This is a genomic window from Microbispora sp. NPDC046973 (genome assembly GCF_040644495.1).
Classification (GTDB): Bacteria; Actinomycetota; Actinomycetes; order Streptosporangiales; family Streptosporangiaceae; genus Microbispora.
The window spans coordinates 226820-339500 of record NZ_JBEYWQ010000004.1 but is presented as its reverse complement, the minus strand read 5'-3'; the positions used below and the strand labels follow the sequence as shown (position 1 = coordinate 339500).

At 72.0% G+C, this 112681-nt stretch carries 101 protein-coding genes, 2 tRNA genes and 2 pseudogenes (2 of these 105 cut by a window edge); 57 read left to right on the top strand and 48 right to left on the bottom strand.

All coding sequences use genetic code 11. The annotated features are described in order from the left end of the window. Nucleotides 1-577, bottom strand: partial view of a hypothetical protein gene (locus ABZ860_RS11525; protein ID WP_357218402.1) — the beginning only. 596 nt of this gene lie to the left of the window's left edge; 577 of the gene's 1173 nt are visible here — the first part of the coding sequence; the start codon lies at nt 575-577; its stop codon lies off the left edge, out of view. A gap of 147 nt (nt 578-724) precedes the next feature. On the opposite strand from ABZ860_RS11525, the gene ABZ860_RS11520 reads away from it, so the two are divergent. The 8 genes from ABZ860_RS11520 to ABZ860_RS11485 all read left to right on the top strand — a co-directional run bounded on the left by ABZ860_RS11520 (nt 725) and on the right by ABZ860_RS11485 (nt 8979). Continuing rightward, on the top strand, nt 725-1150 hold the full coding sequence (locus tag ABZ860_RS11520) for a nuclear transport factor 2 family protein (RefSeq protein ID WP_357218400.1): 426 nt from the start codon (nt 725-727) through the stop codon (nt 1148-1150). Between the two features lie 135 nt (nt 1151-1285). Beyond that, a tRNA-OTHER gene (locus ABZ860_RS11515) sits at nt 1286-1352 on the top strand. 206 nt (nt 1353-1558) lie between these two features. Continuing rightward, nucleotides 1559-1630: transfer RNA gene (locus ABZ860_RS11510), tRNA-OTHER, on the top strand. A gap of 108 nt (nt 1631-1738) precedes the next feature. After that, entirely contained in the window at nt 1739-3322 is a 1584-nt protein-coding gene (locus ABZ860_RS11505; protein WP_357218397.1) for a TROVE domain-containing protein, read from the top strand. A 105-nt stretch (nt 3323-3427) separates the two neighbouring features. Next, a complete protein-coding gene (locus ABZ860_RS11500) occupies nt 3428-6352 on the top strand; it encodes a beta-galactosidase (RefSeq protein WP_357218395.1) in 2925 nt (974 codons plus the stop codon). Nucleotides 6353-6471: 119 nt separating this feature from the next. Beyond that, complete coding sequence (locus ABZ860_RS11495; RefSeq protein WP_357218392.1) at nt 6472-6936, top strand: MarR family winged helix-turn-helix transcriptional regulator; 465 nt, start codon at nt 6472-6474, stop codon at nt 6934-6936. Nucleotides 6937-6975: 39 nt separating this feature from the next. Next, nucleotides 6976-8253, top strand: coding sequence for an MFS transporter (locus ABZ860_RS11490; protein ID WP_357218389.1), 1278 nt, complete (start codon nt 6976-6978; stop codon nt 8251-8253). A gap of 75 nt (nt 8254-8328) precedes the next feature. After that, complete coding sequence (locus ABZ860_RS11485) at nt 8329-8979, top strand: hypothetical protein (protein WP_357218387.1); 651 nt, start codon at nt 8329-8331, stop codon at nt 8977-8979. Here the strand turns inward: ABZ860_RS11485 and ABZ860_RS11480 are convergent. The 4 genes from ABZ860_RS11480 to ABZ860_RS11465 form a co-directional block, all read right to left on the bottom strand. Next, nucleotides 8966-10123, bottom strand: coding sequence for a lactate 2-monooxygenase (locus ABZ860_RS11480; RefSeq protein WP_357218384.1), 1158 nt, complete (start codon nt 10121-10123; stop codon nt 8966-8968). The genes ABZ860_RS11485 and ABZ860_RS11480 overlap by 14 nt on opposite strands. A gap of 74 nt (nt 10124-10197) precedes the next feature. Then, entirely contained in the window at nt 10198-11247 is a 1050-nt protein-coding gene (locus tag ABZ860_RS11475) for an amidohydrolase family protein (protein WP_357218382.1), read from the bottom strand. Between the two features lie 149 nt (nt 11248-11396). Further along, nucleotides 11397-12140 (bottom strand): SDR family NAD(P)-dependent oxidoreductase, encoded by a 744-nt coding sequence (locus ABZ860_RS11470; protein ID WP_357218379.1) that lies wholly within the window; start codon nt 12138-12140, stop codon nt 11397-11399. Then, the gene (locus ABZ860_RS11465; protein ID WP_357218377.1) at nt 12137-13375 is read right to left on the bottom strand and encodes an acyl-CoA dehydrogenase family protein; all 1239 of its coding nucleotides are present in this window, start codon (nt 13373-13375) and stop codon (nt 12137-12139) included. Before ABZ860_RS11465 ends, ABZ860_RS11470 begins: the two co-directional genes overlap by 4 nt. A gap of 98 nt (nt 13376-13473) precedes the next feature. Here ABZ860_RS11465 and ABZ860_RS11460 point away from each other — a divergent pair, with 98 nt between their 5' ends. Beyond that, nucleotides 13474-14130: a helix-turn-helix domain-containing protein gene (locus ABZ860_RS11460; RefSeq protein WP_357218376.1), complete on the top strand. Its 657-nt coding sequence runs from the start codon at nt 13474-13476 to the stop codon at nt 14128-14130. Between the two features lie 31 nt (nt 14131-14161). Here the strand turns inward: ABZ860_RS11460 and ABZ860_RS11455 are convergent, their stop codons facing one another. Next, nucleotides 14162-14320, bottom strand: a complete 159-nt coding sequence (locus ABZ860_RS11455) for a hypothetical protein (RefSeq protein ID WP_357218374.1) — start codon at nt 14318-14320, stop codon at nt 14162-14164. 357 nt (nt 14321-14677) lie between these two features. Here ABZ860_RS11455 and ABZ860_RS11450 point away from each other — a divergent pair, with 357 nt between their 5' ends. Both ABZ860_RS11450 and ABZ860_RS11445 read left to right on the top strand, forming a co-directional pair. Next, nucleotides 14678-15100, top strand: a complete 423-nt coding sequence (locus ABZ860_RS11450; RefSeq protein WP_357218371.1) for a DUF6098 family protein — start codon at nt 14678-14680, stop codon at nt 15098-15100. A gap of 395 nt (nt 15101-15495) precedes the next feature. After that, nucleotides 15496-20346 carry a HAMP domain-containing protein gene (locus ABZ860_RS11445; protein ID WP_357218368.1) on the top strand — a complete coding sequence of 1617 codons (4851 nt, stop codon included), beginning with the start codon at nt 15496-15498 and terminating at the stop codon, nt 20344-20346. Nucleotides 20347-20356: 10 nt separating this feature from the next. Here the strand turns inward: ABZ860_RS11445 and ABZ860_RS11440 are convergent, their stop codons facing one another. After that, nucleotides 20357-21670: an FAD-dependent oxidoreductase gene (locus tag ABZ860_RS11440; RefSeq protein ID WP_357218366.1), complete on the bottom strand. Its 1314-nt coding sequence runs from the start codon at nt 21668-21670 to the stop codon at nt 20357-20359. Nucleotides 21671-22163: 493 nt separating this feature from the next. Here ABZ860_RS11440 and ABZ860_RS11435 point away from each other — a divergent pair, with 493 nt between their 5' ends. Then, nucleotides 22164-24482, top strand: a complete 2319-nt coding sequence (locus ABZ860_RS11435; protein WP_357218363.1) for a cellulose binding domain-containing protein — start codon at nt 22164-22166, stop codon at nt 24480-24482. Nucleotides 24483-24588: 106 nt separating this feature from the next. Further along, nucleotides 24589-24897, top strand: a complete 309-nt coding sequence (locus ABZ860_RS11430) for a GNAT family N-acetyltransferase (RefSeq protein ID WP_357218360.1) — start codon at nt 24589-24591, stop codon at nt 24895-24897. Between the two features lie 204 nt (nt 24898-25101). On the opposite strand, the gene ABZ860_RS11425 is transcribed toward ABZ860_RS11430, so the two are convergent. From ABZ860_RS11425 to ABZ860_RS11410, 4 genes are all read right to left on the bottom strand, one after another. Next, nucleotides 25102-26058, bottom strand: a complete 957-nt coding sequence (locus ABZ860_RS11425; protein ID WP_357218358.1) for an alpha/beta hydrolase — start codon at nt 26056-26058, stop codon at nt 25102-25104. Beyond that, nucleotides 26055-27221, bottom strand: a complete 1167-nt coding sequence (locus ABZ860_RS11420) for an FAD-dependent monooxygenase (RefSeq protein ID WP_357218356.1) — start codon at nt 27219-27221, stop codon at nt 26055-26057. Before ABZ860_RS11420 ends, ABZ860_RS11425 begins: the two co-directional genes overlap by 4 nt. Then, complete coding sequence (locus tag ABZ860_RS11415; RefSeq protein WP_357218353.1) at nt 27211-27684, bottom strand: transcriptional regulator; 474 nt, start codon at nt 27682-27684, stop codon at nt 27211-27213. The genes ABZ860_RS11420 and ABZ860_RS11415 overlap by 11 nt, the downstream gene beginning before the upstream one ends. Before the next feature lie 257 nt (nt 27685-27941). Next, nucleotides 27942-28193, bottom strand: coding sequence for a hypothetical protein (locus ABZ860_RS11410; RefSeq protein WP_357218800.1), 252 nt, complete (start codon nt 28191-28193; stop codon nt 27942-27944). Between ABZ860_RS11410 and ABZ860_RS11405 the strand changes: the two are divergent. After that, a pseudogene (locus ABZ860_RS11405) lies at nt 28171-28316 on the top strand (IS5/IS1182 family transposase); the annotation flags it as partial. The gene ABZ860_RS11410 and the pseudogene ABZ860_RS11405 overlap by 23 nt on opposite strands. Before the next feature lie 8 nt (nt 28317-28324). On the opposite strand, the gene ABZ860_RS11400 reads toward ABZ860_RS11405, so the two are convergent. Then, nucleotides 28325-28768, bottom strand: a complete 444-nt coding sequence (locus ABZ860_RS11400) for an ester cyclase (RefSeq protein ID WP_357218350.1) — start codon at nt 28766-28768, stop codon at nt 28325-28327. Between the two features lie 267 nt (nt 28769-29035). Here ABZ860_RS11400 and ABZ860_RS11395 point away from each other — a divergent pair, with 267 nt between their 5' ends. Further along, on the top strand, nt 29036-30325 hold the full coding sequence (locus ABZ860_RS11395) for a site-2 protease family protein (RefSeq protein WP_357218349.1): 1290 nt from the start codon (nt 29036-29038) through the stop codon (nt 30323-30325). Nucleotides 30326-30399: 74 nt separating this feature from the next. Here the strand turns inward: ABZ860_RS11395 and ABZ860_RS11390 are convergent, their stop codons facing one another. After that, complete coding sequence (locus ABZ860_RS11390; RefSeq protein ID WP_357218347.1) at nt 30400-30564, bottom strand: hypothetical protein; 165 nt, start codon at nt 30562-30564, stop codon at nt 30400-30402. Between the two features lie 205 nt (nt 30565-30769). On the opposite strand from ABZ860_RS11390, the gene ABZ860_RS11385 reads away from it, so the two are divergent. Further along, nucleotides 30770-31387 carry a sigma-70 family RNA polymerase sigma factor gene (locus tag ABZ860_RS11385; RefSeq protein WP_357218344.1) on the top strand — a complete coding sequence of 206 codons (618 nt, stop codon included), beginning with the start codon at nt 30770-30772 and terminating at the stop codon, nt 31385-31387. Between the two features lie 11 nt (nt 31388-31398). Here the strand turns inward: ABZ860_RS11385 and ABZ860_RS11380 are convergent, their stop codons facing one another. Both ABZ860_RS11380 and ABZ860_RS11375 read right to left on the bottom strand, forming a co-directional pair. Next, nucleotides 31399-31767, bottom strand: a complete 369-nt coding sequence (locus tag ABZ860_RS11380; protein WP_357218342.1) for a hypothetical protein — start codon at nt 31765-31767, stop codon at nt 31399-31401. 44 nt (nt 31768-31811) lie between these two features. Then, the gene (locus tag ABZ860_RS11375; RefSeq protein WP_357218340.1) at nt 31812-32828 is read right to left on the bottom strand and encodes a DNA polymerase ligase N-terminal domain-containing protein; all 1017 of its coding nucleotides are present in this window, start codon (nt 32826-32828) and stop codon (nt 31812-31814) included. Between the two features lie 103 nt (nt 32829-32931). Here ABZ860_RS11375 and ABZ860_RS11370 point away from each other — a divergent pair, with 103 nt between their 5' ends. The 7 genes from ABZ860_RS11370 (at nt 32932) to ABZ860_RS11340 (ending at nt 42774) form a co-directional block, all read left to right on the top strand. Next, nucleotides 32932-34701, top strand: coding sequence for a 5'-nucleotidase C-terminal domain-containing protein (locus tag ABZ860_RS11370; protein ID WP_357218338.1), 1770 nt, complete (start codon nt 32932-32934; stop codon nt 34699-34701). Nucleotides 34702-34842: 141 nt separating this feature from the next. Continuing rightward, nucleotides 34843-35586: a hypothetical protein gene (locus ABZ860_RS11365; protein ID WP_357218335.1), complete on the top strand. Its 744-nt coding sequence runs from the start codon at nt 34843-34845 to the stop codon at nt 35584-35586. Nucleotides 35587-35644: 58 nt separating this feature from the next. Next, the gene (locus tag ABZ860_RS11360; RefSeq protein ID WP_357218332.1) at nt 35645-36139 is read left to right on the top strand and encodes a sigma-70 family RNA polymerase sigma factor; all 495 of its coding nucleotides are present in this window, start codon (nt 35645-35647) and stop codon (nt 36137-36139) included. Further along, the gene (locus tag ABZ860_RS11355) at nt 36136-37140 is read left to right on the top strand and encodes a hypothetical protein (RefSeq protein ID WP_357218330.1); all 1005 of its coding nucleotides are present in this window, start codon (nt 36136-36138) and stop codon (nt 37138-37140) included. The genes ABZ860_RS11360 and ABZ860_RS11355 overlap by 4 nt, the downstream gene beginning before the upstream one ends. Nucleotides 37141-37242: 102 nt before the next feature. Further along, nucleotides 37243-38385, top strand: a complete 1143-nt coding sequence (locus tag ABZ860_RS11350; protein ID WP_357218328.1) for a DUF559 domain-containing protein — start codon at nt 37243-37245, stop codon at nt 38383-38385. Beyond that, complete coding sequence (locus ABZ860_RS11345) at nt 38378-39109, top strand: hypothetical protein (protein WP_357218325.1); 732 nt, start codon at nt 38378-38380, stop codon at nt 39107-39109. The genes ABZ860_RS11350 and ABZ860_RS11345 overlap by 8 nt, the downstream gene beginning before the upstream one ends. Then, nucleotides 39106-42774, top strand: a complete 3669-nt coding sequence (locus ABZ860_RS11340; protein WP_357218322.1) for a DUF87 domain-containing protein — start codon at nt 39106-39108, stop codon at nt 42772-42774. The genes ABZ860_RS11345 and ABZ860_RS11340 overlap by 4 nt, the downstream gene beginning before the upstream one ends. Nucleotides 42775-42844: 70 nt before the next feature. Here ABZ860_RS11340 and ABZ860_RS11335 read toward each other — a convergent pair whose 3' ends face one another. Then, the gene (locus ABZ860_RS11335; protein ID WP_357218320.1) at nt 42845-43531 is read right to left on the bottom strand and encodes a TetR/AcrR family transcriptional regulator; all 687 of its coding nucleotides are present in this window, start codon (nt 43529-43531) and stop codon (nt 42845-42847) included. Nucleotides 43532-43672: 141 nt separating this feature from the next. Here ABZ860_RS11335 and ABZ860_RS11330 point away from each other — a divergent pair, with 141 nt between their 5' ends. Continuing rightward, the gene (locus ABZ860_RS11330; protein ID WP_357218318.1) at nt 43673-44719 is read left to right on the top strand and encodes an aldo/keto reductase; all 1047 of its coding nucleotides are present in this window, start codon (nt 43673-43675) and stop codon (nt 44717-44719) included. Between the two features lie 106 nt (nt 44720-44825). Here the strand turns inward: ABZ860_RS11330 and ABZ860_RS11325 are convergent, their stop codons facing one another. Both ABZ860_RS11325 and ABZ860_RS11320 read right to left on the bottom strand, forming a co-directional pair. Next, nucleotides 44826-45290: a hypothetical protein gene (locus ABZ860_RS11325; RefSeq protein ID WP_357218315.1), complete on the bottom strand. Its 465-nt coding sequence runs from the start codon at nt 45288-45290 to the stop codon at nt 44826-44828. 226 nt (nt 45291-45516) lie between these two features. After that, complete coding sequence (locus tag ABZ860_RS11320; protein WP_357218312.1) at nt 45517-46284, bottom strand: hypothetical protein; 768 nt, start codon at nt 46282-46284, stop codon at nt 45517-45519. Between the two features lie 149 nt (nt 46285-46433). On the opposite strand from ABZ860_RS11320, the gene ABZ860_RS11315 reads away from it, so the two are divergent. The 6 genes from ABZ860_RS11315 to ABZ860_RS11290 all read left to right on the top strand — a co-directional run bounded on the left by ABZ860_RS11315 (nt 46434) and on the right by ABZ860_RS11290 (nt 53004). Continuing rightward, a complete protein-coding gene (locus ABZ860_RS11315; RefSeq protein ID WP_357218310.1) occupies nt 46434-47096 on the top strand; it encodes an SDR family oxidoreductase in 663 nt (220 codons plus the stop codon). A 223-nt stretch (nt 47097-47319) separates the two neighbouring features. After that, nucleotides 47320-49767 (top strand): M14 family zinc carboxypeptidase, encoded by a 2448-nt coding sequence (locus tag ABZ860_RS11310; RefSeq protein ID WP_357218307.1) that lies wholly within the window; start codon nt 47320-47322, stop codon nt 49765-49767. Between the two features lie 129 nt (nt 49768-49896). Next, nucleotides 49897-50718 carry an amidohydrolase family protein gene (locus ABZ860_RS11305; RefSeq protein WP_357218305.1) on the top strand — a complete coding sequence of 274 codons (822 nt, stop codon included), beginning with the start codon at nt 49897-49899 and terminating at the stop codon, nt 50716-50718. Between the two features lie 135 nt (nt 50719-50853). Then, on the top strand, nt 50854-51198 hold the full coding sequence (locus ABZ860_RS11300; protein WP_079315940.1) for an SPW repeat protein: 345 nt from the start codon (nt 50854-50856) through the stop codon (nt 51196-51198). 273 nt (nt 51199-51471) lie between these two features. Further along, complete coding sequence (locus ABZ860_RS11295) at nt 51472-51819, top strand: bifunctional 3-phenylpropionate/cinnamic acid dioxygenase ferredoxin subunit (protein ID WP_142621266.1); 348 nt, start codon at nt 51472-51474, stop codon at nt 51817-51819. 18 nt (nt 51820-51837) lie between these two features. Then, nucleotides 51838-53004, top strand: a complete 1167-nt coding sequence (locus ABZ860_RS11290) for an FAD-dependent oxidoreductase (protein ID WP_357218302.1) — start codon at nt 51838-51840, stop codon at nt 53002-53004. Between the two features lie 57 nt (nt 53005-53061). Here ABZ860_RS11290 and ABZ860_RS11285 read toward each other — a convergent pair whose 3' ends face one another. Further along, the gene (locus ABZ860_RS11285; protein WP_357218783.1) at nt 53062-53853 is read right to left on the bottom strand and encodes an IclR family transcriptional regulator; all 792 of its coding nucleotides are present in this window, start codon (nt 53851-53853) and stop codon (nt 53062-53064) included. Nucleotides 53854-53933: 80 nt separating this feature from the next. On the opposite strand from ABZ860_RS11285, the gene betA reads away from it, so the two are divergent. Both betA and ABZ860_RS11275 read left to right on the top strand, forming a co-directional pair. Next, nucleotides 53934-55568, top strand: coding sequence for a choline dehydrogenase (betA, locus tag ABZ860_RS11280; RefSeq protein WP_357218300.1), 1635 nt, complete (start codon nt 53934-53936; stop codon nt 55566-55568). Nucleotide 55569: 1 nt separating this feature from the next. Then, nucleotides 55570-57027 carry an aldehyde dehydrogenase family protein gene (locus ABZ860_RS11275; RefSeq protein WP_357218297.1) on the top strand — a complete coding sequence of 486 codons (1458 nt, stop codon included), beginning with the start codon at nt 55570-55572 and terminating at the stop codon, nt 57025-57027. A gap of 1 nt (nt 57028) precedes the next feature. On the opposite strand, the gene ABZ860_RS11270 is transcribed toward ABZ860_RS11275, so the two are convergent. Next, nucleotides 57029-57904, bottom strand: coding sequence for an alpha/beta fold hydrolase (locus ABZ860_RS11270; protein ID WP_357218294.1), 876 nt, complete (start codon nt 57902-57904; stop codon nt 57029-57031). A gap of 60 nt (nt 57905-57964) precedes the next feature. On the opposite strand from ABZ860_RS11270, the gene ABZ860_RS11265 reads away from it, so the two are divergent. The 4 genes from ABZ860_RS11265 (at nt 57965) to ABZ860_RS11250 (ending at nt 60778) form a co-directional block, all read left to right on the top strand. After that, nucleotides 57965-58417, top strand: a complete 453-nt coding sequence (locus ABZ860_RS11265) for a MarR family transcriptional regulator (RefSeq protein ID WP_357218291.1) — start codon at nt 57965-57967, stop codon at nt 58415-58417. Nucleotides 58418-58456: 39 nt separating this feature from the next. After that, on the top strand, nt 58457-59167 hold the full coding sequence (locus ABZ860_RS11260) for a Mut7-C RNAse domain-containing protein (RefSeq protein ID WP_357218288.1): 711 nt from the start codon (nt 58457-58459) through the stop codon (nt 59165-59167). Between the two features lie 42 nt (nt 59168-59209). Continuing rightward, nucleotides 59210-60136, top strand: a complete 927-nt coding sequence (locus tag ABZ860_RS11255; RefSeq protein WP_357218285.1) for a MerR family transcriptional regulator — start codon at nt 59210-59212, stop codon at nt 60134-60136. A gap of 219 nt (nt 60137-60355) precedes the next feature. Beyond that, nucleotides 60356-60778, top strand: a complete 423-nt coding sequence (locus ABZ860_RS11250) for a hypothetical protein (RefSeq protein WP_357218282.1) — start codon at nt 60356-60358, stop codon at nt 60776-60778. Nucleotides 60779-60794: 16 nt separating this feature from the next. On the opposite strand, the gene ABZ860_RS11245 is transcribed toward ABZ860_RS11250, so the two are convergent. Then, entirely contained in the window at nt 60795-61400 is a 606-nt protein-coding gene (locus ABZ860_RS11245) for a hypothetical protein (protein WP_357218280.1), read from the bottom strand. A gap of 142 nt (nt 61401-61542) precedes the next feature. Here ABZ860_RS11245 and ABZ860_RS11240 point away from each other — a divergent pair, with 142 nt between their 5' ends. After that, the gene (locus tag ABZ860_RS11240; RefSeq protein WP_357218277.1) at nt 61543-64101 is read left to right on the top strand and encodes a LuxR C-terminal-related transcriptional regulator; all 2559 of its coding nucleotides are present in this window, start codon (nt 61543-61545) and stop codon (nt 64099-64101) included. On the opposite strand, the gene ABZ860_RS11235 is transcribed toward ABZ860_RS11240, so the two are convergent. Both ABZ860_RS11235 and ABZ860_RS11230 read right to left on the bottom strand, forming a co-directional pair. Beyond that, the gene (locus ABZ860_RS11235; RefSeq protein ID WP_357218274.1) at nt 64088-65260 is read right to left on the bottom strand and encodes an alpha-hydroxy-acid oxidizing protein; all 1173 of its coding nucleotides are present in this window, start codon (nt 65258-65260) and stop codon (nt 64088-64090) included. The genes ABZ860_RS11240 and ABZ860_RS11235 overlap by 14 nt on opposite strands. A gap of 110 nt (nt 65261-65370) precedes the next feature. Further along, complete coding sequence (locus tag ABZ860_RS11230) at nt 65371-66318, bottom strand: zinc-binding dehydrogenase (protein WP_357218272.1); 948 nt, start codon at nt 66316-66318, stop codon at nt 65371-65373. An 89-nt stretch (nt 66319-66407) separates the two neighbouring features. On the opposite strand from ABZ860_RS11230, the gene ABZ860_RS11225 reads away from it, so the two are divergent. Further along, a complete protein-coding gene (locus ABZ860_RS11225; RefSeq protein ID WP_204051367.1) occupies nt 66408-66860 on the top strand; it encodes a MarR family transcriptional regulator in 453 nt (150 codons plus the stop codon). Between the two features lie 65 nt (nt 66861-66925). Here the strand turns inward: ABZ860_RS11225 and ABZ860_RS11220 are convergent, their stop codons facing one another. From ABZ860_RS11220 to ABZ860_RS11180, 9 genes are read right to left on the bottom strand one after another with little or no spacing between them, the layout of a single operon-like run. Continuing rightward, a complete protein-coding gene (locus tag ABZ860_RS11220; RefSeq protein ID WP_357218270.1) occupies nt 66926-67867 on the bottom strand; it encodes a UDP-glucuronic acid decarboxylase family protein in 942 nt (313 codons plus the stop codon). 14 nt (nt 67868-67881) lie between these two features. Then, nucleotides 67882-68829, bottom strand: coding sequence for a glycosyltransferase family 9 protein (locus tag ABZ860_RS11215; RefSeq protein ID WP_357218267.1), 948 nt, complete (start codon nt 68827-68829; stop codon nt 67882-67884). Next, nucleotides 68820-69500: an SDR family oxidoreductase gene (locus ABZ860_RS11210; protein ID WP_357218265.1), complete on the bottom strand. Its 681-nt coding sequence runs from the start codon at nt 69498-69500 to the stop codon at nt 68820-68822. The genes ABZ860_RS11215 and ABZ860_RS11210 overlap by 10 nt, the downstream gene beginning before the upstream one ends. Nucleotides 69501-69532: 32 nt before the next feature. Beyond that, the gene (rfaE2, locus tag ABZ860_RS11205) at nt 69533-70930 is read right to left on the bottom strand and encodes a D-glycero-beta-D-manno-heptose 1-phosphate adenylyltransferase (RefSeq protein WP_357218263.1); all 1398 of its coding nucleotides are present in this window, start codon (nt 70928-70930) and stop codon (nt 69533-69535) included. Continuing rightward, nucleotides 70927-71478: an SIS domain-containing protein gene (locus tag ABZ860_RS11200; protein ID WP_357218260.1), complete on the bottom strand. Its 552-nt coding sequence runs from the start codon at nt 71476-71478 to the stop codon at nt 70927-70929. The genes rfaE2 and ABZ860_RS11200 overlap by 4 nt, the downstream gene beginning before the upstream one ends. Before the next feature lie 3 nt (nt 71479-71481). After that, on the bottom strand, nt 71482-72675 hold the full coding sequence (locus ABZ860_RS11195) for a glycosyltransferase (RefSeq protein WP_357218258.1): 1194 nt from the start codon (nt 72673-72675) through the stop codon (nt 71482-71484). After that, complete coding sequence (locus ABZ860_RS11190) at nt 72672-73712, bottom strand: glycosyltransferase family 9 protein (RefSeq protein ID WP_357218255.1); 1041 nt, start codon at nt 73710-73712, stop codon at nt 72672-72674. Before ABZ860_RS11190 ends, ABZ860_RS11195 begins: the two co-directional genes overlap by 4 nt. Then, nucleotides 73709-74737, bottom strand: coding sequence for a glycosyltransferase (locus ABZ860_RS11185; protein ID WP_357218253.1), 1029 nt, complete (start codon nt 74735-74737; stop codon nt 73709-73711). The genes ABZ860_RS11190 and ABZ860_RS11185 overlap by 4 nt, the downstream gene beginning before the upstream one ends. Then, nucleotides 74734-76374, bottom strand: a complete 1641-nt coding sequence (locus ABZ860_RS11180; RefSeq protein WP_357218251.1) for a carbamoyltransferase C-terminal domain-containing protein — start codon at nt 76372-76374, stop codon at nt 74734-74736. Before ABZ860_RS11180 ends, ABZ860_RS11185 begins: the two co-directional genes overlap by 4 nt. A 196-nt stretch (nt 76375-76570) precedes the next feature. On the opposite strand from ABZ860_RS11180, the gene ABZ860_RS11175 reads away from it, so the two are divergent. From ABZ860_RS11175 to ABZ860_RS11165, 3 genes are all read left to right on the top strand, one after another. Continuing rightward, nucleotides 76571-77149 carry an HAD family hydrolase gene (locus ABZ860_RS11175; RefSeq protein ID WP_357218248.1) on the top strand — a complete coding sequence of 193 codons (579 nt, stop codon included), beginning with the start codon at nt 76571-76573 and terminating at the stop codon, nt 77147-77149. Between the two features lie 64 nt (nt 77150-77213). Beyond that, nucleotides 77214-78167: a glycosyltransferase gene (locus ABZ860_RS11170; protein WP_357218246.1), complete on the top strand. Its 954-nt coding sequence runs from the start codon at nt 77214-77216 to the stop codon at nt 78165-78167. 555 nt (nt 78168-78722) lie between these two features. Beyond that, a complete protein-coding gene (locus tag ABZ860_RS11165) occupies nt 78723-79298 on the top strand; it encodes a nuclear transport factor 2 family protein (RefSeq protein ID WP_357218243.1) in 576 nt (191 codons plus the stop codon). A gap of 257 nt (nt 79299-79555) precedes the next feature. Here ABZ860_RS11165 and ABZ860_RS11160 read toward each other — a convergent pair whose 3' ends face one another. Continuing rightward, the gene (locus ABZ860_RS11160; RefSeq protein WP_357218240.1) at nt 79556-79729 is read right to left on the bottom strand and encodes a hypothetical protein; all 174 of its coding nucleotides are present in this window, start codon (nt 79727-79729) and stop codon (nt 79556-79558) included. Between the two features lie 46 nt (nt 79730-79775). Between ABZ860_RS11160 and ABZ860_RS11155 the strand changes: the two genes are divergently transcribed. Both ABZ860_RS11155 and ABZ860_RS11150 read left to right on the top strand, forming a co-directional pair. Then, nucleotides 79776-79910 carry a hypothetical protein gene (locus tag ABZ860_RS11155; protein WP_357218238.1) on the top strand — a complete coding sequence of 45 codons (135 nt, stop codon included), beginning with the start codon at nt 79776-79778 and terminating at the stop codon, nt 79908-79910. A 164-nt stretch (nt 79911-80074) separates the two neighbouring features. Beyond that, nucleotides 80075-80608 (top strand): DUF6789 family protein, encoded by a 534-nt coding sequence (locus ABZ860_RS11150; RefSeq protein WP_357218235.1) that lies wholly within the window; start codon nt 80075-80077, stop codon nt 80606-80608. Here ABZ860_RS11150 and ABZ860_RS11145 read toward each other — a convergent pair. After that, nucleotides 80595-81695: an alpha/beta hydrolase gene (locus tag ABZ860_RS11145; RefSeq protein WP_357218232.1), complete on the bottom strand. Its 1101-nt coding sequence runs from the start codon at nt 81693-81695 to the stop codon at nt 80595-80597. The two genes, ABZ860_RS11150 and ABZ860_RS11145, sit on opposite strands and share 14 nt — an antisense overlap. 110 nt (nt 81696-81805) lie before the next feature. On the opposite strand from ABZ860_RS11145, the gene ABZ860_RS11140 reads away from it, so the two are divergent. The 3 genes from ABZ860_RS11140 to ABZ860_RS11130 all read left to right on the top strand — a co-directional run bounded on the left by ABZ860_RS11140 (nt 81806) and on the right by ABZ860_RS11130 (nt 84097). After that, entirely contained in the window at nt 81806-82942 is a 1137-nt protein-coding gene (locus ABZ860_RS11140) for a histidine kinase (protein ID WP_357218229.1), read from the top strand. After that, nucleotides 82939-83586: a response regulator transcription factor gene (locus tag ABZ860_RS11135; RefSeq protein ID WP_357218226.1), complete on the top strand. Its 648-nt coding sequence runs from the start codon at nt 82939-82941 to the stop codon at nt 83584-83586. The genes ABZ860_RS11140 and ABZ860_RS11135 overlap by 4 nt, the downstream gene beginning before the upstream one ends. Nucleotides 83587-83698: 112 nt before the next feature. After that, entirely contained in the window at nt 83699-84097 is a 399-nt protein-coding gene (locus ABZ860_RS11130; protein WP_357218224.1) for a PPOX class F420-dependent oxidoreductase, read from the top strand. Between the two features lie 34 nt (nt 84098-84131). Here the strand turns inward: ABZ860_RS11130 and ABZ860_RS11125 are convergent, their stop codons facing one another. Both ABZ860_RS11125 and ABZ860_RS11120 read right to left on the bottom strand, forming a co-directional pair. Continuing rightward, nucleotides 84132-84788, bottom strand: a complete 657-nt coding sequence (locus tag ABZ860_RS11125) for a response regulator transcription factor (protein ID WP_357218221.1) — start codon at nt 84786-84788, stop codon at nt 84132-84134. Then, the gene (locus tag ABZ860_RS11120) at nt 84776-86002 is read right to left on the bottom strand and encodes a histidine kinase (RefSeq protein WP_357218218.1); all 1227 of its coding nucleotides are present in this window, start codon (nt 86000-86002) and stop codon (nt 84776-84778) included. The genes ABZ860_RS11125 and ABZ860_RS11120 overlap by 13 nt, the downstream gene beginning before the upstream one ends. Nucleotides 86003-86126: 124 nt before the next feature. On the opposite strand from ABZ860_RS11120, the gene ABZ860_RS11115 reads away from it, so the two are divergent. The 3 genes from ABZ860_RS11115 to ABZ860_RS11105 all read left to right on the top strand — a co-directional run bounded on the left by ABZ860_RS11115 (nt 86127) and on the right by ABZ860_RS11105 (nt 90824). Continuing rightward, nucleotides 86127-86897: an ABC transporter ATP-binding protein gene (locus ABZ860_RS11115; RefSeq protein ID WP_357218215.1), complete on the top strand. Its 771-nt coding sequence runs from the start codon at nt 86127-86129 to the stop codon at nt 86895-86897. Further along, complete coding sequence (locus ABZ860_RS11110; RefSeq protein ID WP_357218213.1) at nt 86891-89248, top strand: ABC transporter permease; 2358 nt, start codon at nt 86891-86893, stop codon at nt 89246-89248. The genes ABZ860_RS11115 and ABZ860_RS11110 overlap by 7 nt, the downstream gene beginning before the upstream one ends. A gap of 166 nt (nt 89249-89414) precedes the next feature. Then, nucleotides 89415-90824, top strand: coding sequence for a HAMP domain-containing sensor histidine kinase (locus ABZ860_RS11105; RefSeq protein ID WP_357218211.1), 1410 nt, complete (start codon nt 89415-89417; stop codon nt 90822-90824). On the opposite strand, the gene ABZ860_RS11100 is transcribed toward ABZ860_RS11105, so the two are convergent. The 6 genes from ABZ860_RS11100 to ABZ860_RS11075 all read right to left on the bottom strand — a co-directional run bounded on the left by ABZ860_RS11100 (nt 90814) and on the right by ABZ860_RS11075 (nt 97888). Beyond that, nucleotides 90814-92880 carry a phosphocholine-specific phospholipase C gene (locus ABZ860_RS11100; protein WP_357218208.1) on the bottom strand — a complete coding sequence of 689 codons (2067 nt, stop codon included), beginning with the start codon at nt 92878-92880 and terminating at the stop codon, nt 90814-90816. The genes ABZ860_RS11105 and ABZ860_RS11100 overlap by 11 nt on opposite strands. Nucleotides 92881-92979: 99 nt before the next feature. Further along, complete coding sequence (gene egtD / locus ABZ860_RS11095) at nt 92980-93969, bottom strand: L-histidine N(alpha)-methyltransferase (RefSeq protein WP_357218205.1); 990 nt, start codon at nt 93967-93969, stop codon at nt 92980-92982. A 13-nt stretch (nt 93970-93982) separates the two neighbouring features. Next, nucleotides 93983-94687: an ergothioneine biosynthesis protein EgtC gene (gene egtC / locus ABZ860_RS11090; RefSeq protein WP_357218202.1), complete on the bottom strand. Its 705-nt coding sequence runs from the start codon at nt 94685-94687 to the stop codon at nt 93983-93985. A gap of 4 nt (nt 94688-94691) precedes the next feature. After that, the gene (gene egtB / locus ABZ860_RS11085; protein WP_357218199.1) at nt 94692-96002 is read right to left on the bottom strand and encodes an ergothioneine biosynthesis protein EgtB; all 1311 of its coding nucleotides are present in this window, start codon (nt 96000-96002) and stop codon (nt 94692-94694) included. Beyond that, nucleotides 95999-97123: an ergothioneine biosynthesis glutamate--cysteine ligase EgtA gene (gene egtA, locus ABZ860_RS11080; RefSeq protein ID WP_357218197.1), complete on the bottom strand. Its 1125-nt coding sequence runs from the start codon at nt 97121-97123 to the stop codon at nt 95999-96001. The genes egtB and egtA overlap by 4 nt, the downstream gene beginning before the upstream one ends. A gap of 108 nt (nt 97124-97231) precedes the next feature. Then, nucleotides 97232-97888, bottom strand: a complete 657-nt coding sequence (locus ABZ860_RS11075) for a hypothetical protein (RefSeq protein WP_357218195.1) — start codon at nt 97886-97888, stop codon at nt 97232-97234. 148 nt (nt 97889-98036) lie between these two features. Between ABZ860_RS11075 and ABZ860_RS11070 the strand changes: the two genes are divergently transcribed. The 4 genes from ABZ860_RS11070 (at nt 98037) to ABZ860_RS11055 (ending at nt 101137) form a co-directional block, all read left to right on the top strand. Then, entirely contained in the window at nt 98037-99179 is a 1143-nt protein-coding gene (locus ABZ860_RS11070) for a sensor histidine kinase (RefSeq protein ID WP_357218192.1), read from the top strand. 32 nt (nt 99180-99211) lie between these two features. Further along, nucleotides 99212-99868 carry a response regulator transcription factor gene (locus tag ABZ860_RS11065; protein ID WP_357218190.1) on the top strand — a complete coding sequence of 219 codons (657 nt, stop codon included), beginning with the start codon at nt 99212-99214 and terminating at the stop codon, nt 99866-99868. A gap of 19 nt (nt 99869-99887) precedes the next feature. Then, nucleotides 99888-100856 (top strand): 2,3,4,5-tetrahydropyridine-2,6-dicarboxylate N-succinyltransferase, encoded by a 969-nt coding sequence (gene dapD, locus ABZ860_RS11060; protein WP_357218187.1) that lies wholly within the window; start codon nt 99888-99890, stop codon nt 100854-100856. 104 nt (nt 100857-100960) lie between these two features. Then, nucleotides 100961-101137, top strand: a complete 177-nt coding sequence (locus ABZ860_RS11055; protein ID WP_156081201.1) for a hypothetical protein — start codon at nt 100961-100963, stop codon at nt 101135-101137. A gap of 94 nt (nt 101138-101231) precedes the next feature. Here ABZ860_RS11055 and ABZ860_RS11050 read toward each other — a convergent pair whose 3' ends face one another. Then, nucleotides 101232-103082, bottom strand: a complete 1851-nt coding sequence (locus ABZ860_RS11050; protein WP_357218185.1) for a glycoside hydrolase family 6 protein — start codon at nt 103080-103082, stop codon at nt 101232-101234. Nucleotides 103083-103497: 415 nt separating this feature from the next. On the opposite strand from ABZ860_RS11050, the gene ABZ860_RS11045 reads away from it, so the two are divergent. From ABZ860_RS11045 to ABZ860_RS11035, 3 genes are all read left to right on the top strand, one after another. After that, nucleotides 103498-104475, top strand: a complete 978-nt coding sequence (locus ABZ860_RS11045; RefSeq protein ID WP_357218183.1) for a malate dehydrogenase — start codon at nt 103498-103500, stop codon at nt 104473-104475. A gap of 100 nt (nt 104476-104575) precedes the next feature. Further along, nucleotides 104576-105958, top strand: coding sequence for an NAD(P)/FAD-dependent oxidoreductase (locus ABZ860_RS11040; protein WP_357218180.1), 1383 nt, complete (start codon nt 104576-104578; stop codon nt 105956-105958). Between the two features lie 57 nt (nt 105959-106015). After that, nucleotides 106016-107047 carry a hypothetical protein gene (locus ABZ860_RS11035; protein ID WP_357218177.1) on the top strand — a complete coding sequence of 344 codons (1032 nt, stop codon included), beginning with the start codon at nt 106016-106018 and terminating at the stop codon, nt 107045-107047. Between the two features lie 72 nt (nt 107048-107119). Here ABZ860_RS11035 and ABZ860_RS11030 read toward each other — a convergent pair. The 5 genes and pseudogenes from ABZ860_RS11030 to ABZ860_RS11010 all read right to left on the bottom strand — a co-directional run. Further along, a pseudogene (locus ABZ860_RS11030) lies at nt 107120-107512 on the bottom strand (DUF998 domain-containing protein); the annotation flags it as partial. Nucleotides 107513-107677: 165 nt separating this feature from the next. After that, nucleotides 107678-109348, bottom strand: a complete 1671-nt coding sequence (locus ABZ860_RS11025; RefSeq protein WP_357218175.1) for an alpha-amylase family protein — start codon at nt 109346-109348, stop codon at nt 107678-107680. A 137-nt stretch (nt 109349-109485) separates the two neighbouring features. Next, nucleotides 109486-109689 (bottom strand): cold-shock protein, encoded by a 204-nt coding sequence (locus tag ABZ860_RS11020; protein WP_357218780.1) that lies wholly within the window; start codon nt 109687-109689, stop codon nt 109486-109488. Nucleotides 109690-109901: 212 nt separating this feature from the next. Next, nucleotides 109902-110816, bottom strand: a complete 915-nt coding sequence (locus tag ABZ860_RS11015) for an aminoglycoside phosphotransferase family protein (protein ID WP_357218173.1) — start codon at nt 110814-110816, stop codon at nt 109902-109904. Nucleotides 110817-110832: 16 nt separating this feature from the next. Continuing rightward, complete coding sequence (locus ABZ860_RS11010) at nt 110833-112320, bottom strand: XRE family transcriptional regulator (RefSeq protein ID WP_357218170.1); 1488 nt, start codon at nt 112318-112320, stop codon at nt 110833-110835. 239 nt (nt 112321-112559) lie between these two features. On the opposite strand from ABZ860_RS11010, the gene ABZ860_RS11005 reads away from it, so the two are divergent. Continuing rightward, nucleotides 112560-112681, top strand: partial view of a hypothetical protein gene (locus tag ABZ860_RS11005; RefSeq protein ID WP_079315904.1) — the 5' portion only. 166 nt of this gene lie beyond the right edge of the window; the window shows 122 of its 288 coding nt (coding positions 1-122); its start codon is at nt 112560-112562; the stop codon falls past the right edge of the window.

Here is a 112681-nt window from a genome sequence, read left to right as displayed (position 1 = left end):
TGCCGGCCATCGTGGCAAGGATCGCGATCAGCACGGGCGTCGTGACCGTGGTCGCGACCTCGATCTGGTTGAGCGCGGCGATGACGCCGAGGCCGATGATGAACACCGACGCGATCGTGGCCAGCGCCCGGCCGTAGGACAGGGAGCCCAGAGCGGCGGTGACGATGTCCTTGACGGCCCTGGCGACGGCGGTGGCGACCACGATGATGACGATCGCCACGGCGGCCTTGGGCAGCCAAGCCACCACTCCGGCGAGCAGGTCGCCGACGGGGTTGGGTCCGAAGACGGAGAAGGCGATCTGCAGCGTGACCAGCAGGATCGCGTAGTAGACGAGCTTCGCGAGCAGGCCGGACGCGTCGTACTTGCTACGCGCCAGCGCCCGTCCCACGGCCCCGCGTTCGACCCACCGGTCGAACCCGACGCGTTCGAGTACGGCGTCCACGGCCTTCTGCAGTGCCTTGGCGACAAGCCAGCCCACCACGAGGACGACGACGAATGCGAGGAACTTGGGGACGAACGTGACGACCGACGACCAGGCGTCGGCCACTCCTCTTCCCCAGTCGACCGGAGCGGCCATGGGTCCTCCTGTTGAGAGCCTTCCGCGACGTACCGAGCCCCACGGCTACCCGATGATCCGCGTCTCATGCCCGTGCGCGTCCGGCCGGCGCGCGAAATGCTCCCGTATAGTGTACGGTACGATGTACGACAGGAAGGGGCGGATTTCTTGTACAAGCCGAGCGACGAGGAACTGAAGAGCGTCGAGGACTGGTTCGCGGAGTACGACGCGCTCGCCGAGCAGGGGGCGATCGAGCGGCTGGCCGACCTCGCGGTCTTCCCGATGAACCTCGCCACCGACACGCCGGGCGGCTACGCGGCCGTACGGCAGTGGACGCGGGAGGAGTACGTCGAGGCGATGCGGGAGGCCATGGGCGGCGGAACGGCGGGGCTCGACCTGGAGTCGGTGCGGACGCCGCACTTCCTCAGCCCCAACCTCGTGTTCGTGGAGACCACGGCGACGATGACGATCGAGGGCCGGCGGGAGAGCATGCACTACGGCGACCTGCTGGTGCGCACCGAGGACGGGTGGGCGTTCCAGACGATGGCGCAGGGCGGCTGGGGCCACGGCTGGCCGCCCGCCCGGCGCGGCTGACCGGGCAGACGGCCCGGGAAAAAACGAACTGCGAACGCGACCACCGCGCGGTTAGCCTTTCCCGTGTCGCGAAGGTCCCGGCGATTCCACGAGAAAAGCCGGTTCCCGGAGCGTCACGAAAGCACTACGCACCTCCCGGTGCGAAGGCGACGGTTACTTCCTCTTCCAAGGAAAAACGCGGGTTCGAATCCCGCCGCCGGCCTGGTCCGGCGTCGTCCAGCGGCCCAGGACACACGTACACCGTCACCGTCTCGACCTCGGGAGGACACGAATCGACATGCACCTCCCGGTGCGCCGACAGCGGTTACTTCGAGGTTCGAATCCTTACAGCCCCATTGGGGCTGGTGCCCATCAGGCGGGCGAACCGCTGTCATTCCGATCTCGGGAGGGGAACGACTTCGGGTGCCGCGCCCGGTGCGAAGGCGACGGTTACTTCGGTTCGGGATCGAGTGGTCGCGGGTTCGAGTCCCGCCCGGGCGGTGAATCCGGCCGGTAGCTCAGCGGCAGAGCACTGTACCGTCACCGATTCCGGTCTCGGGCGCGGCCCGAAGACGTGCTCCTCCCCTGACGCGAGAGGAGCCCGTTCCCATGGCGAAGTTCAACACCGGCGCGGCCGGGGTCGCGCCGGTCAGCCCGGTCACCACCGAGGCCGTTCCGGGCGGGCGCACGCACGAGGGCGCGCCCGGCTACCTCCGCGACGCCAGGTCGGAGCTGTTCGTCCTCGCGGTGTCGAACATGGTCGGCGAGGACACCTTCTACGAGAGGGCCGGCGGCCGCGACGACAGGTTCCGGGCCCTCGTCCACCGGGTCGCCGTGGAGGACGGCGACTGGACGGCCCGCTTCCTGCCGTGGCTGCGCGGTGAGGCGAACATGCGCTCCGCCTCCCTGGTCGCCGCCCTGGAGGCCGTACGCGCCCGCCTGTCCGCCGGGCTCCACGGGGGCAACCGCGAGCTCGTGGCCTCCGTGCTCCAGCGGGCGGACGAGCCGGGGGAGGCACTCGGCTACTGGACGTCGCGCTACGGCCGCGCCGTCCCCAAGCCGGTGAAACGCGGCATCGCCGACGCCGTGCGGCGGCTCTACACCGAGCGCGCCCTGGTCAAGTACGACAGCGGCGCACGCGGCTTCCGCTTCGGCGACGTCATCGAGCTCGTCCACCCCACCCCGGCGGACGACAGGCGTGCCTGGCAGGGCGACCTGTTCGCCCACGCGCTCGACCGGCGCCACAACCGCGACAAGCCGATCCCGGCGTCGCTGCGGACGCTGCGCGACCGGGCCGAGCTGCTCGCCCTCCCGGAGGGCGAGCGCCGGACGGTGCTGGCCACACCGCAGCGCCTCACCGCCGCCGGCATGACGTGGGAGGCCCTGGCGGGCTGGCTGCAGGGCCCCATGGACGCGCAGGCCTGGTCGGCGGTCATCCCCTCGATGGGATACATGGCGCTTCTGCGGAACTTACGGAACTTCGACGAGGCCGGCGTCGGCGACGACGTGGCCGAGTGGATCATCGCAAAGCTGACCGACCCCGAGGAGGTCGCACGGTCCCGGCAGCTGCCGTTCCGCTTCTACTCGGCGTACCGGAACGCTCCGTCCCTCCGGTGGGGGCACGCCCTGGAGACGGCGCTGACGCTCGCCACCCGCAACGTGCCGTCGTTCGCAGGGCGCACGCTCGTGCTCGTGGACACGTCGGCGTCCATGACGTTCGGGACGATCTCCGCGCGGTCGTCGGTCGCCCCCGTCCAGGCGGCGGCGCTGTTCGGTGTGACCCTCGCCGCGCGCGGCGATCGGGTCGACCTCGCCGGCTTCGCCGACGGCGTCTTCGGCCACGAGGTCCGCCCGGGAGCGTCCGTGCTGCGCGAGGTCGAGCGGTTCTGCGCGCGGATCGGCGAGGTCGGCCACGGCACCCGGATCGCCGACGCGCTGGCCCGTTCCTGGCGCGGCCACGACCGGGTGGTGATCCTCTCGGACATGCAGACCATGACCGGCCACCACGCGACGGAGGTCACGACCGCGGTCCCGGCGAGCGTGCCCGTGTACGGCTTCAACCTCATGGGCTACCGTGCCGCGGCGATGCCGACCGGCTCGGCGAACCGGCACGAGTTCGGCGGCTTCTCCGACGCCTGCTTCCGGCTGATCCCCTTGCTGGAGGCGGGCGCCTCGGCCGGCTGGCCGTTCTGACCTCGGCGGGAAGGGCTCCGCCCCGGCAAGACGGTTGACGTTTGTTGGGGCGGTAGTCAAACTAACCGGGAGAAGATCGCGGAGCTCGACCCTCGGAGGGCGGCCATGGTGCGCAAGGTTCTGACCGTGCTCGCGGCGCTGCTCGTCCTCCTGCCCGTACCGCTCCGCGACCCCGCCGTGGCCGCCGCGGCGCCCCGGGTCACCTACGACCACCACTCGCTGACGGTCGACGGCCGGAGGATCGTCGTGCAGGCCGCCGAGGTCCACTACTTCCGGCTGCCGAGCCCCGGCCTGTGGCGGGACGTGCTGGAGAAGATCAGGGCCGGCGGGTTCAACGCGATCTCCGTGTACTTCGACTGGGCCTACCACTCCCCCAAGCCGGGCGTGTACGACTTCACCGGCGTGCGTGACGTCGACCGATTCCTGCGTACGGCCGAGCGGGCCGGCCTTTACGTCATCGCGCGGCCGGGGCCGTACATCAACGCCGAGACCACCGGCGGCGGGTTTCCCGCGTGGCTGAAGAACGTCCCGGGGCGGGCCCGCAGCAGTGACGCCGGATTCACCGCGGCCTACCGGGACTGGCTCCACCACGTCAATCCGATCATCGCCAGGCACCAGGTGGGCCACGGCGGCTCGGTGATCCTCTACAACGCCGAGAACGAGTACGCCGTCGGCACCGACGCGGCGTACATGCAGGACATCCAGGACCAGGCGCGGGCGGACGGCATCGACGTGCCGATCACCACCAACGACTGCTGCGACGCCGGCAGTTGGTCGTCCACCTGGGCCGAGGGGCCGGGAGCCGTGCAGATCCCCGGCGTGGACGACTACCCGCAGTCCTTCGACTGCGCGAACGCCGAGACGGTGTGGGGCCCGTGGGGAGAGGGCACCACCGAGAGGCTGCGCGACGACGCCCCGGTGTTCGCCGCCGAATATCAGGCCGGGGCGATCGACGGCGACGACGCGGGCTACGACCGGTGCCGCGAGCTGACCGGCCCGGCGTACATGAAGTACTTCTACAAGTCCAACCTGCTGGTCAGCGGTGCCACGCTCTTCAACTACTACATGGGCTTCGGCGGCACCAACTGGGGCTTCCTCGCCCAGCCCAACGACGTCTACACGTCCTACGACTACGGCGCGGCGGTGACCGAGGCCCGGGGGCTCACGGCCAAGTACGACGAGTTCAAGCGGCAGGGCTACTTCCTCCAGGCCGTGGCCCCGCTGGCGAAGACCGACCCCACGGCGGCGCCCACAACGGACGACCCCGCCATCGGGGTCGTCGCCCGGGCCAACCCGGACACGGGCACCCGGTTCGCGCTCGTCAGGCACGCCGACCGCGCCGCCACGACCACCGACACGGCCACGCTGTCGTGGACGGTCCCTGACGGCACGTACGCCCTGCCCGTCCAGGTGAAGGGCAGGGACGCGCACGTCCTGGTCGGCGGGTACGACATGGGCGGCCAGCGCCTCGCGGCATCCAGCTCGGAGATCATGACCCACGCCCTCATCGGCGGGCGGGACGTCGCCGTGCTGTACGGCACGGCGGGTTCCCCCGGCGCGACGATCCTGCGATATTCCACGAAGCCACAGGTGAAGGTGCTGGAGGGCGACGTCCGCTCCGGGTACTCCGACGGGAACCTGCGCCTGGACTACACGCACGAGGGGCTCGCCCGCGTGCTGATCAGCGGCGGCGGACGGCGGCCGCTGCTGCTCCTGCTGGGCACCGACGCGACCGCCGCGACGTTCTGGCGGACGGGCACGGACGCCGAGCCGGTCCTGGTGCGCGGCACGTCCCTCGTCCGGTCCGCCACCGTGGAAGGAAGCACCGCCGAAGGCGGCACCGTACGGCTCGCGGCCGACACCGCCGAGGCCGGGGACGTGGAGGTGTTCGCCGCCGCCTCCCGGCTGCGGGTGAACGACGCCGGGGCGGGCGAGGTCGCGGTGCGCGTCACCCGGACGCCGAGCGGGTCGCTGCTCGGCCGCCTGCCCGGTCCCCGCGAGGTGCGCCTGCCCGCGCTCGACGGCTGGCGGGTTCACGACGAGTCACCCGAGGCGGCGCCCGGCTTCGACGACTCGTCCTGGCAATCGGCCGACAGGACGACGACGGAGAGCCCGATGAAGCCGAAGTCGGGTCCGGTGCTGTACGCCGACGACTACGGCTTCCACTACGGCGACGTCTGGTATCGGGGCCGCTTCACCGCGACCGGTGCGGAGACGGCCGTCGCGCTCAGCGCGATCACCGGCAGGCGCGGGCGCTACCTCGTCTGGCTCGACGGGCGCTACCTCGGCTCCGCCGCGGGCGGCACCGAGGCCGACGCGGACGCCGGCACCCCCGACCCGGGGCCGGGCCGCTTCTCGATCCCGGCGGGCCTGCTGACGCCGGGACGGCAGGCCACGCTGGCCGTGCTCGTGCAGAACATGGGACACAACGACGACTGGACGGCCGACGACAACCGGTTCAAGCAGCCGCGCGGCCTGGTGGCGGCGGCCGTCGAGGGGTCCGCGGCGGCGATCGCCTGGAAGATCCAGGGCGCCCGCGGCGGCGAGGACCTCCCCGATCCCGTGCGGGGGCCGCTGAACACCGGCGGTCTGTACGGCGAGCGCTCCGGGTGGCACCTGCCCGGATACCCCGACCGTGCCTGGGACGGGGTCGGCTCCCCCGCCGACCGGCCGCTCGCGCCCGGGGTGACCTGGTATCGCACCGGCTTCCGGCTCGACCTGCCCGAGGGCCAGGACGTGTCCGTCGGCCTGCGCTTCGGCGGCGACATCCCGGCGGCCGCCCGGGTGGTGGTCTACCTCAACGGCTGGAACCTCGGCCAGTACGGCGGCGGCATCGGGCCGCAGAAGGAGTTCGTGCTGCCCGCCGGGCTGCTGCGCGGGCACGGCCACAACACCCTGGCCCTGGCCGTGACCTCCACCGAGCGCGCCTCCGGCGGCCTCGGCCCGATCGGCCTGTTCGCGTACGGGAACGTCCGCGGCGGAGTGCCCGTCCCCGAGGTTGCGGCGCCGTCGTATCCGCTCGCCCGCTGAAGCCTGCCCGCTGAAGCCTGCTGCTTGCTCACCCCCTGGGACGAGGGGGCGATTCGGTGCACTCCGGATAGTTGTATAGGCTTCCTATGTAAATTCGGTTCCCGTCCGGAGGAACACCTGTGTCCGTCACCCCGAGCGCCGATCCCCCCGAGGAGTCCCAGGCGGTCGCGGCCGTCCTGGACGATCTCGCGGTGCTCGCCGTACGGCGGCTGTCCGCGCAGAGCGACCTCAGCCTCACGGCCGCGACGACCCTGTCCTACCTGGACCGCAAGGGCCCGGAGCGGCTGAGCGTCCTGGCCGCGCGGCAGGCCGTCACCCAGCCGTCGATGACCCAGCTCGTGCAGCGCCTGGAGCGCGAAGGCCTGGTATGCCGGGCGGTCGACGACCTCGACGGCCGTGCGGTGCGGGTCAGCGTCACCGACGCCGGCCGGGCGCTGCTGGCCGAGCGTCGCCGGCGGCGCAGAGAGCGGCTCGCCGAGATGCTCGGCACGCTGTCCCCCGGCGAGCTGCGCGAGCTGACGCGGGTCGCCGGCGAGTTCCTCCCCCTGCTCCGGCGCCTGCTCGAGGGCACGGCGGACGAGTAGGGATCAGGGCGCTCCCCCTCGCTACTCCCAGGAGGTCCGGTGAGCTCTGCTCATACCCCCATGTCCAATCCGTTCAGGCAGCCGAAGGCGGTCTGGGCCGTCGCCTTCGCCTGCGTGATCTCGTTCATGGGGATCGGGCTGGTGGACCCGATCCTGCCCGCCCTCAGCTCGAAGCTGCACGCGACGCCCAGCCAGGTGTCGCTGCTGTTCACGAGCTACCTGGTCGTCACCGCCGTGGCGATGCTGGTCACCGGGTGGGTCTCCAGCCGGATCGGCGCCAAGCGCACCCTCATCGTGGGCCTCGCCCTGATCGTGGTGTTCGCCGCCCTCGCCGGGATGTCCGGCAGCATCGGCGGCATCGTCGGCTTCCGCGCCGGCTGGGGTCTCGGCAACGCCCTGTTCATCGCCACCTCGCTCGCCGTCATCGTCGCGTCGAGCAGCGGCGGCTTCGCCGGAGCGATCATCCTGTACGAGACCGCGCTCGGCGTCGGCATCGCCGTCGGGCCCCTGCTGGGCGGCGTTCTCGGCGGCATCAGCTGGCGCGGCCCGTTCTACGGCGTCGCGGTCCTGATGGCGATCGCCCTGGTCGCCACCGTCACCCTGGTGCGGCCCACGCCCACGCCGGCGCAGAAGACCGGAGTCACGGCCCCGATCAAGGCCCTGCGCCACCGCGGCCTGCTCATCCTGGGCCTGACCGCGCTCTGCTACAACTGGGGCTTCTTCACGGTGCTGGGCTACGCGCCGTACCCGATGGAGCTCGACGAGCATCAGCTCGGCCTCGTCTTCACCGGCTGGGGGATCCTCGTCGCGATCTTCTCGGTCTTCGGCGCCCCGCGGCTGCAGGCCCGCTTCGGCATCGCCCGCACGCTGTACGCCAACCTCGTGCTGTTCAGCCTCGACATCCTGGTGATCGCGCTGTTCACCGACAACCGGATCGCCGTGATCTGCGGCGTGATCGTGGCCGGCGTCTTCATCGGCGTGAACAACACGGTCACCACCCAGGCGGTCATGACCATCTCGCCCGTGGAGCGGCCCATCGCCTCCGCGTCGTACGGGTTCATCCGCTTCATCGGCGGCGGTCTCGCGCCCTTCGTCGCGGGCAAGCTCGCCGAGCACTTCGACAGCCGGCACGCGCCGTTCTACATGGGGGCCGCGGCCGTGCTCCTCGGCGTGGTCGTCCTCACCACCGCGCACCGGCAGCTCGGCGAGGCCGAGCGTGCCCAGGCGGCCGAGATGGCGGCCGCGGGCCCGGCCGCCGCGCGACGGGAGGAGCTGGAGGAGGAGGCCCTGGCCGAGGACCTCGGCTCGGCCACCTGACGGGCTCGGCCCTCCGCCGGTAGCCGTCTATGTGTAGGCTGTCTATATGTAGATAGTCTACATATAGGGGAGGGAATGGCGAAGAGGCGTCCGCGAGGCCTTCGCGACCTGCTGGTGTGGCTGCACGTCGTGACGTCCCTCGGCTGGATGAGCCAGGCACTGGCGCTGGCGGTGCTCGTCCTGTCCGGAGCGGCGGCGGGCACCGCGGCACTGCGGTCGAGCGCCTACTCCCTCGCGGAGGCGCTGGACGGCCAGGTCCTCCTCTACATGGCCAACTCCTCCGCGTTCACCGGCCTCATGCTCTGCGGCCTCACCGCCTGGGGCTACTTCCGTCACTGGTGGGTGCTGGCGAAGTTCGTCATCACGCTCTCCCAGCTGTACCTGGGAATCTTCCTGCTCAGCCCCCGTCTCGCCGCTCTCGCCGAGGGGCACGGGGGCTCGCCGGGCGCGCAGGTGGCGGGATCCATGCTCATGGCGGGCGCGATCGCCTTCCAGGCCTGGCTGTCGATCGCCAAGCCCTGGAAGCGCACGCCCTGGACGGGTGCCGGGCAGCCGCCGGCGCCCTCCGGAAGTGCTTCGATGTTCGCGTTCGCCCTGGCCGTCCCCGTCGCCGACTACCTGCTCGGGGCCCACGTCCTCGGTCACCCGCTGCCGCTCCTGCCGCTGCTGACGGTCGTCGCCTACCCCGTGTGGCGGGCGCGGGCGGGCCGGGTCAGATCCGCGTGAGCAGGTCCGGGGTGAGCGCGGCGACCCCGGCGCAGCCGGACAGGGCCAGGGTGAGATCGGTCTCCGCCAGCACGCAGCGGATCACGTGCTCCACCCCCGCCTGGCCGTCCAGGCCGAGCCCGTACGCGTACGGGCGGCCGAGCAGCACGGTCCGTGCGCCGAGCGCGAGCGCCTTGACGACGTCGTCCCCGGAGCGGATACCGCCGTCGAACAGCACGGTGAGCCGGTCGGCCACGGCGTCGGCGACGGCCGGCAGGGCGTCGGCCGCCCCGATCGAGCCGTTGACCTGGCGTCCGCCGTGGTTGGAGACGACGACGCCGTCCATCCCGGCGTCGGCGGCCAGGCGGGCGTCGTCGGGGTGCAGGACGCCCTTCAGCACGATCGGGCCGTCCCAGTGCTCGCGCAGCAGCGCGAGGTCCGGCCACGTCTTGCCCGGATCGCCGAACATCCCCACGAAGTGCAGAACGGCGGCGTTCGGGTCCTCGTGCACGGGCCGGGCGAGCCCGGCCTGGAACGCCGGGTCGGTGAAGTAGTTGGCGGTGCCGACACCGCGCAGGAACGGCAGGTAGGCCTGGTCGAGGTCGCGAGGCCGCCAGGCCAGCAGCGGCGTGTCGAGGGTGACGACCAGCACGGTGAACCCCGCCGCCTTGGCCCGGGCGAGGAAGCTGAGGGTGACCTCGCCATCCTTGCCCCAGTAGAGCTGGAACCACCGCTCGCCGTCCCCCATGGCCGCCGCGACGTCCTCCATCGGCGTGCTGGAGGCCGACGACAGGATGAAGGGCACGCCCGTCGCGGCGGCGGCGCGGGCCGCGGCCCGCTCGGCCTCCGGATGCATGATCGACAGCACGCCGATCGGCGCCAGCGCCAGCGGCGCGGGCAGCCGCCTGTCCAGCACGGTCACCGACAGGTCGCGCTCACGCACGTCACGGAGCATCCTCGGCACGATCCGCCAGCGGTCGAGCGCCTCACGGTTGGCGCGCTCGGTGCGCCCGCTGCCCGCGCTGCCGGCGACGTAGCCCACCGGGCCCGGCCCGAGCCGCCCCTCGGCCATCTCCTCCAGCCGGGTCAGGTCGGTCGGCAGCCGGGGAACGGCCCCGGTCATGCCGTTGAGGTAGATCTCGTACTGGAAGTCCGCCCAGCTCATCGCGCTCGCCCTCGCTCCGCTTCCACCCGGCCGTCGCCCCGGCGGCTCCTGGCGAACACATTATCGGGAACCGATCACCGCGCCCCGCCCGCCGGGTGGGGGTGCGCGGCGCGCGACGTGAGGCGTTCCCAGTTGCGGTGGGCGATGTCGGCCTTCTGCTCATCGGTGAAGGGGGCGTTCTCCAGGAAGGAACGGGCGACGCCGGCGCTGGTGTCCACGAAGGGAAAGCCACCGGGGCGGAACCCGTAGGTGAAGGGGTAGTCGGTGGAGTACAGCATCCGTTCCGTCCCCACGACTTCGGCTGTCCAGCGGAGGTAGCGGGGGCTGACGGTGCCGCTGCCGGCGACCCAGAAGTTGTGCGTGAAATATTCGGCGAGAGGGCGAGCCAGGCCACCGGCGTCGGCGAAGAATCCGGTGTGGTCGAGATAGAAGAGCACGACCTCTCCCCAGTGACCGGCGATCACCTGGAGATCCGGGTACCGGTCGAAGACACCAGAGAAGATCATCCGTAGGTACTGCACGCCCAGGTCGTAGTACCAGCCGATCGCAGGTCCCGCCAGCGCGGTCCCGATGGGACCGATGTTCGAGTAATAGGCGTCCACCACCGCCTGCACAGGCATCTGCGGGTGGAAGTGGAGGGGAACGCGCAACCGCTCCGCGGCGGCGTACAGCTCGTCGTACTCCGGGTCGTCGGCGAGCTTGGAGCCGGTGCGCCCGTAGAGCATGGCGCCCGGGAAGCCGAGTTCGGTGACCGCCCGCTCCAACTCCGCGGCCGCGGCCGACGGTGACTGGGTCGGGATCGCCGCGAACGCCTGGAACCGGCCGGGGTTGCCGGCCACGATCTCCGCGAGATGGTCGTTGGTGTCGCGGGCCACGGCGACCGCATCCGCGTCAGGCAGGTTCTGCGCGCCCGGTGACGAGATCGACAGCACGGCCACGTCGATTCCCTGGTCGTCCATGTGCGCCAGCCTCGTCTCCGTGGTGTCGCGCAGTCGCCGGGCGACGGGACCGTCGCCGAACCCCAGGTTCGGCAGTTCCGGCACCCCGGACCGCGACCACGCCTCCATGATCGCGGGCAGGGCGACGTGCTCTTCCACTGCGACGATCCGCAGTCGGTCGGACATGCGATGCTCCTCGGCACTCTGTTTCCATTGGAACCATCGATAGAGTATCAGTGTTAATAACTACGGAACTACACATGCGTTATCACCGATACACGCCGGCATGTCCATCGAGGGGGAGCAGCACCGCTTACGACGCGGCCGCCGGCCGGTCAGCGCGGGCCAGGGGCGCGGCGGAAGAGGAAGGGCTGGCTCTCCCGGCCCGGCACCACGAACCAGCACTCGCCGGTGCCCTCGCTCGCCAGCAGCGAGAAGAACGCGTCGACGACCGTCTCGACGTCGAGGATCGGGAACTTCAGCTCGTCCAGCAGCGCCTTGGCATCGGCGTCCAGGATCGCCGTGTCCGCGAACGACGGGCACAGCCCCTGCACCCGGATGCCGAGGGGCTCCAGTTGCGGGCCGAGCGAGCGGACGAGCCCGACGACCGCGTGCTTGTTGGCCGCGTAGACGGGATCGGAGGGGATGCCCACGATCCCCGCCATGCTCGCGGTGGCCACGATCACGCCCCCGGACCGCATCGCCGGCAGCACGGCGTGCACGCCGAAGACGACGCCGTCGAGGTTGACCCCCATCGCGCGCCGGTAGCGGGCGAGGTCGAAGTCCTCGCCGAGCCCGAACCCCGAGGCGACGCCCGCGTTGAGGAAGGCGAGGTCGAGCCCGCCGTGCCGCTCGACCGCGAGCGCGACCGCGGCCTGGTTGTCCTCCAGCCGCGACACGTCGGTCCGCACGAACGCGGCGCCGATCTCCTCGGCGGTGCGCGCGCCGGCCTCGGCGTCGACGTCGGCCAGCACGACATGCGCGCCGTACGCGGCCAGGCGGCGGACGACCCCCGCGCCGATGCCGCCCGCGCCCCCGGTGACGAGCGCAACCTTGCCGGAGATGTCGTCGGTGTTCACAGCGGCAGTCCTCCCGTCGCGGCCCTGGTCGAGCCGGTGGCGCGATACGCCTCGATGGTGCGCTCGGCGATGCGCATCTGGTGGATCTCGTCGGCGCCGTCCGCGAACCGCGCCCATCGCGCGTGCTGGAACATGTGCGCCAGCGGAGTGTCGGTCGAGTAGCCGAGCGCCCCGTGCACCTGGATGGCCCGGTCGACGATCCGGTTCAGGCTGCCCGCCACGAAGTGCTTGGCCATCGAGACCTCGGTGCGGAAGTCCTCACCCTTGTCGATCTTCGATGCGGCGTGCAGGACCATGAGCTTGCACTGGTACAGCTCCATGGCCGAGTCGGCGATCATCCACTGCACGCCCTGCTTGTCGGCGAGCAGCGACCCGTGGCTGTACCTGTCCAGCGCCCTGCCCACCATCATGTCCAGGGCCGTCTCCGCCTGCGATATCCACCGCATGCAGTGCGCCAGCCGGGCCGGGCCGAGGCGGTACTGGCCCAGCCGGTGGCCGTTGCCCCGCCCGCCGAGCACGGCGGAGTCCGGCAGGCGCAGGTCGGTGATGACGATCTCACTGTGGCCGGTCGAGCCGTGCATGGTCTCGATCTCGCGTACGTCGTTCCAGCCGTCGGCGGGCAGGTCGACGAGGAAGGCCGTGTTGGCGCCCCGTGCGCCCTCCGGCAGGTCGAACTCGGTCTTCGCGATCAGGATGGCGAAGCTCGCCCTGCGGGCGTTGGAGATGAACCACTTGTGCCCGTTGATCACCCACTCGTCGCCGTCCTTCACGGCGCTCGTACGGATGAGGGTCGGGTCGGAACCCGCCACCTCGGGCTCGGTCATCGCGAAGCACGACATCTTCACTCCGTCGAGCAGCGGCCGCAGGTAGCGCTCCTTCTGCTCGTCGGTGCCCCAGTGCAGCAGCGTGTGCATGTTGCCCTCGTCGGGGGCCGCGCAGTTGAGCACCCACGGGCCGAGCCTGGTCTTGGCCGCCTCGGCCTGCACCATGGCCAGCTCGACGTGGCCGAGGCCCATGCCGCCCCACTCCTCGGGCATGTGCGGCAGCCAGAGCCCCTCCTGCCTGGCCCTGCGGCGCAGGTCGAAGATCGTCCGGAGGTACTCCTCGCGGGTGAGGACCTTCTCCTCGGAGTCCTCGAACGGTGTGACCGCCGGGATCACCGTCTCCTGGACGAACGTCCGGACCCGCGCGCGTATCTCCTCGTGCTCCGGGGCGAGCGTGAAGTCGATGGCCATGACCCTCCCACGGGCACGATAATGCGGTTGACATGGCAAATAATGCGATCGCCTGAAATACCGTATCCTTCGGCCGTACGAGCGACAAGGGAGGCGCGATGCCGGCGGAGACCACGGTCCGGAGGCTCGTGGACGCCGCGGAGCGCCTGTTCGCCGAGCGCGGCATCGACGCGGTGTCGCTGCGCGAGATCAACGCCGCCGCCGGGCAGCGCAACTCCACCGCGCTGCAGTACCACTTCGGCGACCGCACCGGGCTGCTGAAGGCGGTGCTCGCCAAGCACCGGCCGGAGATCGAGGCACGACGCCACCAGCTCCTGGACGAGTACGAGGCACGCGGCCCGCGGCTCTCTGAATCCCACTCCCCCGCCCAGGCCCGGCGTACGCTCGCCGCCGCGCTCGTCCGCCCGGCGGCCGCCAAGCTGGCCGACCCCGACGGCGGGCGCGACTATCTGCGCGTCATGGAGCAACTGGTCCACCGCATGCCGCCCAGCCTCCCCGAGGACGGCGGCGGCAGCATCGACCGCTGGCGCGAGCTGGTCGCCCCGCTGCTCCCCGAGGGCGCCGTACGCCTGCATCAGCGCTTCATGGCGATCCGCATGACGTACGTCGAGCTGGCCCGCCGGGCGAGCGGCCCCCCGGCCCGGGACGACCGCCTGTTCACCAGCCACCTGATCGACGTGGTCTCCGCGGTCCTTGCCAGCGAGGTCTCCGACGAGACCGCCCGCCTCCTCGCCGAACGCGAGCAGCGCCCCTGACCCCGCGCCCGGCACCGGGTGGGCGGCGCGATCAGCGCAGGACGGCGTAAGCGTGCTGGACCAGCTCGGCGAGCAGCCACAGCGCGAGCCCGGCGGCCGTCCACCGAAGACGGTCACCATGGCCGAAAACGGCCAGGACCAGGCAGATGAGCCCTCCCAGCATCAGGAGAAGCTCGATCAAAGCCAGCACGCAAGCATCATCCGCGTACGAACCGCCGGAGGCAAGGCCGGTCCACACCGGAATCGGCTGCTGTGCGTGACGTCCTCTCCCGCGCTCACAGGACGGGGGTTTGCCCTGTTGGCGGATGGGGAGGGGAGGACAGCATCGCCGACGGGCCTTTTCCGGATCGCCCGTTTCCCGGTGCGGCGTTGTCCGCTACGGCGCGTTTCCGGAAAGGAGAAACGATGACCGAGCCTCAGCAGCCCGAGCTCCGCCGGTCAGGCGGGGGCGGCGGCGAGGGCGGCGGCGTTCCGCCGGACCAGCGCCCTCCCTACCCTGCGTGACCAGCCGGAAGAGACGCGACGGGCGTGACCGTGGAGGGGTGAGGTGAGCGGGATACCGACGATCAAGAGCCTCGACGAGCTGACCGAGCTCGTCGAGCACCGGCCCGGGCTGTACCTGCGCTATTCCAAGGGTCCCGACGCCGACGCCGGCAAGCCGAGCGTCGACTACGAGAGCCGTCTGGAGCTGCCCGGCCTGTCGGTGACCGTGCTCGACGCCGAGCGCTGGTGGACCCTCCCGCTGCGTGACTGGCTGGCCCGTCAGATCTGCAAGTACACGCACCTGGCCGAGAAGGACGAGGAGCGGCACGCATGGGTGCTCACCGGTCGTGTGACGGCCCGCGGCCCCGACCACGAGCCGCTCATCGACCGGGTGGAGCCGGTCGCGTGGCTCGACGACTCGGTGGTCGAGCAGGCGCGCGAGCACTACGAGAAGGTGTTCGACGCGGGCCGCGACTCCACCGGATGAGGCTCAGGCCCGGCCGCAGGTGGACCCGGGCGGCGGTGCCCAGCCGCTCCGCGAGGTCGCGCGGCCGCCGGGTGCGTGGCCCGTCCCCCACCACCAGGAGATCGACCGGCGGGTCGCCGGCCCGCAGCAGGACGTCCACGCCCTTCTGATCGTGCAGGCGGCCCCCGTACAGCACGCGCGGCACGGGCCACGGCGAAGACGGAGCACAGGCGCAGTACATGCACGCTGCGGATGCACCCCGAAGTCGTGATCGACACTGACACGTCGCCTGTACGGGCGCTCCGCGGAGATCGTCCGCCCGGTAGCCTTGCAGGCCGGTGTGCCCGCTGCGTCCGCGCCGCGGTCACAGGGCCGATGCGTTCGGCAGTGCTCTATATGCTTTCTTTCTCCTGTTCATGACGGTGATCGCGAGGGTGGACATGGTCGAGAGGGCAGGCACCGCGAAGCGTGCGCGATCAACGCGCGCCGCCGGCGGTGACCCCGAACTGGATCTGCGGCAGCTCCTGGCCGGCCTCACCGCCGTACGGGACGGCGACTTCGGCACCCGGCTCCCCGAGGACGGGGACGGCCTGCTGACGGAGATCGCGACGGTCTTCAACGGGATGGTCGACCAGCTCTCCCTGTTCACCTCCGAGGTGACGCGCGTGGCGCGGGAGGTGGGCACCGAGGGCCAGCTCGGCGGCCAGGCCGAGGTGCCGGGGGTGTCCGGCACCTGGAAGGACCTCACCGACTCGGTGAACGCGATGGCGGGCAACCTCACCAGCCAGGTCCGCTCCATCGCCGAGGTCACCACCGCCGTCGCCAAGGGCGACCTCTCCCAGAAGATCACCGTCGACGCCCGCGGCGAGATCCTCGAACTCAAGAACACCGTCAACACCATGGTCGACCAGCTCTCGTCGTTCGCCGACGAGGTCACCCGCGTCGCCCGCGAGGTCGGCACCGAGGGCCAGCTCGGCGGCCAGGCGCAGGTGCCCGGCGTCGCCGGAACCTGGCGCGACCTCACCGACTCCGTCAACTTCATGGCCGGCAACCTCACCAGCCAGGTCCGCTCCATCGCCGAGGTCACCACGGCCGTCGCCAAGGGCGACCTCTCCCAGAAGATCACCGTCGACGCCCGCGGCGAGATCCTCGAACTCAAGAACACCGTCAACACCATGGTCGACCAGCTCTCGTCGTTCGCCGACGAGGTCACCCGCGTCGCCCGCGAAGTTGGCACGGAGGGACGGCTGGGCGGCCAGGCGCAGGTGCCCGGCGTCGCCGGAACCTGGCGCGACCTCACCGACTCCGTCAACTTCATGGCCGGCAACCTCACCAGCCAGGTCCGCTCCATCGCCCAGGTGACCACGGCCGTCGCCAAGGGCGACCTCTCCCAGAAGATCACCGTCGACGCCCGCGGCGAGATCCTCGAACTCAAGAACACCGTCAACACCATGGTCGACCAGCTCTCGTCGTTCGCCGACGAGGTCACCCGCGTCGCCCGCGAGGTCGGCACCGAGGGCCAGCTGGGCGGCCAGGCCGACGTCAAGGGCGTGTCCGGCACCTGGCGTGACCTCACCGACTCCGTCAACTTCATGGCCGGCAACCTCACCAGCCAGGTCCGCAACATCTCCCAGGTCGCCACGGCCGTGGCCAAGGGCGACCTGTCGCAGAAGATCACCGTCGAGGCCAAGGGCGAGGTCGCCGCGCTCGCCCAGACCATCAACACCATGGTCGACACGCTGAGCGCGTTCGCCGACGAGGTCACCCGCGTCGCCCGCGAGGTCGGCACCGAGGGACGCCTGGGCGGCCAGGCCGACGTCAAGGGCGTCTCCGGCACCTGGAAGGCGCTGACCGAGTCGGTGAACGTCATGGCCGACAACCTCACCGACCAGGTGCGCAGCATCGCCGAGGTGACCACCGCGGTCGCCAAGGGCGACCTGTCGCAGAAGATCCGCGTCGACGCCCGCGGCGAGATCCTGGAGCTGAAGGAGACCATCAACACGATGGTCGACCAGCTGTCCTCGTTCGCCGACGAGGTCACCCGCGTCGCCCGCGAGGTCGGCACCGAGGGACGCCTGGGCGGCCAGGCCACCGTACGCGGTGTGTCGGGCACCTGGAAGGACCTGACCGACTCCGTCAACGTGATGGCGTCCAACCTCACCAGCCAGGTGCGCTCGATCGCCCAGGTCGCCACGGCGGTCGCCAAGGGCGACCTGTCGCAGAAGATCACTGTCGAGGCCAAGGGCGAGGTCGCCGCGCTCGCCCAGACCATCAACACCATGGTCGACACGCTGAGCGCGTTCGCCGACGAGGTCACCCGCGTCGCCCGCGAGGTGGGCACGGAGGGCCAGCTCGGCGGCCAGGCCCGGGTGCCCAACGTGGCGGGCACCTGGAAGGACCTCACCGACAACGTCAACTCGATGGCCGACAACCTGACCAACCAGGTGCGCTCCATCGCCCAGGTCACCACGGCCGTCGCGCGGGGCGACCTGACCAGGAAGATCGACGTCGTCGCCCGCGGCGAGATCCTGGAGCTGAAGACGACCATCAACACGATGGTCGAACAGCTGTCCTCCTTCGCCGCCGAGGTCACCCGCGTCGCGCGCGAGGTCAGCACCGAGGGACGGCTGGGCGGCCAGGCCGAGGTCGAGGGCGTGTCCGGCACCTGGAAGCGGCTGACCGAGAGCGTCAACGAGCTGGCCAGCAATCTCACCCGGCAGGTCCGCGCGATCGCCGAGGTGACCAGCGCGGTCACCTCCGGCGACCTCACCCGCTCCATCACCGTGGACGCGGAGGGCGAGCTGGCCGACCTCAAGGACAACGTCAACTCCATGGTGGAGTCCCTGCGCGAGTCGACCAGGGCCAACCAGGAGCAGGACTGGCTCAAGACCAACCTCGCCCGCATCTCCGGGCTCATGCAGGGCCACCGCGACCTGTCTGCGGTCGCCGAGCTGGTCATGAACGAGCTGGCCCCGCTGGTCAACGCGCAGCACGGCACGTTCCTGCTGGCCGAGGAGACCCCGGCGGGCGCGGAGCTGCGGGTGGTCGGCTGCTACGGCCACCGCGACACCTCGCGCCGCTACGCGTTCGGCGAATCGCTGGTCGGCCAGGCCGCGCAGGCCAGGCGGACGATCCTGGTGGAGGACATCCCGCCGGGCTACCTGACCGTGTCGTCCAGTCTCGGCGAGGCCGGGCCCGTCAACCTCATCGTGCTGCCGATCGTGGTCGAGGACCAGGTGCTCGGCGTGATCGAGCTGGCGAGCCTCGGGCGCTTCGCCGGCATCCACCGGAACTTCCTGGAGCAGCTCGTCGAGACGATCGGCGTCAACGTCAACACGATCGTGGCCAACGCCCGCACCGACGCGCTGCTGGCCGAATCGCAGCGGCTCGCCACCGAGCTCCAGGTGCGGCAGGAGGAGCTGCAGCGGTCGAACGCCGAGCTGGAGGAGAAGGCGGAGCTGCTGGCCCAGCAGAACCGTGACATCGAGACCAAGAACAGCGAGATCGAGCAGGCCCGCCAGGAGCTGGAGGACCGCGCCCAGCAGCTCGCGCTGGCGTCGAAGTACAAGAGCGAGTTCCTCGCCAACATGAGCCACGAGCTGCGCACCCCGCTCAACTCGCTGCTCATCCTGGCACAGCTCCTGTCCCAGAATCCCACCCGCAACCTCACGCCGAAGCAGGTGGAGTACGCCAACGTCATCCACTCGGCCGGCACCGACCTGCTCCAGCTCATCAACGACATCCTCGACCTGTCCAAGATCGAGGCCGGCAAGATGGACATCACGCCGGAGCCGGTCAGCCTGCGCCAGCTGCTCGACTACGTGGACGCCAACTTCCGCCCGCTGACCACCCAGAAGGGGCTGCGGTTCGGGGTGACGGTGGCCTCCGACGTGCCGGCCCAGCTGCTCACCGACGAGCAGCGGCTGCGGCAGGTGCTGCGCAACCTGCTGTCGAACGCGGTCAAGTTCACCGAGACGGGCTCGGTCGAGCTGCGCATCGAACGGGCGGCCGACGTGCACCTGCCGGACGCCGCCGGCCAGGAGGTCCTGGCCTTCCACGTGGTGGACACCGGCATCGGCATCGCCGCGGAGAACCTCTCGCAGATCTTCGACGCCTTCCAGCAGGCCGACGGCACGACCAGCCGCAAGTACGGCGGCACCGGGCTCGGCCTGTCGATCAGCCGGGAGATCGCGACCCTGCTCGGCGGCGAGATCCGCGCGACCAGCACGCTGGGCGAGGGCAGCACGTTCACGCTCTACCTCCCGCAGGCCCACTTCGACGGCGTGCAGAGGGACGAACCCGAGACGCGGGAGGAGGAGCCGCCGCTGATCGCCATGCACTCCGTCGCCGCGTACCCCGCGCCCGCGGCGGAGCAGACCACGGGCGGCCGGAGAGACGGCAGGGCGGGGCGTCGCCTGCTGGTCGTCGAGGCCAGGCCCGGCGGCCTGCTGTCCATGCTGGCCCAGAGCGTCGCGGCCGACCTGCACGACACCCACGGGCCGGTCCTGGTGTCGACCGCGAACGACGCCCAGTCCGCGCTGTCGATGCTGCGGCAGGAGAGCGTCCACTGCGTCGTGCTCGACCTCGGCATGCCGCACGACGCCGCGGCCGACTTCCTCAAGGGACTCGACTCCGATCCCGCGCTGCGCGCGTTGCCGGTGCTCGCGCACCACTCCCGCAAGCTGTCGCGCCCGCAGGAGGACCTGCTGCAGGTGCGCTCCCGCAACCAGCCGCTGGAGCGCCTGCCCAGCCTCGACGAGCTGCGCGAGCGGATCACCCTGCACCTGTCCGCCGAGGAGCCCGGCAGCGTCCTGCCGCTCGTGCAGCCGGCCTCGGAGGAGGGGGGGCAGGAGCTCGGAAAGGTCGACAGCGCGCTCGTGGGCCGCAAGGTGCTGGTCGTGGACGACGACGTGCGCAACGTCTTCGCGCTCACCACGATCCTTGAGCTGCACGGCATGCAGGTGCTGTACGCGGAGAACGGCCGCAAGGGCATCGAGGTGCTGATGCGCAACGACGACGTGGACCTGGTGCTGATGGACATCATGATGCCGGAGATGGACGGCTACGCCGCCACCTCCGCCATCCGGTCCATGCCGCGCTTCGCCCAGCTGCCGATCATCGCGGTCACCGCCAAGGCCATGCACGGCGACCGCGAGAAGACGCTGACGTCGGGCGCGAGCGACTACGTCACCAAGCCGGTGGACGCCGAGGAGCTCATCGTCTGCATGCAGCGCTGGCTGGACCTGCCCGGCAACGGCGACAGGTAGGCGCGGCGGCTCAGGGCTGACGGGTCGGGGCCGGGCCCGAGGCGGGGGCGGTGCGACGGCCCCGGGCCCGCGCCGCCCTGCGCAGGTCCTCGAGCACCGCCCGGGCGGCCCGCCGTCCGGAGACCAGCGCGCCCTGGTGGGAGCCGGTGTCCCGGTGGTCGCCGCACACGTAGCGCCGGGCGCCCAGCCCCACCGCCTCCAGGCGCACCGGACGACGGAGCGGCATCGGGGGCGGCATGGCGGGCAGGGCCGCCTCGATCGCATAGGTGGCGACGTGCTCCCACGACGAGGTGTCGCCGTAGACCTCGGTGAGCCTGGCCCGCACCCAGGGCTCATCCCGGTCGCCGTGGACGCCGAGGACCGAGGTGGAGATCAGGGCCCGGCCGTCGGCGGAGTACTCGGGCGCGGCGTCGGTGATCACGATCGTGTCGGTGATCACTCCCGTCGCGTCCACGACCAGCGTGGGCTCGCCGAGAGGCGAGGCAGGGGCGGCGTGGTAGAAGGTCGTGACCGGCCGCATCGCGGGCACCGGCAGGCCGGGCACCAGCCGCGCGGCCGTGGGCGGATCCACCGCCACCACCACGGCCGCGCCCGCGATCTCGCCCCCGCCCGCGAGGGCCACGCCGTCGGGAGTCAGCGCGCCGACCGGCGTCTCCAGCGCGATCGCGTCCTCCGGCAGGCGGGCGGCGAGCTGCGCGGGGATCCGTTCCATGCCGAGGGCCGGCACGCCGATCCTGCCGCGGGAGAACGACCGCCACAGCAGGTGGAAGATCCGGCCGGAGGTCTCCAGCTCCCGCTCCAGCACGACTCCCGCGAGCAGGGGGCGGAACAGGTTCTCCACGATCTCGGGAGACGCGCCCCAGCGCCGCAGCTCGGCCAGCGTGGTGCGCTCGGCTCCGCCGCGCCGCCGTACGAGGGAGTCGGGGAGCAGCAGGTCGCGGGCGGTCACCGCGGCGAGCACCGCCTTGTCGAACGGCGTGCCCACCGAGGCGAGCAGGCCGCTGAGTGCGTGCCGCGGGTGCCGCCAGGGCAGCGCCACCCGCTCGCGCCGGCCGCCCCGGAAGATCATCGCTCCGTTGGTGAACCGCCGCAGGTCCAGCGCGCGGATGTCGAGGACCCGGCTGGCCTCGGGGTAGCTGGTGTTGAAGACCTGGAATCCCCGGTCGAGCCGGAAGCCGTTCACCCGATCGGTGCGGATCCGGCCGCCCACGCCGTCGGACGCCTCCAGGACGCGGACCGGCACCCCCTCCTGACGCAGGTGCCAGGCGCAGGCCAGACCGGCGAGCCCCGCGCCGACGACGATCACGGTGGCGGGCTGTGGCATGAGCGATCCCCTCCCTGACCGGCCGCACGCGCGACGGCTCCCTTCAGGGACTTCGAACCCGGACGGCGGGGCGGATGCAGCGGCTCCACGCCACCGTGGGAGCCCAGGAGGAGACTGGGGGGAGACCGGGATGAGAGATCAGATCTGTGATCGTTCACAGATCCGCACGGCAGGCGGGACTGAAAGTTTCACTGATCGCCGCGCGTCCTCGACACGCAGGTGACACGCCCGCAGCGGCTCCTACCAGCCGCAGGTCGGCGGGCCGGACGCGTCGGATGATTGCGTTCACATCGATGAACCGAAGCTGATTGACCACACCACCGGTTTCGCGTTGTGATGACGCACCCCGGCGCATCCGTCGCACCGTACCCGCCGGGGCAGGTCCGACCCCCGGAGGTCCCGTCTCGGAGAACCCCGATCGCGCCCGTGCTTCCGGCGCCCTGACGCCGGCCGAATGCTGCGCCCCCATCGGCACCCCCTCATGGAGCTCCAGATGACCACACGACGAAGATCCGCTCTGGTCGCCGCCGTGGCCGCGGCCGCCGCGCTCGCGGGGGCCGGGGTCCTGCCGGCCCTGCCCGCCTCCGCGGCGGCGGGCTGCCGGGTGGACTACCAGGTGACCAACCAGTGGCAGGGCGGATTCGGAGCCGCCGTCACGATCACCAATCTCGGCGACGCGGTCAACGGCTGGACGCTCACCTGGTCGTACACCGCCGGCCAGACCGTCACGCAGGCGTGGAACGCCACGGTCACCCAGAGCGGCGCGCAGGTCAGCGCCAAGGACGCCGGTTACAACGCCTCGATCCCCACCGGCGGCACGGCGTCGTTCGGCTTCAACGGCTCGTGGAACGACTCGTCCAACCCCGTGCCCGCGAGCTTCGCGCTCAACGGCACCACCTGCACCGGCGGGGTCACGAGCAGCCCCAGCACGGGTCCCAGTGCGAGCCCCAGTGCGAGTCCCAGTGCGAGTCCGACCAGTTCGCCCTCGGCGAGCCCCACGCCCAGCCCCTCCGCGAGCCCCACGCCCAGCCCCTCCGCGAGCCCCACGAGCATCCCGGCGGGCGCGCGGCAGATGGAGGACCTGGGCCGCGGCCTGATCAGCGTGCGGTCGGGCAGCGGCAACCTGGTGTCCTGGCGCCTGCTCGGCACCGAGAGCATCGGCACGGGGTTCAACGTCTACCGGGGCTCGACGAAGCTGAACTCCTCGCCGATCACCAACTCCACGAACTACTTCGACTCCGGGGCCGCCGCCGACGCCACGTACACCGTGCGGGCCGTGGTGAACGGCGCCGAGCAGGCGGCGTCGGAGACGTCACTGCGCTTCACCGGCGGCGACCACCTCGACGTGCCCGTCCAGCCGCCGTCCGGCGGCACGACGCCCGACGGCGTGGCCTACACCTACAGCGCCAACGACGCGAGCGTGGGCGACCTCGACGGCGACGGGCAGTACGAGTTCGTGCTGAAGTGGGACCCGTCCAACGCCAAGGACAACTCCCAGTCCGGCTACACCGGCAACGTGTTCGTCGACGCGTACAGGCTCAACGGCACCCGCATGTGGCGGATCGACCTCGGCCGCAACATCCGCGCCGGCGCCCACTACACCCAGTTCCAGGTGTACGACTACGACGGCGACGGCAGGGCCGAGGTGGCGATGAAGACCGCCGACGGCACCAGGGACGGCACCGGGAGGGTCATCGGCAACTCCTCGGCCGACTACCGCAACTCCTCCGGCTACGTCCTGTCCGGTCCCGAGTATCTGACCATGTTCAACGGTCAGACCGGCGCGGCCCTGTCCACCGTGGACTACGACCCGCCGCGCGGGACGGTCTCCTCGTGGGGCGACTCGTACGGCAACCGCGTGGACCGCTTCCTCGCCGCCACCGCCTACCTCGACGGCACCCGCCCGTCGCTGATCATGTCGCGCGGCTACTACACCCGTACGGTCATCGCGGCCTGGGACTTCCGCAACGGCGCACTGGTCGAGCGGTGGAAGTTCGACTCCAACTCCGCCGGCAGCCAGTACACCGGCCAGGGCAACCACAACCTGGCCGTCGCCGACGTGGACGCCGACGGCAAGGACGAGATCGTCTTCGGCGCGATGGCGATCAACGACAACGGCTCGGCGCTGTGGAACACCCGCAACGGCCACGGCGACGCGCTGCACGTCGGCGACCTCGACCCGTCGCGCGCCGGGCTGGAGGTGTTCAAGGTGGACGAGGACACCAGCAAGCCCGCCGCGTGGATGGCCGACGCCCGCACCGGCTCGATCATCTGGAGCAACGCCTCCTGCGGCTGCGACAACGGCCGCGGCGTCTCCGACGACGTCTGGTCCGGCAGTCCGGGCGCCGAGTCGTGGTCGTCGGCCGTCAGCGGCATCTTCAACACGAAGGGGCAGAACGTCGGGCGCAAGCCGGGCTCGGCGAACTTCCTCGCCTGGTGGGACGCCGACCCCGTCCGCGAACTCCTCGACGGCACCCACATCGACAAGTACGGCACCGGCTCCGACACCCGGCTGCTGACGGCCGACGGGGTGCACTCCAACAACGGCACCAAGTCCACCCCGTCCCTGTCGGCCGACCTGTTCGGCGACTGGCGCGAGGAGGTCGTCTGGCCGACGAGCGACAACACCGCCCTGCGGATCTACAGCACGACCACGGCGACGAGCCGGCAGATCTACACGCTGATGCACGATCCGACATACCGGGTGGCGGTCGCCTGGCAGAACACCGCCTACAACCAGCCGCCCCACACGGGCTTCTTCCTCGGGGACGGCATGTCCACCCCGGCCAGGCCGAACATCTATCTGAGATGAGACCCCGGCGGCGGCCGCGGACCCACCTGGCGAGGTCCGCGGCCGCCGCCGCGCGGCCCGGCCCGCCGCCGCCCCCGCCGCCCCGAGCGCGTCCTTTATCGGCACCTTGATGCTCGCCCGCCGGCCGGTCGGTCGTCCCGGACACGTCATTGAGGACGGCGGCGAACTGGAACTGGGCTATGTACTGCGGCGCAGTGCGTGGGGCGCCGGATTCGCGTACGAGGCCGCAACGGCAGCATTGCGCGCCGCGGCTGACGAACTCCCCGATCAGCCGGTCCTGGTCGTGACCCAGACCGCGAACCAGCGATCCCTGAAACTCGCCGCCCGCCTCGGCTTCCGCACCGTCAGCACGTTCGAGGAATTCGACGCCGAGCAGACTCTCTGCGCGGCCCCCTTGTCCGGTTTCCGAATCTGATCTCAGTCATGAACGCATCTGTCGGAACGCGGAGACCCTCAGACAGGCGGACCAGCAGGACATCAGCCGATCACGACCGTCACGGTGACCGTTGTTCAGGGCGGGCGCCGGGGTGGGGGCGAAGCGGACGGTCACAGGCGTCAGGGCCGGCGCTCAGGATCGTGTGGCTGCTCAACGCTTCCGTACAGGTGGAGCAGGGGGCTGTCAGGCCTGCTGAGGGGAGAATTCGGGCCGCAGACCCTTGGCACGCACCTCGCGGGCCGGCGGAGAGGGAACGAACGGCTCCGCCTCGACCAAGTGCCGGCGAAACCACTCGGCCGCGATGCCCATGGCCTGGCCGAGTCCGGGTTCCACCGACAGGCCACGCTCGTCGTAGGGCAGGATCTCAAGGAGTTTCGGTTCGCGTGCCCGCTCGTAGGCGTCCAGAACCTCGTCGATGTCGTGAGTGAGATCCTCACGCCCGGTAACGATGAGGAGCGGCCGGGGGGCGAGGCGTTCGAGGAACGCCTCCGGCGCCCACAACAGTATCTGGGCCAGTGACTCAGCCTCTACCTCGTCGTCGAAGGTCGGGAAGACCTCCTTGGCCAGTGCCAGGTAGTCCACGATGTGCGGGTCGCCGGTGCCGAGCAGGGGCATGCGCATCCCGCTGCCGGTCTCGTACCGCTGGCGCAGATCCTGGTCGACCACGTCGAGCAGGCCCTGGACGCCGGCCCGGCCACGGGCCTTCTCCATGGCTCGCCAGCCGTTGAACATGCTGGGGTTCTGGCAGGCGACACATCGGACTCGGCGGTCGATCGCGGCCGCCTGGATCGCCACGGTTGCGCCCAGGCTGTGCCCCCACAGCCCGATCCTGGCCGCGTCGACCTCGGGGCGGCCTTGCAGATAGGTGACGGCATTGCGGACGTCGTCGACGTAGCGGTGCGGGAAGACCTGGCCGCGCGGGTGGCCCTCACTGGCGCCGATGGTGCGATAGTCGATCGCGAGCACGGCGAAGCCGGCCCGTGTCAGGTAGGCGGCGCCGGGCGCCAGAGCCTCCTTCACCATGTGGACGCTGTGCCCCATCACCACGCCGGGCACCGGCCCGTCGGCTTCCCGCGGCAGGTGGAGGTCGGCCGCGCAGCGTACGTCGCCGCTGCGGAACGTGATGTGCTCGATCGTCATCGTGTCACTTCCGTGGAGAGTGGAGGGGTCCAGTCCCAGAGCCGGGAGCTCTTGCGGCGGGCCACGCCGGAGGAGGCCAGACGGGTCATCGTGGTCATGAGCCGGTAGGTGGCGCCGCTGGTGGACAGGCTGAGCCTGGGGTCGGTCCTCGCCATGCGCTGCACCTGCTGGGTGCGCGGGCGGCGGGCCTGGTCGTAGCGGTCGAGAGCCTGCGGGACGGAGGTCACCCGGGCCGTCTCGGCCGCGAGCACGACCGCGTCCTCCAGTGCCTGGCAGGCGCCTTGCGCCAGGAAGGGAGTCATCGCGTGGGCGGCATCGCCCAGCAGCGCGATGCGGCCCTTCACGTAGCTGGGCAGGGGGTCCAGGTCGTAGATGTCGTGACACAGCACCGCTTCGGGCCGCGTGGCGGCCAGCAGCGCCGGGATCGGGTCGTGCCAGCCGCGGGTCCTGGACGACACCTCCCCCAGATCGTCATCGAAACGCAGCCCCGGCTCCTCCTGGCGCACGGTGAGGAACCAGAACACCCGCTCACCTACCAGAGGATGCGCGCCGAACCGGGCGCCGCGCCCCCAGGTCTGAAACCCGCTCACCGGCCAGACCGCGCCCGGCTCTGTCACCCCGCGCCAGCACAGAATGCGCTGGAAGACAGGCTCGGGCGCGTCGGGCCAGACGCCGCGGCGTACCGTGCTGTGAATGCCGTCGGCCCCGACCAGCAGATCGGCCCGCAGCTCGGAGCCGTCCCGGCAGGTGACCGTGACGCCGCCGCCGTCCTGGCGGACGCCGGTCACCTCGGTGCCGGTACGGATCCGCTCGGCCGGTACGTGCCGGGCCAGCACGCGCTGCAGATCGGCGCGGTGGTTGGCGAGCAGCGCCTGATCAGCGTCCGGCTGGAACCTCACCAGGTAGGTCCCGTCCGGCAGCCGCATCGTGGCGCCCGCCTCGGTGGGCACCGAACAAGCCCGGAACTCCTCGCCGACGCCAAGGGCGTCGGCCGCGCGCAACGCGTTCGGCGCGAACGACCAGCCGGCGCCCACCTCGCCCAGTTCCCGCGCCCGCTCCAGCACGGTCACGTCCCACCCTCCGCGCAGCAGGCCGACGGCCGCGGCCAGCCCTCCGATCCCGGCCCCGGCCACGATCGCGGTGCGACCCCGCTCAGCGTTCATCAACCTCTCCCTCGTGCTGCGGCCCGGGCATGCTCGCGAAGGCCTTGTCCATCCAGTCGAAGACGTTGTGCGCCGCGCGCAGCCGCCCGGTGCGCGCAGGATCGGAGCCGGCCAGCTCCATGCCCGCCGCGGTGATCTCGCGGAAGGCGGCCAGGCCCGCCACCCTGCGCCGGATGACCCGTTCCCAGGCGTCATCGTCCACCTGGTAGTAGTGGGTTTTCTGCCCGGGACGGGTGCGACGGCGCACGAACCCGGCGTCGATGAGCAGACGCATGCTGGTGGCCAGCGATGCCCTGCTCGCCCCGATCGCCTCGGCGATCTGACCCGCCGACTGCTCCGGCGGGTCACAGATCATCAACCAGGCCAGCACACGGCCGGCTATGGGCGGGACGGCATATTCGTCGATGCAGAAGGCTGCCGCCCGCTCGACCCACTCAAGGAGCCGCTTCCTGTCTTCTGCCATCCGCTCACCTCCACAATCTTCTATAAACTTCAGTATGTACTGAATATTGTGTCGAAACAAGAGATCGTGAGGGGGTGTTCTGTCTCGTCGGACTTGAGAAGTTCCCTGCTGCCGGTCCGGCCGGCCCAACCGCCCCTCCGAGCCGACCGGCTCACCGACCGTCTGGCCTGAGCGGCAAGAGCAGGCAAGAAGAGCGTTTACCGGACCGGCGTCAGAGTCGCTCCACCGTAGAAGCAGGGGCCGCCGCCCCCCACGTGTCACTGATCGTGTTTGGCGATGGTGAGCAGGTGGCCGCTGACCCCGAGCAGCGACGGCACCGATTCCATCGAGCGCTGCGCGTCGAGCAGGAGGACTCGACGCTCCGGGTCGTCCAGCCAGTCTCCGACGTCGCCGTACAGCCAGAAGGCGCCTTCCAGGCCGTACCGTTCGATCGGGAAAGCCGGCGTCGGCCCGGCGCTTCGTCGGGGTCGTGGAAGTAGGCGGAGCCACCGCTGGGTCGTCGAGCGCACGGTCTCCTGGCTTGGTCGGCGGCCGCCGCTTACACCGACGCTACGAACGCCGGGCAGACCACTTCCCAGCCTTCGTCGCCATCGCCGCAGCCCTCATTTTGCTACCGCCGACTATCCAAATGAGTCATCGTCTAAGCGCTCAGCCCCGGGGCCTCCGTGAGGCACAGACCGAGCTGGGTGTACAGCTCCAACTGGTCGAAGTACTCCCGATGGGTCTTGATCTTGCCGTCCTCGATGAAGGACGCGCAGGTGCCGCGGAAAGTGACCGGACGACCGGTGCCCTCCAGTTCGCGCCCGTTCGGCAGCAGAACAGGCCCGAGGTGCGTGCCCGTGGCCGTCCACTCCACCATCAAGGGCGCCTCGCAGGTGACGGCTTCGTACCACACGATCAGCCGGAAGTCGGGAAAACTTTTGAAGATCTGCTCGTACATCCACCCGATCTGCTCATGTCCCTCGGCCACACCGAAGGGCGAGACGAGGACGGCGTCCGGACTGAAAGTATCGAGCACGGCCTCGAGATCGTGTTCGTTGAGCGCGTCGGCCAGCCGGCGTTTCACAGCCCATGGATCGGACATGACGACAGTCCTTCGACGGTCGGTTTGTAACGCAGTCCAACAACTTTAGCCAGAGGCCGGTCAGGCGCTGCCCACGATTACGCCGCCGGAGCACCACGAGCGGGTTCCGGTTCTCACACGGTTACGCCATTTGCGCACGCCATTCCGCACGGCGGTTCCGGCGGCGTCCGGCTGACCGCGCGTCGGCGTCTCCAGGTCCCCGTCCGCCGCGTGACCTGCGTCTTTGTGGGTAGGCCAATCACAGCGGAGGGCCGAGGGGGTGGCAGGATGCGATCGTCGATCAGTCTCGGCCGCGTGGGCGGGGTCCCGGTCGGGCTCAACATCAGCGTCCTCGTGATCGTCGTGATCCTGGTGATCGGGCTGGCCTTCGGGCGCTTCCCCATCGCCTTCCCCGGTCTGCCCACGGCGGCGTACGTTCTGGCCGCGGTGGTGTCGGCCCTGCTCTTCCTCGCCTCACTGCTCGCGCACGAGCTGGCTCACGCGATCGTCGCCAGGCGGCACGGGCTGGAGGTCAACGGCATCACCCTCTGGCTGCTCGGTGGGGTCGCCGAACTGCGCGGGGAGCCCCGCTCCCCCGGCGCCGACCTCAAGATCGCCGGGGTGGGGCCGCTGACCAGCGCCGTGCTCGGCGGCCTCTTCGCCCTCGTGTCCTGGGGGCTTTCGGCCATCGGGGCGCTGCCGCTGATCAGCGGGATGTTCGCCTACCTGGCCGCGGTGAACGTGCTGCTGGCCGTGTTCAACCTGGTGCCCGCCGCGCCGCTGGACGGCGGCCGGGTGCTGCGCGCCTTCCTGTGGGCCCGCTGGCACGACCGCATGCGCGCCGCCGTGGCCGCCGCCCGGGCCGGCCGGGTCTTCGGCTACGCCCTGATCGCGCTCGGCTTCCTCAACCTCGTCTCCGGTCTCGGCCTCCAGGGGTTCTGGCTGGCTCTGATCGGCCTGTTCCTGGTGAACGCGGCCACCGCGGAGGAGCAGCAGACGCAGATCGACGCCGCCCTGCACGGGATCACGGTGGGCGAGGTCATGTCGCGCGACCCGGTCGTCGCCCATCCCGACGAGACCGTGGCCGGTCTGATCGACCGGCTCGTGCTACGCCACCACCTGTCCACCTATCCGCTGCTGGACGACGGCGGCCGGTTCGCGGGCCTGGTGACGCTGGGCCGCGTCCGGCGGGTGCCGCCCGACGACCGGGCGATCACCAGGTTGCGGGACATCGCGTGCCCGCCGTCGGACGTGCCCGCCGCGCGCCCCGGCGACCAGCTCACGGAGTTGCTCCAGCGGATGAGCGGCGGCGCGGACGGCCGGGCGGTGGTGCTGGACGACGACGGCCGTCTCGTCGGCCTGGTCACCCCCACCGACATCAGCAGGACCATCCAGACGGTGGACCTGCGGGCGCACGAGCCGTACCGGACGCCGCGCGGGGCCGACCTCGCCCCGCCCCCTCCCGGGGGCCGCACCCCCGGAGGCCCTCACCCCGGCGGACCCACTTCCGGCGGCCCGGCCTCCGGGGGCCCTGCTCCGGGTACGCTCCCGCCGGCCGGTCGCCGCGACGCCGCCTGAACGCCGCCGGGCCCTGCGTCACCCGGCACAGGTCGCCCGGCCCAGGTCGTCCGGCACAGGTCGTCCGGCACAGGTCACTCGTCGGCGGGCTCCTCGACGTCGTCGGGTGAGTCGGCGCCGGGAGCGTGCCAGTCGCCGGACGCGCCTCCGTCCAGATCCTCCCCGGGCTCCACGTCGGGTGACTGCGCCAGCGGCGGCAGCCGGTCCGGAATCTCCGGTCCCGGGTTGTCCTTCGGCATGGCCTCCTCCTCGGGCTGCTGCCTCTCCGTCTTCGCGTACCCCCGGGCGGCGCGGACATTCGGTCGGATCGCAGGACGGGCCGCGGTAGCCGAAAACAGAGACGCGAGCCGTGTTGAAAGGGAGACCAGGGGTAGGCGGACCGTGCGACCGTACCGGACAAAGCGGTCGTAACTGATAGAGGCAGGCTCTCAAGGAGGTGGGGATATGACGATCGTCGACGACACGGCGGTCGAACGACGGCGGCTGCGGTTCGAGCGGGACGCATTGCCGTACATCGACCAGATCTATGCCGGCGCCCTACGGCTCGCCCGCAACCCCGCCGACGCCGAAGACCTGGTGCAGGACGTCTACATGCGGGCCTTCAGCAACTTCCACCAGTTCCGCGAGGGCACGAACCTGCGGGCATGGCTGTACCGCATCCTGACCAACACCTACATCAACACCTACCGCAGGCAGCAGCGGCAGCCGCAGCGATCCGCGACCGAGGACGTGGAGGACTGGCAGCTCGCGGAGGCGGCCTCGCACACCTCGTCGGGCCTCAAGTCGGCTGAGGTGGAGGCCCTGGAGGGGCTGCCCGACTCCCGCGTGAAGCAGGCGCTGCAGGAGCTGCCCGAGGACTTCCGGCTGGCGGTCTACCTCGCCGACGTGGAGGGCTTCGCCTACAAGGAGATCGCGCAGATCATGGACGTCCCCATCGGCACGGTCATGTCGCGCCTGCACCGGGGACGCCGCCAGTTGCGGACGAAGCTGGAGGACTACGCGGCCGAACTCGGCCTGCTCCGGTCGGCGAGCGCCGCCGCACAGGACGGCGAGAAGACCTAGGCGAAAGGGGCTCAGGCGTCCTCGCGCTCGGGGTTCTCCAGCCGGAAGAAGTTGCTCGGGCTGCCGTCCTTGCGGTGCTCCTGGTAGATGAAGTTGAGCTTGCGCTCCTCGAACGTCGTGAACCACTCGTCCCAGGAGATCTCCTCCAGGTCTTCGCCGCCGTAGCCCGGGAAGTCGAACCGGAGGACTCCGGGGCGGCCCTCGTGCTCGGTGCCGGGGACGGTGGCGGGTCTCGCGTCCCGCTCCTCGGCCCACCGCCTGATCACCTCGTGGTCGGTCGTGACCAGGCTGCGGCCCGGGCGCTCCTCGTGCTCGTCCGCAGAGGAGATCTCCTGCTCGTACTTGTGCTCGCCGGTGACCGGGTGGTGCTGCTCGGACATCTCGACACCTCCCCCTCGTCCTCCCTACCCCGCGCCACCGGCCTTCATCCTGAGGCCCTGCCCGGCAGCCGCACCCAGGCGGCGGACTCCTCCCCCGGCGCGTACGCGGAGTCGAGGCGCTTGCCCACCACTCCGGGCAGGCCCTGCTCGGCCGCCGCCCGCCGCACCGCGTCGGCGTCCCCGGGCCAGGACGGCGCGGTCTGCCAGCGCGGCCCGTTCACCGCGAGGTCCTCCAGGCCCGCGCGGCGGCGCTCGAACGGCTCGTCCAGCAACGACCGGCCGTCGTCGTAGAGCAGGTCGTAGGCGACGTAGACGGGGGTGCCCGCGAACGTGACGACCTCACCGTCGAGCACGGCCGCCCTGCTGCCGAACGACTCGGCCAGCGGGCGCAGCCAGCGGTGCTCCCCCGTGACGTCCGCGCCGGCCGCGTCGCGCAGCGTGAGCCTGCCGCCCTCCACGTACGCGAGCGCCCGCGCGCCACCCCACCAGAACTCCCAGGCGTACGCCTCCGGGTCGCGCGGCGCGCGGGCGCGGGTCACCGGCGTCATCGGCGCGAGCGAGGCGGGCGGAGGCTCCCACTGCCCGCTGGGCGGGTCCATCCGGTGGATCATCCAGTTGCGGCCCCGGGTCTGGAACAGCACGTAGCGGCCCGCGACCCGGGAGCCGCTCAGCACGATCTTGACCTCGCGGTCGCTCCACTTCTCGGTCGCGTAGTGGCCGCGGTCCCAGATCGTCATCGTGCCGCCGCCGTACTCGCCCTTGGGGATCTCGCCCTCGAACCGGGCGTACTCCATGGGGTGGTCCTCGGTGTGGACGGCGAGGTGGTTGGTCGCGGGGTCGGGCGGCAGGCCCTTGGGGATCGCCCAGGAGACCAGCACCCCGCCCCGCTCCAGGCGCAGGTCCCAGTGGAGAGATCTGGCGTGGTGCTCCTGGATGACGAACGTGTCGTCCTCGCCCCGCGGCAGCGGCCCTTCGGCGGGAATCGGCTCCCTGGTGCGCGTCGCGTCGCGCTTGGCCCGGTAGGTCTCGAGTTTGTCCGCCATCCCACTGGTCCTACCCATGGTGTGACTCCCCGTGGGTGACAAGCGTGTCACCTTGTAGCGACATGTCCGGTTAAGGACTTCGTGACCACTTGGTAATTGGGCATCACTATCGTCACGCAGCATGAGTTCAGCGATCAGGCTGACCGCGGGCGCCGGCGTCGTGGCCCTCGGTCTCCTCCTGCCCGGCACCCCCGCCACCGCGGCCCCGAGCCACACGGTCAAGATCACCGTCATGGCCAGCTCCGACATCCACGGAAACGCGCTCAACTGGGACTACTACAAGAACGCGGAGTACGACGACAGCGCGCACAACGACGTGGGCCTGGCGAAGATCTCGACGATGGTGTCGCAGATCAGGGCCGACCGCGGCGCCGACCACACCCTGCTTTTCGACTCCGGTGACACCCTTCAGGGCACGCCGCTGGACTACTACTACGCCAAGGTCGAGCCGATCACCTCGACCGGCGAGGTCCACCCCATGGCCAAGGCCATGAACGCCATCGGGTACGACGCCGTGACGCTGGGCAACCACGAGTTCAACTACGGCCTGCCGCTGCTCGGCGCATGGGTCAAGCAGATGAAGGCGCCGGTCCTCGGCGCGAACGCCGTCTCGGCCACGACCGGCCTTCCGGCCTACCGGCCGTTCGTCATGAAGACCATGAAGGTCGAGGGCGAAAAGCCGATCAAGGTGGGCGTGCTCGGCCTCACCAACCCCGGCGTCGCGATCTGGGACAAGGCGAACGTCGACGGCAAGCTGAAGTTCCTCGACCTCGTCGAGACCGCCAAGAAGTGGGTGCCGGTCATCCGCGGCCTCGGCGCCGACGTGGTCCTGGTGACCGCCCACGCGGGCGACAACGGCCTGTCGTCCTACGGCTCCGACCTGCCGGTGGAGAACGCCGCCGCCATGGTCGCCGAGCAGGTGCCCGGCGTCGACGCCGTCCTGTTCGGCCACGCGCACAACGACGTGCCGCAGCGCTTCGTCACCAACAAGGTGACCGGGCAGCAGGTGCTGCTGACCGAGCCCAGCAAGTGGGGCCAGCGCCTCAGCGTCGTCGACTTCACCCTCGCCAAGCAGCGCGGGAAGTGGACGGTGACCGGCAAGTCGTCCACCACGCTCAACACCAACGCCGTGGCCGAGGACCCGAAGATCGTCGCGCTCATGAAGGAGCAGCACGACAAGACCGTCGGCTACGTCAACAAGGTCATCGCGCAGTCCACCCGGGAGCTGTCGGCGGCCGAGTCGCCGTACAAGGACACGCCGATCCTCGACTACATCCAGAAGGTCCAGACCGACCTCGTCAGCAAGGCCATCGCCGGCACCGCCGACGCGTCGCTGCCCGTGCTGTCGATCGCCGCGCCGTTCAGCCGCACCGCCGTGTTCCCGGCCGGGCCGGTCAGCGTCCGCGACATGGCCGGACTGTACGTCTACGACAACACGCTGCTCGGCATCAAGCTGAACGGCGCCCAGATCAAGGACTTCCTGGAGTACTCGGCGAAGTACTTCGCCCAGGTCGCCCCGGGCGCGCCGATCGACCTCGGCACGCTCACCAACGCCGGCGGCACGCCCGACTACAACTACGACCAGCTCTCCGGCGTGACGTACGACATCGACATCTCCAAGCCGGTCGGCCAGCGCATCACCGGCCTGTCCTACCAGGGCAAGCCCGTCACCGCCGGCCAGCAGTTCGTCGTGGCCATCAACAACTACCGCCAGTCGGGCGGCGGCGGCTTCCCGCACGTCTCGACCGCCCCGGTGGTCTACAACGCCCAGGTGGAGATCCGCCAGGCGCTGATCGAGTACGCCGCCGCGACCGGCACCATCGACCCGGCGACGTTCGCCGAGGCGAACTGGAAGCTCGTCCGCGACGGGGTTCCCGTCTTCGAGAAGTGACGGACGGGGGTGGTCCGCGTCCCGGGCCGCCCCCTTCCTTCTGAGCGGTCGTACTCAGACGATCCGGGTGATCCCGCTCATGCCCGCGCGCCGGTCCTGCGGCGACACTGACGTGTCAGAACGCCGAGGGAAAGGGTGGCCGTGAGCAGAAGCGGGATCGTCCTTCTCGCGATCGTCTCCACGATCGCGGGAATCGTCCTGGTCTACGTGGTGGACGTGCCGCTGCGGGTGGTCGTCTCGCTCGGCTTCGGAGCCCTGTGCCTGCTCTGGCTGATCGTGCTCCTGACGGTGCCGTGGAACCTGTATTTCCAGGCTCACGCCCTGATCCACGAGATACGGGTCAGCCGCGAGCGCGGGGTGGAGGTCTCGCCGGAGCGCGAGGCGGAGGCCCGCCGCATCGCGGTGCGCATGCGCCGGGCGGCCGTCGTCGCCCACCTGCTGTCGGCCGCCCTGCTCGCGGTCGTCACCTACTTCTCCGGCGAAACGGTCGGCTACTACTTCGTCGTCTTCTATCTGCTCGCCACGTTCTTCAGGCCCGCCGGAGCGTGGTTCTCCCACCTGCGCAACCGGATGACCACCCTGCTGGAGGAGGTCCGGTATCCCCGTGAGGACGTCGTCACGCTCGTCGAGCGTGTCAAAGCGCTGGAGGAGCGAACCGAGGAGTCCGAGGCACGGGCCGCCGAACTGGCCGAGCGCCTCGACGCTCTCGGCTCGGAGACGCGTGCCGGGTTCCACGCGGCCACGGCGCGCGCGGACGACCTCGACCGCCGGCTCGACGCCGTCGGCAGGAGATTCGAGGACTCCCTCAGCCGTCTCACCGACAACCAGGAGGTCCTGTCGGGCATCAAGGCGTTCCTCCGCCTGATCAGATCCGAGACGGCGTAGTCCGCGAGATTTCCCGCCGCGCCCTGTAATCGGGGGCTCCGAAGTGGAACTACTGGGTATGGAAGACCCCGAAGAACGCTTCACCGAGCTGTACGACCGGCATTACCGGAACGTGCTCGGGTACGCGCTGCTCCGCGCCGAACGGCAGTCGGCCGAGGACATCGCGAGCGAGACGTTCCTGATCGCCTGGCGACGGCTCGCCCACGTGCCGGAGCACCCCCTGCCGTGGCTCCTCGCCGTCACCCGCAACCTGCTGCGCAAGCAACGCCACCTCGACATGCGGCAGCTGCGGCCGGTCACGTCGCCCCCGGAAGGGGACGTGGCCGACCAGATCAGCGAGCGGCAGGCGGCGCTCGACGCCCTCACCCGCCTTTCCGGTGCCGACGCGGAGGCCCTGATCCTCACGAGCTGGTACGGCCTCGGCCCCGCCGAGGCGGCGAAGGTCGTCGGATGCTCGGCGCGCACGTTCGCCGTCCGTCTCCACCGTGCCCGCCGGCGTCTGGCGGGCATGCTCAATCCCCCTCAGACGGTCCTTCAGGAGCAGATGCGATGAACACCGACGAACTGATCCGCGCCCTGCGGCCCGACGACCTTCTCGACGAGACCTACCACCGCCGCCGCGAGGCCGACCTCGCACGGGTCTTCGCCGACCTTCCCGCCCGCCGGCCCTCGTCCGTACGGGCCCGGCTGGTGCTCGTGGGTGCGGCGGCGGCCGGGTTCGCCGCGGTGGCGGTCCCGGCCGTCGTGGCCGGTGTCGCGGCGCCGCACACGGCGGACGAGCCGGCGGGGAGCCGCGTCGCCTCCGCGCCGCCGAGCCGCGCGACGCCCGTCGTGACGCTCGACGCGCGGTCGTTCCTCCTGGCGGGCGCGGACAACGCCGCCCGCGCGGACGGGAAGGCGGGCCGCTTCTGGTACAGCCGGCAGCGGACCTACCAGCCGCGGCCGTCGGGCCGGATCCTCGTCTCCACCACCGAGACCTGGTACGACGGCGTCACCGGCCGGGGCCGCATGACGACCGGCCCGGACACCGAGGTCGTCGCGGGCGAGAGCGCCCGGACGGCGAAGCCCACGCCCAGGACGCGGGACTTCAGGATGAAGCTGCTGTTCGGCATCGGCGGCGAGGACCTGTCCCAGGACGACCTCTGGCGGCTCCCCCGGGAGGTCGAGGGCCTGCGCCGCTGGCTCGACGCCCATCGGCGCGACGAGCCGTACGCGGACTTCGCGTTCCGGATGACACGGTTGGTGCTCTCCTCCCCGACCACTCCGGCCACCCGGGCCGCGATGCTGCGGATTCTCGCCGACCAGCCGGGCCTCTGGCTGGAGCGCGGCGTCGTCGACCCGATCGGCCGTCCCGGCACCGCGGTCGTCTCCGCCGACGGCGTGAACCGCCTGATCGTCGACGAGTCGGGGGCGCGCCTGCTCGCGGAGGAGTACAACGGCCCGGACAGGGAGGAAAGGCGCGCCGGGCGCGCCGTGTACCCAGGCGCGCGCAAGGGCGAGAAGACCGTGTACGAGACCTCGGGCTGGACCGACGAGATCGGCGACCGACCGTAGGCCACGAACCGGAAATTCCGGATTTCGTGCATGGTCCTGCCACTGCCCGATACCCTCTGCCGGGTCGAGATTGTTGGATCTTCAACGACAGGCGGGGACGGCGTGGCGCGCTCGTGGAGGGAGCTTCCCACGGGCCGGGTCGTGCACCTGCACGCAGGCGGAGACGTGCACCTGCACGCAGGCGGAGACGTGCACCTGCACGCAGGCGGAGACGTGCATCTGCACGCGGGCGGGGACGTGCGCCTGCACGGCGACCCGGACGCCGTCGCGCTGGCGGTCGACCCCCTGCCGGCCGACGCCCCCGCGCTGGTCACCTACGTCCCCCGCCCGGCCGGGACCCCCGCGGACGTGGTCGCCGACGTGCTGGGGGAGCTGGAGTCCGCCGCGCTGGCGATGTTCCCCGCCTGGCTGCCCGGGGCGGACGGCATCACCGGATCCGGCGGTGCGGCCGTCCCGGCCGTCCGCGCCCTCGCCCTGCGTGCGGGCTCCGCCGGCGGGCACTTCGCGCCCTTCCTCGCCCACCTGGCGGAACGCGCCCTGGGCGGCGAGGCCCGGGGAGGCTTCCCGCCCGAGATCCGTGCCGCCGGGCTGGCCCGGGTGCTCCGCTCGGCCTACGGGCGGCAGGAGGCCGCGATCCTCGTACGGGTTCCCTCCGGGCTCTCGCCCGCCGCCGAGGAGGCGCTGGTCGCGGCCTGCGAATGGCTGGCCCACCACGGCGGGTTCGGCGTCTGGCTCACCGGGCCGCCGCCGCGCTTCGTCGACCGGATCGAGACCGTCGACGCCCCGATCCCCGAGGAGGTGGCGGCACTCGCCCGCGAGATCGCGTCCGGCGACGCCGACGAGCCTGCGCTGCCGGCGCTCGCCTTCCCGCCTCTCGCCGGCGCGCCGCACCCCGCCAGCACCGCCGAGCGGCGGTTGGAGGCGGCGCTGTCGCCGTGCGCCTGGGCGGCGGGCCGCGAGTGGAACCAGCTCCACGCCTCAGGACCGCTCACCAACCCGATCCGCGTCGACCTGCTCTGGCGTGCCGAGCGATGCGTGGTCGAGATCGACGGCCCCGAGCATCTCGGGCCGCTCCGCCTCGCCGCGGACAGACAGCGCGACCTGCGCCTGCGCCGGGACGGCTACGCCGTCCGCCGCTTCACCAACGAGCAGGTGCTGGAACGCCTCGGCACCGTGCTCGCCGAGTTGGAGCGCTTCCTCCACCAGTGCCGCTATGGAACGCTCGAAGGGTCACTCCATGCCTGACAAACCCTTGTCCTTCTCCGCGACCTGCGCCCTCCTGATCCTGATGGCGGAGGACCGGGAGATGTCCAATCCCGAGCTCAAGGAAAAGTACGGCGTCACCATCACGGGCAAGGAGCGAACCACCCTCAACGAGGGCAAGTTCGTCGCCAGCCGCAGAACGGGACGCTCTTTCAGTCACGTGCTGACCGACAAGGGCTGGCACCACGCTTCGGAGCTCGCCCGGGACGGCATCAGCGCGCCGGGCACCGGTTTCGCCGCGGCGGCGGTCAAGGCCCTCGTCGGCAACCTCCAGCGCCACATCGCCCGGAGCGAGAACAGCCTCGCCGAGATCTTCGGGCGGGAGGAGGACCTTTCCCCGGCGACCACCGAGGCACCGGTCGACCGGCCGTCCGTCTCCGAGGCGGCGGCAGCACCGATCGCGATCGTGGAGACGCCGGCCGCGAAAGAGCCCGAGCCCGCGTCCGACGACATCGAGACGATGATCCGCAAGGCGTACGCGCAGCTCGCCGACAAGCCGAACGCCTGGGTCAGCCTGACCCGGCTGCGTCCGCTGCTCGGCGGCGCCCCCAGGGACGAGGTCGACGCCGTCCTCCGTCACATGATCGGCCTTCCCGACGTGCGCCTCGTGCCCTGGGAGAACCAGAAAACCCTCACGCACGCGGACCGTGACGCGGCGGTGGTGATCGGGGACCAGCCCAAGCATCGCATTCGGATCGGAGCATGATGACGGCCAAGGAACTGGATGCTCTGGCGGCACTGAGGTTCAACTACGCCAAGGTCCCGGACGACGTGTGGCGCCCGCTGCCGTTCCACGTCGGAAGTCTGCACCGGCATGCCGCACAGGCCGTCCTTCATGGCTTCATCGAGGCCGAGGAGAGCACCGACGCGAGTCCCATCGGCATCGTGATCGAGGGGCAGCGAGGCGCGGGTAAAACACACCTGCTCGGTTGGGTCCGTCAGAAGGTGCACGAGGAGGACGGCTACTTCTTCCTGGTCAGTCTGCTCGATGCCCGGAGCTTCTGGGAGAGCGTGCTGCTCTCCATGCTGGACAGTCTTTCCCGTCCCATACCTGGATCGGGGACCCAGCTCAAGGAGCTCTTATGGCGGCTCTGCCTGCTGGCCGAGGTACCGGAAGATGCCAGGCAGTCCGTGATCGGCGAGGCTCCGCTCTCGCGTCAGGACATGGACGTCTTCGTGCGCGCCCTTCGAATGTACGACCGGAACGTCGGCAGGGACGCCCAGGACGTTGTGAGAGCGCTCGTCCTGCGCGCGTCCCGCGACCTGTCCGCGCAGGACGTGGGCGATGCCTACCTCGCGTCCGCACTGGAAGGAGAGCCGGGCGAGCGGGCCGACTGGGGCTTCACCACGATCGCGAAATCGCCGCAGGAGATCGTCAGGGACATGTCCCGCCTCATGGCGCTGACAGGGCCTTCCGTCATCGCGGTGGACCAGATCGACGTTCTGATCGCGCAGTCGTCCATTTCCATGACGGACAACACCAAGGACAGCTGGCAGCAGGCGGCGGTCGTCGAACAGATCGCGGGTGGCCTGCTGACCCTTCGTGAGGTGACCCGCCGGACGCTGACCGTGCTTTCGTGCCTTCCGGTGACATGGGAGCTCATCCGCACGAAAGCCACCGACACGGTGCAGGATCGCTTCCGGGAGACCCTGTCACTCGACAACATCCCGGACGCGGAGACGGGCCGGGCGTTGATCGAGAAGCGGTTCGGCGCGCAGTACGGCGCGGCCGGGTTCACGCCGCCGTATCCGACCTGGCCGGTGAAGCCGGAGGCGTTCGAGGAGGCGAACCAGTACACGCCTCGCCAGTTGCTCATCCGGATCGACACGCATGTGCGGTCGTGCCTGGCGAGCGGACAGGTCACGGAGCTGGAACGGTTGACCGGCTCCCAGCCCGTCAAGGTCGTCTCCCCCTCTCCGCCACCGGAGCCGGAACCCGACTTCGGCGAGCTCGACAGGCGGTTCGCGGAGCTGCGGCAGCGGGCGGACGTGGCGGAGGCGCTGGACCCCATCACGGAGGACGTCGTGATGCCGGGGCTGCTGTCGGCCGGGCTGTCCGCCTGGATCGCCGAGCAGGGCGAGGACGGGCGCCTGTTCACCCAGGACCCTCCCCCGAGCACGAAGCCGCCCCTGCACGCCCGCCTGCGCCGGACCCTGGACGAGGCGACGGAGAACGAGGCCCACTGGTGCTTCCGGGCCATCTCCGCGTCCCATCACGTCGCCGCGCTCAACCGGCTGAAGGCCGCGTCCACGGCGGCCGGTCTCGACGAGCGGATCCCCGCCCGCAGGCTCTTCGTGCTCAGGAATCAGAGCTGGGCCAAGGGACCGGTGACGCAGGAGACCCTGGCCGCCTTCGAGCAGGCGGGCGGCCGTGTCCTCCAGATCGAGGAGGACGACCTGAGGATCTTCTCGGCGCTTCGCACCCTGCTGGTCGAAAACCCGGCGGACCTCCAGGCATGGCTCGTCTCCCGCAAGCCGACGAGCGAGGTGAAGCTGTTCGCCGAGGCACTGAGCGACGCGCCCGTTCCGCGCGTGTCCGGCGCCGGGAACGGGAGGTCGTCGCGGCCGGTCCGGTCGCCGGACCGCCCCCGGCACACCGCCAATCCGGACCGGCGTCTGCTCCAGCGGGAGGCCGTGCCACGGCTCGCGCCGCTGCCGGTGTACGGTGCGCCGTCCCCCGTCTCCGGCGACATGCCTTCCCCGGGCCCTGACACCCCGCCGTCCCCGGGCCCCGATGCCTCGCCGTCCCCCGCCGCCGAGACCGCGCCGTCCCCGGGAACCGACACCGCGCCGTCACCGGCCGTCGACGGTGAGCCGGAACGCGCCGGTATGAGCATCGCGCTTCCCCGCGGCCTGGGCGTCGGCTCGGCCGTTCCCGATCTGCAGGTCTGGCCGCCGCTGCCCGCCCCCGAGGCGTCGCCGGTCGAAGCACCGTCCACGGAGATACCGGCCGTGGAGGTGGCCGCCGTGGAGATACCGGTTCTGGAGATACCGGTCGCAGAGACGCCGGTCGCGGAGACGCCGTTCGCGGGGACGCCGGCAGTGGAGACACCGTTCGAGGTGTCCTTCGCGGAAATGCCGGCAGCCGAGGCGGCCGTTCCTCGCCCCCGCAACCCGCTGCCGGCGGACGAGGCCCCGGCGGCGCCGTACCTGACGATCGGGGCGGCGACCTCGGACGACCGGCCGGTGCGCATCCCGCTGGAGACCCTGCGCAAGCACATGGCGATCTTCGCCGGCTCGGGCTCCGGCAAGACGGTGCTGATCCGCCGCCTGGTGGAGGAGTGCGCCCTTCAGGGGGTCTCGGCGATCGTCCTCGACGCGAACAACGATCTCGCGCGGCTCGGCGACCGGTGGCCGGAGCCACCGGCCGAGTGGGGCGAGGGTGATGCGGCAAGGGCCGACGACTACCTGGCGCACACCGACGTGGTCGTCTGGACGCCGCGCAAGGAGTCGGGACGCCCGCTGAGCTTCCAGCCGCTGCCCGACTTCGGCAGCGTCGCCGACGACCCTGACGAGTTCGCCGAGGCGGTGGACGCCGCTCTCGCCGCGCTCGTGCCCAGGGCGAAGCTGGAGGCCAAGACGTCCAAGGCCCATCTGGGTCAGGCGGTGCTGCGCGAGGCCGTCGCCCACTACGGACGGCGCGGCGGCACGGGACTGGGCGGCCTGATCGCCCTGCTCGACGACCTTCCCGACGGCGTGAGCAGTCTCGAAGGCGCGGCCAGGCTCGCGACCGAGATGGCCCAGCACCTGAGGGCGGAGACGATCAGCGATCCCCTGTTCGCGGGGACCGGGACGCCTGTCGATCCGGGCGTCCTGCTGACGCCGCCGGAGGGGAAGCGGGCCCGCGTCTCGGTGATCAGCCTCACCGGCATGGCCTCCGACGCCCAGCGGCAGGGCTTCGTCAACCAACTGCAGATGGCGCTGTTCTCCTGGATCAAGCGGCATCCCGCCGGAGACCGGCCGCTCGGCGGGCTGTTCGTGATGGACGAGGCCCAGACGTTCGCACCGTCGGGAACGGCGACCGTGTGCACTCAGAGCACGCTCGCCCTCGCCGCACAGGCCCGCAAGTATGGCCTCGGCCTGGTGTTCGCCACCCAGGCGCCCAAGGGCCTGCACAACCGGATCACGGGCAACGCCGCCACCCAGTTCTTCGGCCTGCTCAACGCGCCGGCCCAGATCACGGCCGCGCGAGAGCTGGCCAGGGCGAAGGGCGGCGACGTCCCCGACGTGGCACGGCTGCGGTCCGGCCAGTTCTACGCGGCGTTCGAGGGCGGGTCGTTCACGAAGGTCCGTACGCCGCTGTGCCTGAGCCACCACCCCAGCAGCCCCCTGACGAGCGAGGAGGTCGTGGCCCGGGCGAACCGGTCCTGAAAGCGCGGAGCCGGCGCTCGCCCTCGGGCGCCGCGCCGGCTCCGCTTCCCGAGACGCCGAGGGCCGGTGATCAGTCCGCGGGGCCTCCCCGCTGCTCCGCTCCCGGAATCCGGCTGGGCGGGGTGACCGGCCGGCCGTAGAGGATCGATGTCCAGGCGTTGGTGAGGACGTCGACGAGGACCTCCTCGTCGTCGAACGGAGGGACACCGGCCGCGGCCAGGTAGTAGAGCCGTTCGCCCATCCAGGTCAGCGACGCGGCGACCGCGCGCACGTCCATCTCCCCAAGCCGCTCGCGGGCCTGCGGGTCGGACTCGATACGGGCAGCGGCGGCGTCGGTGAACAGGTTCATCTGCTCCAGCCAGAGGGCTCGCAGACCCTCGTCGGAGCCCTGGCTCTCCACGATCGCCATGAGGACGCCCGCGTTGTCGCGCCACAGCCGGGCGCCGTCGCGCACCCCCGCACGCAGCGCGGCGACGGGGTCCTGCAGCCCACCGATCCAGGGGTCCGCGGCCCGCTGTCCCCGCATCACGGCGTCGCGCACCAGCTCGCCGAGCACGGCCTGCCTGCTCGGAAAGTAGAAGTAGAAGCTGGCCCGGGAGACCTCGGCGGCGGTGATGATGTCGGCGACGCTGAGGGTGTCGAAGCGGCGCTCCCGCAGCAGCTCCCGGGTCGCGGACAGGATCCGCTCCCGCAGTCCGGTGGACGCCGGCTCCGCGGTCGATCTACGGGCCGGCTGTGCCTCGCGCTTCGAAGACATGACCCGCAGGATACCGACATGCTGTACGGACATTTCATACAGACACGATGTCCAGACAGTATGTATGGTGACTCCTATGACGCGATCAGCCATTCATTCCGCCCCCCTGGCCGCGGCCCCGCTCTGCGGATCGGCCACGGCATGAGGTACCGCACCTTAGGCACGAGCGGTCTACGGGTGTCCGAACTGATCCTGGGCGCGATGACCTTCGGCGAGCAGGGCGGGGTCGGCGCGCCGCCGGCGGAGTGCCGGCGAATGCTCGACCTGTACGCCGAGGCCGGCGGCAACATGATCGACACGGCCGTCAACTACCGCGACGGGGCCAGCGAGGAGATCCTCGGCGAGCTGCTCGAGGGCCGGCGCGAGTCCTTCGTCCTCGGCACGAAGTACACCGTCTCCCGCGACCGCTCCGACCCGAACGCCGGAGGAAATCACAGGAAGAACCTCCGGGCGTCTTTGGAGACCAGCCTGCGCCGGCTGCGCACGGACTACCTCGATCTCTACTGGGTGCACATGTGGGACCGTGACACGCCGATCGAGGAGACGATGCACGCGCTGGACGACGCCGTCCGGGCCGGCAAGGTGCTCTATGTGGGAATCTCCGACGCCCCCGCCTGGGTCGTGGCCCGCGCCAACACCCTCGCCGAGTGGCGGGGCTGGAGTCCCTTCGTCGGCCTGCAGGTGCCGTACAGCCTGCTGCAACGAGACATCGAGAGGGAGTTGCTCCCCATGGCCGAGTCCCTCGGGCTCGGCGTCACGGCGTGGAGCCCGCTCGGCGGCGGGGTGCTGTCCGGCAAGTACACGCTGCCCGGCGGGGACACCCGCCCGGACGGGGCCGTGCCCACGGCACGGCTGAAGGCCGAGTCGCTCTCGGCCCGCGACCACGCCGTCGCCCGGGCCGTGCAGGAGGCCGCCGACGAGCTCGGCGCGACCCCGGCACAGGTCGCTATCGCGTGGACGATGAGCCGCTCTCCCGCCGTCCATCCGATCGTCGGGGCGCGCTCCACCGATCAGCTCGGGGACAATCTCGCCGCCGCCGGCCTCGCCCTCCCCCCTGAGATGCGCACGCGCCTGGAGGACGCCACCGGGTTCACCCTCGGATTTCCCGCCGACTTCATCGCCCAGACCTCGCCGTGGGTGTTCGGCGCCGCACTCGTCGATCCCCCTTCCGGCACGATCCGGGGATGAGGGACGCACCACGCTCGCGGCCCGCTCCCGCACAGCCCGAGCGGGCCGTCTCCTCGTCGCCGGACGGCCAGGTGTGATCCGGCCCGGCGCCGCCGCCCGTCTTCTCCTACCGGCGGAAGGCGGCGGCACCGGCGGCGGCGATCGCCACCGACAGGACCACGACGACCGTGAGCGTCCCCAGCGGGTTGCGGTGCCGTACGGGCGCGATCGCGCGCATGGCCGGCACACGGGCGACCGGTGACCGCGACGGGGTGGGCCGCGGCGTCGTGCGAGGGCGGGGCGACGGCACCGCCGCGGGCGGCCGGGGCGCGGCCGCCGCCCGATGCGGAAAGTGCCGGGGCGCAGGTGCGGGTTTCTCGGGAGCCGGCGCCGGAGAGTGCGGGGGCGGCGGCTCCGGGGAGGGCGCGGGCGGCGGCACGGGCGTCGGCGGCATGCAGCCGGGGCGTCCGATGCCGACCTCGGCGTGCAGGTCGACGATCACGTCGACGTCGACGCAGACGCCGACCCGCAGGCCCGGTCCGTCCGGATCGTCGGCCGCGACAGACGCGCCGGCGGCCGCGGAGGCCGGCACGGGAAGCCCGGCGGCCGGCGTGGCCCAAACCAGTGCGGCCCAAACCAGTGCGGCACAGATCAGTGCGGCACAGCTCAGCGAGACCCAGCTCAGTGCAGCACGGCTCAATGCGGCACGGCTCGATGCGGCACGGCTCGATGCGGCACGGCTCGATGCGGCACGGCTCAGCGCCGCACCGGCGCGGACGAGCGCGACGGCCACGCGCGGGCCCGCCGTCCTGCCCATGTCAGCGGCCCTCGGGGATCCGCTGGAACTCGTGCAGGGCGCTCACGAACGCGTCGGGCTTCACCGCCAGGCCGCCGCTGAAGGGATGGGAGATGTTCCAGGCGAGGTAGACGCCGACACCGAGCAGGATCGCCATCGCCGTCAGCGGCACGAGCGTGAGCCCCCGGGGCCGGGCCCCGGCCAGGAACGGGAAGACGACGACGAGGGCGCCCGTGAGGACCGTCAGCAGCATGACGCCCGGAGGCAGCGCGGTGTCCGTGTCGGCGGCGCGCTGCCGGCGGGCCGCGAACAGGTCCGCCATCCGCTCCAGCACGGCGTCCTTGGCGTCGCGCGCCTCGTCGGTCGTGACCGGCAGTTCGGTCACGCGGGCACGCAGCGCCTCCAGCCGCGCCGTCCCCTCGGTGCCGAGGCGTCCGCCCGCCATCTGCGGCCACTCGTCCTCGATGACGTATCTCGCGTACTCGCGCAGTCCCTCGCGCACCTGGGCGGCGTCGGGGACGGGGAGCGGCGCGGCGGCCCAGTAGGCCTCCACGAGCGCCTGGGTCTCCGAGTAGGTGTTCTGCCGCGCCGAGTCGGCCGAGGTCCACGGCACGACGATCGCGATGGCGAACACGAGCAGGAACAGCGAGGAGAGCATCGACCCGGCATGACCGGCGGACGCGCCGCCGGGGTCGCGATCGTCGGCGCCGCGGCCCAGCGCGCGGAACAGAAGGGCCGCCACGGCCACCAGCCCGACGGCCGCCGCGACCGCGAGTACGCCCATGAGCATGACATCTCCACAGACACTTTGCTGATTACTTGTAGTGACATGACTATCACAAGAAGTAATCGAGTGACCAGCGAAGACCGGCAAGTGACGGCGCGGCCTGCCCCGGTCGCCGGGACGGGTCGTGGCAGGATCGGCGCGGAGGTGAGCGCATGCGCGTGGTGATCGCGGGCGGACACGGGAAGATCGCCCTTCGGCTGGCACGCCTGCTGAGCGGGCGGGGCGACGCGCCGGTCGGGCTGATCCGCAACCCCGATCAGGTCGCGGACGTGGAGGCGGCCGGCGCCGAGGCGGTGCTGTGCGACCTGGAGCGGACCAGGCCGGAGAAGGTGGCCGAGATCCTGCTGGGCGCCGGAGCCGTCGTCTTCGCCGCCGGGGCGGGGCCAGGCAGCGGCGCCGCGCGCAAGTTCACGGTGGACCAGGGCGCCTCGGTGCTGCTCGCCGGCGCGGCCGAACGGGCCGGTGTGTCCCGCTTCATCCAGATCTCCTCGATGGGCGCGGGATCGCCGCCCGCGCCGGGGAGCGACGAGGTCTGGGCCGCCTACATCACCGCGAAGACGGCGGCCGAGGAGGACCTGCGCGCCCGCCCGCTCGACTGGACGATCCTGCGGCCGGGGCGGCTCACCGACGGGCCGGGGACCGGCCTGGTGACGCTGGCCGACCCGCCGCTCCCCTCCGGGGCGGTGCCGCGCGACGACGTCGCCGCCGTGATCGCGGCGCTGATCGACGCTCCGGAGACGCGGCATCGCGTCCTCGAACTCATCGGCGGGGGCGTGCCCATCGCCGAGGCCGTACGTCTCGTGCTGATGCGGTGATAGGCCGAGTCGTCCGGACCGGTACTCATATCGGCCCTACCTGACAAGAGGCGCTAAATACCCAATTGGGCACCAAGTCATCTCATTGCGGAAAAATCCCAGATTTGGGGGGTTCGTGCGCCTTGACGACGTTTTCGGGGTGGCAAAGACTTCCCTCGACATCGCGTGATCCACTCCGGGCTGACCCCCCTCCCCGGAAGGCACGCCAGATGGAGGAAACTCGATGAGGAGCTCTCCCCGGAGGGCGCGACGCTACGCCGCCGCGCTCGCACTCCCCCTGGCGATCACCCTGAACGCCCTCCCGGCGCTCGCCGATCCCTCTTCCGATCCCGTCCCGCCCGACCGGCCGTCCAGCACCGCGCAGAACGGCGTCGCGCTGATGCGCGTCGTCGTCGCCGATCGGTCGGGCGTGGACAGGCTTGCCGCCCTGGGCGTCGACCTGGCGGAGTACAGCAAGCCCGTCGACGGCGGCATCGAGGTGCACGCCGTGCTCAGCCCCGACGAGGCGCGGAGCCTGCGCGACCAGGGCTTCGACGTGCGCGACGCCATCTCCGACCAGAGCGACTTCGCGGAGAACCAGGCCGCGCGGCGCCAGGCCCTCGCGGCCGCGTCCGCCGACGCCGCGGCGACCGACACGCTGACCCCGCTGCGCGCCGAGTGGTTCACCAGCCTCGACGATCAGCGCTTCCTGTCGGTGGAGGTGAAGACGAGCGCGACGGACGCCCAGACCGTGCTCACCGCCACCTGGGACAGCGGCCCCGGCACCGCCCCCGACTCCGGCGGCACGGCGACGATGTCCCGCTTCACCGACGCCGGGCAGTACATGTACCACCGGTTCAACTCGCCGCTGCCGATCACGCAGGCCCCCACCACGGTCACCGTCACCAGCAACCGGGGCGGCTCGATCACCGTGCCGGTGACGAAGTGGCTGGGCGAGCCGCGCAAGGCGCCGGGCAAGCACTACGTGCAGGACTTCGTCGACCACTACATGGACCCCACCGAGATCACCGGCCGGATCGTGGCGCTGTCCAAGGAGTTCCCGAAGATCTCGGAGATCATCGACCTCCCGTACAAGACGAACGGCTACCGCCGTCAGGCGCAGGCGCAGTTCGGCACGGGCTCGGGGAGCGCGCTGGCGAGCACGTTCTACGTGACGTCCAAGGCGTACGGCAGCGAGGGCGGCAACGACGTCAGCGTCGCGCTGGTGAACCCCGGGACCGCCTCGGCCCCGCTGTCCGTCGCCGTCAGCGGCAAGGACGTCGTGGTCAACCTGGCCACGGACGCCTCCGGCGCGGTCACCAGCACGGCCTCCCAGGTCGTCGCCGCGCTGAGCGGCAGCTCCGCCGCTTCCGCGCTGCTGACCGCGAGCCTCTACCGGACCAGCACGGGCACCGGTGTGGTGGCGGCGGCCCCGGCGACGAAGCTGACCGACGGCCTGAAGGCGCCGGCGAACGTCTCGCGCCAGCCGTTCCAGATGAAGGCGCTGCGCATCGGCAAGAGCAGGAACGGCTCGAAGACCGGCGTGTTCCTCTACTGCCAGGAGCACGCCCGCGAGTGGGTGACCCCGATCACCTGTGTGGAGACCGCCGAGCGGCTGCTGCGCAACTACGCGCAGGACCCGGACACCAGGAAGCTGGTGGACGATCTCGACATCTTCGTCGTGCCGACGATCAACCCCGACGGCGCCCACTACTCGATGTACGACTACAACATGCAGCGCAGGAACATGGTCAACTACTGCGCGGCCGACGCGGCGGACCCGGGACGGCGCAACTCCTGGGGCGTCGACCTCAACCGCAACTTCTCGGTGGGCAGCGTCCGCGACGGATACAACGGCGGCTCGACCACCTGCACCAGCGACACCTTCGCCGGGCCCGCGGAGCTGTCGGAGCCGGAGACGCGCAACGAGGTGTGGCTCACGGAGAAGTTCCCCAACATCAAGTTCGCGATGAACACCCACTCCTACGGCGGCTACTTCATGTGGCCTCCGGGGGCGTACAAGACCGCAGGACGGGAGACGCTGCCGCGGACCGACCTCGGCACGGAGGAGTACTTCTGGAACGCCTCCACCCACATCCTGTCCGCGGTCCAGGGCTGGCGCGGGACGGCGATCTGGCCGGGACGCACCGGCCCGGTGGTCGACGTGCTGTACTCGGCGGCCGGCAACAGCGCCGACGAGTTCTGGTACAACAAGGGCATCATCGGCTGGGACTTCGAGGTCGGCGCCGACGTCTACGACCAGGCGACCAAGCAGTACACCGCGGTCGGCTTCCAGCCTCCGTTCGACGAGGGCCACGAGGAGGCGATGGAGTTCTCCAACGGCCAGATCGGCATCCTCGAGGTCGCCCGCGCCTATGACAAGGACAAGCAGCGGCCCGATTCGACGCTCGTGGTGACCGGCAGGACCGGCACGTCGACGACGTTCACCTTCACCGTGGACGAGCCGGCGAACGTCTACTACACCCTCGACGGCAGCCGGCCGACGCTGAGCTCGCCCAAGCTGACCTCTTCGGGCATGCGTGAGGGCGCCGCGAAGATCTCGATCGACAAGACCACCGAGGTGCACTGGTTCGCCATGGACCTCGCAGGCAACGTCGAGAAGAACTACAAGCCGGACGGCGACGGCAGGAACTACAACAAGGAGACCGTCGAGGTCGGCGACTCGCGCTGACCCGCGCGGCGTGCGGGGTCTCCCGGCAGGAGACCCCGCATTGCCGTCGCGGGTCCCATCGCCCAACGGGCTTTACGCTGCCGGAGATAACGCTTGAACCGAAGGCCCGGTGGTTCCTAGGTTGCCCGCATGTCCGATTCGGAATTAGTGGACGCGCACGTCCACTATTGGCGGCCCAGTGTGAACGACTGGTATCCCGCGCTGCGGTCCCGGTCCATCTACCGGGATGTCCTCCCGGAGGACTTCCCCCCGAGCGCCGGGCACGTCCACGTCTCCGCCGTGTCGTCTCCGCGGTCGGTCGTCGACGAGGCCCGGTGGCTCGACCGGCTGCGCGGCGAGACCGGATTCCCCTCCGCAGTCATCGGCACGATCGACCCGGCGGCCTCGTGGGACGAGATCGAGGAAAGCCTGCTAGCCCAGGCGGAGAGCCCTGCGTTCCGGGGTGTTCGCGTCTTCTCCGGTTTCGACCCCGCCGCGGACACGGCCTTGCGGCTCTTCCGGTTCCTCGCCGGCAACGACTGGGTCTTCGACCTCGTGACCCGCCCGGCCGATGTGAGTTCGTATCTTCCCGCCATCGAGAAGTCGCCCGGCACGACCTTCGTCCTGGAGCACGCCGGATGGCCGGACGGCGAGGAGCCCGAGCGGTTCCGGCAGTGGCGCAAGGCCGTCGCCTCCCTGGCCGGGTTCGGCAACGTCGACTGCAAGATCTCCGGGCTCGGCATGGCCCTCGGGACCACAGATCCCGATCGCCTCCGCCCCTGGGTCGAGACCTGCCTCGAACTCTTCGGCGTCGACCGCTGCTTCTTCGGCAGCAACTTCCCGGTGGACAGCGTGGCCGGCACCTACGCCGACGTGATCGGGGCCTATCGCACGATCACGTCCGCTTTTGGGAGCGAGGATCGGCACAAGCTCTTCGCCGCCAACGCCCGCAGGCGCTACCGGCTGCCCTGATCCGTCGTTTCCCATCACTTCCCGGGCGAAGATGACGGAGGGTTAGGAAATCCTGACGTAGCGGATTGTTGACCGGGCGGTCAATCAGGCAGACCGTCGGATCATAGGTCACCTCTCCCCCGTACGGAGGCACGGATGGATCTCACGAGATCGTTGTCCGACATCGTCGCCCTCGTCGCCGGGCTGGTCGCTGTGCTCGCACCGTTCTTCTGGGCCGACGCCCAGGCGGCCACGCAGCCACTGCTCGTTCTCGGCGCCCTGCTCGTCGTCTCCGCTCTGTGGTCCATCCTGGGCGCGGGCGGCGCCAGCTCCTGGGTGACCGCGGCGTTCGGCGCCCTGCTGTTCGTCTCCCCCTGGGCGTTCGGCTTCGACGGCGACTCCGCCTCGGCGTGGACCGCCTGGATCACCGGCGCCGTCACCGTCGTCGTCGGCCTGCTGACCGTCCTGCAGGTGCGCGGCCGCACGACCGTCGCCGCCTGACCCCTACCCGCCCCACATCACGTACGGCCCTGCCGCCCGTCGCCCCTCCCGGCGACCGGCGGCGGGGCCGTACGCCTTTCCGGCCTTTCCGGTCCTCGCGGTCGGCAGGAGCGGGCGGCAGGAGCGGTGAACAGGGCACTCACCTGCGCCTGGACCAGAGTCGCGCTTATCACCCTGTAGGCGATTTGTCGCCCCTTGACTTTGGCGCGGTCTCCACTCAATCTGTTGCGTATAGCGCTTACTGTTCCACTTTACGAAACTGGGAACCCTCGCATGATTCCTGCGTGCCCCCTCGCCGCCCTGCCCAGGGGCGAGGCCCTCCGAATCGAGACAGATCCCCCGATCGCCGTCTTTCACACCGAGGACGGCGAACTGTACGCGGTGGACGACACCTGTACGCACCAGGACGCCTCGCTCGCGGACGGGTGGCTGGAAGGGTGCGAGGTGGAGTGCCCCCTGCACGCGTCGCGCTTCGACCTGCGCACGGGCCGGGTGGACGCCCCTCCCGCGAAGCTGCCGGTGCGCACCCACCAGGTGGTCGTCCAGGACGAGACCGTCTACGTCGTGCCGTCGGACCTGCCGCCGAACCTCCCGCCCGGCGTCCGCACCGGGTCGGCCTGAGACACCGTGAGGGGTGCCGTGAAATCCGTCGCCATCGTCGGCGCGTCGCTCGCCGGGCTGTCGGCGGCCCGCGCGCTGCGCGCCCAGGGCTTCGGCGGGCGCCTGACGATCGTCGGGGCCGAACCGCACCGCCCCTACGACCGGCCCCCGCTGTCCAAGGAGTTCCTCGCCGGCCGGATGACGACGACGGACCTCGCCTTGGAAGGCGACGGCGAGGACCTCGACGCCGAGTGGCGCCTGGGCATGGCCGCCACCGGGCTGGAACAGGGCCCGCCACTACGGATCGCGCTCGCCGACGGCTCCGCGGTCGAGGCCGACGGCGTGGTGATCGCCACCGGCGCGGTCGCCCGCACCCTCGGGGGCGACCTCGCCGGCGTGCACACGCTGCGCACGATCGAGGACGCGGCGGCCCTGCGTGCCGATCTCGACGCCGCCCGGCGGCTCGTGGTGATCGGGGCGGGCTTCATCGGCGCCGAGGTCGCCTGCGTCGCCCGCGCGCTCGGGCTCGACGTGACGATCGTCGAGGCGGCGCCCGTGCCGTTCGCCCGCGCGCTCGGGCCCGAGATGGGCACCGCGCTCGCCGGGCTGCACGAGGACCACGGGGTGCGCCTGATCTGCGGCGCCGCCGTACGGGGCCTGACGGGCGAGGGCCGCGTCGACGGGGTGCTGCTCGAGGACGGGCGCCGTCTGGACGCCGACGTGGTGCTCGTCGGCATCGGCGCACGGCCGGCGGTGGACTGGCTCGACGGCAGCGGGGTGAAGGTCGGCGACGGCGTCGTCTGCGACACCGGCGGCGCGACGAGCGTGCCTGGAGTCGTCGCGGTCGGCGACTGCGCCGCCTGGTTCGACCCCGCCCTCGGCGCCCACCTGCGCGTGGAGCACTGGACCGGCGCGGCGCGGCGTCCCGAGACGGCCGCGCGGACGCTGCTGTCCGGCGGCGTCGCCGTGCCGGACGCCCTCGCGCCGCCCTACCTGTGGTCCGACCAGTACGGCATGCGCGTGCAGTTCGCCGGGCACACGCTGCCGGGAGACGAGGTGAGCGTCGAGGAGGGCGACCTCGCGTCCCGCCGCTTCCTCGCCGTCTACCGGCGGGAGGGCCGCACCGTCGCGGTGCTCGGCGTCGACCAGCCGCGCTCGTTCACCCGGTGGCGGCGCCGCGTGAACGAGCCCGCCGGGGCGCGATGAGCGCCGTCGCGTCCCGCCGGGGACGTCATTGCGTCGCACCGCGTGCGACGGCCCCGGTCACCCGGCGTGGCCGAGACGGTGGCTGATGTCGGCGGCGCCCGCGACGAGCACGGGCGCGAGCTCGCGCATGCGCTCCTCGCTGAACCGGTAGGCCGGGCCGGAGGCGCTGACGGCCGCCACCACCTCGCCCTCGTGGGAGCGGATGGGCGCGGCGATGGCGTTCAGCCCGATCTCGTACTCCTCCACGGTGACCGCGTAGCCCCGCCGCAGCGCCTCGTCGAGCTGCCGCCGCAGTTCGGCGGCGTCGGTCACCGTGGCCGGGGTGAAGCGCTCGAGCCCGGCGGCGGCGATGAGCCGCTCGCGGCGCCGCTCGTCGAGGTGGGCGAGCAGGACCTTGCCGCTCGACGTGGCGTGCAGGGGGGTGGGCTGGCCGACCCAGTTGTGCGCGGTCACGGCCGCCTGGCCGCGCACCTGGTCGAGGTTGATGGCGTAGTGCGACCGTGCGACGGCGATGTTGACGGTCTCGCCGATCTCCTCGGCGAGCCGCCGGCACACCGGGCGGCTCTGCTGGACGAGGTCGAGCCGCGCGGCCACCCCGGCGGCGAGCCGGACGATGCCGAAGCCGAGGCGATACTTGCCGCGGTCCTCGGCCTGCTCCGCCAGGCCGCGCGCCTCAAGGGCGCCGAGGAGCCGGAACGCGGTGGACTTGTGGACGCCGATCTCCGCGGCGACCTCGCTCACGCCGGCCTCGCCGCGCTGGGAGAGGATCTCCAGGATCGTCACGGCCCGGTCCACCGACTGGACGCCGCCGCTCCCCTCGGACCGCGCGACGGCCTCGTCGGCCCCCACGAGATCGGGGTCCGGCGCGTGACGTTGCGAATGCTGCACTCTATTGCGCATATCAATATCATCCTGCCCGGGAGGCGGACATGTATGACTTTGTCATCGTCGGTGGTGGATCGGCGGGGAGCGCTCTCGCGAACCGGCTGTCGGCCGACCCCTCGAACCGCGTGCTCGTGCTGGAGGCGGGCCGTCCCGACTACCTGTGGGACGTGTTCATCCACATGCCCGCCGCGCTGATGTTCCCCATCGGCAGCCGGTTCTACGACTGGAAGTACGAGTCCGAGCCCGAGCCGCACATGCACGGCCGGCGGATCTACCACGCCCGGGGGAAGGTGCTCGGCGGGTCGAGCAGCATCAACGGCATGATCTTCCAGCGCGGCAACCCCATGGACTACGAGCGCTGGGGCGCCGATCCGGGCATGGAGACCTGGGACTTCGCGCACTGCCTGCCGTACTTCAAGCGCATGGAGAACTGCCTGGCCGCCGACGCGTCGGACCCGATGCGCGGGCACGAGGGGCCGCTGGTGCTGGAACGGGGCCCGGCCAGGAATCCGCTGTTCAAGGCCTTCTTCGAGGCCGTGCAGCAGGCGGGCTACCCGCTGACCGACGACGTGAACGGCTACCGCCAGGAGGGCTTCGCGCCGTTCGACCGCAACCTGCGCCGCGGGCGCCGCCTGTCGGCCGCCCGGGCCTACCTCCACCCGGTGATGAACCGCCCGAACCTGACAGTCAAGACCCGCGCGTTCGTCACGAAGATCCTGTTCGAGGGCAAGCGCGCGGTCGGCGTCGAGTTCGACGGCAAGCGGGTGCGGGCCGGGGAGGTCATCCTCTGCGGCGGCGCGATCAACTCCCCGCAGCTCCTGCAGCTGTCGGGCGTGGGCGACGCCGACCATCTGAAGGCGCACGGCGTCGACGTGGTCCACGACCTGCCCGGCGTCGGCGAGAACCTCCAGGACCACCTGGAGGTCTACATCCAGTACGCCTGCAAGCAGCCGGTGTCGATGCAGCCCGCGATGAAGTGGCGCAACCGGCCGTTGGTCGGCGCCCAGTGGCTGTTTCTGCGCTCCGGGCCGGGCGCGACCAACCACTTCGAGGCCGGCGGCTTCGTGCGCGGCAACGAGGACGTCGACTACCCCAACCTGATGTTCCACTTCCTGCCCGTCGCCGTGCGCTACGACGGCTCGGCCCCGGCCGGCGGGCACGGCTACCAGGTGCACATCGGGCCGATGTACTCCGACGCCCGCGGCTCGGTGAAGATCAAGAGTGCCGACCCCCGGGTGAAGCCCGCGCTGCGGTTCAACTACCTGTCCACCGAGCAGGACCGCCGCGAGTGGGTCGAAGCCGTACGGGTGGCCCGCGACATCCTCAACCAGCCCGCCATGGACGGGTTCAACGGCGGCGAGCTGTCCCCCGGCCTGGAGGTCGAGACCGACGAGCAGATCCTCGACTGGGTGGCGAAGGACGGCGAGACCGCCCTGCACCCCTCCTGCACCGCGAAGATGGGCGTGGACGAGATGTCCGTGGTAGACCCGCTGACCATGGGGGTGCACGGCCTGGAGGGCCTGCGGGTCGTGGACGCCTCGGTCATGCCGTACGTCACCAACGGCAACATCTACGCGCCGGTGATGATGGTCGCGGAGAAGGCGGCCGACCTGATCCTCGGTAACACTCCCCTGGCCCCCGAGCCGGTGGAGTTCTACCGGCACAGGAAGGACGCCTGACATGAAGGACCTGTACATCGGCGGGCAGTGGCGCGACGCGGCCGAGGGCGGCCGGCGCGAGATCCACTGCCCGGCCGACGGACAGCACGTGGCCACCGTAGCGGAGGCCGGCCGCGCCGACACGGAGGCCGCGATCGCGGCGGCCCGGCGGGCGTTCGACGAGGGCACGTGGCCGCGCACGCCGGAGCGGGAGCGCGGAGCGCTGCTGCTGCGGGTGGCCGGCCTGCTCGAGCGCGACAAGGCGGAGATCGCGCGGGCGGAGTCGCTGGACACCGGCAAGCGCCTGGTGGAAAGCGAGTACGACGTCGACGACGTGGTCGCGAGCTTCCGCTACTTCGGCGGGATCGCGGGCACCGACGCCGGGCGGGTGGTCGACACCGGCCGCGCCGACGCGATCAGCCGGGTGGTGTACGAGCCGGTCGGGGTCTGCGGCCTGATCACGCCGTGGAACTACCCGCTGCTGCAGACCTCCTGGAAGGTGGCGCCCGCGCTGGTGGCGGGCAACACCTTCGTGCTGAAGCCGAGCGAGCTGACCCCGTCCACGGCGATCCTGCTGATGCGGCTGCTGGAGGAGGCGGGGCTGCCGCCGGGGGTGGGCAACCTGGTGCTCGGGGCCGGCGCCGAGGCAGGGGCGCCGCTGGCCGAGCACCCGGACGTGGACCTGGTCTCGTTCACCGGCGGACTGGCGACCGGGCGGCGGATCATGGCTTCGGCCGCGCGGACGGTCAAGCGCGTCGCCCTGGAGCTGGGCGGCAAGAACCCCAACATCGTGTTCGCCGACGCGGACTTCGACACCGCGGTCGACTTCGCCGTGACCGCCGTCTTCCTGCACTCGGGGCAGGTCTGCTCGGCCGGCGCCCGGCTGCTGGTGGAGGACTCCATCCACGAGAAGTTCGTGGACGCGGTGGTGCGCCGGGCCGAGCGGATCAGGCTGGGCGGGCCGTTCGACCCCGAGGCGGAGACCGGCCCGCTGATCTCGGCCGGGCATCTGGCCAAGGTCGAGGCGTACGTCGAGGCGGGGATCGCCGAGGGCGCGAAACTGCGCTGCGGCGGGCGGCGCCTGGAGGGCAAGGGGTACTTCTTCCCGCCGACGGTGCTGGACGGCTGCCACCGCGACATGCGGGTGGTCCGGGAGGAGTCGTTCGGGCCGGTGCTGACGGTGGAGCGCTTCTCGGGTGAGGACGAGGCCGTCGCGTTGGGCAACGACACCGACTACGGGCTGGCCGGGGCCGTGTGGACGACGGACGCGGGCAAGGCGCAGCGGGTGGCCGGGCGGCTGCGGCACGGCACGGTGTGGATCAACGACTACCACCCGTACGTGCCGCAGGCGGAGTGGGGCGGGTTCAAGCAGTCCGGCATCGGCCGGGAGCTCGGCCCGACCGGCCTCAACGAATACCGCGAGATCAAGCACATCTGGCAGAACACCGACCCCCGCCCCCAGCACTGGTTCCGCCCCTGATTCAGTCGTCCCGCCCGTGCGCGGCGAGGAACCGCTCGATGCGCGCGTCCATCTCGGGCGGCGCCGCGAGGGGAAGGGTGTGATGGGTGGCGCCGGGCAGCACGGCCGTCTCCACGCGGGGCAGGAGCGCCGCGGCGGAGGCGGCCACCCGGCCGATGTCGTGCGCCCTGCTGTGCTCGGCCAGGAGAAGCAGCACCGGCGGCCGCAGCGCCCGCAGCGCCTCCGCGCCGGGACGCGGGCCGGTCAGGGGCCGGGCGGCGGGGAAGGCGGCGGCGCGGTCGTAGAGGCGGAGCCACGTCTCGTCCAGCGCCGCGTGCCCCGTCTCCCAGTCGAGGAACGCGCGGCGCCGCCGTACGGTCGGGCGGAGCAGCATCGGCAGGGCCCGCAGCAGATAACGCCGGGAGAAGCCGGTGAAGCAGTTGGTCGGGTCGACCAGGACCAGCGCCCTCACCCTGCCGGGAGCGTGCGCCGCGTAGTGCAGGGCGCTCCACGCCCCGTAGGAGTGGCCGCACAGGGACACCTGTGAGACGCCGGGCCGGTCGAGCACGGCGTCGAGCACGGCGTCGAGCCAGGCCATCTGGTCGTCCAGTCTCCTGATCGCCCGCTCGCCGGCGACGCTGCGTCCGGCCTCGCCGACCGTGTCGACCGCATGCACCCGGTAGGCCGTGCCGAGCGCCCTCGCCGTGCCGGACCAGACGGTCGAGGTGGTCCCGCCGCCGTGCAGGAGGACCACCGGCGGCGCGTCCGCGGGGCCGACGGAGTTGACGTGGGTCGTGCCGTAGGGCGTGCGGATCTCGGCCGGCTCCGTGGAGGCGGGCCAGCGGGCAGCCACGACGGCGTCGTAGGCCGCGAGAAACGCGTCGTCGATGGTCGTCAAGACGCCTCCGTGATGTCTCGATGAGCGATAATCTCGTTGGGCGAGATAATAGGAGGTTCCATGACGATCCGCGCGCATGAGGGTCCGGAGATGGAGGTCTTCCATCTGCTGCGGGCGGTCGCGGTGGAGTACGGCCTGCGGCAGGCGGAGTTCGCTGCCGGGCACGGCATGCACGTCACCGACGTGCGGGCGCTCATCTGCCTGCTGGACGCGGAGCGGGCCGGGATCGACGCCACCGCCGGCTTCCTCGGCGCCGGACTGGGCCTGAACTCGGCGGGCACCACGGGGGTCGTCGACCGGCTCGAACGGCTCGGCCTGGTCAGCCGGGTCCGCGACGCCAAGGACCGGCGCCGGGTCCTGCTGAGAATCGAGGACCGCGCCAAGGAACTGGGGTGGAGCTACTTCGGCCCGCTCATCGACAGGACGGTCGGGGTTCTGTCCCGATTCGACGAGCGGCAGACGGCCGCGGTGCGGCTCTTCCTCCAGACGGCGTTGGACGCGTTGACGGCATGACCCCGCCGCCGCGGCCGTGCCCAGGGGCATGCTGGGGGCATGGAGGTGTCCGTACGCTTCTCGCCCGAGCTGTGGATCTTCCTCGCGCCGCGCAACCGGCGGCCCGAGGTGCTCCTGCCGTACGACGGGACGTCCTCGCTCGGCCACCTGATCGAGTCGGCGGGCGTTCCGCTGACCGAGATCGGCGGGCCGTTCGCCGGAGGCCGCCCGGTCGGCCCGTCTCACCGTCCGAGCCCGGACGAGGTGGTGGAGGTGCCGGCCGTGCCCAGGCCGCAGGCCGTGCCCGACTGCCGGTTCGTCCTCGACGTCCACCTGGGAACGCTGGCGCGGCGGCTGCGACTGGTCGGCCTGGACACCGCGTACCGCAACGACATGGACGACAACGCCCTGATCGAGCAGGCCAACGCCGAGGACCGGGTGCTGCTCACGCAGGACCGGGGCATCCTGCGGCGCCGATCGCTGTGGCTCGGCGCGTACGTGCGCGGCGCCCGGCCGGACGACCAGTTCCTCGACGTGCTCGACCGCTTCCGGCCGCCGCTGGCCCCGTGGACTCGTTGCACGGCCTGCAACGGGCGGCTCGCCCAGGTCGGCAAGGCCGAGGTGGAGGACGCGCTGCAGCCCGGCACCCGGCGCAGCTACGACGAGTTCGCCCGCTGCCGGGCCTGCGGGCGGATCTACTGGCACGGCGCCCACGGCGGCAGCCTGTCCGCCGTCGTCGACCGCGCCCGCCACGCCACACATCCCGGGTGACAGGTTGCGTCTCCCGTAGGGGGAGCCGCGAGGGTGGGGGGCATGGACGGCGACACGCTCTACTCGATCGGTGAGCTGGCACGGCGGACCAGACTGACGGTCAAGGCCATCCGGTTCTACTCCGACTGCGGGATCGTGCCGCCCACCGGCCGCAGCCCGGCCGGCCACCGCCTCTACGACACCGGCGCCGTCGCCCGGCTCGATCTCGTACGGACGCTGCGCGACCTGGGGGTCGACCTTCCCACGATCCGCAGGGTCCTGGACCGGGAGACCACGCTCACCCAGGTCGCGGCCGCGCACGCCGAGGCGCTGGCGACGCAGATCCGGGTGCTGCGCCTACGGCGCGCGGTGGCGACGGCGGTGGTCCGGCGCGGCTCCACCCCAGAGGAGATGGATCTCATGCACAGACTCGCCAGGCTTTCCGAGGACGAGCGCCGGCGCCTGGTCGACGGTTTCCTCGACGCCGCCTTCGGCGGCCTGGACGCCGACCTGACGGGAATCAGGCGCACGATGACCCCCGAGCTGCCCGACGACCCCGAGGACGAGCAGGTCGAGGCGTGGATAGAGCTGGCCGGCCTGGCCGCCGACCCGGAGTTCGGTGCGCTCATGCGGCGCGTCGCCGAGCTGCACCTGGCCGACCACGCCCGCGTGGACGGCCCGCGCCCGGACGCGGTCGCGATCGTCCGCGACCACGTCGCCCCCGCGCTCGCCGCGGGCGTCGGCAGCGCCTCACCTCAGGCCGGCGCGATCGTCGCCGCCGTGACCGCACGGTACGCCGGCCTCGCCGGCCGCCCGGACGACACCGCCCTTCGGCGCCGGCTGCTCACCCTGCTGGAGACCGCGAACGACCCGCGCAGGGAGTCGTACTTCCGGCTGCTCGCGGTGGTCAACGGCTGGCCGCCCCCGGACCCGCTGACCCCGGCCCTCACCTGGTTCGCCGACGCGCTGAGAGCCCATCGCGACCAGTGACGGAACAACTGTCGGCATCTTCTGGCACGATCACGCCGACATGTCGGCCATGGTGCTGTTCGAGAACAACGGGTTTCTGGGCAGCCTCGCCCGAAGTCCTGCGGCGGCTCAGCCGTGACGGCCGGGTGTGCGGTGTCTACTGGGACGTCGAAGGCGACAACAGGCTGAGCTACGCGGCCGACGGACGGGTGCTGGCCGGCCTCGACGCGATGTTCTGGCATGTTCGCCGCTCTCTCGCACGTGGCGGAACTGCTCGCCACGCGGTTCCGGCTCGGCGATCTTCCCGTCGTACGGGACGTCCAGGCCGACCTCGCGGCCGGGCGGCGGGCCGGGGAGCAGCGAGTCGTGGAGCTGCGGGAACAGCTCGTGATGCCGTTGGCGCAGCGGTTCCACGAAACCGACGACGATGACGACGACGACGTGGACGGCTTGGACGGCGTGTCGTTCGAGGAGAACCCGGCGTGGCAGCGAATGCAGGCGGGGATCGCCCTGCAGATCGCCGCACGCGGACCGAAAGGCACCGCCCTGACGGTCGTCGACATTCCGATGGTGTTCGACGCCTACCATCACGCCGGTCTGGCCCTGGGCGCCGACTGGCCGGCGGTCCGCGAGGCCATCCGCGAGATCCTGTCCGACGCCTGAACGTCGCCGTCCGCGGCTACGCCTCGTCTTCGCCGTCGTCGATCGGACGGCCGAACGTGACCGCGTCGCGTACGGCACCCGGCACGGTGGCGCGAAGAGGCGCGTCGGGGCGCAGGCCGAGCGCGTCGTTGACCGTCGAGAAGGCCAGGCGGAGCGCCACGAACGCGGTGATCGTGAAGATCTGCGAATCGTCGAATCCGGCGTCGCGCAGCTCCTGCACGTCCGCCGCGGTGGTGCCGTTGGGGTCGCGCGCCACCTTCCGGGCCCAAGCGGCCATGGCCCGCTCGCTGTCGTCCAGGCCGTCGTCGACGCCCATGAGCACCCCTGCGGCGGTCTGCGCGCCGGCCGCCTGCGCCAGCCTGTTTCCCCACATGAGCGAGCAGTAGGAATCGCCGAACGCCGACGCGCACGCGGTGACGAGGACGAAGCGCTGACGCGGGCTGAGGCGATCCCCGGTGTTCACCTGCCGCAGCAGGGCGAACAGCCCGGTCACCGTCGCCGGCTGATAGGCCCACAGGCGGGAGACGCTCATCACGTAACCCACCTCGGCGACGTCCTCGTCGAAGATCTGCTGGGCCTCGGCGGTGGCGTCGGGGACGCCGAGAAAACCGATTCTGTCCATGGTCTCTTTTTCACGGGTCGCGGGCTCGCTTGCAATGCAAGCGTCGCCGTTCTCCGGCCCCGGCTCATCCGTGCGATGCACGGATCCTCGTACGGACGCGGTCTCCGTGTCGCCGACGCCCGCGCCGAAGGACAATGCGTGCATGAGGCACCACGAGGGCGGCCCGCGCCTGCCCGATCGGCTGGCCCGCGCAGGGGTCACCGGACGCGAGGCCGAGATTCTCTGGGCGGTCGCGGAACGGCTGCGCAACCGCGAGATCGCCGAGCGGCTGCACGTCTCGGTGCGCACCGTGGAGAGCCACATCGCCGCCCTGCTGCGCAAGCTCGGCGCCGCGGATCGGGCGGCGCTGGCCGAGACGGGCGCGCGACTGCGACGTGCCGCACGGGCCGGCGCCGTTCTGCCCGCGCCCCTGACCAGCCTCGTCGGCCGGGCGGCCGAGACGAGCGAACTCCTCGCGCTGCTCGGCACCCATCGTCTCGTCACGCTCATCGGTCCGGGGGGTGTGGGCAAGACGCGGCTCGCGCTGCACGTAGCCGAATCCGCATGGGCCACCGCGCTCGCCGACCGGTTCCCCGGGGGCGTCCGGCTGGCCGACCTCGCTCCGGTGGAGCCGGAATCCGTCGGCGACACCTTCGCGCGGGCGCTGGGCGTCGCGCCGGAGCCGGGATGGCCGCTACGCGACATCCTGCGGGAGGTCGCCGCGGGTTCGGGCTGCCTGCTGCTCGCGGACAACTGCGAGCACGTCGTCGCGGAGGCCGCCGACATCGTCGCCGACCTGCTCGGCGCCGGCGGCGCGCTGCGGGTGCTCGCCACCAGCCGCGAACCGCTCGGCATCCCCGGCGAGGTCGCCTACCAGGTGCGGGCGCTGCCCCTGCCCGCTCCGGACGCGTCCGAGCGAGCCGAGAGCATCGCGCCCTACGACGCCGTACGCCTTTTCGTCGACCGGGCGACGGCCGCATCACCCGGCTTCGCCCTCACCGACACCGTCGCACCGGCGGTCGCGGCGCTGTGCCGGCGCCTCGACGGGCTGCCGCTGGCCATCGAACTGGCCGCGTCGCGGCTGCGCACCTTCGGGCCGGTCGAACTCGTGGAGCACCTCGACCAGCGTTTCGAGCTGCTGTCCGCCGGAGCACGTACGGCCCCGCCGCGGCACCGTGCCCTGCGCAGCACCATCGACTGGAGCTACCGGTTGCTGGACGACGGCGAGCGAGCCTTGTTCGATCGGCTCGGCGTGTTTCCCGCCGACTTCGACCTGGCGGCCATCGTGTCGGCGTGCGAGGGCGAGGATCTCGGTGGCGAAGCCGTGATCACGCTGCTGCCCAGGCTGGTGGACAAGTCGCTCGTCAGCACCGTGGGGCGCGGCACCCGGCGCTATCGATTGCTCGAGACGATCCGGGCGTACGCCGCCCAGCGGCTGGCCGACTCGGGTGGTGCGCAGGCCGCCAGGCGCCGTCACGCCGCCCACTACCTCGTCTTCGCGGAACAGGCGGCCGAGCGATTACGCACCTCGGACCAGCGCGTATGGCTCGACCGCATGACCATGGAGCAGCCGAATCTGCATGCCGCACTGGCGCACGACATCGGCATCGGCGACGTCGAGTCCGCGTGGCGGATGATCGCCGCGTTGCAGCGGTTCTGGGATGTCACCGGCCGTCGTCGCGACGCCCACAAGTGGGTCCGGCAGGCGCTGGCCGTCGCCGACCCGCCCGCCACGCCCGCCGTCGTCGCCGGGCTCACCGAGGCCTGCCTGATCCTGGACTCCCGGGACGCTCGCGCGGCGTTCGACCTGGCGCACAAGGCGGCGAGCCTGGCAGCCGGCCTCGACGATGTCACCCGCGCCAGGGCGGCACGCGCGGTCGGGATGAGCGCGACCTGGATCCGGCCGGAGCTGGTCGCCCCGGCGTTGCAGGAGGCGCTCGCCGGGTTCGGCGACGAGCATCCGTGGGACGGCGCGCTGACGATGCAGGGCCTCGCGATCACCACCGCCGACCTGAGCCGGGCGCTCCAATGGGGACGAGACAGCGCGGCGTTCTTCCGCAGGGCCGGCGATCAGATCTGCGCGGCCAACACGTTGTACCTCATGGCGCAACGGTCGCTGTTCGCCGGCATCGCCGACGACGAGGTGCACGGATGGCTCACCGAGAGCCGCGCACTGGCCGAGGCCGCCGGCAGCGAGGCGGACATGGCGCACGCGACGGTCGGCTTCGGGCAGCTGGCGTGGCTGCGCGGCGACCACGACCGGGCCGCCGAGCTCATGAGCGAGTGCCTGCCCACCCTGCGCCGGCTCGGCGACCGCCGCTGCACGGGCCGCGCGCTCCACATGCTCGGTCAGCGGGCCTACGAGAATCAGGAGCCGGCCCGGGCCGAAGAGCTGCTGCGCGCCAGTGTCGAGGCCATCGCGCTCGCCGGCCAGTCGTTCGTGCTCGTGTCGGCGCTCGAAGCCCTGGCGGCCGTGTACGCGGCGCAGCAGCGCCCTCGCAGCGCAGCCGTGCTTCTCGGCACGGCGCACAGCGTGCGCGAGGCGGCCGGCGCGCACATGCGCCCCCTGCAGCCACCCGACCAGGAGTTGCGCCACACCCTCGTACGGGTGCTGGGCGCCGGGTCCTTCGACGGCGCCCACGCTCAAGGGGAGCGCCTGTCGCCGACGGCGGCGCTGCGGCTCCTACCGTTCGACGAACTGCCCCTCCTCACGACGCCGTGAGGCCGCCTCCCACGCGCCGCAGCGCCTCGGGCGTGAGGTCCTTCAAGCTGGGATACCCGTCGACGGCCATGATGAGGTCCGCTTCGGCCAGCATGGAGCGCAGCACGTGCACCACACCGTCGACGCCGCCGACCGCGAGCGCGTACGCGTACGGGCGGCCGATCCCCACCGCGGTGGCGCCCAGCGCCAGCGCCTTGACGACGTCGGCGCCGCTGCGCACACCCGAGTCGAACAGGACCGGCAGCCCGTCGGCGGCCTCGATCACGCCGGGCAGGCAGTCCAGAGCGGGCAGTCCTCCGTTGGCCTGCCGTCCTCCGTGGTTGGAACAGTAAACGGCGTCCGCGCCGTGGTCCTTGGCGCGGCGGACGTCCTCGGGATGGCAGATGCCCTTGAGCATCAGCGGCAGCCTGGTCTGCGACCGCAGCCAGTCCAGGTCATCCCACCTGAACGGTCCACCGAAGATCGGCAATCTGCTCAGGAACGCCTCGGTGGCGTCCTCGCCGGGTCGCAGTCCCTTCCGGAACACGGGATCGCTGGTGTAGTTGCTCAGGCAACCGCTGGGCACCTGCGGATAGTTCGAGCCGCGCAGGTCCCGGGGCCGCCAGCCGGTGACCCACGTGTCCAGGGTGACGGCGATGCCCTTGAAACCCACCGCCTCGGCGCGGTGCACCAGGCTCGCGGCGAGGTCCCGGTCCGGAGGGGTGTAAAGCTGGAAGAAGCCGGGCGTGTCGCCGAGCGCCGCGGCCACGTCCTCCATCGGATCCGCGGACAGCGTCGCCGCGAAGAACGGGACGTGCGTGCGAGCGGAGGCTCGCGCGCATGCGAGGTCGCCGTGGTCGTCCTGGGCGCACACCCCGATCACCCCGATGGGCGCCATGAACACCGGCGAGGGCAGCCGTGTCCCGAACAACTCGATCGACATGTCGCGCTCGGCGGGAGCCACCAGCATGCGCGGATACAGGCCCCAGTGCGTGAACGCCTCGCAGTTGGCCCGCTGGGTGTGCTCGTCGCCGGCGCCGCCGGCCACGTACCCCCAGACCTTCGGCCGCATCGCCGCCGACGCCCTCTCTTCCAACTCCGCGAAGGTCATAGGATAGGGCGGCTGATGACCGGTCTGTCCCTGGGCGTACAGCTCATCCTGGTACTTCGCGAAATTCATAGATGCGCGTTACCCGAGGGAGGGTGCACTACCCGTGGCGGGCGGCCAAGCGACGGCCAAGTGTGCGGAAAAGAGCGAGGCCGCCGTGACCGAACATCGGTGGCCGGGCCTCACCCGACGCGGACGATGCTCTTGCCGCGGGTCACTCCGCCGGCCAGGTCCGCTATCGCCTGTCCCACGTCGGCGAGAGTGTATTCGGCGGTGACATCGAGGCGGACCGACCCGCCGGCGATCAGGGCCATGGCGCGAGCGGCGCTGTCGGCCAGCTTCTGCGGGCGGGTCTGGCCGGCCAGGTTGCTGTTGTAGGTCATCAGCGACTGGCCGTGCGCCAGCAGATCGTTGGCCGACACGGTGACCTCCTCGAAGGAGGCGATGTTGCCGTAGACCACGATCCGGCCGTGCGGCGCCAGGCGTGCCAGGTTCGCGACCCGCGTGGCGCCGCCGATCGGATCGAGGATCACGTCGAACCTCTCGTCACCGAGGGCGTCAGGAAACCGATCGCGTACGAACACCTCGTGATAGCCGAACCCGCGCGCGTAATCGACCCGACCGGCGTTGCCGACCACTCCGACGATCCGGTCCGCGCCCGCGGCGGCGGCGAACTGTCCGGCCAGGGAGCCCACGCCGCCGGCGGCGGCATGGATCAGCACACTGTCCCCGCGCGATACCCCGGCGACGGTGTTGATCAGATCGTAGGCGGTCGGCGCGACCCATCCGAAAGCGGCGGCATCACGGATTCCGACCCCGGCGGCGTTGATCGCGAGCACCGCCGGCGCGGTCACGACCTCGGCGTAACCACCCCCGCCGATCAGCGCGGCAACCTGCTCGCCGATGCGGGCCTCGTCGACGCCCTCCCCCACGGCGACGATCTCTCCCGCCGCCTCGAAGCCGGGCACGAACGGACGCGGAATCGGGAAATGCCCCGCACGCACCAGCACGTCGCCGTACTGCACCCCGGCGTAGGCGACCCTGATCGCGACCTCACCCGGCCCCGCCACCGGCTCGGCCCTCTCCGAGACCCGGAGCTGGTCGTCGGCGCCCAGAACAACAGCCTTCATGGCATACAACCTTCTGTGTCGAATCAGTATCCTGATACTGGAGAATCTAAGGAGTATCAGGATCCTGTGTCAACTTAGGGAGTTGTGACATGCCCGAAGTGCCGGTAGAGGAGTACGTGTGCACCCGCATCCGCCGTGCCGAGCAGGCGCTCATGGCCCACCACGAAGGGGTGCTGCGCGGTTACGGGCTGACCATGACCCAGTACACGGTGCTGCTGACCCTGTCTCGCGACGACGGCATGTCAGGTGCCCAACTGGCCCGTGCGTGCGGAGTGACCCAGCAGAGCATGGCCACTGTCTTGACCGGGATGCAGAACAAAGGGCTCATCGACCGGCAGCCGTCCCCTGTGCACGCCAAAGTCCTGATCGCCACCCTCACCCCGGACGGCCGTGACCTGCTCGACCGCGCCTACCAGGAGGTCATCGTGCTCGAGCGCGCCCTGACCGACCGATTCACCCCCGACGAGCACAGGCTGTTCTGCGAATTCCTCGACCGCGCCACCGCCACCCTCGTCGAACAGACACCCGCCCACACCCGCTGAGACGGACGTCGGGCCCGCCCGCGGCTCGGCGGAAGCACGCAGACGGGCCCGACGGACGGCGACGGTCAGGAGGCGACGGAGTAGGCGGCGAGCTCCTTCTCGAACCAGTCGATCGTGCGACGCAGGCCGGTGACGGGATCGACGCGCGGACGCCAGCCGAGCCGCTCCTCGGCGAGCGAGGTGTCGGGACGGCGGACGGCGGGGTCGTCCACCGGCCGCTCGACGAACCGGATCGGGGAGGACGAGCCCGCCAGGTCGCGGATCGTCTCCGCCAGCTCCGCCATCGACATCTCCGCCGGGTTGCCGATGTTCACCGGCCCGGCGAAGTCGCTCTCGGCGAGCGCGAGCACGCCGTCGATCGTGTCGTCGACGTAGCAGATCGACCGCGTCTGGCTGCCGTCGCCGGTCACGGTGATCGGCTCGCCCAGCAGCGCCTGACGGATGAACGTGGGGATCGCCCGGCCGTCGTGGGGCCGCATCCGCGGGCCGTAGGTGTTGAAGATCCGCACGATCGCGGTGTCGGCCCCCCGCGAGTTGCGGTAGGCCGTGGTCAGCGACTCGGCGAACCGCTTGGCCTCGTCGTACACGCTGCGCGGCCCGACCGGGTTGACGTTGCCCCAGTACGTCTCCTTCTGCGGGTGTTCCAGCGGATCGCCGTACACCTCACTGGTGGAGGCGAGGACGAACCGGGCGCCCTTCTCGGTGGCGAGCCCGAGGGCGTGCAGCGTCCCCATGCTGCCGACCTTCAGCGTCTCGATCGGATGACGCAGGTAGTCGGCGGGGGACGCGGCCGAGGCGAAGTGCAGCACCAGGTCGACCTGGCCCGGCACGTGGACGAACCCGGTGAGGTCGCATTCCACGAGCCGGAACGCCGGCCGCCCGATCAGGTGCTCCACGTTGCGCGGCGACCCGGTGAGGAAGTTGTCCAGGCAGACGACCGCCGCACCGCGCTCCATCAACCGTTCACACAGGTAGGAGCCGAGGAACCCGGCTCCCCCTGTGACCACGACACGCGACCCCTTCACCGCACTCCCACCCCTCGCAACCTCCTGACCGCGTCGAGCACCTCGGGCACTCCGATCTCCAGCAGCCCCTCCGACGGCCGGTCGCCGTGCGGGTCGCCCCTGCGCCCGGCCCACAGCGCGATGTGCGGGCGGCCCGGCGGCGGCCCCCACAGCGCGGGCGGCACCGGGCCGTACAGGATGACCGAGGGCGTGCCGACGGCGGTCGCCAGGTGCGACATGCCCGTGTCGCCGCAGACGACGAGCGACGCGTGCGCCGTCAGCGCGGCCAGCTCGGGCAGGTTCGTACGGCCGGCCAGCACGCAATCCTCCGGCAGGCCGGCGAGCTGGGCGACGTGCCGGGCGAGCGCGATCTCGGTCACGCCGCCGGTGACGACGACCCGGTGGCCCTGACGGGCCAGTTCGGCGGCCACCTGGGCGAAGCGGTCCGGCGGCCACTGCCGCGCCCGGAACGCCGCGCCCGGGTGGATGATCACCTCACCGCCGGCGAGCGGGCTCGGGCCGGGGTCGTCCAGCGCGAGGTCCTCCGGGTCGGCCGGGATCCCGTACCACTCCAGCAGGGAGCACCACCGCCGCCGCTCGTGCGTCTCCGGCTCCCACGGCGGCCCGTCCGAGCCCGGCACCAGATGGTGCGCGTGCGTGAGCAGGCGGCCCGGCCGCGTGCGGCGCAGCGCCTGGATGCTCTCCGGGCCGCTGCCGTGCAGGTTGACCGCGACGTCCGGCGACTCGTACGGCACCGGCCCCGGGCCGGACACGTCGAGCAGCTCGTCGACGCCGCCGATCAGCGGCAGCAGCCCGCCGAGGTAGGCCGGGGTGGCCAGCACGAAGTGGTGCTCCGGGTGCGCCCGCCGCAGCGCCCGCAGCGCGGGCACCGAGGCGAGCAGGTCGCCGAGCCCGAGCCCGCGCAGGGCGAGCAGAACAGGTCTTCGCGGATCCTCTAGGGCCATGACGTCTCCGTGGAGGCGCACACGACCAGCTCCCTGACCTCGCAGCCCTGCGGCTGGCCGAGCGCGAACAGGATCGCCGAGGCGACGTCCTCCGGCTGGTTCAGCCGGGCGTCGGGGCCCGGCTTGTACTGGTCGGGGCGGTCGTTGAAGAAGTTCGTCTGCATGCCGCCGGGAATCAGCAGGGTCACCCCCACTTGCCCCGCGAGCTCGGCCGCCAGTGCCCGGGTGAATCCCACGACGCCGAACTTCGAGGCGCAGTAGGCCGTCGCGTCGCTGAGCGCCCGCACCCCGAGCGTGGAGGCGACGGTGACGACCTTGCCTCCCGACCGGCGCAGGTAGGGCAGGGCAGCCCGGACCACCGCGGCGGTCCCGAGCAGGTTGACCCCGATCACCCGTTCCCACTGCTCGGCGGCCACGTCCTCCAGCCGGCCGCAGGCGTCGACGCCCGCCGCTGTGACGACGCCGTCGAGCCCGCCCGCCCGGTCGGCGAGCTCGCGCACGGCTCGCTCGGCCTGCTCGCGGTCGGCCAGGTCGGCCCGCACGTGGTCGAACCCGCCGTCCGGCTCGTTGACATCGACGACCAGCGGCCGTCCACCGGCCTTGGCGACCGCCATGGCGGTGGCCCGGCCCAGGCCGGACGCGCCGCCGGTGATCAATACGTTTCCCAGCATTGAGGTCGATCCCTTTCGATAGGCGGCCGATGTCACGACGCGGCTCGGGCGGCGGCGATCAGGCCGGTGGTGGAGTAGCCGGGCACGGTCGGCAGGATGACGACCTCCCCGCCGGCCCGGCGCACGGCCTCGGCCTCCGGCATCGACCGCTCGTCGTAGTCACCGCCCTTCACCCACACGTCCGGGCACAGGCGCTCGATGACCTGCGACGGCGTGTCCTCGTCGAAGACCGTCACCGCGTCCACGCAGCCGAGCGCGCGCAGCACCTCGACCCGGTCGCGCTCGCTGACCAACGGCCTGCTCGGCCCCTTGAGCCGCCGGATCGAGTCGTCGGAGTTCACACAGACCACCAGGGCGTCGCCTAACGCCCGCGCCCGCCGCAGCAGGCTCACATGCCCGGCGTGCAGCAGGTCGAAACACCCGCCGGTCGCGATCAGGCGGCCCCCCGCGGCGCGTACGGCGGCGGCCACCTCGAAGGCGGACGCGCCGGGCGCGAACGGCACCGGCGACTCGGCCGCGGGACAGTGCTGGTCGGGATGGTGCAGGCGCAGCGCGGCGGCCCCGCCCTCCTCCACGAACCTGGTGGCCTCGCCGACCGCGCGGGCGACGGCGTCCTCGGTGGACGCGCCGTCCGCCAGGGCGAGCGCCGCCGCCGCGGCGAAGCGGTCGCCCGCGCCGCAGGCGTCCGTGCCGGACGCCACGTGCGGGACGGGGACCGGCCCGAACCTGCCGCCGCGGCGGGCCAGCATCGCGCCGCGCTCCCCCAGCGTGATCGCGACTGCCTCGGCGTCGAGGTCGCGTACCAGCCTGCGCGCGGTGCGCTCCGGCGAGACGTACGGCTCCTCGCACATGCCGCGGGCCTCGGCCTCGCTGGGCGTGACCAGCGCGCATCCCGGCACGGGCAGCGATCCCCGGGGATGGGGGTCCCAGACCAGCGGCACGTCGAGACCGCGCAGCGGCTCGCGCAGCAGGTCGGCCACGCCGCGCCCGTAGTCGGCGACCAGGACCGCGCCCGCCGCGGCGAGGGCGTCGGCCGCGCGGGCGAACGCGGAGGCGGAGGCGACCTGGCCGGGCCGTCCCATCGCCCGCCCGTCGCCGGTGTCGATCCTGACCAGCGTCTGCCCGCGCGCCCTGACCCGCGTCTTGCGCACGGTCGTGCCGCGCAGCGGCAGCCGCACGATCTCGACGGCAGGCGACAGCAGGCCCTCCAGGCAGCGGCCGGAGGGGTCGTCGCCCACGGCGGTGATCAGCACCACCCGCGTGCCGTCACGGGCGGCCAGCAGCGCCGCGAGCCCCGCACCGCCCGGCCGGTGGTGCTCCGCCTGCCCCTCCACGACGGGGACGGGAGCGTCGGGGGCCAGCCGGTCGGCGGTGCCCTCGACGTCGACGTCGAGCAGGGAGTCTCCGACGATGACGAGTGGTCCGCTCACGCGACGGCCTTCTCGATCACATCACAGAGCATGTGGATCACTGTGAGATGCACCTCCTGGATGGTCGCGGTGTCGTCCGCGGGCACGGTCAGGGCCTCGTCGCACAGCTCGGCGAGCGGGTTCGGCCCGGGCCCGGTCAGCGCCCAGGTCGTCAGGCCGCACTCGCGGCCGGCCTCGGCCGCCTCGGTCACGTTGCGGCTCGTCCCGCTGGTCGACAGGCACATCAGCACGTCGCCGGGGCGGCCGTGCGCCCGCACCTGCCGCGCGTACAGCTCGGCCATGCCGAAGTCGTTGCAGATGGCGGTCAGGGACGAGGTGTCGCCGTGCAGCGGGATCGCGGCGTACGGCCGGCGATCGGCGCGGTAGCGCCCGACCAGTTCCGCGGTCAGGTGCTGCGCCTCGGCGGCGGAGCCGCCGTTGCCGCAGGCGAGCAGCCGCCCGCCACCGCTCAGCACCGCCGCGAGCTTGTAGCCCCAGGCGTGGATCTTGGGCGTCTCCGGGTCCACCGCCGTCAGCGCGGTGCTCAGCCGGGCCAGATGAGGATGCATCGCTCAGCCTCCCGCGGCGGCGAGGGTGCGCAGGCACCCGCCGGCCAGATTTCGGTACACGGACTCGGTCTGCTCGGCGATCCTGGGCCAGCCGTAGCGGGCGCGGGCCCGCCGGGCTCCTGCGGCCGACAGCGCCGCCCGCAGGTCGGGCCGGGTCAGCAGATCGCCGAGCGCGCGGGACAGCGCGCGCGGCCGCCGGGGCGGCACGAGCACGCCGCATCCCGCGACGGTGTCGAGGTGGCCGCCGACCGCCGAGGCGACCACCGGCACCCCACAGGCCAGGGCCTCCAGGGGCACCATGCCGAACGGCTCGTACCACGGCACGGTCACCAGGACGTCGGCGGAGCGCATGAGGGCCGGCACCTCGGCCCGGCTCACGCTGCCGATCAGCCGGACCCGGTCGCCGAGGCCGAGGCCGTCGGCCAGCGTGCGCAGCCGCGTGCTCTCCTCGTCGCCCGGGTCGCCGCCCGCGATCACGAGCTCGGCGTCGGGCACCTGCCGCATCGCGCGGACGACGGTGTCCACCCCCTTGCGCGGCACCATGCGGCCGATGCTCAGCACCCTGGGCCGGTCGCCGCGCGGGGCGGCCGGGCCGTCCGCGCGGAACAGGCCGAGGTCGACGCCGCACGGCACGACCGTGATCCGGTCGCGCGGCACGCCCATCGCGACGAGTTCGCGCACCTCGTCGGAGCAGGTCGCGATGACCGCGACCGCCCGGCGGCCGATGTCGCGCTCGCTCGCGAGCCGGCTCGGCGGGCTGGTGTCGGCCTCGCCCTGCCAGCGCCGCTTCACGGTGCCGAGCGCGTGGTAGGTCTGCACGACCGGGATCTGAAGGGGCTCCGCCGCCGTCAGCGTGGCCAGCCCGCTCATCCAGAAGTGCGCGTGCGCCACGTCGGGCGGCTCGGCCTTCCACCTGCGGGCCAGGTGCGCTCCGAACTCCGGCATGTGCGGCAGCAGTTCGTCCTTGGGCAGCGGCTCCGCCGGCCCGGCCGGCACGTGCTCGACGGTGACGCCGGGCGCCATGGACACGGCGTCCGGCTGGTCGGGTGAGGTGCGCCGCGTGTGCACGACGACCTCGTTGCCCCGTTCGGCCAGGGCCAGGGCCAGAGCCGCGACGTGCACGTTCTGCCCGCCGGCGTCCACACCGCCGAGGGTCGCCAGCGGGCTGGCGTGCTCCGACACCAGGGCGATCCTCATGGCACCCTCTCTTTCACCGCCTCTTCGGCCGGTATGAGGCGGCGCACCGCGTCGACCACCTGCTCGCCGCCGACCGAGGTCAGGCACGGATGACCGGGTATGGGGCAGATTCGCGCCCTGCTCCCCCGGCAGGGGGCGTTCTGGTCCCCGAGCACCACCGCGGGCACGCCGTACGGCGCCCAGCGGGCGGCCGGCACGACCGGCGCGAACAGGCTGACCACGGGCGTGCCGACGGCCGCCGCGAGGTGGGCGGGGCCGGTGTTGGCGGCGACCACCGCCGACGCCCCGGCCAGCACGGCGGCGAGTTCGGCGAACGTGGTCGCCCCGCCCAGATCGAGCGCGGGACCGGAGATCATCGCGGTCAGCGCCCGCTCGCCCGGGCTGCCGGTGACGACGACCCGCTCACCCGCGGCCAGCAGCGCCTCGACCGCCTCCGCCCAGCGCTCGGCGGGCCACGCCCTGGCCGGCGCGGTCGTGCCGGGATGCACCACCACATAGCCGGGCGGGCCGGTGAGGTGCTCCACGTCCGGCAGCGGACCCCGCACGGCGAGCCGCCCGTCGTCGCCCGGCGGGAGGTCGAAGCCGGCGGCGCGGGCGAGGCCGAGCATCCGCTCCGGCTCGGGGACGTCCAGGCTCTCGTCCACGACGTGGCGCACGTCGAGCAGGGAGCCGGGGTAGTCCTCGCTGATCGCGGCGATCCACGGCACTCCGGCCAGCCGCAGCAGCAGGGCAGTCGGCAGCGCCGACTGGTGGAAGGACGTGAAGATCACGGCCACGTCCGGGCCGACGGCGCGGACCTGCTCCACCAGGCGGGCCGCGTGCTCGGAGGTCATCGGCATCCGGTCGGGATCGATCCACGGGGCGCGCCACTCCAGGACGCGGTCGACGCCGGGCAGCAGGTCGGCCGCGGCCCTGCCGTGCGGACCGGCGAGCATCACGACCTCGCGCGCCCCGGCGGCGACGGCGCGCACGGCGGGCCCCGCGAGCAGCACGTCGCCCGCGTTGTCGGGCCGCACCACCAGAGCGGTCCCGATCACGAGCGCCTCCCCGTCCGCACCCCGTTCGTCCGCACCTTCACCTCGCCTCTGATCCGGTGCGCGCAGGCCACCGGAGGGATGAGCACGCTGGTCACGGCCATGCGCGCGACCTCCTCCGGCGTACGCGGGCCCGGGGCGATGCGCACCCAGGCGAACTCGGCGGTGAGGCCGAGCCAGGCCAGTCCCGCGGCGGCGGCCAGCCGCCTCCGGCGGCCTCCGGCGGCGGCGAGCGTGAGCGCGAGCAGGCCCATGCCGGTGGTGAGGGCGTGCCGCTTGAGCCTGCCCGGGTGGCCGCCGATGACCGCCCGCCAGTCGCGGCCGTGCACGTGACGCATGAGCGCGTCGGACGCGTTGCCGCGCTGGAAGCGCACGCTGGACCAGAAGCCGTCGTCGCGCACCGGGTGGCGGGTCAGGCGTTCGCCCTTCACGAGAGCGAACCCGGCCTGCTCGACCCGCAGCGCGAGGTCGGCGTCCTCCCGGTAGGCGCCGGGGAAGCGCTCGTCGAATCCGCCGGTCGCCTCCAGCGCCGTCCTGCGATAGGCCATGTCGGCGGTGATCCAGTCGGCGCCGGCCAGCCCGGCGGTGTTGCGCTCGGCGTCGGTCGGGCGGCGGCCCGCCGGCAGCGGCACCTCCAGCCGTCCCTGGCTCCCGCCGACGTTCTCGGGCAGGCGGGCGAGGTCCTCCGTCAGCGCGCGCACCCAGCCGGGGCCCGGCACCACGTCGTCGTCGAGGAACACCACCCACGGCGTCGTCGCGGCCCGCCAACCGGCGTTGCGCGCGGCGGCCGGGCCGCGCCCGCCCGACCTGAGCACGCGTACGCGGCCGGGCACCGGCAGCGGCTCCGGGCTCTCCCCCGGCCGGTCGTCCACGACGACGATTTCAGGGCCGGCGCCGACGGCGGCGAGCGTGGCGGCCAGGCTCGGCCGCCCGATCGTCGGGATCACGACCGTGACGGCCGGTCCCGTTCCTTGGTGCGGCTCCCCGGGGGGAGCCGTGTTCGTCTCCCGGGTCATCTCAGTCGTCATCCGGCGAACACCGCCCCCCTGCGCACGACGTACGGACCGAGGACGAGCACGTCCACCGGGGCCGAGCCGAAGCACTCCAGCGCGTCGCGGGGGTCGTCCACCATCGGACGGCCGGCCGTGTTGAGGCTCGTGTTGACCACCACGGGCAGCCCGGTGCGCGCCTCGAACTCCTCGAGCAGCCGGGCCAGCAGCGGGTCGCGGCCACGCTCGACGGTCTGGATCCGCGCCGTGCCGTCGACGTGCACCACCGCGGGGATGCGGTCGCGCCACTCCGGCCGCACGTCGTGGACGAACAGCATGTACGGGCTCGACATCGGGCCCCTGCCGAAGATCGTGGGGGCGCGTTCCGCCAGCACCATCGGGGCGATGGGACGGAACTGCTCGCGGCCCTTCACGTCGTTGAGCCGCTCGGTGTTGCGGGGGTTGCCGGGGTGGGCGAGCAGCGACCGGCGGCCGAGCGCGCGGGGGCCGTACTCCGCGCGTCCCTGGAACCAGGCGATCACGCGGTCGGCCGCGAGCTCGGCGGCGACGGTCGCGGCGAGGTCGGCGGGGCGCTCGTACGGCACCCGCGCGACGTCGAGCCAGGCGCCCAGCTCCTCGTCGGTCCAGCCCCGCCCGAGGTCGGCTCCGGGCATCGGCGTGACGGGGTCGCCACTGGCCTGGGCGAGGTGCAGCGCTCCCCCGAGCGCGGTGCCGGAGTCGCCCGCCGCGGGCTGCACCCACACCTCCTCGAACGGGCCCTCGGCGAACAGGCGGGTGTTGGCCACGCAGTTGAGCGCCACTCCCCCGGCCATCGTGAGATAGCGGGCGCCGGTGCGCTCGTGCAGCCACGTGGCGAGGTCGAGCAGCACCTCCTCGAGGCGGACCTGCACACTCGCGGCGAGGTCGGCGTGGTCGGCCGTCCACGTGTCGCCCTTGCCGAGCGCCTTGGCGTAGACGCTCCAGTCGATCGGCTCGACCCGGAACCCGCCGTCGCCCGTGGGGTGGATGAGCTCGCGCATCTCGCGCAGGAAGCGCGGCTCGCCGTAGGAGGCGAGGGCCATCACCTTGTACTCGTCGCTCGACCGGAGGAAGCCGAGGTGCTGGGTGAGGTCCTCGTACATCAGCCCGAGGGAGTGCGGCAGCGCCTGGCTCGCCAGGACGGTCAGCTCGCCGTCCCGGTAGTGCCCGGCCAGGTGCGAGACCGCCTCGCCGCGGCCGTCGCAGACCAGCACCGCCGACTCGCGATAGGGCGCGGCCAGCCCGGCCGACGCGGCGTGCGCGATGTGGTGGGGGACGTACCGCACCTGGGCGGCGTCGAGCCCGGGCAGCGCGGTGGCCAGGAAGTTGGGGGCGCGGCGCGCGTAGGTGGTGCGCAGGTCCTCCCAGTGCCCGTCCTGCCCGGGCCCTCCGGGCACCACGAGCTCGGGGTCGTAGGAGTAGGCGACGCCGTCGAGGTCCTCGGGCCGCAGGCCGGCCTGTTCGAGGCACCACGCGGCGGCCAGCTCCGGCAGTTCCCAGGCGGAGAACGGGACCGGGCGCTTGCCGTGCTTGCGCCGGCTGAAGCGCTCTTCCTCTGCTGCGGCGATCACCTCACCATCCACGACCAGCGCGGCGGCTGGATCATGAAAAATCGCGTTTATCCCCAAGAACCGCATCGGTTTCCCTCCGTTGCGCAGTGGAGGTCTGGTTACCGAGAGAAGCGCTTCTAAACACTCCTTTGTAGAGAAGTCGACGTGAGTGGGGGATGCACTCAATAACTGCTACTCTCTGTAGTCGTGGGCGGAGTCGTGGCGGTGTTTGCCGACCTGTCCCCCGGGTAGCCCGGCGGGCGATTCGCGCAGGAGGTTGCTCGTGCCACAGGCCGCCCGTCCACCCGCCGCGGTGCTTTTCGACCGTGACGGAACGCTCGTTCACGACGTTCCTTACAACAGTGATCCCGAGCGCGTGGAGCCCGTGGCCGGGGCCCGGGAGGCGCTCGACCGGCTGCGCGCGGAAGGCATTCTGGTCGGGATCGTGACCAACCAGTCCGGGGTCGCCAAGGGCCTGATCGCCCCGGAGGCCCTGCGCGCCGTGAACGACCGCGTGGACGCGCTGCTCGGCCCCTTCGACGTGTGGGAGATCTGCCCGCACGACGACGGCGACCGCTGCGACTGCCGCAAGCCCGCGCCCGGTCTCGTGCTGCGCGCGGCACGGCGGCTCGGCGTCCGCGCGGAGGACTGCGTGGTGGTCGGCGACATCGGCCGGGACGTGGAGGCGGCTCGCGCCGCCGGCGCCCGGGGCATCCTCGTGCCGACCCCGGTGACGCTGCCGGAGGAGGTGGCGGCCGCCCCGGAGGTGGCGCCCGACCTCGCCGCGGCGCTCGATCTGGTGCTCGGGGGAATTCAGCTCACAGCTGAGGATGAAGAGGGTGTGACCAGGGCAGGGGGGTGAGGCGCCCGCGGGCGGAGGGCACGGTGTTCCGAGGTCGGCAGAACGACGGACGGGGAGCGACGCGATGAAGATCATGGTCTGGCATGTCCACGGTTCGTGGACCACATCTTTCGTGCACGGGCGCCACGACTATCTCGTGCCGCTCACCCCCGACCGCGGTCCCGACGGACGGGGCCGTGCCGACACCTATCCCTGGCCCGACGCCGTGCGGGAGGTCCCGTACGACCGGCTGGCCGGGGAGGACATCGACCTGGTCGTCTATCAGAGGCCGCACGAGCTCGGCCTGGCCCGCGAATGGCTGGGGCGCGACGTGCCGGGCGTCTACGTCGAGCACAACACGCCCGCGGGGGACGTGCCCAAGACCCGTCATCCGCTGGCCGACCGCGACGACGTCCCGATCGTCCACGTCACCCACTTCAACGACCTGTTCTGGGACTCTGGCCGCGCCCCCACCCACGTCATCGAGCATGGGGTCGTCGACCCCGGCTACCTCTACACGGGCGAGCTCGCCCGGGCCGGCGTGGTCGTCAACGAGCCGATCAGGCGCTGGCGCGTGGCGGGCACCGACCTGCTGCCCACGTTCGCCGCGACGGCTCCACTCGACGTGTTCGGCATGAAGGTCACGAACCTGCCGTCCAAGCTCGGCCTGACCGGGGAGATGGAGGTGTTCGAGGACCTGCCGCAGGCCGCCATGCACGCCGAGCTGGCCCGGCGCCGGGTCTACCTGCACCCCTACCGCTGGACCTCGCTCGGCCTGTCGCTGATCGAGGCCATGATGATCGGCATGCCGGTCGTCGCGCTCGCCACCACCGAGGCCGTGGAGGCGGTGCCGCCGGAGGCGGGGGTCGTCTCCACCAAGCTGCCCACGCTGCTGCGCGCGCTCGACCGGTTCGCCGGCGAGCCCGAGCTCGCCGTACAGGCGGGCAAGGCCGCCCGCGCGGCCGCGCTGGCCCGCTACAACCTCGACCGCTTCCTCGCCGACTGGGACACCCTGCTCGACTCGATCGTTTCGCGATGATCTGTTCCGCCTGAGCCACCGTGACGACGGGCTCTGTCGCCTCGGTGGCTCTCGTCCGCGGGCCGTGCGCGAGCCCCGCACCCGGCTTGACGACGGACCGGCAGCATACGGATACGCCGCGATCACGTCTGCCGTCCACAGCGCCGCGTCGGAACTGGCTCGCGGCCAAACAACAGCCATATCAGCGGCGACCTGCCCAGATCTACGGAGACTCGTCAAGATCGCCCTGTCGCCGGCGTCCTGCTCCCGCCGCGATTCGAAGACGACCGTGTCCACCTGCCATGCGGACAGTTCAGGCAGCAGCCGGAGGAGACAGTGGCCCGGCACGCTCCGTCCGCCAATGAACAGTAGGTCCCTTGCCGTATCGCAGCGCATCCTCAGCCCCTGGTCTGATCAAGCTTCTCGTGGGCCCTACGTGCTCGCGTCCGGACTTCGGGGGATCCCGAGGTCATGCGGTCGCGCTGGCGATGTCTTCCTGGGGAAGGCCTTACCCCTCCATGAGACAGGGCGGTATCCGTCGGGGGTTAGCCTGCTGCAGGGTGGCAGGGGGGAGCCATGCCCGATCCTCGGGAAATCCATGACGCTTTCGCGGCGGCACTCTGCGCGCACGACAGTAGGCGTCTTCTGGACTGCTTCCACCCGGACGCCGTTCTCGTGACCCCCGTCGGCATGGTCGAGGGGCACGAACAGATCGAGTGGTATTTCGGCCAGTTCTTCTCCATCGTGCCCGACCTGACGACCAAGGTCACCACGATGCTGGTCCACGGTGACACCATCGCCGTCGAATGGGTCACGTCGGGGAACCAGACGGGAGTGATGCTGCTCCCGGACGGCACCGAGATCCCCGGCACCGGCCGCCCCATCTCCTGGACGGGGTGCGGGATGTGGACGGTGGAAGACGGCAGGTTCGCCACGGGACGCATCTACTACGACCAGTTGCATGCGTACATGTCGTTGGGCTGCCGGCTCGTACAGACCGAGCCCGGCTCCACGGCCGCTCCGGTCCACGTCGGCGCCTCTGATCGGGGGGCCGAACCCGTGCCCGCCGCCGATCCGCAGGATCAGGGGACCCGAGCCGAGTCGCGCTCCGGACCCATCCGCCGGCTTCTCCGCAGGCTCACCGGCCGGTGACCGTCCCCGCGAGGCGCGCTGCAAGCGCCCGGCGTCGCGTCTGCGGACCGCCAGGCCCTTCCCGGCTATAGCAACGGCTCGTGCAGATTCCGCTCCGGTGGAATGCGCAGCCCCTCGCCCTGACCTGACGGCGTCGTGCAGCGACCGTGCTCCGACGTGGAGGTGCACATGCGCGAACCGCCGGGTTGCCACGGTGCGGGGCCGAGACCGGCCGCCCAGGAGCGCGACCTGCTCAGCCCGCAGCGCGTCAGCCTCGTCTACCGAACTTCGTAGTGGTAGCCGTCGATCCCCCACCAGCACTGGCCGGTGGTCAGGTTGTAGTACGTCCCCGTGACCCACCCGCTGTAGCGTTGCGCCGGAGCCTGGCCCTGGTTCGACCCCACGCCAGGGCTCAACCCCGATCCCGACGACACCACGGTCGGCCAGCTCACCGTCGAAGGTGTCCGCCCGGCCGACAACACGACGAATCTGTGGAAGATGGGTCACATCGACTCCGCCTACGGCAACCTGCTCCTCACCGGCATGGGATGCGTGCGAGCGAGCGCCCGTCTGGACATGGTCGGCCAGAACGTCTTCGCCACCGGTCAGACCGACTGCCTGCCGCGTGTGTGACAGCCACAGAGAGGGGACCGGCCGCCGAGGCTGGAGGCACGGCGGGCCCCCGCACGCGACCGAACCACACGAGGCATACCGGGAGCTCGGCCTACCTTGATTGTTTACCGAGAACGGAGCACCACGAGGGCAGGTGATCCGGCCCGGGTGGGAAAAGGCTCCTCATGATGCGCAACCTGGTGAACGGCGCCGTCGGCGGCGCGCTCGCGACGGCCGTGTACAGCGCGATGCTGATGGCGGCGGACAGGGCCGGCCTGCTGGAGGAGCCGCCGCCGCGGCGGTTCGCGCGGATGACCCTTTCCGGGCGCGACAAGCCCAAGAAGGGCGAGAACGTGCTCGGGACGATCGCGCACTTCGCGTTCGGCTCCTCCTGCGGCTCGGTGCTCGGCCTGCTGTCGGCCGGGCAGCGGGTGCCCGTTCCGATCGGCACGGCGTACGGGTTGCTGGTGTGGTACTTCGGCTACCAGGGCCTGGCGCCGAGTATCGGCGCGTACCCGCCCGTCCCGAAGGACCGCGTGGGACGCCAGGCCGCGTTGCTGGCGGGACACCTGCTGTGGGGCACCTCGCTCGCCGTCGCGCTCAACCGGCTGCGGACCGAGAAGGCTCCGCTGACCGCCGAGCTCGCCCCCCGGCTGCGGGAGGCGGTCCGGCGCCCCGCCGTCCCCACTCCCGAACCGGTCGCGGCTACCAGAACCTGACTTCCGGATAGTCCGCCGACGGCCCGTCGAGCAGGGGCCGCCGCTTGCCCTTCAGGTGCGTGTCGAGGAAGGCGGCGACGTACTCCCGGGTGATCCGCAGGGAGCGCTCACCGCCGATCGGGAACGCCGGCATGCCGAGCTGCGGCGCGAGCACCGCGTAGTCGACGAAGCTCACGTGCTCCGCGCCGGTGACGGTGAGCCAGCGCTTCCACGTGCCGGTGACGTGGGGCCAGAACAGGTCCCATGACTTCGGCTGCCCGCTGGTCACCGGCTGCTGCCGGGGGTTGCCGATCATCATGAACGGTTTGGTGACGGGCGCGGCAGGGGTGTCGGGGTTGTAGGAGCCGTCCAGGTTGACCGCGGCCTTGACGCGGTCGCTCACGGGCAGCAGGTGGGCCGCGCTCTGGCCGCCGACCGAGTGCCCGACCATCGCGATCCTGCTCTCGTCGATCAGCCGGTTCCAATGCCTGTCCCGCTCCAGCTCGTCCAGCACGAAGGTCGTGTCCGCCGCGCGCACCCGGGCGACCTTCTCCCCCAGCTCCGGGGTCTGGCCGCCCGCACCGGCCTGGAACGTGACGGTCCTGCCGTCGGGGAACGTCGTGGCGACCGACTCGTAGGTGTGCTCGATGCCCGCCACCACGTAGCCCCGGCTCGCGAACTCCTCGGCCAGCGAGGTCAGCGTGGCCCGTGGCATGGTCATGCCGGGCGACATGACCACCAGCGGCCATCCACCCCCCTTCGCGAGCGCGGGCGCGCCGGCGCGGGCATGCGTCTTCGTCTTCGTGAGCGTGTCCGGCGGGAGATCCTCCAGCTGGGGGAATCCCTTGAGGATCAGCGCCGATTCCTGCGGGGTGACGTACGGCGCGGCCCTGCCCTTCGTCTTCTTGGCCGGATACCAGAGGGAGACCATCAGTTCACGTGGTCTGCCGTCCACCCAGGGGTCGGGCCGGTGGGAGTCGACCAGGTGGACGTCCGACCGTCCGACCGCGTGGTGCCCGGTCGGCGCGGGCAGAGCCGGCGTGGGGGCGGGAGTGCCGCCGGTGACGGGAGCCAGCGCGATCACGCCGGCGATGAGCACGTTCTTCATGCCCGTCACCCTGCCGGGCGGCGCTGCCGCACCGTCCCCTGCGAAGGTCGCGCGGCGTGCGCGACTTTCGTAGGGGGTCGCTCAGCCGGTCGCCCCAATAGCCTCTGACCATGACCTCTACCGGTGCGGGCATCCTGGATCGGGCCCTGCCGTGGGTGCTCGGGAGCGCGGTGTTCGTGCTCTGCGCGGGCTCCGCGTCGGGCTGGGCCGGCGTGGCGACGACGGTGCCCGCCCCGGTGGCCCTGGCGGTCGCCGCGGCCTCGGCGGGAGCCGCGGTCGTCGCCAGGCGCTCGGCGTGGCCGGTGACCGTGGTGGCGGCCGTCGCCTACGTCTGGCTGGCCGTGTGGCCGCCGGTGGTCGTCGCCTCCTACTACGCGGGCCTGCACCTGGGGCGTCGTCAGGCGCTGTGGCTCTACGCGGCCGGCGCGTCCGCCGTGTGGGCGCTGGGCGGAGTCGTCTCCTGGCTGAGCGGCGGCCAACGGGCGCTGGCGATGGGCTCCTCGCCCAACGTGCTCATCCTGGGCGGCGCGCTGGTCGGGCTTCCGCTGGTGGCCGGGTTGTGGAGCCGCGCCAGGCGGCAGGTGCTCGACGCCATGCGCGAGCAGGCCGGACAGCTGCTGCGGGAGCAGGTCCTGCGCGCGGAGCAGGCACGCGCCCAGGAACGCGCCCGCATCGCGCGGGAGATGCACGACGTGGTCGCGCACCGGGTGTCGCTGATGGTCCTGCACGCCGGGGCGCTGGAGGTGAGCGCGCCGGACGAGCGTACGGCCCAGGCGGCCGCTCTGATCAGCGGCGTCGGCAGGGAGGCGCTGCGCAATCTGCGCGAGGTGCTCGGCGTCCTGCGCTCGCCGGACGCCTCCCGCGACCCGCAGCCCACGCTGGCCGACCTCGACCGGCTGCTGGAGCAGTCTCGCGCCCTCGGCCTCGTGGTCAACCGGCATGACGAGGGCCGGGCCCGCCCGCTCGGGCAATCGGCGGAACGGACCGCCTACCGGGTGGTCCAGGAGGCGCTGACCAACGTGCACAAGCACGCGGACGGCGCCGAGACCGACGTGGTCGTCCGCTACCTGCCCGCCGAGCTGGAGGTCGTCGTCCGCAACGCGCCGTCCCCCGCGGGCGAGGGGCTCCCCGGATCCGGCTGGGGACTGGTCGGCCTGCGCGAGCGCGTCGAACTGCTCGGAGGCGCCCTGGAAGCCGGCCCGCACGGAGGGGGTTTCCAGGTGCTGGCGAGGATTCCCGCCGCATGATCCGCGTACTGCTCGTCGACGACGAGGCGCTGGTGAGGTCGGGGCTGCGGATGATCCTGGAGTCGGCGGGCGACATCGCGATCGTGGGCGAGGCACGCGACGGCGAGGAGGCGATCGGCGCGGCCGCCCGGCTCAGGCCTGAGGTCGTGCTCATGGACGTCCGGATGCCCGGCATGGACGGCCTGACCGCCGCGGGGCGGCTGCTGCGCGCCGCCGGCGCCCCGAAGGTGGTCATGCTGACCACCTTCGACCTGGACGAGTACGTCCACGAGGCGCTGCGTCTCGGCGCCGTGGGGTTCCTGCTCAAGGACACCCCGCCGCGCGAGCTGATCGCCGCGGTCCGCACGGTCGCCGCGGGGAACGCGATGCTCTCCCCCGCCGTCCTGAAGAGGCTCATCGGCTCGTTCGTCCACAAGGCGCCCTCGCGTGCCGAGGCCGCGCGCGAGCGGCTCGCCGCGCTCACGGCCAGGGAGGAGGACGTGGTCAGGGCCCTGGCACGCGGCCTGTCGAACGCCGAGATCGGACGGGAGCTGAAGCTGTCGGAGCCGACGGTGAAAGCGCACGTGAGCCGGCTGCTCGCCAAGCTGGGCCTGGCCAACAGGGTGCAGGCGGCGATCCTCGTCCACGACGCCGACCTCGTGTGACACCGTCCGGCTCTCCCCGGAAGCTCGTCCCGCTCCGCCGTGGGGGGAGAATGTGGTCTTGCCCTGTCGGGTCTCGATCCGGGGTCAGCGCCGACGAAACGAGGAGGAGCAGATGAGCAAGCTCGATGAGAACGCCGTAGCCCTGCTGAAGGAGCCGGTCCACGCCTGGGTGACGACCGTCCGGCCGGACGGATCGCTGCACAACACCGTGGTCTGGGTCGACGTCGACGGAGACGAGGTGATCTTCAACACCGCCGTGGGTCGGGCGAAGGAGCGGCACCTGCGCAACGACCCCCGGGTGTCGGTCAGCGTGCTCGACCCGGAAAACGCCTTCCGCTTCGTCAGCGTCTCGGGCACCGCCGAGCTGGAGCTCGAAGGCGCGGACGCGGTCATCGACGGCCTGGCGAAGAAGTACCTCGGGGTGGACGCCTACCCCTACCGGCAGCCGGGAGAGCAGCGCATCACCGTGCGCGTCGTTCCCGAGAAGGTCGTCTCCAGCGCCGGTCGCTGACCGGGCGCTCTCCGGATCGGCGGCGAGGACCCGCTCACACGGCGGCGCGCAGGTAGGCGAGCACGGCCAGCACCCGGCGGTGGTCGTCGGCGTCCGGGGGCAGGTCGAGCTTGGCCAGGATGCTCGCGATGTGCTTGGCGACGGCCGCCTCGGAGACGAACAGCGCGCGGGCGATCGCGGCGTTCGACCGTCCCTCGGCGATCAGGGCGAGCACCTCGCGCTCGCGCGGGGTGAGCCGGGCCAGCGGGTCGCGGCGCCCGCGCAGCAACTGCCGGACGACCTCGGCGTCGATCACCGTGCCGCCGCCCGCGACCGTCGTCACCGCGTCGGCGAACTGCGTGACGTCGCCGATCCGGTCCTTCAGCAGGTAGCCGACGCCGCCCCCGCCCGAGGAGCGGGTCTGGTCGAGCAGTTCGGCGGCGTAGGTCTGCTCGACGTACTGGCTGAGCACCAGCACCGCGAGGGCCGGCCGCGCCGCCCGCAGCTCCAGCACGGCCCGCAGCCCCTCGTCGCTGAAGCCGGGCGGCATGCGCACGTCGGCGACCACGATGTCCGGGTTCTGCTCGGCGACCGCCGCGATCAGCGCGGGGGCGTCGCCGACGGCCGCGACGACGTTGTGCCCGAACCGTTCGAGCAGGCCGGCGAGGCCCTCCCTGAGCAGCACCGAGTCTTCGGCGATCACCACGTGCACGGGATCTCCGCCTTCACCGTGGTCGGACCGCCGCACGGGCTCTCGACGGTCAGCGTGCCGCCGGCGGCGGCCACCCGGTCGGCGAGCCCGGTCAGGCCGGTGCCGCGTGCCGGGTCCGCTCCCCCGCGCCCGTCGTCGGCGATCTCCAGCACGAGCCTGCCCCTGCGCAGCCGGCCGCGCACCGCGCAGGAGCCTGCCCCGCTGTGCTTGGCCACGTTCGCCAGCGCCTCGCAGGCGACGTAGTAGGCCGCCGCCTCCACCCGCTCGGGCAGCCGCCGGTCCAGCTCGACGTCCACCCGCGCGGGCACCGGCGACCTGCCGGCCACGTCGCGAACGGCGGCGGGCAGCCCGCGGTCGGCGAGCACCTGCGGATGCACACCGCGGATCAGCTCGCGCAGCTCCGCGAGCGCCTGCCCGGCCAGCTCGCGCGCCTCGTCGAGCCGCACGGCCGCGGGCGAGCCCGGCGGAAGGTCGAGCCCGGCCAGGCCGAGTTTCATCGACAGCGCGACGAGCCGCTGCTGCGCGCCGTCGTGCAGGTCGCGCTCGATGCGGCGGCGCTCGGCCTCGAAGGCGTCGACCAGCCGCGCCCGGGAGCGTGTGATCTCCTGCATCTCGGCCTCCTGCGGAACGAGCATCGCCCGCGCCATCGCCGCCCTGGCGCCCGCCCAGGCGGCGATCGTGTACGCCGCGACGGGCACCAGCAGGAGCCCGACGGCCGAGCCGACGAAGGTCTCCCCCAGCGTGGCCTCGCCCTCCGGTGCGGTCGGCTGCACGACCGGGGACAGGATCAGCACCACCGGCCCGGCGATCGCGGCCGCCACCACCAGCAGGTCGACCCAGCAGAGCGCGACCATCGCCACGAGGGCGTGCCCCGCCTCCCGCCACCCCGGCCACCAGCCGCCCGGCAGTCCGCGCATCGGCTGCCGGTCCGCGAGGCGCAGCCGCCACCGCTCGAACCGGGCCACGGGCACCAGCAGCACGGCGGCCACCGCGAGGGACACCGGTGCGGCTGCCGGACCGCTCACCGCGCGGACCGGCACCAGCACGGTGGCGAACGCGAGGCCGGGGACGACCCCGGCCAGCAGGTACGCCAGCGACCTCCACGGCCAGACCGAGGCCAGGAAGCGCTGGGGCGGCCCGCTGAGCGCGTCCAGCGCGGTCCTGGGCACGTAAGTCACAGAGGCGACGGCGGGGGCGAGGGTCGGAGCGGCCACGGCACCGACGTTAACCGCTGGGCGGGCCGATGTCGGTAGTGCTGGGGATACCCCTGGTTCTCGCCCCAGCGCCAGTGCCGCGCGGGCCCGCCGCCGGTTGGCTCGGGGCATGACTCGAACCGGCATGACACGAACCGCGCCGCCGACACCCGGGCAGGCGGTCCTGCTCGACTCGGTCCGCGTGGTGTACGGCACCGGGCCCGGCGCGGTGACCGCTCTCGACGGCCTCACCCTCGGCTTCGACCCGGGAACCTTCACCGCCGTGATGGGGCCCTCGGGCTCCGGCAAGTCCACCCTGCTGCACTGCGCCGCCGGGCTCGACCGGCCGACGTCCGGGACCGTGCTGGTCGGCGGCACCGACCTCGGCCCGCTGAGCGAGAAGGCGCTCACCCTGCTGCGCCGGGAACGGGTCGGCTTCGTCTTCCAGGAGTACAACCTGGTCGACGCGCTCACCGCCGAGGAGAACGTGGCGCTCCCCCTTCACCTGGCCGGGCGCCGCCCGGGGCCTGACGAGGTGCGCGACGCGCTCGCCGCGGTCGGCCTGGAGCGGCGGGGCGGGCACCGGCCCGCCGAGCTCTCCGGCGGCGAGCGGCAGCGGGTGGCGATCGCCCGCACCCTCGTCACCCGGTCCGCAGGGACCGGGCCCGCCGTGCTCTTCGCCGACGAGCCGACCGGCGCGCTCGACAGCGCCGCGTCCCGCGTGGTCATGGAACTCCTGCGCGCGCTGGTCGACGCCCGCGGGCAGACCGTCGTCATGGTCACGCACGACCCCGCCGCCGCGGCGTACGCGGACCGGGTCGTGCTGCTGGCCGACGGCCGGCTCGCGGGAGAGCTGGGCCGGTCGGGCGCCGCCGAGATCGCCGCCCGCATGGCCCTCCTGGAGGAGCCGTGCTGAGCCTCTCCCTGAGCCTCTCCCTGCTCCGGGGAAGGTGGACCGGGCTCGCGGGCACGTTCGTCGCGCTCTGCCTCGGCGCCGCGGTCCTCACCGCGAGCGCGCTGCTGCTCACGTCCGCGGGCCCGCGTGTGCCCGCGCGGTACGCCGCCGCGCCCCTGCTCGTCCGCACCCCCGGCGCGCCCGGGGACGGCAACGCCTTCGCCGAGAACCGGCCCTGGTCGCCGGAGACGACGCAGGCGCTGGTCCGCGCGCTCACGTCGGTGCCCGGCGTCGCGGCGGCCGTCCCCGACCGCGCCTTCTACGCCCAGGCCGTCGTCCGGGGCAGGGCGACCGGCGGGCACGAGGCACGGGGCTGGAGCACCGCGGCGCTGGCACCGCACCGGCTGGTGGCGGGCAGGCCGCCCGTCCGCGCCGGAGAGGTGGTGCTCGACCGCGCGCTCGGGCTCGCGCCGGGCTCGCCCGTCACGTTGCTGACCGCCAGAGGACCCGCGGCGTACACGGTCAGCGGTCTCACCGGCGGCCCCGGGCCGTACGTCTCGGACGGCGAGGCCGAGCGCCTCGGGGGCGGCGTACGCGTCATCGGGCTGCTCACCCGGCCGGGTGCCGATCGTGCCGCTGTAGGGGCTGCCGTGCGGCGTGCCGTGCTCGGCGTCGCCGGCGGGTCCGGGGAGGTGCTCGCCGGGGCGGACCGGGCGGCCGCCGAGCCGGCGGCCGACGCGCGGACCCGCTGGATCGGCATGCAGGTGCTGACCGCGATGGCGCTGCTCGGCGGGTTCGTGTCGGTGTTCGTGGTGGCCTCCACGTTCGCGTTCCGGGTCACCCAGCGGCGCCGGGAGTTCGGCCTGCTGCGGGCGGTCGGCGCGACCCCGCGCCAGGTGCGGCTGATCGTGTACGGCGAGGCGCTCGCCGTGGGAGCCGTCGCCGCCGCGGCCGGGGCGCTGCTGGGCGCGGCCGTCGCACCCGCCGTGGGCGGGGTGCTCGTCGCGGCGGGCTTCGAACCCGAGTCGTTCGGCGTGCGGTTCGCCCCCCTGCCCGTGGCCGGAGCGGTCGCGGCCGGGATCGCGGCGGGCCTGCTCGGCGCGTGGTCCGCCTCGGGCCGGGCGGCCCGGGTCCGCCCGCTGGAGGCGCTTCGCGACCACGCGGCGGGCGGCACGCCGATGACCCGCGTGCGGTGGATCGCGGGCGTCGTGTCGGTCGCGGGCGGCCTGGCGCTGGCGGCGGCGAGCGGTTCCGCCAGTGAGGACGCCCTGGTGAACGACGTCCTGCTCGCCGCGATGGCGCTGATCGCCGGGCTCACCCTGCTCGCGCCGGTCGTCCTCCCGCCGCTCGTCCGCGTCCTCGCATGGCCGATCTCCCGGCAGGCCGTGGGCATGCTGGCCGGGCGGAGCGCGATGACGGCCGTGCGGCGCACCGCCGCCACGGCGGCCCCGGTGCTGCTGACGGTGGGCTTCGCCGTGCTCGTCACCGGCATGGTGCGCACGACCGCCGCGGCGTACACGGCGGGACGGGCGGCCGGCACCTCCGCGGCGGCGGTGCTCGTGCCCGACGGCGCCCCCGGCCTGTCGGACGCGGCGCTCGCGGCGGCGGCGGCCCCCGCGGCCCCGCTGCCCACCACCGTGTACGGCGACCGGCCGCTCGGCGCGCTGGGCGACGATCACCTCGCCGGGGACGAGGCGGCGGTCGCGGAATGGGTCGCCAGGGACCACGGCTGGCGGAGGGGAGACGTCGTGCCGCTCACCTTCGAGGACGGCACGACCGTGCGCCTGCGGATCACGGCGGTCCTGTCCGGCGCGCCGGCGGAGGTGCTGGTCGCCAGGGACACGGTCCGGGCGCACGACCCCTCGGCGCTGACCCCCGAGGCGTACGTGTCCCGGCCGGCCGGGATGGTCTTCCCGGGGGCGAAGACGGTGAGCGTCGCCGACCGCGCGGCCGGTGACCAGGCGGAGGAGGACAGGCTCGTCTGGCTGTTCACCCTCCTGCTGGTCGGGGTCTCGGCCGGTTACTCGGGCCTGGCGATCGTCAACACGCAGGTCATGGCGGCGTCGGCACGCGCACGCGAGTTCGCGGTCCTGCGCCTGTCCGGCGCGACGCGGCGGCAGGTGACCGCGGCGGCCGCGGCCGAGGCGGCGCTCGTCACCGGGATCGGCACCGTGCTCGGTCTCGCCGTGGCCGTTCCCGCGTTGCTCGGAATGCGCGCCGGGCTGGCGCAGAAGTCCGGTGCGGCCGTTCCGCTGGTCGTCCCCTGGCCCACGGTCGGGGCCGTCGTCGCCGTCTGTCTCGTCCTCGCGGCCGGAACGGCAACATTTTTCACAGGAAAAACATCGTCAACTCGACGTTCTCCCTCCCCTTGAAACCATTCCCTAAGCCGCTTACCAGGGCGGACGACTGATCAGGCAAAGAGAACGTCAAGTTCTCGCAAGGGTTCCGGCCCACCATGTTCAGGGGTTTTGGGATACCGATGGCCCTTATTAACCTTTTTTTCCTGAGCATTGCATTACGGACACGAACGGAGGGGTCATGGCGGGCTGGCAGATGCCTTCCCTTTTACGCCCGCGCTCGATCCAGGCGCGGACCGCCGTGATGAGCGCGGTCCTCTCCCTCGTCGTCCTCACGGTGATCGGGTTCGGCCTGGACATCGCCGTCCGCAACCGGATCCACAGCCATCTCTTCATGGAGACCCAGCGGGTGGCCACCGACTGGATCGCCTCGATGGGCCCCAACGGCATCCCCCAGCCGCCCGCGACGCGCGACGATCTCGTGCAGCTCGTCGACTCCCGCAACCGGGTGATCACGGCCAGCCGGGCGGCGAGCGGCCGGGCCCCGCTGACCTCCCCCTTCCCCACCGACCAGGACCGGCTGCAGTACCGGATCGAGTGCCCGGACGGGGGCCGCTGCGTCGTGCTCACCGCCGTACGGGTCCTGCCGGTGCAGTCCCGGCTGTTCTGGGACGGCGAGCCGCACGCCGTCTACGCGGGGAGGACCGAGCCCGCACTCCTGGCCACGCGGCGGCTGGAACTGTTCATCGCGATCGGAGTGCTGCTGATGACCGCCGGATGGACCTGGGCGAGCTGGCGCGCAGCGGGCCGCACGCTGCGCCCGGTCAAGGAGATTCGCGAGATGGTGACCGAGATCAGCGTGCGCGACCTGAGCCTGCGCGTCCCCCAGCCGCCCGGGCGCGACGAGATCGCCGAGCTCGCCCGGGCCTCCAACAGTTTCCTCGAACGCCTCGACTCCTCGGTGCGCCAGCAGCGGCACTTCGCCTCGATGGTCTCCCACGAGCTGCGGACCCCGCTCGCCGGGCTGCGTACGCAACTGGAGGAGGCCCTGCTCTACCGCGAGGAGACCGATCCGTACGAGACGATCCGGACGGCGGTGCGGACCACCGAACGGTGCCAGGCGATCATCGACGAGATGCTCACGGTCGCCCGTGTCCGCACGGCCGCGACGGCCGAGCCCGAGCCGGTCGACCTCGTGGCGCTCGTGCGGGAGGAGGCCGCCGCCCGCACGGACGGCGTGCCCGTGCACGTCGAGGTCGAGGACGAGGTGACCGTCCTCGGCAACCGGGTCCAGCTGTGCGGCGTGCTGACCAACCTGCTGGTCAACGCCCAGCGCCACGCGTGCAGCAGGGTCGACGTCACGGTCGGGCGGGCCGGGGACGAGGCGGTCGTCACCGTGCTCGACGACGGCGACGGCATCGCGCCCGAGGACCGCGAGCGGGTCTTCGAGCCGTTCGTCCGCCTCAAGGACGGGCGCCGCCGCGACCCCAAGGGCACCGGCCTCGGCCTCGCCCTGTGCCGCATCACGGCGGACGCGCACCACGGGACGCTGCGGATCGAGGACTCCCCGCGCGGCGCCCGCTTCGTCCTGCGCCTGCCGCTGCCCGCGGGCTCCGCACTCGCGGGCAGCGGGCGGTCGCTCAGCCGGTGACGCTCGGCCGGCCGTTCTCGATGTGGCCCATGAGACGGCGGTTGAAGGACGGGTCGTCCGCACAGGAGATCCGGACGTCGTACCAGCCCCTCGCCCGCCGGGCGGGCCAGGGCAGGTGCCGCCGCGCGCCCGGCCGCAGCACGACCTCCGTCTCCCTGTCGTCGTAGGCCAGCGCGCGGACGTGCAGGCGCACCTCCTGACGGCCGTTGTTGGCGATCTCGATGTCCAGCCGCAGCTCCTCGCCGTGGACGGTGCTCGACACTTCGACCCCGGCCGCGCCGCCCGCGAGCGAGCCGCCGAACTCGCGGCGGAAGCCGTTCGGACCGGTGAGCACCAGGTCGTAGTGGTCGCCCGGCACCTGGACGAGCCTGGTGGCCGAGCCGCGCACGTCCAGGTGGAGCGGCGCGGGCAGCTCCCCGGCGTACGGGTAGAGCGCGAGGTGCACGCTCTGCGTGCCGTCGTTGGCCACCGTCAGCCGCAGCGTCTTCCCACTGAGCGTGACCGAGGCGTCCGGCTGGTACGGCAGGGGCCGCGCCGGGCGCACGCCCTCCTCCTGGACCGGCATGCGCTGGTCGGCCGGCGGGGAGGGCCGCCAGCGGCCGCTGAACGCCGGGACCGGACCCGGCTGCGTGGGAGCGGGCCGGGGACCGGCCGAGGTGAAGTCGAACGCCGAGGTGAGGTCGCCCGAGACGGTGCGCCGCCAGGCGGAGACGTCGGGGAAGCGCACCCCGAGCCAGGTCTCCAGGAAGCGGACCGTGGAGGAGTGGTCGAAGATCTGCGAGCAGACGTGCCCGCCGATCGTCCACGGCGAGACCACGATCATCGGCACCCGGACGCCGAGCCCGATCGGCTTGCCCTCGTAGAACTCGTCGGCCTGCTCCGCCGGGGGCCGCGGCGGCGGCACGTGGTCGAAGAAGCCGTCGTTCTCGTCGTAGGTGATGAACAGCGCCGTCGACCGCCACACCTCGGGGTTCGAGGCGATCGCGTCGAGGATGTCGTAGGTGATCTGCGCGCTCTGGATCGGCGAGGACGCGCTGGGGTGCTCGGAGTCGGCCGCCGAAGGGACGAGGTAGCTGACCTCGGGCAGCCGCCCGGCCTCGATGTCGGCGCGGAACTCGGCGGCGAGCGTGTCGGGCCGCAGGCGGCGCAGCGCCCGGTCGTACAGCGAGCGCTCCTTGGGCGTCAGCGCCGCCACGCCCTCCTCCAGCCGCGCCAGCATCTGCTCCCGCTGCGCCTCCGGCGCCCGGAACAGCGCGGAGTAGAAGGAGTCCATGCTCAGGTAATCGCCGCGCAGCGCCTCGCGGGCGATCCTGCGGAACTCCGCGAAGAACTCGAGGTTGTTGTCCTCATAGTTGTCCCACTCCTGGTAGACCTTCCAGGATCGCCCGGCGGCCTCCAGGATCTCCCCGGCGTTCGCCCACGTGTACCCCGCGTGGGAGTCCTCGCTGTAGGCGGAGTTGTCGATCGCCCGCTTCGCCGTCCCCGGCTCGTAGCCGGTGTGCCCGCTCACGTGGTAGTTCCGGTTCGGGCTGGTGGACGACAGCACCGAGCAGAAGTAGTGGTCGCAGATCGTGAAGGTGTCGGCCAGCTCGTACTGCAGCGGGATGTCCTCACGCCGGTAGTACGTCATGGTGGCCGGGCTCTTGGCCGCGATCCAGCCGTTGTGCCAGCCGTCCGCCGCGGCCGCCTGCCCGTCGCTCCAGCCGTGCGCGAGCGCCGAGATCCACTGCAGGTCCCTGCCCACCAGGTCGGCGGCCTCGCGCACCGGGAACGGCAGCACCGGGCCCGCGCCGGCCGGCTGCTCGAACACCGGCCTGCCGTCCGGCAGCCTGACGGCGTTGCGGTCGCCGTAGCCGCGCACGCCCCGCAGCGTGCCGAAGTAGTGGTCGAACGACCGGTTCTCCTGCATGAGGAAGACGACGTGCTTGATCGCGGACAGGCCACCGCGCGGCACCGGCATGGCCATCGCCCGGTGCACCGAGGACGGCAGCAGCGACGCGGCGGCGGCGCCGGCGCCGGCGGCGAGGAATCCGCGGCGGGACAGACCCTGGGACATCGTGGTCCTTTCTCCGTGGCCACCCGAGTTCGGTGACCGTAGCGAGGCGATCCCAGTGCCTCGCGGTGGCAGGACGACGACATCCTCCGGCACGTCCGGTTAAGCGTTGGCGAACCTCCCTGCGGACGCGGGCACCGCGGCCAGGGTCACCGCGAAGTCGGCGGCGCTGTCGGTGTACCAGCGGCAGACCGCGAACCCGGCCCGGGACAGCTCGTCGAGCACGCCCTCCCTGCGGAACTTGGCGCTGATCTCCGTGCGCATCTCCTCCCCCTCGGCGAAGGCGACCGTGAGGCCGAGCGCCCGGATCGGGACCTCCATGGGCCGGGTGGCCCGCAGCCGCATCTCGATCCAGTCGTTGTCCTCGTCCCACAGCGCGACGTGCTCGAACGCCTCCGGCTCGAAGCCGGCGTCGAGCTCCCGGTTGAGCACGTGCAGCACGTTGCGGTTGAAGGCGGCCGTCACGCCTCCCGGGTCGTCGTACGCCGCGACCAGCCGTCCCCTGTCCTTCACCAGGTCGGTGCCGAGCAGCAGGGTGTCGCCCGGCCGCAGCGTGGCCCGCAGTTCCTTGAGGAACACCTCCCGGGTGGAGGGCGGGAGGTTGCCGATCGTGCCGCCCAGGAAGGCCACCAGCCGCCTGCCGGTCCTCGGCAGCAGCCCCAGGTGCTGCTCGAAGTCGGCCCGCACCGGTCGCACGTCCAGGCCGGGATAGCGCACGGCGAGCCGCTCCGCCGCGGCCTCCAGCGTGACGTCGTCCACGTCGACCGGCGTGTAGGCCCGCAGCGTGCCCGCGTTGGCCAGCGCGTCGAGCAGGAGCACGGTCTTCTCGCTGGTGCCCGAGCCCAGCTCGACGAGCGTGTCGGCGCCGCTGAGGCCCGCGACGTCGACGGCGCGGCGGCGCAGGATCTCCATCTCGCGCCGGGTGGGGTAGTACTCCGCCAGCCGCGTGATGCGGGAGAACAGCTCGCTGCCCGCGGCGTCGTAGAACCACTTGGGGGGCAGCCACTTGGGCGACGAGGTGAGCCCGGCGCGTACGTCGTTCTCCAGAGCCTGGCGCAGGTAGTCGCCGCCGAGATGGTCGGTCACGCTCATTGGTGGTCGCCTCTCAATCGATGGGTGTCACCGAAACGCCGTCAGGGGAGGCGAGCAGCAGGCTCCGGTCGGGCACGGCCCGCCAGCCCGGCCGGTCGTCCAGCGGCTCGCTCGCGACGAGCACCCCCTCCTCCAGGTGCATGAACAACGTGTCGCCCCACGCGACGGCGGCCAGGTGGGAACCTCCTGTGACGAGCAGGTTGAGCCGGGCCTGCGGGTCGCCCTCGGCGGCCGCGCGGACGACGGCGGGCAGGACGTCGGCGAGCGGCAGCCCGTCCCGCAGCCGGGTGAACACGGCCGCGGCGAGCCACGCCGAGTCGCACATGCTCTCCGCGTCGGCCGCGAGGGGCCTGACGGCCTCGCGCCTGACCCGGCCGTTGTGGCTGAGCAGCCAGGGCCCGTCGGCGAAGGGCGCGGTGGCCGTCTCCTCGATCGGCATCCCGACCGTGGCCGACCGCACCGCCGCCAGCAGGCAGGACGAGCGGGCCGCCGCGGCGAGGCCGGGCATGTTGGCGTCCGCCCAGATGGGCACCGTACGGCGGTAGCGCACGGGCCGTGACCCGCCGTCGTACCAGCCGAAGCCGAACCCGTCGGCGTTCACCGTGCCGTACTTCTGCAGGCGCGGCGCGTACGACTGGCGCAGCAGGCCGTGTTCGGGGTCGCTGATCAACGTGGTCAGGGACCGCGCCGGGCCCAGCCACGCCGCGTGGCGGCACATCCCTTCAGTCCTCCGAGCGGGCGCAGCGGAACCCGGCGAAGATCTGCCGCCGGATCGGGTAGTCCCAGTTGCGGAAGGTCGTGCGGACGGCGGAGGGATGGGTGGCCCAGGACCCGCCGCGCAGCACCCGGTAGGTCTCCCCGAAGAAGACCTTGCTGTACTCCTCGTAGGGGAAGCACCGGTAGCCGGGATAGGGCTGGAACCAGGAGTCGGTCCACTCCCACACGTCCCCGATGAGCTGCTCGACGCCGTAGGGACTCGCGCCGTCGGGGAACGCCCCTGCGGGCGCGGGCCGGGCCGCGCGGTGGCCGAGATTGGCCCAGCGCCCGAGATGGCCGGGATCCGCCTCGCCCCAGGGGTACGTGCGGCCTCCGCACGCCTTCTCCCACTCGGCCTCGGTCGGCAGGCGCTTGCCCGCCCACCGGGCGTACGCGTCGGCCTCGTACCACGAGACGTGCTGCACCGGCTCGTCCGGCGGCACGGGCTCCTCCCTGCCGAACCGGACCCGCCACCAGGTGTCGCCGTCGCGGGTCCAGAACAACGGGGCCTCCACGCCGCCGCGCTCGGCCCACTCCCAGCCCTGCGGCAGCCACCAGCGCGGGTCGCGGTAGCCGCCGTCCTCGACGAACTCCATGTACGCCCCGTTGGTCACGGGATGGCGGTCGATCCAGTAGCCCGGCAGGTACAGCCGGTGGGCCGGCCGCTCGTTGTCGTACGCCCAGGCCACGGTGTCGGTGCCCATGGTGAAGACGCCGGCGGGGATGTGGACCTCGGGCTCGGCCGCGGGCCTGCCGGGCGGCAGTTCCCCGTCGCGGACCAGGCCGGGCCGCCGGGACAGCTGGAGCGTGGCGAGCATGGTCTCGTCGTGCTGGTGCTCGTGCTGCAGCACCAGACCGAAGACGTAGCCGCCCGCCCGCAGCGGATCGGGGTCGGTCAGGTTCACCCGGTCGAGGACGTCGAGCACCCGGCCGCGCACGCCGGAGATGTACTTCCTGGCCTCGGCCGGGCCGAGCAGCGGGAGCGACGGCCTGTCCTTGCGCGGATACTTGAACGCGTCGTAGAGGGGGTCGATCTCCGGGCGCATCGGCTCGATGCCGCCTACCTCGCGCAGCACCCACAGCTCCTCGTAGTTCCCCACATGGGCGAGGTCCCAGACCAGCGGCGACATCAGGGGCGAGTGCTGGCGCACGAGCATGTCGTCGTCGGCGTCGGTGTAGGCGAGCGACCGCTCGCGTACGGCGGCGAGCTCGGCCGCGATCCGCTCCTTAAGGCCGGTCGGGCCGGCGTTGCCCAGGACGGCGTCGAGATCGGTCACGCGAACATCTCCTCCATCTGGTCGGCGGCCGGCGATCGGCCGGATTCGATGTGCCGAGAGGCGAACGCGCGGACCCGGGCGACCAGCGAGGGCTCGGCCCCGAGGCGGGGCAGGGCCTCGGCGGCGGCGCGGAAGCAGGCCGAGGCGGAGCGGCGCAGGCCGGGGTCGGCGAGACCGAGGCGGGCGGCGTCCGCCCACCGGTGGGCGACCGGCCGGGCCGCCTCCAGAGCGATCCCGGCGGCCCGGTCGTCGGTGACGAGCGCGTGGACGACGGCCACGCACACGGGCCACTCGCCGGTCCCCTGCGCGTCGAGGTAGCGCACCTCCAGCCAGCCCCGGGGCCGTACGGGCGGGAAGAGCGTGGTGGCGTGGTAGGCGAGGTCGGCCTCGCCGGGGGGCCGCCCGGCCACGCGGGTGAAGTCGCGGAACGCCGAGCCGTCGAGGACCGGCAGGAGACCGCCGGACTCCCGGACCAGCATGAGACGGGCGTCGAGGAGGTAGCGCGCCCAGTCGTCCACCGGGTCGCCGCCCCGCGCGACCGGCGCGGTCCTGCTCGGGTCGAGCCCGGCCCACACCGCCTGGCGGCCGGAGGCCCACCCTCCGGTGGGCGAGTTGGCGAAGGCCGCCACCATCACCGGGCCGATCATGTGAGCGCGTTCCCAGCGGGCCCGGGGATCCTCGCCGAAGTCCAGGTTGACCTGGATCGACGCCGTCGAGCACATCATCGTCAGGCCGTGCGGCCGCTCCAGGAAGGCGGCCATGGCCTCGTATCTGGGCTCTCGTAACTGCCGCAGGGGCGGGCGCAGGGTGTCCAGGCCGCGGCCGCCCAGCCGCAGCCCGGCCCGGGCGAGCGCGAGCCGTACGGCGTCGACGTCGGCGGTGAGCTTCGCGACGGCGGCGGGCAGGACGTCCGGCGGGGCCGACAGTTCGAGCTGCCCGCCCGGTTCGAACGTCACCCGGCTGCCGCCGGGGAGCGCGGGGAGCGCGCCCGCGATCCGGGCGATGGGGACGGGGAGCGCGGGGTTGTCCGCGTCGAAGACCAGGAACTCCAGCTCGACGCCCAACCGGTCGGAGGTGACCCCGCGGAAGCAGTCCCGCGCGTACCTCTGCACGTCGGTCATTCGCCCCCCATCGGACCGATGTTTACGCGCCTCGGTCGTGCCGAGTCAACTTTCCCCGTAATCTCCCCTCTCAACCTGAAAAACACTGAAACAGTGCGTTAACACAGGTCACGGGGCGGAGGTCGCCCACTCCTCGTTGCGCATGCGGATCATGGAGACGCCGACGATTCCGAAGACGACCAGCAGGATGACCGGGCCGCCGAGGCCGAGCACGAGGTTCCACGCGCTCGCGCCGAACAGCCAGACAAGGATGCCGACGAGCACGCCGGCCGGGAACCACCACCCGGCCCGGCCTCCCCAGGCGTACGCGACGGCCACGAGCACGAGGCCGAGGAACGACCCGATCATGCCGGGCATCTGCCAGGCGATGATCATCGCGGGCTGAGCCGCGTCCTGCATGAGCTTCTCCGCCTGGTCCGCCGGCAGCATCTGGAACGCCACGACGTCGAAGAAGTCCGAGATCATCAGCGCCGAGAAGTTGACGAGGCCGAGAACCGTGATCACGCCCGCGATGTTGGCGAGCACCACGCCTTTCTTGCGTACGAGGTGGACGAGGCCGATCACGCCGGGCACCCACAGGACCCACGCGTAGTGGAGGAGCGTCGCACTGACGCCCACGGCGCCCGGGTTGTGCGCGTACGCGAGGGGATCGTCGACCCCGGGCTCGGACGGATCGGCGGCCATGCCGAGGAGCAGGCAGAGCGGGGCGAGGATGAGGCTCGTGCCCGCCGCGACGCGGCGGAAGGTGTTCGCGTTGGTAAGCATGCGCAGGACCGTACGGAGCGGTCCCCCGCGGCGTCGTCAAAGCACACATTGACGCCGTCTCCGCCTCCAGGCGGATTTGTGGAACGGTGCATTCAGGACGACCGTTACTCCCTGCACCATTACTCCCTGCACCGTTACCCTCTGCGTCATGCTCCACCGCCGTCCCCCCACTCTCGTCGACTGGCTCGTCGCGGTGGTCGTGGGCCTGTTCGCGATCGCCGAGGAGGTCGGCGGGCGGTCGACGGGCCCGGTCCGCGACCATCTCCCCCTGTGGATCGCCGGGGGGATCGCCGCCGCCGTCGCGGTGCTGTTCCGGCGCCGCGCCCCGTTCGCGATCCTGTTCGTCTACTGCGCCGTCACCGTCCCGCTGCTCATCCTGGAGTCCCAGACCGCGTCGGCCTGGCAGTTCTACACCGAGCTCGTGCTGCTGTTCACCCTCCTGTCGGAGGTGCGGCCGCGCAGCGTGCGGGCCGCCGTCGGCCTGGCGGCGAGCTGCGCGTACGTCGCCGCGATGATGTCCACCTCGTCTCCTCAGGCGGGGTGGGGCGACGTCGCCGTGGCCGTGGTGATGTCGGCGATCGCGGCCGGAGCCGGCCTGGCGGTGCGCCGTCACCGCGTGCTCGCCGTCCAGGCGGCGGAACGCGGCGAGTTGCTGGCCCGCGAGGCCGTGGCGGAGGAACGCGCCCGCATCGCCCGCGAACTGCACGACATCGTCGCCCACAGCGTCAGCGTGATGACCATGCAGACCGGCGGCGTACGGCTCATGCTGCGCGAAGACCAGGAGCGTGAGCGGCAGGTGCTCGCGTCGATCGAGGAGACGGGCCGGGGCGCCGTGGACGAGCTGCGCCGGATGCTCGGCCTGCTGCGCGGGCCACAGGCCGACGCGGGCCCGCAGTCCGGCCTCGACCGGCTGGACGACCTGCTCGACCAGGTCAGGGCCGCGGGGCTCGACGTGACCCTGGAGGTGCGCGGAGACCCGGTGCCGCTGCCCGCCGGGCTCGACCTGTCGGCCTACCGCATCGTGCAGGAGGCGCTGACCAACGCGCTCAAGCACGCCGGCCCGACCCGGGCGACGGTCACCGTGGACCACCGCCCCGGGGAGCTCCACCTGGAGATCGTCGACCTGGGTCCGGGCCAGGGCCGGGCGCGGACGCGGGCACGCGGCGCCGGGCGGGAAGGCGGCCACGGGCTGATCGGCATGCGGGAGCGGGCCGCGCTGTTCCACGGCACGCTCACCGCGGGGCCGCTCGCCTCGGGCGGGTTCGGCGTCCGGGCGGTGCTGCCCCTGTGAAAGACACTGCGAAAGACGCTGTGAACGAGCGTGTGATCGGGATTCTGATCGCCGACGACCAGGCGATGATCCGGGCCGGGCTGCGGCTGGTGATCGGCACCCAGCAGGACCTCGCCGTGCTGGGCGAGGCGTCCGACGGCGAGCGCGCCGTCGAGCTGGCCCGGAGCCTGCGGCCCGACGTCGTGCTGCTCGACATCGCGATGCCGCGGCTCGACGGCCTGGAGGCGGCCCGGCGGATCCTGTCCGCGCCCGAGCCGCCACGCGTGATCATGCTGACGACCTACGACACCGACGAGAACCTCGACCGGGCGCTGCACACCGGGGTCAGCGGCTTCCTGCTGAAGGTCTCGCCGCCCGAGCACCTGTTCGCCGCGATCCGCAGCGCCGCCCGGGGAGAGGTGCTGCTCGACCCCGCCGTCACGGGCCGGGTCGTCGACGCCTACCGCCGCGCGCAGCCCGCCGCGCCGCCGCCGGAGACCGGACTCACCCCGCGGGAGGAGCAGGTGCTGCGCCTGGTGGCGCGGGGGCTGTCGAACGGCGAGATCGCCTGCACGCTGTCGATCAGCGAGGCGACGGTGAGCACGCACATGAACCGCCTGCTGGCCAAGCTCGGTCTGCGCGACCGGGCCCAGGCCGTCCGGTACGCCTACGAGTCGGGCGTCGTCCGCCCAGGTGATGGCGCGTCGTAAGCCGGTAGCGTAGGTGCACATGACAGCTATCGACTCCACCACCTCGGGTGCGTACGGCATCGGCCTCGCCACGATCGCCGCGGACGGCACCGTGCTGGACACCTGGTTCCCCTTCCCGGCGCTGGGCGAGCCCCCGGCCGTGGGCACCGAGCCGATCGCGGGCGAGGACCTCGGCGAGGGCATGGCGGAGCTGGTCGGCCCCGACCCCGCCCGGGGCGTCGAGGTCGTGGCCGTGCGCACCGGCATCGCCGACCTGTCGGCTCCGCCCGCCGACGCGCACGACGTGTACCTGCGCCTGCACCTGCTGTCGCACCGCCTGGTCCGGCCGCGCGCGCTCAACCTCGACGGGATCTTCAGGCTGCTGGCCAACGTCGTGTGGACCAACCACGGCCCGTGCAAGGTGGAGGGGTTCGAGGAGGTGCGGCTCCGCCTGCGGGCCCGGGGCCCGGTGACCGTGTACGGCGTGGACAAGTTCCCCCGGATGGTCGACTACGTGCTGCCGGCCGGGGTGCGGGTCGCCGACGCCGACCGCGTACGGCTCGGCGCGCACCTGGCGAGCGGCACCACCGTCATGCACGAGGGCTTCGTCAACTACAACGCCGGCACGCTCGGCGCATCCATGGTGGAGGGCCGCATCTCGGCGGGGGTCGTCGTGGGCGACGGATCCGACGTGGGCGGCGGGGCCTCGATCATGGGGACGCTGTCCGGCGGCGGCAAGGAGGTCATCTCGATCGGCGAGCGCTGCCTGCTCGGGGCGAACTCCGGCATCGGCATCTCGCTCGGCGACGACTGCGTGGTGGAGGCCGGGCTGTACGTCACGGCGGGCACCAAGGTCACGCTGCCCGACGGGACGGTCGCGAAGGCGAGGGAGCTGTCGGGCAAGTCGGGCCTGCTGCTGCGCCGCAACTCGACGTCCGGAGCGGTCGAGGCGGTGTCCCGCGACAGCAGGGGCATCGAGCTCAACGCGGCGCTGCACGCCAACGACTGACGCCCGAGCGGGCCCCCTCCCCCACCCTGAGATGACCCTGAGTCTGCCCTGAACTTGGCCTTCGGCCCTGGGAACGGCGGGAGGGCGGCCCGTACGGTGAAGGCATGGGACGCATTCTCCTCATCGCCGCAGCCGTAATCGTCGGGTTCTTCCTTCTCGGTTCCGTCATCGGGCTCATCTTCGGCGCGCTGAAGTGGGTTCTGATCATCGGCGCGATCGCGCTGATCGTGTCGGTCGTGCTCAAGCTGACCCGGAGCAGCAGGTCGAACCACTACTCCTGACCGGCTCCATGGCCGGAAACAGGACCGGGAAAAAGGGGCGGGCCCCGCCGCAGTGCGACGGGGCCCGCTTTCTTGTGCGCCTGCGCGCCTCGTGTTACGAGAGCGGCGGGTAGGCGTTCTGCATGAGCTGCTGGAACTGCGCGGAGAACCAGTGGCCCGAGACCGGGGCGTTCGGCAGAGCACCGGACATGTTGTTGCCGTTCAGGCTGTTACCGGTGTAGGTCGGGTCACACATCCGGTCGAAGCCCTTGCCCTCGTCGTTGTCGATCGCCGAGCTGGAACCGTCGGACTCACCCGGCGGCTTGATCCAGACGTAGGCGTCGAAACCGGCGGCGGGGTTCGCCTTCGGCCGCTCACCCATGCCGGCGCCGGACTGGTTGCACCAGTTGCCGGCGTGGATCCGGCGGTCGACGCGCGACTCGTTGACGAAGGTGTCCACGTTGGTGGACGTGCTCGCCTTGGTCGGACGGGCCGAGCCACCCCAGCCGTTGCGCGAGGTGTCGACCAGCATGCCGATGGTGTTCGGGAAGCCCTTCGAAATCAGGGCGTTGCGGAGACCGGTCGCGAAGGACGACTCGTCCACGTACCAGTTCCAGTCGACCCAGTGGGACTGGCGCACCGACTGGCCGTTCACCGTGGTGTTGATGTTGAAGTACGGCTCGGTCAGCGCGGCGAAGTTGGCGGTGTTCACGATGAAGCCGTCAATGCTCTTCACGCCCGCGGTGGTGCCGGTGGCGACCTGGTAGAAGAGGTTCACCATCGGCTGGAAGTTGGTGTCCCAGCCGAGCCAGGCGTGGTGCGCCGCGTCCACGTAGGTGTACACGTTCGAGATCGCGTGCAGCTTGTTCAGCGCGTACTGCACGCCCTGGACGTAGGCGCCCGAGGACTGGGCCTCCTGGCACGCCTGGAAGTTGTTGACGTTGGTGATCAGGTTCGGCAGCGAGTCGGGCTCGATGATCGTCACGATGCGGAGGTTCGAGTACTTCGAGTCCGCCATGATCCCGGCGATCACGTCGATGTACTCGCTCTTGTACCGCGCGAGGCCGTTCTGCGCGATCTTCAGCTCACCGTTGGAGGCGAGCGCCGAGCAGTCGCGGTTCGGCAGGTCGTAGATGACGACCTGGACCGTGAGAGGCGCGCTGCCGTTGGCCGCGTCCTGCCTGACCGCCTCATCGAGGTGGTCGCGCAGGCCCATGCTGTTGTTGCCGGCCGAGCCGGAGCTGATCGCGGCGATGCGGTCCAGCCAGATCGCCGTGGAGATGTTGGCCACCCGCGAACCGCCCGGCTCGGACTTCGCGCTGGCCGACCAGTCCGGGTTCACGTAGCCCGTCGCACCGTCGTACGGGTTGTCCACGTGGGTCCCGGGCGGCGGCGGCGAGGACGACGGTGAAGCAGACGGCGACGGGGACGCCGACGGGGACGCCGACGGGGAGACCCGGGGAGAGGGCGAGGCCGACGGGGAGACCCGCGGGGAGGGCGAGGCCGAGGGCGAGACGGAGGGCGAGACGGACGGCGACGGCGACGGCGACTGCGGGGTGCCGTTGCAGGACACACCGTTGATCTTGAAGTCGGTCGGCGCCGGGTTGCTTCCCGACCAGGACCCGTTGAAGCCGATGCTCGTCGAGCCGCCGGTGGACAGGGACTTGTTCCAGTCCAGGGCGGTCGCGGTCACGTTGCTGCCCGACTGGCTCCAGTTGGCCGACCAGCCCTGGCTGACCTTCTGGCTGCTGTTCGGGAAGGTGAACGTGAGCGTCCAGCCGTTGAGGGCGTCGCCCAGGTTCTGAATGGTCAGGTTGGCGGACATGCCGCCCTGCCACTCGCTGGCGGTGTAGTTGACTTTGCACGAGACCGCGGCACTCGCCGAGGTGGCGGTGGCGACGGCCGCCGTGGAACCGAGCGCGAGCACGGCCGCCGCGACCAGGCCGCGGCGCACCGTGGAGCTCACGGCTCCCGGTCGGGGGGTGGATCTCATTGGGAAGGTCCTCCTGGCGATGAATTCTGCGCTTGGGAGCGCTCCCACGAACCATAGGCACCACCTCCGGCGCCGTACAGGGACCCGTCAAGGGCGGGAGCGCGGCGAAGTCGCGGCCCGGCGTTCACCCCGCGTCCGAGCAGGGATTCCGTCGCCCCGTTACGCCTGAAGTCACCTGCGTGTTTCGTGAAAGTTTCACCCATTCATCCGCGAAACGCGTGGCCAGGGGCCGGATGTCCCGTCCAGACCGCCCAACGAACGCACGCGGAGACCCGGCCGACGAGCGACGCGGGGAACGACGCGGGGGACACAGCGCCACCTGCTCACGGGGGGAACCGGCCCGGCGGGTAGCATCCGTGAGTCACACATATCGCGAATGGGGATCGTCATGACCGTCAAAGTGACCGTCACCGGCGCGGCCGGCCAGATCGGTTACGCGCTGCTCTTCCGCGTCGCCTCGGGCCAGCTCCTCGGGGCGGACACCCCGGTGAAGCTGAGCCTTCTGGAGATCCCGCAGGCCGTCAAGGCGGCCGAGGGCACCGCGATGGAGCTCGACGACTGCGCGTTCCCGCTGCTGCGGGGCATCGAGATCTCCGACGACCCGGCAAAGGCCTTCGACGGCGCCAACGTCGCGCTGCTCGTCGGCGCCCGCCCGCGTACGAAGGGCATGGAGCGCGGCGACCTCCTCGAGGCCAACGGCGGCATCTTCGGCCCGCAGGGCAAGGCCATCAACGACCACGCGGCCGACGACATCCGTGTGCTCGTCGTGGGCAACCCCGCCAACACCAACGCGCTCATCGCGCAGTCCGCGGCTCCCGACGTGCCGGCCGAGCGGTTCACCGCGATGACCCGTCTCGACCACAACCGCGCGCTCTCGCAGCTCGCGGCCAAGCTGAACGTCCCGGTGGCCGAGATCAAGAAGATGACGATCTGGGGCAACCACTCCGCCACGCAGTACCCGGACCTCTTCCACGCCGAGGTCGGCGGCAAGATCGCGGCCGAGCAGGTCGAGCAGGAGTGGCTGCGCGACACCTTCATCCCGACCGTCGCCAAGCGCGGCGCCGCCATCATCGAGGCGCGCGGCGCGTCCTCGGCGGCGTCCGCGGCCAACGCGGCGATCGACCACGTGTACGACTGGGTGAACGGCACGCCCGAGGGCGACTGGACCTCGGCCGCCATCCCGTCCGACGGCTCCTACGGTGTGCCGGAGGGCCTGATCTCGTCCTTCCCGGTGGTGTCCAGGAACGGCCGCTGGGAGATCGTCCAGGGCCTGGAGATCGACGCGTTCTCCCGCGAGCGGATCGACGCCTCGGTCGGCGAGCTGGTCGAGGAGCGCGACGCCGTGCGGGCTCTCGGTCTCATCTGACGATCGCGCACACGAGGGGCGGGCCCGCACGGGCCCGCCCCTCGTGTCGTCCCGGGCCTCCCGTGCGGTACGGCTCCGCCTGCCTGGGCAGTTGACGGGCATGGACGGGATGTACGACGTGGTGGTGCTCGGCCTGGGTCCCGGTGGGGAGGACGTCGCGGGACGGCTGGCGGAGGCCGGCCTCAGCGTCGCCGGCGTGGAGGCCGGCCTGATCGGGGGCGAGTGCGCCTACTGGGGCTGCGTCCCCTCCAAGATGATGGTGCGCGCCGCGGGACTGCTGGCCGAGGCGCGGCGGGTGCCCGGCATGGCCGGCTCTGTCCGGGTCTCCCCCAAGTGGGCCCCGGTGAGCGACCGGATCAGCGGCGAGGCCACCGACGGCTGGAGCGACGACGCCAGGGTGGAGCATTTCGAGAGCGCGGGCGTCCACCTCGTCCGCGGCCGCGGCCGGATCACCGGGCCGCGGGAGGTGACCGTGGACGGCCGGGTGCTGCGGGCGCGGCGCGGGATCGTCCTCGCCACCGGCACCAGCCCCGCCGTCCCCCCGATCGAGGGCCTGGAGGGCACGCCGTACTGGACGAACCGGGACGCCGTCGCGGCCCGGCACGTGCCCGAGTCGCTGATCGTGCTCGGCGGCGGGGCGGTCGGCTGCGAACTCGCCCAGGTGTTCGCCCGGTTCGGCACGCGGGTGTCGGTCGTGGAGGCCGCCGACCGCCTGCTGGCGCAGGAGGAGCCCGAGGCCGGCGTGCTGCTGGCCCGGGTGTTCGCCGGGGAGGGCCTCGCGACGCGCACCGGAGTCGCGGCCGACCGGGTGCGGCACGACGAGGGCGGCTTCACGCTCACGCTCGAGGACGGCCGGACCCTCCGCGCCGCGCGGCTGCTGGTCGCCACCGGGCGCAGGACCGACCTGGCCGCGATCGGCGCCGGCGACGCCGGCCTCGACGAGAGCGCCCGGTTCGTCACCGTGGACGGGCGGATGCGGGCCGCCGACGGCGTGTGGGCGGTGGGCGACGTGACCGGCCGGGGAGCGTACACGCACGTCGCCGTCTACCAGGGCAGGATCGCGGCCCGCGACATCCTCGGCGAGGGCGGCCCGCCGGCCGACTACCGGGCGGTGCCCCGGGTCACGTTCACCGACCCCGAGGTGGCCTCGGTCGGCCTGACGGAGCGGGAGGCCCGGGAGGCCGGGCTCGACGTGCGGGTGGGCTTCGCCTCCGTCAGCGAGTCGGCCCGTGGCTGGATCCACGGGGCCGGGCACGAGGGCTTCGTCAAGCTGGTGGAGGACGCGCGGCGCGGTGTGCTCGTCGGCGCCACCAGCGTCGGGCCGGCCGGCGGGGAGGTGCTCGGCGCACTGGTGGTGGCCGTGCAGAACGAGATCCCCACGACGCGGCTGCGGCACATGATGTACGCCTACCCGACCTTCCACCGGGCCATCGAGGACGCGCTCGAGACGCTCGACGGCCAGGCGTACGCAACCCACTTGTGACGAACCGGTGAGGGCCGGGGCGGGTCCAATGCATGACCTCCCAGGAAGGAGACAGTCATGCGGCACCCCTCCCTGCCCATCACATGGAAGCCCATCACATCGGGGCTGATCGGCCTCGCCCTGTCCGCGCTCACGATCTCCGCGGCGGCCGTGCCGGCCGAGGCCCGGACCGCACCGCCCATGCGGCACTCCGCGCACCACTCGATCCGGTACGCCTCGCTGGACGCCTGCCCGGACAAGAACGTCGGCTCCATCCCCTGCCACACCTGGCGGCTGGACCTGCTCGACGGCGGCCGGGTGCCGCTGAAGGACGCGATGGTGTGGCCGCTGAACGACAAGGGCAAGCCGAACAAGCAGATGCAGGCCCCGCTCTCGGTCAGCGGCGACGGCGAGTCGGTGGCCTACTTCCGCACCTCCGACCACCGCCTGGTGGTGCGCGAGTTCCAGGGCCGGGTGCACGTCATGCCGGAGAAGGTCCTCCCGCGCGGCGTCGGCATGGACGACTCCTGGGTGCGGCTCTCCCAGGACGGCGCCCGCCTGGTCCTCGGCTACACCGTGAAGGACGGCAGCTACCGGGCCCGGATCTTCGACGTCGCCGGGGCCAGGGAGACCGGCGCGCTCCCGGCGTTCGGCATGTTCAGCGGTTTCAGCGGCGACGGCTCAGCCGTTCTCGTGCAGCAGGACACCGACGAGAACACCACCGGCCTGGCCGTCTACGACACCGGAGGCGGCGAGCTGGCCCGCGTCGTGCCGCCCCAGATCGTGGCCGGCAACGTCCCGTGGGCGCTGTCCTCCGACGACCGCACGGTCGCGTTCGTCACCGGGAGCGGCACGAAGGCGCGGCTGCGCTTCTACGACGCCACGACCGACCGCACGGGGGGCTCGGTCCGCTTCTCGCTGCCGTCGGACGCCACGGTCGAGATGATCGACTGGACCGGTGAGCACGAGGTCACCCTCCACCTCATCCGCTCGGGGGCGGTCGACCGCGTGACCATCCTCAGGGTCGACACCCAGACGGGCAGGACCCGGGTGCGCGACTCCTACAAGGTCAGGGCCGGCACCTACACCTACCAGAGCTGCGGCGGCTGATCCCGCCGCCGACACGGACATGGCCACCAGCGCCGCCACCTCGGAGACGACGGTCAGGCGCTGGGTGAGCCCGGCCGGCACCGTGCCGGGGTCGAGGTGCAGCATCCGGAAGGCGTACGGCAGGACCACGAGGAGCAGCGAGCCCAGCGCGACGGCGCACAGCACCCGCACCAGGCGCGAACGGGTGGCCCGGGCGACCAGCAGCCCGGCCACCGGCAGGCTGACGAAGGCGGCGAAGGCCGCATAGCGGTGAATGCCGCCGGACAGCGACAGCGACAGCCCCGGCCGGTCGGTCGGGAACCCGGCCACCAGCAGCAGGCAGGCGCTCCACACGCCCACCAGCAGCGCCGCGCGCCGGTCCAGCCGCGCCAGCCGTACGGCGAGCACGGCCGAGCCCAGGGCGATCGACGTCAGCGAGACCGGCAGCAGCCACCCGTGCGACGCGAAGACGTACTCGCTGATCATCGCCGTGAGCGGGTCGAGCCCCGCCACCAGGTGTAACGCGAACATCGCGACGGCGCCGGTCGCCACCAGCGCGTATCCCAAGACCATCCCCATGGCTCTTCACTGTGGCCGTGGGGAGGGCGGCGGCCCATCGGAGATCCACCCGAGCCGCCCCTGAGGGATCCCCTAGGAGACGTCGGCGGAATCGGCCGGGGCCGTCTCGGGGGTGGAGGCGCGGAACCAGCGGCAGCCGTACCTGCCCATGGGGAAGCGGGCCCGGCCGGAGTCGGAGATCTCGACCGTGCCGTCCACCAGCAGGTCGGTCAGCACCTTGGACGAGTCGAGCCCGTCCAGCGTGATCTCCACCTCGACCTCGGTCTCACCGAGGTTGTGCACGGCCACGACCGTCTCGCCGTCGCAGTCGGCCCGGTGGGCGAACACGGCGTCCTCGCCGGTCTCGAGCACCGTGTACGCGCCCCACGCGAACTCCGGGCAGTCGCGGTAGTGCCGGATCAGCCGGGTGATCCAGGACAGCAGCGAGTCGGGGTCGCGCTCCTGCGCGCTGACGTTGACCTTCTCGGGACCGTAGTCTCCCGTGGGCATCGGGATACGCACCTTCGACGGGTCGGCGTCGCTGAAGCCGCCGTTGCGGTGCGGGGTCCACTGCATGGGCGTGCGGACGGCCTGGCGGCCTTCCAGCTCCAGGTTCTCCCCCATGCCGATCTCCTCGCCGTAGAAGAGCACCGGGGTGCCCGGCAGGGAGAACAGCAGGCTGTAGACCATCTTGATCCGCTCCAGGTCGCCGCCCAGCATCGTGGGCAGGCGCCGGCGCAGGCCGCGGCCGAACAGCTGCATGTCCTTGTCCGGGCCGAAGGCCGCGAAGACCTCCTTGCGCTCGGCGTCGCTCAGCTTGTCGAGTGTGAGCTCGTCGTGGTTGCGGACGAACGTCGCCCACTGGGAGTCCTTGGGCGCCTTGGGGCGCTCCCGCAGGGCGGCGGCCAGCGGGCCGGCGTCCTGGCGGGCCAGCGACAGGTACGTCCGCTGCATCGTGATGAAGTCGAAGCACATGGTGATCTCGTCGCCGAGATCGTTCCCGAAGTACCGCACCAGGTCGTCGTACGGCAGGTTCACCTCGCCGAGGAGGATGGCGCTGCCGTCGCGGCGGCTGAGGAAGGCCCGCAGGCAGGCGAAGAACTCGTGCGGGTCGGGCAGGTCGCCGCTGTCGGTGACCTGCTCGACGAGGAACGGCACGGCGTCCACCCGGAAGCCGGAAAGGCCCAGCTCCATCCAGAACCCGAGGATCCGGGAGATCTCGTCCTGCACCTCGGGGTTGGCGGTGTTCAGGTCGGGCTGGAACCGGTAGAACCGGTGGAAGTAGTACTGCTCGGTCTTCTCGTCGTACTCCCAGAGGCTGTCCTCCTTGTCGGGGAACACGATGCCCTTGGGGTCGTCGGGCTCCGGCTTGTCGGACCAGATGTACCAGTCCCGATAGCGGGAGTCCCGGCTGGAGCGCGCCTCCTTGAACCAGGGGTGCTTATCGGAGGTGTGGTTGACCACGAGATCGGCGATGACCCTGATGCCGCGGTCCCTGGCCACCCGCATGAACTCGACGAAGTCGCCGAGCGTGCCCAGGCGCGGATCGACGCTGTAGAAGTCGGTGATGTCGTAGCCGTCGTCCTTGTCCGGCGTCGGGAAGAACGGCATCAGCCAGATGCATGTCACGCCCATCCGGTCCAGGTGGTCGATCCGCTGGATCGCCCCCCTGAAGTCACCGACCCCGTCGCCGTTGCCGTCGGCGAAGGTCTCGATGTCGAGGCAGTACACGACCGCGTTCTTCCACCACAGATCGGAGGTCATGCTCAATCTCATGACCGTTCCCGATGCCCGGTAAAGAACCGGCAAAACATCGAGCCCGCGCCGCGGGAGCGGCGCGGGCCGACGTGGTACCGCTCGTGCGGCCGGTCACGGCCGCGATGTCACCGTCGGTCACGTCCCTACAGCGGCGTGACCTGTTCGGCCTGCGGTCCCTTGTTGCCCTGAACGGTCACGTAACTGACCCTCTGGTTCTGGTCCAGCGTACGGTAACCGTTCGTGGTGATCGCCGAATAATGAACGAACACGTCAGCGGTGCCGTCGTCCGGAGCGATGAAACCGAAGCCCTTTTCGGCGTTGAACCACTTGACAGTGCCTTCAGACAACTGCTTCTCCTTCTTGGAAGCCGCACCATGTTCCCAGGTCGGGAGCATGAGGCTGCGTAGCGGATTCGTTGCGCGACCGCGTGAGACGCTGGAAATGCGCGCGTATCCGCCGCCGGGACGAACCCGGGTGCGCTTTTTACAAACCACGTTTTCAGGAATTGTCCACTGCGACACTCGCAGCCTGTACGGAGAGTACCCGCGATTACCCGAGGCTATGCCGGTGCCGCCATGTACCAGCGCGCGTGCCCGTCACCGCGCGTGAGCGAGTCGAGCCGCCGGGGCAGCTCCTGCCGGGAGAACGGGTCGCCGGAGGCGTTCCGGATATGGATGCCCACGGCGTACATGTCCCGCACCTCCATCAGCGTGCTGTAGCCGGGCCACAGCCGCAGGTCCGAGCCGTACGCGCGGGCGAACTCGTCCACGTCGGCCGCCGACAGGCCGAATCGGCGCTGCCCGTGATAGGTGTGCACCAGGTCCCACTCGCGCGGGCCGACGGCCACGCCGTCCCAGTCGCACAGCACCACGTGGCCGTCCTGGCAGCGCAGCAGGTTGTCGATCCAGGCGTCGCCGTGCAGCAGCACCGGCGCGCCGGTGTCCAGGTCGCGCCAGCGCCCGGTGAGCTCCTCGATGCGGTCGCTCAGCCAGGACCGCTGGCCGGCGGTGAGGACCTCGGCCCGGTGCTCCACCGCGTGCCGCACCTCGGCGAGCGGGTCGGTGAGCGTCCGCAGCCCCATCGGCGGCACCGGCTCGCGGTGCAGGCTGCGCAGCACCCGGCCGAGCTGCCGGGTCGTCGGGCGGCCGCGGGAGGGGACGTACCGCCAGAAGGTGACCGCCCGGCCGTCGTGCACGATCGGCTGGTCGGCGATCTCGTCGGCAGGCCGCACGGTCGGGAATCCCCGGTCGGCGAGCCAGCGGGCGACCGCCACGACCACCGGCAGCCGGGTCAGCGCGTCCGGCGCGGTCGCGATCCGCACCACCAGCTCCCCGCCCGCCGCGTCCGCACGCAGTTTGAAGACCGCGTTGCTGCGCAGCCGCAGGAGCCGAGCGCCCCGTGGGTCCACCCCGATCTTCGCGCAGACCTCGCGCAGGACCTCGAACGCCTCCTCGGCCAGCGGTGCCGGCTCCATCGTCCTCATGGCGGTTTCAGGCGTTCTCGGCGTTCTCGGCGACAGGGAAGTCCGCGGCGGGGAACAGCCCGCTGAGGGCGAGCGTGGGCGACGACTCCGACAGCACCCGCCGCAGGCGCCGTACGGCGGGCAGCGCGGGATCGGCGTCCGCCAGCAGGGCCCTCGCCCGGGTGACGACGATCGAGGTGCGGTGCTCGGCGGGCACCTGCCGCAGCGCGTCCGCGGCGATCCTGCACGCCTCCTCGTGATCGCCGTGCCTGGCCAGGTGGCTCGCCTGGTCGAGCAGGATCAGCGCCGGGTCGATGGTCTGGAAGCCCGGAGGGAACCCGTCGATGCCCTGCACCTGCCGGGCGTCCCCCAGCTCGATCAGCGTGCCGGTGCGGTAGAACTTCATCCGCTTTTCCGTGAAGACGAAGGCCAGGTCGTCCTGGCTGATGCCGCGCATGCGGGCGAAGATCTGCTCCGCCTCGGCGAGCGCGATCCTGGCGGCCTTGCCGTCCCCCATCCTGGCCAGCGCGCGGGCCTCGGCCGCCGCCGCCAGCGCCGCCGGGGAGCTGGGGGCCGATCCGGCCAGCATCCGCGCCTCGCGGGCCAGCCGCACGGTCTCGTTCAGGTCGCCGTAGTAGTAGAGGAGCATGGTCTGCTGGGCCCGCACGAGCGCCCGCAGCCGCAGGTCGCCGACGTCGTCGGAGGCGGCGCGGGCGGTGCCGTACCAGGCGTGGGCCTGGCGGGTGTCGCCGAGCTTCATCAGCGCGTCGGCGGCGAGCAGGGTGAGCATCGTGGTCGCGGTGAGCAGGCGGCGCTGCACCGACGACGGCTGGCGGACGGCGCTCAGCCGGCGCACGTCGGAGATCTCCAGCATGACCCGGCAGAGCATCGGCGTCGGCGGGGTCGTCATGTACTCCCTGCGGTAGCGCAGCACCTGCTCGTCCAGCCGGTCGAGCTGGTCCTCGCTCACCGTGCCCGCGGCCAGCGTGCGGTCGAGGTCGTGGCGCAGGCCCTCGACCTCCGCGAAGAACCTGCCGCTCGGCGTGCCCATCAGCATCGCCTGGTGGAACAGCGCCCGGCGCTCCGCGTCGTCGGCGGCCGGGTCCTCGGCCCGGGCCTGCTCGGCGGTCTGGCCCGGCCCCACCACGACGATCTTCTGCCCGCCCTGGTCCTCGCAGTAGTCCGCGGCCAGGCCGAGCCGCACGGCGTTGGCCCGGTAGAGCCGGGCCAGCAGGTCGATGGTCTGGGGACGCGGGCGGGCCCGGTTGTTCTCCCAGGCGTTCAGCAGGTCGATGCTCGCCCGCGGGTGGCCGAGGTTCTGCTGCTCGCACAGGTGCTCCAGCTCCTCGATCGCCTGCCGGGCCGACCAGCCGCGGCCGAGCCGGTGGGCCTTCAGCAGGCTGACGCCACAGCACCCGTGGATCGCCTGGACGGTCTGCCAGAGCGTCCACTGCCGTGCCTGTGCCTGTTCGCGCCAGCGACGCGCGCAAGCGGGTGAGTGCTCTCCGCGGGCCATGTGCACGCCCTCCACTGGTGAAGCGGTCCCCGTTTACGGTTGTTTCCCCAAGGTAAACGCGCAGGCACGCAACCCCCCGGGACTGTTATGCCTTCGTGTTCGCGAACCCGCGTGTGTTCCACGGAAACCGGGTGAGTTTCCTGGTTATTGCACGGTTTCGGGGAATCGGCGCGATTGCCGGTGGGTCGTTGCGGGTTCACCCTTTCCGGTGATAGGTCCTGACGTTCCGGAGGCTGACCATGACGACGGTAGACCGCAGCGAGGCGATGGACCACCTGGAGCGGCTCGCCGCGCAGCTCGAGGCCCACTCCTTCCAGGTGCGCCTGACGGCGCCGGCCGGTCTCTATCCACGTCTGCGCGT

What these genes read in the sequence shown, in the direction of transcription:
- ABZ860_RS11505 (WP_357218397.1), top strand. Translation starts at nt 1,739, where the DNA reads ATGGCGAAGTTCAACACCGGCGCGGCCGGGGTCGCGCCGGTCAGCCCG.
- ABZ860_RS11500 (WP_357218395.1), top strand. Translation starts at nt 3,428, where the DNA reads ATGGTGCGCAAGGTTCTGACCGTGCTCGCGGCGCTGCTCGTCCTCCTG.
- ABZ860_RS11485 (WP_357218387.1), top strand. Translation starts at nt 8,329, where the DNA reads ATGGCGAAGAGGCGTCCGCGAGGCCTTCGCGACCTGCTGGTGTGGCTG.
- ABZ860_RS11480 (WP_357218384.1), bottom strand. Translation starts at nt 10,123, where the DNA reads ATGAGCTGGGCGGACTTCCAGTACGAGATCTACCTCAACGGCATGACC.
- ABZ860_RS11475 (WP_357218382.1), bottom strand. Translation starts at nt 11,247, where the DNA reads ATGTCCGACCGACTGCGGATCGTCGCAGTGGAAGAGCACGTCGCCCTG.
- ABZ860_RS11465 (WP_357218377.1), bottom strand. Translation starts at nt 13,375, where the DNA reads ATGGCCATCGACTTCACGCTCGCCCCGGAGCACGAGGAGATACGCGCG.
- ABZ860_RS11460 (WP_357218376.1), top strand. Translation starts at nt 13,474, where the DNA reads ATGCCGGCGGAGACCACGGTCCGGAGGCTCGTGGACGCCGCGGAGCGC.
- ABZ860_RS11445 (WP_357218368.1), top strand. Translation starts at nt 15,496, where the DNA reads ATGACGGTGATCGCGAGGGTGGACATGGTCGAGAGGGCAGGCACCGCG.
- ABZ860_RS11440 (WP_357218366.1), bottom strand. Translation starts at nt 21,670, where the DNA reads ATGCCACAGCCCGCCACCGTGATCGTCGTCGGCGCGGGGCTCGCCGGT.
- ABZ860_RS11435 (WP_357218363.1), top strand. Translation starts at nt 22,164, where the DNA reads ATGACCACACGACGAAGATCCGCTCTGGTCGCCGCCGTGGCCGCGGCC.
- ABZ860_RS11425 (WP_357218358.1), bottom strand. Translation starts at nt 26,058, where the DNA reads ATGACGATCGAGCACATCACGTTCCGCAGCGGCGACGTACGCTGCGCG.
- ABZ860_RS11420 (WP_357218356.1), bottom strand. Translation starts at nt 27,221, where the DNA reads ATGAACGCTGAGCGGGGTCGCACCGCGATCGTGGCCGGGGCCGGGATC.
- ABZ860_RS11415 (WP_357218353.1), bottom strand. Translation starts at nt 27,684, where the DNA reads ATGGCAGAAGACAGGAAGCGGCTCCTTGAGTGGGTCGAGCGGGCGGCA.
- ABZ860_RS11400 (WP_357218350.1), bottom strand. Translation starts at nt 28,768, where the DNA reads ATGTCCGATCCATGGGCTGTGAAACGCCGGCTGGCCGACGCGCTCAAC.
- ABZ860_RS11395 (WP_357218349.1), top strand. Translation starts at nt 29,036, where the DNA reads ATGCGATCGTCGATCAGTCTCGGCCGCGTGGGCGGGGTCCCGGTCGGG.
- ABZ860_RS11390 (WP_357218347.1), bottom strand. Translation starts at nt 30,564, where the DNA reads ATGCCGAAGGACAACCCGGGACCGGAGATTCCGGACCGGCTGCCGCCG.
- ABZ860_RS11385 (WP_357218344.1), top strand. Translation starts at nt 30,770, where the DNA reads ATGACGATCGTCGACGACACGGCGGTCGAACGACGGCGGCTGCGGTTC.
- ABZ860_RS11380 (WP_357218342.1), bottom strand. Translation starts at nt 31,767, where the DNA reads ATGTCCGAGCAGCACCACCCGGTCACCGGCGAGCACAAGTACGAGCAG.
- ABZ860_RS11375 (WP_357218340.1), bottom strand. Translation starts at nt 32,828, where the DNA reads ATGGGTAGGACCAGTGGGATGGCGGACAAACTCGAGACCTACCGGGCC.
- ABZ860_RS11370 (WP_357218338.1), top strand. Translation starts at nt 32,932, where the DNA reads ATGAGTTCAGCGATCAGGCTGACCGCGGGCGCCGGCGTCGTGGCCCTC.
- ABZ860_RS11360 (WP_357218332.1), top strand. Translation starts at nt 35,645, where the DNA reads ATGGAAGACCCCGAAGAACGCTTCACCGAGCTGTACGACCGGCATTAC.
- ABZ860_RS11355 (WP_357218330.1), top strand. Translation starts at nt 36,136, where the DNA reads ATGAACACCGACGAACTGATCCGCGCCCTGCGGCCCGACGACCTTCTC.
- ABZ860_RS11345 (WP_357218325.1), top strand. Translation starts at nt 38,378, where the DNA reads ATGCCTGACAAACCCTTGTCCTTCTCCGCGACCTGCGCCCTCCTGATC.
- ABZ860_RS11340 (WP_357218322.1), top strand. Translation starts at nt 39,106, where the DNA reads ATGATGACGGCCAAGGAACTGGATGCTCTGGCGGCACTGAGGTTCAAC.
- ABZ860_RS11335 (WP_357218320.1), bottom strand. Translation starts at nt 43,531, where the DNA reads ATGTCTTCGAAGCGCGAGGCACAGCCGGCCCGTAGATCGACCGCGGAG.
- ABZ860_RS11330 (WP_357218318.1), top strand. Translation starts at nt 43,673, where the DNA reads ATGAGGTACCGCACCTTAGGCACGAGCGGTCTACGGGTGTCCGAACTG.
- ABZ860_RS11320 (WP_357218312.1), bottom strand. Translation starts at nt 46,284, where the DNA reads ATGCTCATGGGCGTACTCGCGGTCGCGGCGGCCGTCGGGCTGGTGGCC.
- ABZ860_RS11315 (WP_357218310.1), top strand. Translation starts at nt 46,434, where the DNA reads ATGCGCGTGGTGATCGCGGGCGGACACGGGAAGATCGCCCTTCGGCTG.
- ABZ860_RS11310 (WP_357218307.1), top strand. Translation starts at nt 47,320, where the DNA reads ATGAGGAGCTCTCCCCGGAGGGCGCGACGCTACGCCGCCGCGCTCGCA.
- ABZ860_RS11305 (WP_357218305.1), top strand. Translation starts at nt 49,897, where the DNA reads ATGTCCGATTCGGAATTAGTGGACGCGCACGTCCACTATTGGCGGCCC.
- ABZ860_RS11300 (WP_079315940.1), top strand. Translation starts at nt 50,854, where the DNA reads ATGGATCTCACGAGATCGTTGTCCGACATCGTCGCCCTCGTCGCCGGG.
- ABZ860_RS11295 (WP_142621266.1), top strand. Translation starts at nt 51,472, where the DNA reads ATGATTCCTGCGTGCCCCCTCGCCGCCCTGCCCAGGGGCGAGGCCCTC.
- betA (WP_357218300.1), top strand. Translation starts at nt 53,934, where the DNA reads ATGTATGACTTTGTCATCGTCGGTGGTGGATCGGCGGGGAGCGCTCTC.
- ABZ860_RS11275 (WP_357218297.1), top strand. Translation starts at nt 55,570, where the DNA reads ATGAAGGACCTGTACATCGGCGGGCAGTGGCGCGACGCGGCCGAGGGC.
- ABZ860_RS11265 (WP_357218291.1), top strand. Translation starts at nt 57,965, where the DNA reads ATGACGATCCGCGCGCATGAGGGTCCGGAGATGGAGGTCTTCCATCTG.
- ABZ860_RS11260 (WP_357218288.1), top strand. Translation starts at nt 58,457, where the DNA reads ATGGAGGTGTCCGTACGCTTCTCGCCCGAGCTGTGGATCTTCCTCGCG.
- ABZ860_RS11255 (WP_357218285.1), top strand. Translation starts at nt 59,210, where the DNA reads ATGGACGGCGACACGCTCTACTCGATCGGTGAGCTGGCACGGCGGACC.
- ABZ860_RS11250 (WP_357218282.1), top strand. Translation starts at nt 60,356, where the DNA reads ATGTTCGCCGCTCTCTCGCACGTGGCGGAACTGCTCGCCACGCGGTTC.
- ABZ860_RS11245 (WP_357218280.1), bottom strand. Translation starts at nt 61,400, where the DNA reads ATGGACAGAATCGGTTTTCTCGGCGTCCCCGACGCCACCGCCGAGGCC.
- ABZ860_RS11240 (WP_357218277.1), top strand. Translation starts at nt 61,543, where the DNA reads ATGAGGCACCACGAGGGCGGCCCGCGCCTGCCCGATCGGCTGGCCCGC.
- ABZ860_RS11235 (WP_357218274.1), bottom strand. Translation starts at nt 65,260, where the DNA reads ATGAATTTCGCGAAGTACCAGGATGAGCTGTACGCCCAGGGACAGACC.
- ABZ860_RS11230 (WP_357218272.1), bottom strand. Translation starts at nt 66,318, where the DNA reads ATGAAGGCTGTTGTTCTGGGCGCCGACGACCAGCTCCGGGTCTCGGAG.
- ABZ860_RS11225 (WP_204051367.1), top strand. Translation starts at nt 66,408, where the DNA reads ATGCCCGAAGTGCCGGTAGAGGAGTACGTGTGCACCCGCATCCGCCGT.
- ABZ860_RS11215 (WP_357218267.1), bottom strand. Translation starts at nt 68,829, where the DNA reads ATGGCCCTAGAGGATCCGCGAAGACCTGTTCTGCTCGCCCTGCGCGGG.
- ABZ860_RS11210 (WP_357218265.1), bottom strand. Translation starts at nt 69,500, where the DNA reads ATGCTGGGAAACGTATTGATCACCGGCGGCGCGTCCGGCCTGGGCCGG.
- ABZ860_RS11200 (WP_357218260.1), bottom strand. Translation starts at nt 71,478, where the DNA reads ATGCATCCTCATCTGGCCCGGCTGAGCACCGCGCTGACGGCGGTGGAC.
- ABZ860_RS11195 (WP_357218258.1), bottom strand. Translation starts at nt 72,675, where the DNA reads ATGAGGATCGCCCTGGTGTCGGAGCACGCCAGCCCGCTGGCGACCCTC.
- ABZ860_RS11185 (WP_357218253.1), bottom strand. Translation starts at nt 74,737, where the DNA reads ATGACGACTGAGATGACCCGGGAGACGAACACGGCTCCCCCCGGGGAG.
- ABZ860_RS11180 (WP_357218251.1), bottom strand. Translation starts at nt 76,374, where the DNA reads ATGCGGTTCTTGGGGATAAACGCGATTTTTCATGATCCAGCCGCCGCG.
- ABZ860_RS11170 (WP_357218246.1), top strand. Translation starts at nt 77,214, where the DNA reads ATGAAGATCATGGTCTGGCATGTCCACGGTTCGTGGACCACATCTTTC.
- ABZ860_RS11165 (WP_357218243.1), top strand. Translation starts at nt 78,723, where the DNA reads ATGCCCGATCCTCGGGAAATCCATGACGCTTTCGCGGCGGCACTCTGC.
- ABZ860_RS11155 (WP_357218238.1), top strand. Translation starts at nt 79,776, where the DNA reads ATGGGTCACATCGACTCCGCCTACGGCAACCTGCTCCTCACCGGCATG.
- ABZ860_RS11150 (WP_357218235.1), top strand. Translation starts at nt 80,075, where the DNA reads ATGATGCGCAACCTGGTGAACGGCGCCGTCGGCGGCGCGCTCGCGACG.
- ABZ860_RS11145 (WP_357218232.1), bottom strand. Translation starts at nt 81,695, where the DNA reads ATGAAGAACGTGCTCATCGCCGGCGTGATCGCGCTGGCTCCCGTCACC.
- ABZ860_RS11140 (WP_357218229.1), top strand. Translation starts at nt 81,806, where the DNA reads ATGACCTCTACCGGTGCGGGCATCCTGGATCGGGCCCTGCCGTGGGTG.
- ABZ860_RS11135 (WP_357218226.1), top strand. Translation starts at nt 82,939, where the DNA reads ATGATCCGCGTACTGCTCGTCGACGACGAGGCGCTGGTGAGGTCGGGG.
- ABZ860_RS11130 (WP_357218224.1), top strand. Translation starts at nt 83,699, where the DNA reads ATGAGCAAGCTCGATGAGAACGCCGTAGCCCTGCTGAAGGAGCCGGTC.
- ABZ860_RS11115 (WP_357218215.1), top strand. Translation starts at nt 86,127, where the DNA reads ATGACACGAACCGCGCCGCCGACACCCGGGCAGGCGGTCCTGCTCGAC.
- ABZ860_RS11105 (WP_357218211.1), top strand. Translation starts at nt 89,415, where the DNA reads ATGGCGGGCTGGCAGATGCCTTCCCTTTTACGCCCGCGCTCGATCCAG.
- ABZ860_RS11100 (WP_357218208.1), bottom strand. Translation starts at nt 92,880, where the DNA reads ATGTCCCAGGGTCTGTCCCGCCGCGGATTCCTCGCCGCCGGCGCCGGC.
- egtD (WP_357218205.1), bottom strand. Translation starts at nt 93,969, where the DNA reads ATGAGCGTGACCGACCATCTCGGCGGCGACTACCTGCGCCAGGCTCTG.
- egtC (WP_357218202.1), bottom strand. Translation starts at nt 94,687, where the DNA reads ATGTGCCGCCACGCGGCGTGGCTGGGCCCGGCGCGGTCCCTGACCACG.
- egtA (WP_357218197.1), bottom strand. Translation starts at nt 97,123, where the DNA reads ATGACCGACGTGCAGAGGTACGCGCGGGACTGCTTCCGCGGGGTCACC.
- ABZ860_RS11075 (WP_357218195.1), bottom strand. Translation starts at nt 97,888, where the DNA reads ATGCTTACCAACGCGAACACCTTCCGCCGCGTCGCGGCGGGCACGAGC.
- ABZ860_RS11070 (WP_357218192.1), top strand. Translation starts at nt 98,037, where the DNA reads ATGCTCCACCGCCGTCCCCCCACTCTCGTCGACTGGCTCGTCGCGGTG.
- dapD (WP_357218187.1), top strand. Translation starts at nt 99,888, where the DNA reads ATGACAGCTATCGACTCCACCACCTCGGGTGCGTACGGCATCGGCCTC.
- ABZ860_RS11055 (WP_156081201.1), top strand. Translation starts at nt 100,961, where the DNA reads ATGGGACGCATTCTCCTCATCGCCGCAGCCGTAATCGTCGGGTTCTTC.
- ABZ860_RS11045 (WP_357218183.1), top strand. Translation starts at nt 103,498, where the DNA reads ATGACCGTCAAAGTGACCGTCACCGGCGCGGCCGGCCAGATCGGTTAC.
- ABZ860_RS11040 (WP_357218180.1), top strand. Translation starts at nt 104,576, where the DNA reads ATGGACGGGATGTACGACGTGGTGGTGCTCGGCCTGGGTCCCGGTGGG.
- ABZ860_RS11035 (WP_357218177.1), top strand. Translation starts at nt 106,016, where the DNA reads ATGCGGCACCCCTCCCTGCCCATCACATGGAAGCCCATCACATCGGGG.
- ABZ860_RS11025 (WP_357218175.1), bottom strand. Translation starts at nt 109,348, where the DNA reads ATGACCTCCGATCTGTGGTGGAAGAACGCGGTCGTGTACTGCCTCGAC.
- ABZ860_RS11015 (WP_357218173.1), bottom strand. Translation starts at nt 110,816, where the DNA reads ATGGAGCCGGCACCGCTGGCCGAGGAGGCGTTCGAGGTCCTGCGCGAG.
- ABZ860_RS11010 (WP_357218170.1), bottom strand. Translation starts at nt 112,320, where the DNA reads ATGGCCCGCGGAGAGCACTCACCCGCTTGCGCGCGTCGCTGGCGCGAA.